The sequence below is a fragment of the Kitasatospora sp. NPDC022785 genome (assembly GCF_055561295.1).
Genome location: NZ_JBVHHB010000007.1, coordinates 233,255 through 337,651, shown reverse-complemented (window position 1 = coordinate 337,651; position 104,397 = coordinate 233,255). Strand labels below are relative to the sequence as shown.

Below are 104,397 nucleotides of genomic sequence, written 5' to 3'. Positions count from 1 at the left end.
CAGCGCCGACTGTGTGAAGACCGTGTCGTCCAGCGAACCCGACGTGCCGGCGATGACCTCGCGCAGCGACACGCCCAACTCGCCGTCCAGCAGCGAGCACACCTCGTCCAGCGCGGCAGAGAAGACCGGGAACACCGACGCCAGCCCGGCGCCCATCCCGACCCGCTGCGAACCCTGGCCCGTGAACAGGAACGCCGTCTTGCCCTCCAGCCGGCGCCCCGCCTGCACACCCTCCAGCGCAGCCGTCAGCTCCGCCAGGTCCGAACCCAGCACCACCGCACGCCGGTCGAACACCGCCCGCGACGACGCCAACGAGAACCCGACATCGAGCGCCGACACCGAACCACCCGCCGAACCACCGGCCGCGAACTCCCGCAGCCGCCCGGCCTGCGCCCGCAACGCGGCCTCCGTCCGACCCGACACCACCCACGGCACCGGCACACCCGACGGCCACCCCGCACCCGGCTCCCCGGCGGCCTCCTCGACCGCCGGGGCCGCCGGAGGCTCCTCCAGGATCACGTGCGCGTTGGTGCCGCTGATGCCGAACGAGGAGATGCCCGCCCGGCGCGGTGTGCCGTCCGCCTTCTCCCACGGCCGGGACTCCGCCAGCAGCTCGACGTCTCCGGCCTCCCAGTCCACGTGCGTGGACGGGGTGTCGACGTGCAGGGTCTTCGGCAGCACCTCGTGGCGCATCGCCTGCACCATCTTGATGATCGCCGCCACGCCGGCGGCGGCCTGGGTGTGGCCCAGGTTCGACTTGATCGAGCCCAGCCACAACGGACTGCCCTCCGGGCGGCCCTGGCCGTACGTCGCCAGCAGCGCCTGCGCCTCGATCGGGTCACCCAGCGTCGTACCCGTGCCGTGCGCCTCCACCACGTCCACGTCGGACGTCGACAGCCCCGCGTCGGCCAGCGCCGCCCGGATCACCCGCTGCTGCGACGGACCGTTCGGCGCGGTGATGCCGTTGCTCGCACCGTCCTGGTTGATCGCCGAACCGCGGACCACGGCCAGCACCTCGTGCCCGAGCCGACGCGCGTCCGACAGCCTCTCGACGAGCAGCACGCCGGCGCCCTCGCCCCAGGCCGTGCCGTCGGCCTCCTCCGAGAAGGCCTTGATCCGGCCGTCCGGGGCCAGGCCCCGCTGGCGGCTGAACTCCACGAACACCTCGGGGGTCGCCATCACCGCCACGCCGCCGACCAGGGCGAGTTCGCACTCGTTCCGCTGGAGGGCCTGGATCGCCCAGTGCAGGGCGACCAGCGAGGACGAGCAGGCCGTGTCCACCGACACCGCCGGGCCCTCCAGACCGAAGGTGTAGGAGACCCGGCCGGAGATCGCGCTGCCCATCGCGTGGCTGGTCGGGTAGTCGTGGTACATCACGCCCGTGAAGACGCCGGTCCGGCTGCCCTTGAGCGAGGCCGGGTCGATGCCGGCCCGCTCCATCGCCTCCCAGGACGCCTCCAGCAGCAGCCGCTGCTGCGGGTCGAGCGCCAGCGCCTCGTTCGGGCTGACCCGGAAGAACGCCGCGTCGAACTCCGCCGCGTCGTGCAGGAACCCGCCCTGGTTGACGTAGGTGGTGTCGGCGCGCTCCCGCGTCGGGTCGTACAGGCGGCCGGTGTCCCAGCCCCGGTCCTCGGGGAACTCGGACACCGCCTCCCGGCCCTCCACGACCAGCTCCCAGAGCTCGTCGGGCGTGGTGACACCGCCGGGGTAGCGGGCGGACATGCCGACGATGACGATCGGGTCGTCGGACGACGCGACCGTCGCGACGGCCGACCGGCCCCGGTCCGAGGCCTCGTCGGCGGCGCCGACCAGCGACTCGTAGAGGTGGCCCGCGAGCGCCGAGGACGACGGGTAGTCGAAGACCAGGGTCGCCGGCAGCCGCAGACCGGTGGCGGTGTTGAGGCCGTTGCGCAGCTCGACCGCGGAGAGCGAGTCGAAGCCCAGCTCGCTGAAGGCGCGGTCGGGTTCGATCGCGTCCGGCGAACTGTGGCCGAGCACGGCGGCGACCTGCGCGCGGACGACCTGGAGCAGCAGCCGCTCACGCTCCTCCCGGTCGAGCCCGGCGAGCCGGCCGGCCAGCGAGTCGGCGCCGGCCGCCGGCACTCCGCGCGCGGCCGTGCGCCGGGACACCGGGACGATGCCCCGGAACAGCGCGTCGAGGTCCTCGCCCTGGGCGCGCAGGGCCGCCGTGTCGATCCGGATCGGGGCGAGCGCGGGCCCGTCGGCCGCGCGGGCGGCGTCGAAGAGCGCGAGGCCCTCCTGCGCGCCGAGCGGCACGATGCCGCCGCGCGCCATGCGGGCGCGGTCGGCCTCGCTGAGGGTGCCGACCATGCCGCCGCCCTCGGCCCAGGGGCCCCAGGCGAGGGAGGTGGCGGGCAGCCCGGCCGCGTGGCGCCGCTCGGCGAGGGCGTCCAGGAAGGCGTTGGCCGCCGCGTAGTTGCCCTGGCCGGGGACGCCGAGCACGCCGGCCGCCGAGGAGAAGAGGACGAACGCCGTCAGGTCGAGCCCGGCGGTCAGTTCGTGCAGGTGCCAGGCGGCGTCGACCTTCGGGCGGAGCACGGCGTGCACCCGCTCGGGGGTCAGTGACGCGATGGTGCCGTCGTCCAGGAAGCCCGCCGCGTGCACGACCGCGCGCAGCGGCCGGTCGGCCGGGACGCCGCTGATCAGCGCCGCCAGGGCGGCCCGGTCGGAGACGTCGCAGGATTCGATGGTGACGCTCTCGGCACCGGCCTCGGTGAGGGCCGCGCTCAGCTCCTCCGCCCCGGGCGCCGCGGCGCCGCGGCGGCTGACCAGCAGCAGGTGCCGGACGCCGTGCTCGCTGACCAGGTGACGGGCGAGGAGGGCGCCGAGCCCGCCGGTCGCGCCCGTGAGCAGCACGGTGCCCGCGGCGTCCCAGCCCTGCTCCGCGGCCTCGGCGGACCCTTCGGTGCCCGCCGCGGGGACGGCGACGCGGGCGAGCCGGGCGGTGCGGACCTCGCCGCCGCGGATCGCCAGGTGGTCCTCCCCGGTGGCCACCGCGGTCGGCAGGGCCCTGGCGGACGCCGGGTCCTCGTCGAGCTCGACGAGGACGATCCGGCCCGGGTTCTCCGCCTGGGCCGAGCGGATCATCCCGCTGACGGCGGCGCCGACCAGCGGGGAGACTCCGCCCGACGCGGCGGCCCCGGGGACCACCACGACCAGCCGCGAGCCCTCGGGAGCACTCTGCCCGAGCCGGCTCTGGACGGCGGTGAGCACCCGCTCCGTCTCGGCGTGCACGGCGCTCACGGGGTCGTCGTCGGAGGTGACGGCCCATCCGGCCGGGAGGAGCACGTGGTCGGCCGCTTCACCAGCCGGCACCGGGGCGACGCCCAGCCGGCCGGCCCAACCCGCGGCGTCGGCTCCGAGCACCGCCCAGGTGCCCTGCGCGGTGCCGCCCGGGACGGGCGTCCAGGAGACCCGGAATAGCGAGTCGTGGTGCGCGGCGGCCGCGGCCTTGATCTGCGCGGCGGAGACCGGCCGGACGGCCAGCGCCCCCACGGAGGCGACGGGGCTGCCGGTGGCGTCCGCGAGGTCCAGGGCCGCCGCGTCCCGGCCCGGCACCCGCCGGACCCGCACCCGCAGGTGTGTCGCGCCGGTGGCGAAGACCTCGACGTCGGACCAGGCGAACGGCAGGCCGCCCTCCGACACCGCGTCGGAGACGCTCACCGCGTGGAGGGCGGCGTCGAAGGCGGCCGGGTGGAGGGCGTACAGCTCGGCGTCGGCGTGCGCGCCGTCCGGGAGGACGACCTCGGCGAACACCTCGCCGTCCCGGCTCCAGGCGGCCGTCAGCCCCCGGAACAGCGGCCCGTACGCCAGGCCGCCGGCGGCGAAGTCGTCGTAGACGGAGTCGACGGCGACCGGCTCGGCGCCCTTGGGCGGCCAGGCCGCGAAGTCGAAGGAGGCGGCGCCCCGGCCCGGGGCGAGGACGCCGGTGGCGTGTCCGGTCCAGGCGGTCTCGGTGTCGGCGTCGGCGTCGCGCGAGTGGATCCGCACGCTCCGGGCGCCGCCGTCGCCCGCCGCCGCGAGCAGGACGAGCACCTGGACGGCGCCGCGCTCCGCGAGCACCAGCGGCGCTTCGAGGACCAGCTCCTCCACCCGGTCGCAGCCGACCTGCCGGCCGGCGCGGAGCACCATCTCGATCAGCGCCGTCCCCGGCACCACGACGGAGCCGGACACCACGTGGTCGGCCAGCCAGGCGTGGGTGTCGAGGGAGAGCCGGCCGCTCAGCACGGTGCCGCCGGAGTCGGGCAGGTCGACGGCCGCGCCGAGCAGCGGGTGCTCGGTCGCCACGAGGCCGAACGCCGACACGTCGCCCGTGTCGTTGGAGGGGCTGAGCCAGTAGTGCTCGTGCTGGAAGGCGTAGGTCGGCAGGTCGACGCGGCGCGCGCCGGTGCCCCGGAACACGGCCGTCCAGTCGACGTCCGCGCCCGCCTCGAACACTGCGGCCAGGGCGGCCAGCAGGGCGGAGGCTTCGTCGCGGCCCTTGCGCAGGGCCGGGACGAGGAGCGCGTCGTCGGGCTCTGCCAGGCAGGCCTGGGCCATGCCGGTCAGCACGCCGTCGGGGCCCAGCTCCAGGAAGCGGGTCACGCCCGCGTCCTCCAGCGCCCGGATGCCGTCGGCGAAGCGGACGGCCTGGCGGACGTGGCGCACCCAGTACTCCGGATCACGCAGCTCGTCACCGGCCGCGATGCGACCCGTCACGTTCGACACCACGGCGAGCTGGGGCTCGGCGAAGGAGAGGCCCCGGACGACGGTCCGGAACTCCTCCAGCATCGGCTCCATCAGCGGCGAGTGGAACGCGTGCGAGACCGTCAGCCGGACCGAGGCGATGCCGCGCTCCTTCAACTGCGCGACCACCTCGCCCACCGTGGCCTCGGCACCCGAAATCACCACGGACGAAGGCCCGTTGACCGCCGCCACCCCGACCTCGGCCTCGCGGCCCTTCAGCAGCGGCAGCACGTCCGCCTCGGCCGCCCGGACAGCGACCATGACCCCACCGGCGGGCAGCGCCTGCATCAGCCGGCCACGCGCGGCGACCAGCGTGCACGCATCCGCCAGCGACAGGACCCCGGCCACGTGAGCAGCCGCGATCTCACCCACCGAGTGCCCGGCCAGGAAGTCCGCCCGCACACCCAGCGATTCCACCAGCCGGTACAGCGCCACCTCCACGGCGAACAACGCCGACTGCGTGTGAACCGTGTCGTCCAGCGAACCCGACGCACCCGCGATCACCTCGCGCAGCGACACGCCCAACTCACCGTCCAGCAGCGCACAGACCTCGTCCAGCACGGCCGCGAACACCGGGAAGGCCTCGCACAGTTCACGACCCATCCCGACCCGCTGCGAACCCTGACCCGTGAACAGGAACGCCGTCTTGCCCTCCAGCCGGCGCCCCGCCTGCACACCCTCCAGCGCAGCCGTCAGCTCCGCCAGGTCCGAACCCAGCACCACCGCACGCCGGTCGAACACCGCCCGCGACGACGCCAACGAGAACCCGACATCGAGCGCCGACACCGAACCACCCGCCGAACCACCGGCCGCGAACTCCCGCAGCCGCCCGGCCTGCGCCCGCAACGCGGCCTCCGTCCGACCCGACACCACCCACGGCACCGGCACACCCGACGGCCACCCCGCACCCGGCTCCCCGACGGCCTCCTCGACCGCCGGGGCCTCCTCGATGATCACGTGCGCGTTGGTGCCGCTCAGGCCGAAGGACGAGATGCCCGCCCGGCGCGGCCGCTCACCGCGCTCCCAGGGGGTGCGGGCCAGCAGCAGCTCCACATGGCCGGCCTCCCAGTCCACGTGCGTGGACGGGGTGTCGACGTGCAGGGTCTTCGGCAGCACCTCGTGGCGCATCGCCTGCACCATCTTGATGATGCCCGCGACACCGGCGGCGGCCTGGGTGTGGCCGAGGTTCGACTTGATCGAGCCCAGCCGGAGCGGGTGTTCGGCGGTCCGGCCCTGGCCGTAGGTGGCCAGCAGCGCCTGCGCCTCGATCGGGTCACCCAGCGTGGTGCCCGTGCCGTGCGCCTCCACCACGTCCACGTCGGCGGTCGACAGACCCGCGTTGGCCAGCGCCGCCCGGATCACCCGCTGCTGCGACGGACCGTTCGGCGCGGTGATGCCGTTGCTCGCACCGTCCTGGTTGACCGCGGAGCCCCGCACCACGGCGAGGACGGGGTGGCCGTTGCGGCGGGCGACCGAGAGCCGCTCGACCAGGAGGACGCCGGCGCCCTCGCTCCAGCCGGTGCCGTCGGCGGCGTCGGCGAACGCCTTGCAGCGGCCGTCGGCCGCCAGCCCGCGCGCCTTGCCGAAGGCGATGAACGGGTCGGGCGTCGCCATCACCGTGACACCGCCGGCCAGGGCGATCGTGCACTCGCCCCGGCGCAGCGCCTGCACCGCCAGGTGCAGGGCCACCAGCGAGGACGAGCAGGCCGTGTCCACCGACACCGCCGGGCCCTCGAAGCCGAACGCGTAGGAGACCCGGCCGGAGAGCACGGCGCCGTTGGTGCCGGTGGTCATGTAGGCCGCCGACTCCTCGGGCAGCTTCATGCCGAAGTAGGACTGGCCGTTGGTCCCGACGTAGACGCCGACGGGGCCGCCCTTGAGGGAGTCGGGGGAGATCCCGGCCCGCTCGAACGCCTCCCAGGACGCCTCCAGCAGCAGCCGCTGCTGCGGGTCCATCGCGATGGCCTCCCGCGGGCTGATGCCGAAGAACTCGGCGTCGAACCGGGCGGCGCCGTGCAGGAACCCGCCGCTGCGGGTGTAGCCGCTGGCCGCCTGTTCGGCGTCCGCGTCGTACATGCCGCCGACGTCCCAGCCGCGGTCCCGGGGGAATCCGCCGATGGCGTCCGTCTCGTTGAGGACCAGGTCCCAGAGGTCTTCCGGGGAACGCGTGTCACCCGGGAAGCGGCAGGCCATCCCCACGATCGCGATCGGCTCCGCCTCGATGTCGCGCAGCCGCTCCTTCGTCTGTGCGAGGTCGGCGGTCGTCCGCTTGAGGTAGTCGAGCAGCTTCTTTTCGTTCCCCATCAGGGCCTCACCAATTCTGTTGAGAAAGAGTCCAGGAACCTGGTCACGCGATCCCGAGTTCTTTGTCGATGAAGTCGAAGAGTTCGTCGGCCGAGGCGTCCTCCAGCTGGTCGGCGACCGTGCCGGCCCCCCGGGTGCCTTGGGCCTCGTTCACGCGGGCCACCAGGGCCTGGAGGCGGGAGACGACCTGCGTCCGCTCGATCTCCTCCGGGGCGAGGGAGGCCACCACGGCCTCCAGCCGGTCGAGTTCGGCCGCCACGCCGGCACCGCCGGCGCCCGTCGGCGCCAGCTCGCCGTGCAGGTGCTCGGCCAGGGTGGTGGGGTTGGCGTAGTCGAAGAGCAGGGTCGCCGGGAGCTTCAGCCCGGTGGCCGCGTTCATGCGGTTGCGGAACTCGACGGCGGTCAGCGAGTCGAATCCCATGTCCTTGAAGGCGCGGCCCGGCTGGACGGCGTCGGGGCCGTCGTGGCCGAGCACCGTGGCCACCTGGCCGCGGACGAGCCCGAGGATGGTGCTGCGCTGCTCGCCGCCGGTGAGCGCGGCCAGCTCCCGGGCCAGCGCGGAGGCGTCGGCCGGGGCCCCCGCCGCCGGGCCGCCCGCCGGCCCGCCGGTCGCGGCCTTCACCTCGGGCAGGGCGCCGATCAGCGGGCTGGGCCGGCCGGCCGTGAAGGCGGGTGCCAGCTCGGCCCAGTCGGCGTCGACCACGCCGATGACGGCCTCGCCACGCTCCAGCACCTCGTGCAGGGCGTTCACGGCGAGCTCCGGGTCCAGCTCGGACAGGCCGCGCCACCAGGCGCGCTCCTGGATCTCCTGCTGGGTGGCCATGCCGCCGCCGCCCCACGGGCCCCAGGCGACCGAGGCCGCCGGCAGGCCCTGCGCCCTGCGGTGCTCGGCCAGTGCGTCGAGGTAGGCGTTGGCCGCCGCGTACGAGGCCTGGCCGGCGCCGCCGAGCAGGCCCGCGATCGAGGAGAACGTCACGAAGGCGGTCAGTGGGAGGTCCCGCGTGAGCTCGTGCAGGTTGCGGGCGGCCTCGGTCTTGGGCCGGAGCACCCCGGCGATCCGCTCCGGGGTGAGCGAGCCGACCGTCCCGTCGTCGAGCACCCCGGCCGCGTGCATCACGGCGGTCAGCGGGGCGTCGGCGGGCAGCTCCTTCAGCAGCACGGCGAGGGAGTCGCGGTCGGCGGCGTCGCAGGCCGCGACGGTGACGCGGGCGCCGAGGCCGGTGAGCTCCTGCGCGAGCTCCGCGGCGCCGGGGGCCTCGATGCCGCGCCGGCTGGTGAGCAGCAGGTGCTCGGCGCCGGCCCGGGCCAGCCAGCGGGCGACGTGAGCGCCGACGGCGCCGGTGCCGCCGGTCACGAGCACCGTTCCGGTGGGCCGCCAGGCGACGCGCGGCGGGCTGGTGTCGGCGGTCGCCCGCTCCAGGCGGCGGACGAAGGTGCCGGACGCCCGGACGGCGAGCTGGTCCTCGCCCGCCGGGTCGGCGAGGACGTCGGCGAGGCGGGCCAGCAGCGCGGCGTCGGGGGTGCCTGCGGCGGGGAGGTCGACCAGACCGCCCCAGAGCCCGGGGTTCTCCAGGGCGACCACCCGGCCGAGGCCCCAGACCAGGGCCTGGCCGGGGTTGGGCAGGGTCTCGGAGCGGCCCGCGGCGACGGCGCCGCGCGTCACGCTCCACACCGGTGCCGTCGCGTCCAGGTCGGCGAGGGCCTGGACGAGCGCCACGGTGGCGGTGAGGCCGCGCGGGGCGGCGGGGGCCCCGGCGTCGGGTTCCCCGTCCTGGCCGAGCAGCGACACCACGCCGTTCAGCGGCGCGGCCCCGGCGAGGGCCGCGGTGATCCGCGCGGTCAGCGCCGGCCGGTCCGCGCCGGCCCCGGGAAGGCGAAGCGTCAGGACCTTCGCGCCGCGGTCGGCGAGGGTCCGTTCGACGGCCTCGGCCCACGCCTCGTCCACGCCCTCGGCGGGCAGGGCCAGCAGCCAGCTGCCGGTGAGCGCGCCGCCGGTGCCGCCGGTGCGGGGCAGCCAGCCGATCCGGTAGCGCCAGCCCTCGACGGTGGCGTGCTCGACGCTGCGGGTGCGCCAGTCGGCGAGCAGCGGGAGCACCGTCTCCAGGGAGGAGCGGCTGTCGCCGTCCGCGTCGAGGACGGCGGCGAGGTGGTCGAGGTCGCGCTGCTCGACGGCGGACCAGAAGGCGCCGTCCCCGGCTCCCCGGCCCGGGCGGGCGCCCTCGGCGCCGTCCTCGGGCTCGGCCCAGTAGCGCCGGCGCTGGAACGGGTAGGTGGGCAGCCCGACCCGGCGCCGCCCGGTGCCGGCGAGCGGCGCGGCCCAGTCCACGTCGACGCCGCGCAGGTGCAGGGCGGTGAGCGCGGCCGTCAGGGCCCGCGGCTCGGGGGTGCCGGCGCGCAGCAGCGGGACGGCGAGGACGTCCTCGTCGAGGGTCTCGCCCGCCATCGCGGTGAGGGTGGCGCCCGGGCCGATCTCCAGGCAGGTGGAGACGCCCAGGGCGGCCAGCGCGCGCAGCCCGTCGTGGAAGCGGACGGTGCCGCGGACGTGGCGCACCCAGTACTCGGGGGTGCGCAGGTCGTCGCCCCCGGCGAGCGCGCCGGTCACGTTGGAGACGACCGGGACGGCCGGCTCCCGGAAGGTCAGCCCGGCGAGCACCACGGCGAAGTCGGCCAGCATGGCGTCCATCCGCGGCGAGTGGAAGGCGTGGCTGACCCGCAGCTCCCGGGTGCGGGCGCCGCGGCCGGCCAGCAGCCCGGCGACCTCGGCGACGGCGTCCTCGTCGCCGGAGAGGACGACGGCGGACGGCCCGTTGACCGCGGCGATGCCGAGCTGCGCCGCCCGGCCCTCCAGCAGCGGCAGCACGTCCTGCTCGGTGGCCTGGACGGCGGTCATCGCGCCGCCCTCGGGCAGGGCCTCCATCAGCCGGCCGCGGGCGGCGACCAGGGCCGCCGCGTCGGCCAGCGAGAGCACCCCGGCGACGTGGGCCGCGGCGATCTCGCCCACGGAGTGGCCGATGAGGACGTCGGGGCGGACGCCGAAGGACTCGGCCAGCCGGTAGAGGGCGACCTCGGTCGCGAACAGCGCCGCCTGCGTGAAGACCGTGCGGTCGAGCAGGGCGGCCTCGGCCGAGCCCTGGGGGGCGAACACCACCTCGCGCAGCGGTCTGGGCAGCCGGGCGTCCAGCTCGGCGCAGACCGCGTCGAAGGCCCGGGCGTAGACGGGGTAGGCCGCGTACGCCTCCTGGCCCATGCCGGGGCGCTGCGCGCCCTGGCCGGTGAAGAGGAAGGCCGTCCGGCCGCCGCCGCGCACCGCGCCGCCCGCGTCCTCGCCGGTGGCGATCCGGTCGAGCGCGGCCAGGAGTTCGCCCCGGTCCGCACCCGCGGCCACGGCCCGGTTCTCGAACAGCGAGCGGGTGGTGGCGAGGGAGTACGCGACGTCGCCGGCGTCCAGGCCGGCCCGGTCGAGCAGGTCGGCGTGGAGGCGGGCGGCCTGGGCCCGCAGCGCGTCCTCGCCGCGGGCGGAGAGCGGCCAGGCCAGGTACGGGACGGGGGCGGGCGCGGACGGCTGCTCGTCGGCGTTCTCCTCGGGGTCGGGGAGCGCCTCCTCGATGACGGCGTGCGCGTTGGTGCCGCTGATCCCGAAGGAGGAGATGCCGAACCTCCTGGGCCGCTCGCCCCTGGGCCACGGCACCTCGTCGTTCAGCAGCTGCACCCGGCCGGCCGACCAGTCGACGTGCGGGGTCGGCTCGCCGGCGTGGATGGTCCGCGGCAGCGTCTCGTGCTGGAGCGCGAGGACCATCTTCATCACGCCCGCCACCCCTGCCGCGGCCTGCGGGTGCCCCATGTTGGACTTGATCGAGCCGAGCCAGAGCGGCCGGTCCTCCGGCCGGTCCTGCCCGTACGTCGCCAGCAGTGCCTGCGCCTCGATCGGGTCGCCGAGCCTGGTGCCCGTGCCGTGCGCCTCCACCGCGTCCACGTCGGCGGCGACCAGCCCGGCGTTCTTCAGCGCGGCCCGGATCACCCGCTGCTGCGCGGGCCCGTTCGGCGCCATCAGGCCGTTGCTGGCGCCGTCCTGGTTCACCGCCGAGCCGCGCACCACCGCGAGGACGGGGTGGCCGAGGCGGCGCGCGTCCGACAGCCGCTCCAGGACGAGCATCCCGGCGCCCTCCGACCAGCCGGCGCCGTCGGCGTCGGCGGCGAAGGACCGGCAGCGGCCGTCCGGGGAGAGCGCCCGCTGCCGGCTGAACTCGACGAACAGCTGGGGGGTCGCCATCACGCAGACGCCGCCGGCGAGGGCGAGCGCGGAGTCCCCGGCCCGCAGCGACTGGCAGGCCAGGTGCAGCGCCACCAGCGAGGACGAGCAGGCGGTGTCCGTGGTGACGGCGGGCCCCTCCAGCCCGAAGGTGTAGGAGACGATGCCGGAGACGATGCTGCCCGCCGTGGTGCTGCGCGGGTAGTCGTGGTGCATCAGGCCGGCGAAGACGCCCGTCCGGCTGCCGCGCAGCGACAGCGGGTCGATCCCGGCCCGTTCGAGCGCCTCCCAGGACACCTCCAGCAGCAGCCGCTGCTGCGGGTCGGCCTCCGGCGCCTCACGCGGGCTGAGCCCGAAGAAGCCGGCGTCGAACTCGGCCGCGTCGTGCAGGAAGCCGCCGCGGCGGACGTACGTGCGGCCGGGCTTGCCCGGCTCGGGGTCGTACACCGCGTCGGTGTTCCAGCCGCGGTCGGTGGGGAAGTCGGACACCACGTCGGCGCCGTCGGACACCAGCTGCCAGAGGTCCTCGGGGGAGGTCACCCCGCCGGGGTAGCGGCCGCTCATGCCGATGATCGCGATCGGTTCGTGCCGGGCGTCCTCCGCCTCCCGCAGCCGGCGGCGGGTCTCCTGGAGGTCCGCCGTCGCCCGCCTGAGGTACTCGCGGAGCTTTTCGTCGTGCGCCATCGCTGTCTCAGCCTTCTCGGAGGGGTCGGGAGGGGCGAACGGGAGGGGCCGGGGCCCGGGCCGGGCCCCGGCACGCGGGAGGCGGACCGGGTCCCCGGCCGCCGGGGGCGGCGGCCGGGGACGCCCGGAGGGGGGTGGGAGCCGCTCAGCCGATGCCGAGCTCGTTGTCCAGGAAGTCGAACAGCTCGTCGTCGGTGGCCTCGTCGAACCGCTGGGCCGAGCCGTCCCCGTCGGGCTGCTGCTCCGTCCACCGGCGCAGCAGGCCCTTGAGCCGGGCGGTGACGGCGGCGTGGTCCTCCTCCGGGCCGGCCTGCGCGAGGGCGACCTCCAGGAGTTCGAGCTGCGCCTCCAGCGACTTCGGGGCGGCGTCGGCCGGGGCCAGCGCGGTGCCCAGGTGCTGGACCAGGGTGGTGGGCGTGGGGAAGTCGAACACCAGGGTGGTCGGCAGCCGCAGGCCGGTGGCCTTGTTCAGCAGGTTCCGCAGCTCGACCGCGGCCAGCGAGTCGAAGCCCATGTCCTTGAACGCCCGGTCCGGGTCCACCGAGTCGGCGGACGCGTGCCCCAGCACCCCGGCGACGTGCTCGCGGACGAGCGCCGAGATCTGGCGGGTCCGGTCGGCCTCGGAGAGCTCGGCCAGCCGGGCGGCGAAGCCCCGGTCGGGGGCGGGCGCCGCCGTGACGGCCCGCCGGTTGCGGCGCCGGGCCGGGGCCCGGCCCATGCCGCGCAGGGCGGTCGGCAGGTCGTCGGTCCGGCTCGCCAGGGTCGCGAAGTCCAGCCGGATCGGCACCAGGGTCGGATCCCCGGAGGCGATCGCCGTGTCGAACAGGCCGAGCGCGTCCTCGGTCTCCAGGGGCGGCATGCCCAGCCGGTTCATCCGCTGGAGGTCGGCGTCGCCCATCTGGCCGGCCATGCCGTCCGTGGACGCCCACAGCCCCCAGGCCAGCGACACGGCGGGCAGCCCGGCCGCACGCCGGTGCTCGGCGAGCGCGTCCAGGAAGACGTTGGCCGTGGCGTAGTTGGCCTGCCCGCCGCCGACCAGCAGCCCGGCCGAGGAGGAGAACAGGACGAAGGCGGTCAGCCCGAGGTCCCGGGTCAGCTCGTGCAGGTGCCACGCGGCGTCGGCCTTCGGCCGCAGAACGGCGTCGAACCGCTCCGGGGTCTGGGTGCCGATCGTCCCGTTGTCCGCGATGCCCGCGGTGTGGACGACCCCGGTCAGCGGCGGCCGTCCGGCCGGGGCCGCGGCGAGCACCGCCGCCAGGGCGTCCCGGTCCGAGACGTCACAGGCCTCGATGGCGACGGTCTCGGCGCCCGCCTCGACCAGCGCCGCACGCAGCTCCTCCGCACCGGGGGCCGCGGCGCCGCGCCGGCTGAGCAGCAGCAGGTGCCGCACCCCGTGCCGCACCACGAGGTGACGGGCCACCAGGGCGCCGAGCCCGCCGGTGCCGCCGGTGACGAGCACCGTGCCGTCGGGCCCGAACGTGCCGGCCCCGGCCTCCTCGTCCGGCACCGGGCTGCGCCCGAGCCGCGGCAGCAGGACGGCGCCGGCCCGCACGGCCGACTCCGGCTCGCCCGAGTCGACGGCGGACCGCAGGGCGGCCAGCGTGCCGCGGCGGCCGTCCCAGTCGACCAGGGTCAGCCGGTCCGGGCTCTCCGCCTGCACCGACCGCACCAGTCCCCAGACCGGCCCGGTCACCACGTCCACGGCGGTGTCGCCCGCGCTCACCGCGCCCGAGGTCAGCACGACCAGGCGGGAGGCGGCGAACCGCTCGTCGGCCAGCCAGGTCTGCACCTCGGCCAGGACCCGCCCGGCCACCGCCCGCAGCTCGGCCGGCACGTCCCCGGCCTCGGCGGCCGGGTCGGGCAGGCAGGGCAGCAGCACCACGTCCGGGACGGGCGCGCCCGCCTCGACCGCGGCGGCCAGCGCGGCCACCGACTCGTACCCGGCGGCGGCCCGCCCGGCCACCGCCGCCCAGGCGTCGCCGACCCGGCCGGCGACCGCCCAGCGCTGCCCCGTGTCGACGGGGCCGCCGAACACGGCGGACTGCCAGCGGAGCCGGAAGAGGTTCTCCACGTTCTCGGCCTGGGCGACCCGCAGCTGCTCGTCCGAGATCGGCGGCGCCAGCAGGTGGTGCACCGCGGCGATCGGCGCGCCGGTCGCGTCGGCGATGTCGACCTGGGCCGTGTCGGGCCCGTTCGAGTCGCAGCGCACCCGGATCGTGGTGACACCGGGGGAGAACACCCGGATGCCGTGCCAGGAGAACGGCAGCCGGGGCACGCTCGGGCCGCCCGGCTCGATGAACAGGGAGGCGTGGAACGACGCGTCCAGCAGCGCCGGGTGGAGCCCGAAGGCCTCGCCGTCCGCGCGGGACTCCCGGGGCAGCGTGATCTCGGCGAACACCTCGCGGCCGTCGCGGGTCCAGGCGCGCTTCAGCCCCTGGAAGACCGGGCCGTAGCCGTAGCCCCGGCCGACCAGGCCCTCGTAGGCGCCCGCCACGGGCACCTCCTCGGCGCCCTCCGGCGGCCAGACCGTCAGGTCGCAGAGCTCGCCCTCCTCGACCTCGTCCCCGACGATGCCCTCGGCGTGCCGGGTCCACGGGGTGTCCGGACCGACGCCCTCGGCCTGCGAGTACACCGACAGGCTGTGCTTGCCGGCCTCGTCCGACCCGCCGACGACGACCCGGACCCGCATCCCGCCACGCTCCGGGATCACCAGCGGCGCGCCGATCGTCAGCTCCTCGACGACCGTGCAGCCGACCTCGTCGGCGCCCCGCAGGGCCATCTCGACGAAGGCCGAGCCGGGCAGCAGGACGGTGCCGAACACCGCGTGGTCGGCGAGCCAGGGGTGGCTGTCCAGACCGAGTCGGCCGGTGAGCACCACGCCGTCGGAGTCCGGGAGTTCGACCACGGCGCTGAGCAGCGGGTGCGTGGTCGCCGCCAGGCCGTGGGCCGCCGCGTCCCCGGCGCTCGCGGGGCCGGCGTCGAGCCAGAAGCGCTCGTGCTGGAAGGCGTAGGTCGGCAGGTCGACGCGGCGCGCGCCGGTGCCCCGGAACACGGCCGCCCAGTCGACGTCCGCGCCCGCCTCGAACACGCCCGCCAGGGCGGCCAGCATGACCGGGACCTCGTCGCGGCCCTTGCGCAGGGCGGGCACGAGAACGGCGTCGTCGGGCCGCTCCAGGGAGCCCAGCGCCATGCCGGTCAGCACGCCGTCGGGGCCCAGCTCCAGGAAGCGGGTCACGCCCGCGTCCTCCAGCGCCCTGATCCCGTCGGCGAAACGGACGGCCTGGCGGACGTGGCGCACCCAGTACTCCGGGTCGCGCAGCTCCTCGCCGGTGGCGAGCTCTCCGGTGACGTTGGAGACGACGGCGAGCTTGGGCTCGGCGAACGCCAGGCCGCTCACGACGGTCCGGAAGTCCTCCAGCATCGGCTCCATCAGCGGCGAGTGGAACGCGTGCGAGACCGTCAGCCGGACCGAGGCGATGCCGCGCTCCTTCAACTGCGCGACCACCTCGTCCACCGCGGCCTCGGCACCCGAAATCACCACGGAGGCGGGCCCGTTGACGGCCGCCACCCCGACCTGGGTGTCACGGCCCTTCAGCAGCGGCAGCACGTCCGCCTCGGCCGCCCGGACAGCGACCATGACCCCACCGGCGGGCAGCGCCTGCATCAGCCGACCGCGGGCGGCGACCAGCGTGCACGCATCCGCCAGCGACAGGACCCCGGCCACGTGAGCAGCCGCGATCTCACCCACCGAGTGCCCGGCCAGGAAGTCCGCCCGCACACCCAGCGATTCCACCAGCCGGTACAGCGCCACCTCGACCGCGAACAACGCCGACTGCGTGAAGACCGTGTCGTCCAGCGAACCCGACGCACCCGCGATCACCTCGCGCAGCGACACACCCAACTCACCGTCCAGCAGCGCGCACACCTCGTCCAGCGCAGCCGCGAACACCGGGAAGGCCTCGTACAGTTCACCACCCATCCCGACCCGCTGCGAACCCTGACCCGTGAACAGGAACGCCGTCCGGCCCTCGGAGCGGCCTGCGCCGCTCTCCGCGCCGTCGCTCGCGGCGAGCTTCTCCAGACCCACCATCAGCTCGGTCCGGTTGGCCCCGAGCACCACGGCCCGACGGTCCAGGACGGCACGCGAGGACGCCAGCGAGAAGCCGACGTCGAGCGGCGACCGGTCGGTACCCGCCACGAACTCCCGCAGCCGCCCGGCCTGGGCCCGCAGCGCGGCCTCCGTCCGGCCCGACACCACCCACGGCACCGGCACACCCACCGGCCAACCCGCGCCGGGCTCCTCGACGGGCTCCTCGACGGGCTCGGTCGCCGGGGCCTCCTCCAGGATCACGTGCGCGTTGGTGCCGCTGATGCCGAACGAGGACACACCCGCGCGACGCGGCGCACCCTCCGCCTTCTCCCAGGCGCGGGCCTCGGCCAGCAGCTCGACATCACCGGCCGACCAGTCCACGTGCGAGGACGGGGCGTCCACATGCAGGGTCTTCGGCAGCACCTCGTGGCGCATCGCCTGCACCATCTTGATGATGCCCGCGACACCGGCGGCAGCCTGGGTGTGGCCCAGGTTCGACTTGATCGAGCCGAGCCAGAGCGGCCGGCCCTCCGGACGGTCCTGGCCGTAGGTGGCCAGCAGCGCCTGCGCCTCGATCGGGTCACCCAGCGTGGTGCCCGTGCCGTGCGCCTCGACGGCGTCCACGTCTCCCGTGGACAGCCCCGCGTCGGCCAGCGCCGCCCGGATCACCCGCTGCTGCGACGGACCGTTCGGCGCCGTCAGCCCGTTGCTCGCACCGTCCTGGTTCACCGCGGAGCCCCGCACCACGGCCAGCACCTCGTGCCCGAGCCGACGCGCGTCCGACAGCCGCTCGACGAGCAGCACGCCCACGCCCTCGCCCCAGCCGGTGCCGTCCGCCGCCTCCGCGAACGCCTTGATCCGGCCGTCCGGGGCCAGCCCGCGCTGCTGGCTGAACTCCACGAAGGTCTCCGGCGTGGGCATCACCGTGACACCGCCCGCCAGGGCCAGCGTGCACTCGCCGCGGCGCAGCGCCTGGATCGCCCAGTGCAGGGCCACCAGCGAGGACGAGCACGCCGTGTCCACCGACACCGCCGGGCCCTCCAGACCGAGGCTGTAGGCGACCCGGCCCGACACGACACTGCCGGTGTTGCCGTTGCCGATGTAGCCCTGGAGCTCGTCGGGGATGGTGCTCAGGCGCGAGGCGTAGTCGTGGTACATCACACCGGCGAAGACGCCGGTCTGACTGCCCTTGAGCGAGGACGGGTCGATGCCGGCCCGCTCGATCGCCTCCCAGGAGACCTCCAGCAGCAGGCGCTGCTGCGGGTCGGTGGCCAGCGCCTCGCGCGGGCCCATGCTGAAGAACGCGGCGTCGAAGTCGGCCGCGTCGTGCAGGAAGCCGCCGGTCTTCGCATAGGTGTGGCCGGGCTTGCCGGGTTCGGGGTCGTAGATGCCCTGGGTGTCCCAGCCGCGGTCCGACGGGAACCCGGAGACACCGTCCCCGCCCGCGTCGACCAGCCGCCAGAGGTCGTCCGGCGAACGGACGTCCCCCGGGAAGCGGCAGCTCATCCCGACGATCGCAATCGGCTCATTCTCCCGGCGCTCGTTTTCCCGCAGGCGCCGTCGAGCTTCACGAAGATCGGCTGTCGCTCGCTTGAGGTAGTCGAGAAGCTTCTCCTCGTTGTCCACCCAACGTCTCCCTCACTGGTCCGGCCAGGAATTCACGGTGCTGGAATGTCGATTCACCTGCGGCGCCGGAATCGGGACATGACGAATAACACCCAGCGGCGCATATATTCGTACGCTACGCAGGGCGACCCCGGCCCGCCCACCCCTAACCCCGCCCCTACCCGCCCCTATGGCGAGGGGCGTCCAAGGCCGTGCGACGCAGGCCGACCACTGTGGATTCCCAAGTCCCTTGCCGCACAAGGGAGACGCCAATAGCCTGCAACAGGAGACGGTCACCGGCGCCGTCCGCCGCAGCGTAATTCACCGCGCGGCTTCTCGGGAACACCCCGACCTCAGCGAAAGGACATCAGGAATCATGGCAGAGGCAGCGGGAGTGACCAGTCCGTGGATTCGCAGGTTCCACCCGTCCGCCGACGCCCCCGTTCGGCTGGCCTGTTTTCCGCACGCGGGCGGTTCGGCCTCGTTCTATTTCCCGCTGTCGCAGGCGCTGGCTCCGGCCGTCGACGTGATCACCCTGCAGTACCCGGGCCGCCAGGACCGGCGCCACGAGCCGGGCATCGGCGATCTGCACGAGCTGGCGGACGTCCTGGTGGAGGAGCTGCGCCCGTGGACTGATGTGCCGCTGGTGCTCTTCGGGCACAGCATGGGCGCCTCGCTGGCCTTCGAGGTCGGCCGCCGGCTGGAGCGGGAGGGGATCGCGCCGGCCGCGCTGGTCGCGTCCGGCCGCCGCGCGCCGTCCCGGCACCGCGACGAGTACGTGCACCAGCGTGACGACGAGGGCCTGGTCCGGGAGTTGAAGGAGCTCAGCGGCACGGAGCCGGGGGTGCTCGGGGACGAGGAGCTGCTCCGGATGATCCTCCCCGCGATCCGCAGCGACTACCGCGCCGCGGAGACGTACAAGTACCGCCCGGGCTCCGACCTCAGCTGCCCGGTCCACGCCCTGGTCGGGGACAGGGACCCGAAGGTCACCGTGGACGAGACCCGTTCCTGGGCCGACCACACCAGCGGCCCGTTCGAGCTGACGGTCTTCGACGGCGGCCACTTCTTCCTCGCCCCGCACGCCGCCGAGGTCAACCGCATCCTCGCCGACCGTGCCCGCGCCCACGCGCGCAGCACCGCCGGCGCCTGACGACGGCCCGCCCTCCCGGCCGTCTCCCCCGTGCCGGGACGGGCCCCGCGCTCCGTGCCGGGGCCGCCCCCGTCAGGCGGCCCCCGGCACGGTCCCTCTCCCCCTCACGCCTCGCGCTCGGCCAGGCCGTTCGGCCCCAGCACCCCGTCCCGGCCGTCGAGCAGCTCGTCCGGCTCCCGCCGCAGCTGGAGGCCTTCCAGGAGTTCGTCGCGCCGGCTCACCTGGAGCTTTCGGTAGATCCTGGTGAGGTGCTGCTCCACCGTGCTCACGGTGATGTAGAGCTTGCGGGCGATCTCCCGGTTGCTGTGGCCGACGGCGGCCAGCGTCGCGACCCGGCGCTCGGCGTCGCTCAGCGCGGTGGACCCCGCGTCCTTGACGCCCTCCGGCTCCTCCTTCTCCGCCACGAAGGTGTCGCCCGGCAGATCCCCGAGGAGCTGCGGCGGCACGGCGTCGACGTGGCAGAGCTTGGCCTCCTGGACGGCGCGCCGCCCGGTGGCCCGGGCCCGCCCGAAGTCGCCGAGGCGGTGGTAGGCGGAGCTCAGGTCGGCCAGCGCCCGGACGAGTTCGAGCCGGTTGCCGGAGCTCTGGAGCAGGTCGACCGCCTTCTTCAGGGTCCTGGGCCGCTGGCCGACGTCCTCGGCGGCGGCCCTGACCCGCAGCGAGCTGCCGCGGATGGCCGCCCCCTGGGCGTCCGGCAGTTCGAGCTGACGCTCGATCAACTCGCGTGCCACCTCGGGCCGGGCCAGACGCAGGTAGGCCTCGGCGAGGTCGCTGCGCCAGGGCAGCAGCGACGGCACGTCGGCCTTCCACTGCTGCATCTTCTCCCCGCAGGTCTGGAAGTCGCTGAGCGCGGCGAGCGCCCGGTCGACCGCGAGGTGGTGGTGGCCGCGGGCCCTGAGGTAGAGCATCCCGAAGGCGGTGTCGAACATGGCGTCGGGCACGAGCTGGTTCAGCAGCTCCGCCGCCTTCTCGTGGCGGTTGAGCGCCGTGTTGACCATCACCATCGTGGAGATGGGCAGCCCGATGAGGACGCCCCACCCCTTGGGCTGAAGCCGGCTGAACGCCGCCTCCGCCTTGACCTCGGCGATCGCCAGGTCCCCCTGCCGGAAGGCGATCTCGGCCCGGACGCTGCAGAGCACCGCCTGCCAGGTGTTGGCCCGGCGGCGCACCGCCTCGTCGATCAGCCCGTCGCACCAGGTGGTGGCGAGGTCGGGGCGCCCCGCGAACTGCAGCGCGAGCAGGGCGAAGGCGATGATCTCCAGGGTGCTGTCGCTGAGCAGGCAGCTCTGCAGGATGTACTCCGCGCTGACGACGGCCGCGTCGGAGGACTCCCGCTGGAGCACGTCGGTGAGGGTCGAGGTGGCGCGCGCCCAGGGGTTGCCGAAGGAGCCGCCGAGTTCGGGGCCGCCGGTGGTCTCGCCCCGTTCCTGCACCGGGCTGCCCTGCGAGGGACCGCACATCGCCATGAAGATGAGGCTGAGCTCGGCCGCGAGCTGGGCGTCGTCCAGGTCGCCGACGGCGCTGAGGGTCTGGAAGACCTCGCCCGCGCCCTCGATGTCGCCCTGCCAGAGCAGGTAGCGGATCACGTTGACGGCGTCGCGCCCGGTGAGGAACCCGGCCCGCACCGCGCTGCGGAGCGTGTCGAGGTGGGGCAGGATCGTCGCGGGGTTGATCCGCCAGGCGGCCCGGGCCAGCATCGCCGTGATGGCGAGCCGCTCGTCGTCGTTGGTGCAGGCCTCCAGGGCGAGTTCGAGGCAGGCCGTGGCGTGCTCGGCGTCGTTGCCCGCGAGCGCCTGGGCGGCGGCGTCGCGCAGGACCTCCATCGCCCAGCGGCCGGCCGCGCGGTCGGCGGCGAGCAGGTGGCGGGCGATCTCCGCGGTGGTGGAGCCCAGCTTGTGGAGCAGTTCGGCGCAGAGCGAGTGCAGCTGGGAGCGGTCCTCCGCCTCCAGGCTGCCGAGCACGGCGGAGGCGACCGGGGCCGGGAAGCCCGAAGGGCCGAGCAGCCCGGCGCGGCCGAGGATGTCCAGCATCTCGGCGGCGCGTTCCGGCATCACACCGAGCAGCCGGGCGATCAGCGCCGGCGACGCGTGGGCACCCAACACGGCCTGCCCCTGGGCCACTTCGAGGAGCGCGGGCTCCCAGCGGTGCAGGATGGCGCGGACGGCCTGGTCGAAGCCGAAGCCCGGCGGCCCGTCCCGGAAACCGTCCTCGTCCAGCTCGTCCTGGCGGTCGCGGCATTCCTCGATCAGCGCGCCGGCCAGCATCGGGTTGCCGCCGCTGAGCCGGTAGACCCAGCCGGCGACCCGGTCGGCGGTCTCCTGGCCCAGCCAGTGGGCGATGAGTTCCCGGACACCGTCGCGGGAGAGCGGGTCCAGGCGGATGCGGTGGTGCGGCAGCCTGGTGATCTCGGCCTGGAAGAACGGGCGGGCCGGCCTGGGCCGCGACCACTCGTTCAGCACCAGCAGGACGCGGGCGGAGTGGATTCGGCGCCGGAGGTAGAGCACGACCTGGAGCGAGGCGGCGTCGACGAAGTGCACGTCGTCGATGCCGATGACCACCGGACGGTCCGCGGCCAGCTCCAGGATCAGCGCGCACAGCTCACGCGTCCCCGGCACCGGCCGGCGGCTCAGGTCGTCCGCCTGCTCGTCGGCCCCGGTGGGCCTGGACGCCGCCTGGAGCAGGTCGGCAGCCCGGTCGGCCACCTCGTCGGGCAGCGCGGGGTCCTGGAAGATCTGGCTCATCGCCCCCATCGGGAGAGCCTGTTCCGCCTTGGCGCCGGTCGCCCGCAGGACCAGAGCGCCACGATCGGCGGCCCGGTCCGCGAAGACGTTCAGCAGCTCGGTCTTCCCACTGCCGAGCGCCCCGCTGACCCACGCCACGGTCCCGTTTCCCTCGGCACATTCGGCGAGAAGGGTATCCAGGGTGTCCAACGCTTTTAAGCGATCGGCCAGAAACATTGCTTTCCCCCTAAGCGAATCACGCATTCCCCGCAGGTTCGCGGCCAGGATCACCGGCACAGCGCAACACGCCCGCCAAACCCACTCGGTCGCGCTCGCCCGGCCACTCCCGGACAGGCACCACCTGAACCCCGCACCCCGCCACGCTCAGTGATTGTTTCTACACCGATCAGCGAGGAGATGCTGTGACCCGCCTCACAAGGAGGCCTAGACCACAGCGGGTGTGCGACAAGGTCGACGCGGCCCGCCACCGGGGCCGCCGACCCGCCGGCCGTCTTCCCCGCACAGGCCCGAGACTGGGCCGACCGGTACCGCGGCGCACCGCCGACGCCGAGGTCCGGATCACATTCGCACCGGCGTGCACCGGGCGTCGCTCTGCTCTTCCGACGCCACCGGCGCGAGTACGCCGGCGGTCCCTCCCGCCCCGCCCGCCGCCACCGCCCGCCCGGAACCGGGCCGGCGGGAGAGCAGCGAGGCCGACGCCCGTTCACCGGCGCCGGGGAGAGGCGTCCAGGGCCGGACAGCAGCCGGGACTCCGGCAACTGCGGTGCGTCGTCATCAGATTGCCTCCCGCCGCGACGCCCTGGCAAGTCGCTCCGGAACCCGAGCGTCTGGGGCCGGGGCCCCTCGTCCGACGATATGTCCGGGTTGGCCGTCCGACGCCCGGCGCGACGGGCGGCGCGGTCACCGCACCGGTACGACCGGAACGACCGGGCCCGGCCCGAGGGCCCCTGGGGTGCCGTCGCGGCCCACCGCCACCGTGCGGTCCGCCCGCCGCCACCCGTTCCGGCCTGCCGTCGCGCCGGACCGGGCGGGCCGGTACGACGGATTCCGGACGACGCGCCGTCGGCGATCCGGCCATTGCGGAATCCGCCCGCCCGGCACCGGGCGAAGCGCCGACAACGCCTTCCGCCGGCCCATTCTCCCGCCGGCCGGCCACCCTCGCGGACGGATGCCCTTCGCTCACCGAAAGGCCCCGGGCGGCTGCCCTTTCGGGCACCCCGATTCCCACCGCTTCCCGTCCGCGCCGCGACCCGGTCCGGCACGTCCGCGGGGGGGGAGTGATGGAACTGCCCCGCCCGCACCGGCCGCCGTCAGGCGCCCGCGCCCGCCTTCACGATCTGCCCGCCGTCCACCTTGAGCTGGAGCCCGGTGACATAGCGGGACTCGTCGGAGAGCAGATAGACGACCGCGTGCGTCACGTCGGAAGGCTCCACGCACCCGACCGGCAGCGCGGTCAGGCTCTCGTACACCGGGACGGCGTCCTCCGGGCCCGGGGCGTCGAGGTCCGGGCGGAACACCCGGTGCATCCGCTCGTTCATGATCATGGGCGTGGAGACCAGGGACGAGTGCACCGCGTTGATCCGGCGGCCGGACGGGCCGAGCTGCACGGCCAGCGTGTTCACGTAGTCCACCAGACAGCGCTTGGCGAACATGTAGCCCGCCATCCCCGGGCCCCCCGGGTTCTCTCCCTGCCCGGGCAGCAGCCCCGCCACCGAGCCGATCACGACCACCGAACCGCCGGCACCGAGGTGCGGCAGGGCGGCGTGCACCGTGTTCACCGCCCCGGAGAGGTCGATGTCCACGCTCTCCGTGAAGGCGTCCACCCCGAGGTCGGCGCCGATCGCGATGATGCCCGCGTTCGCGACCACGGCATCGAGCCGGCCGAGCTCCGCCACCCCGTCGGCGAACGCCGCCCGGACGGCGGCGCCGTCGCGCACGTCGGCCCGGCGGGCGAACACCCGGCGGCCCGTCTTCTCCACCAGCCGGACCGTCTCCGCCAGGTCCTCCGGCGTCGCACCGGGGTAGCCGGTGGCCGCCACGTCCTCGCACAGGTCGACGGCGATGACGTCGGCCCCCTCCTCGGCGCAGCGCACCGCATGGCTGCGACCCTGCCCCCGGGCGGCCCCCGTGATGGCAACTACCTTGTCCTGCAAGCGACTCACGCCAACTCCTCCGCTTCGCGATCCCCCCGTTCCGCGAGCCTAGGCAGGGCCACCCCACCCCCCAACCCCTATTCGCCGACGGCGGCGACAGTGGGGTCCTCCCCACCCCGAATAGGGGCGTTAACGGGATTACGGCAGCTCTTCCCCATGAGCAGACTGGCGGTCATGACGTTCGAAGCCCTGGTCTCACCAGCGCCCGTGCCGGAAGTCCGAGAGGCGGGCAGCGACTTCGCCGGCCTGTCCCGCCAGATCACGGAAGCGGGACTGCTGGACCGGCGACCGCTCTACTACTCGGTGCGGTTCACGCTGGTGGGACTCTCCCTCGTCGCCGGTGTCGCCGCGGTGGTCGCCGTGGGCGACTCCTGGGCGCAGCTGCTGGTCGCCGCGGCCATGTCCGTGGTCTTCGGCCAGATAGCCCTGCTGGCCCACGACCTGGCGCACAAGCAGGTCTTCACCTCGCGCCGGGCAAGTGAGGGCTGGGGCATCTTCGTCGCCGACTTCCTGATGGGCATGAGCTACGGCTGGTGGATGAACAAGCACAACCGCCACCACGCCAACCCCAACCACGAGGAGAAGGACCCGGACGTCTCCCCCGACATCCTGATCTGGTCCGAGCGCCAGGCCCGCGCGGCCAAGGGGCTCCCCAGGTTCGTCGGCAAGCACCAGTCCCGGCTGTTCTTCCCGCTGCTCATGCTGGAGGGCCCGAACCTCAGCTTCAACAGCTTCCGTGCCCTCAACAAGCCGACCATGAAGCGGCCCGTCCTCGAAGGCACCCTGCTCGTCGCCCACTTCGTGCTCTACCTGGGCGGGCTCTTCCTGCTCCTGCCCCCGGGCCTGGCCGTCGCCTTCATCGCCGTCCACCAGGCGCTGTTCGGCATCTACCTCGGCTCCGTCTTCGCCCCCAACCACAAGGGCATGGCGATGGTCACCGGCGAGGACCGGCTCGACTTCCTCCGCCGGCAGGTGCTGACCTCCCGCAACGTCAGGGGCGGCCCGTTGGTCGACGTCCTCATGGGCGGTCTCAACTACCAGATCGAGCACCACCTCTTCCCCAGCATGCCGACCCCCGCCCTCCGCAAGGCGCAGCTCATCACCGAGCGGTACTGCGCCGAGCTCGGAGTCTCCTACCACCAGACCGGGCTCCTCGCGTCCCACCGGGAGGCGCTGCGCCACATGCGCGCCATCGGCGAGCCCATCCGGCTGGAGTTCTGACCGGGGGCGACACCACAGACTCCGGCCCGGTGCCCTCCGCCATCATCCCCCGTGTGGCGGCCGCACCGGGCCGGTCATCCCGCCCGTCGCACCGCTCTCCCGCACCGCTCGCGCCGCACCGCCTTCCCCGCACCGCCTTCCCCGCCCGTACGGCCCCGCAGTACCCCCCCCCGCACGACTTCCCCGAGCCACGAAGCCGCCGGCGCTCCGCCCGCGGCCGCAGCACGGCAACGAACCCGGAGACCACGACAACGACGTTCCCAGCGATGGGCCATCGGTCAGGAGGCCGTCATGACGTCACCCCACCCCCCGGCCCTGCCCGAGGACGCGTTCGTCTGGGACGCCCTCATCGGCTCGGGGTTCGCCGACGCCCTCCAGCAGGGCCTCGCCCGCGCCGCGCACCGCCTCCAGGACCACGCCGGGCCGCCCGGCACCGGTGGCGACGCCGGCCACCGGCTCCGCGCCCGCCTCCCGGCTCCCGCCGACCCGCCCGGGCTCCGCAAGCCCCGGCCCGCAGCCGCCCGCCGGCACCACTGAGGCGCCGTCGGCACGGAACCACCGGCACCACCGAACGGCCGGCACCACCGGACCGCCGGCCCCCCGAACCCCCATGGCCTCCGCGGCCCCGGCCTTCCCCCCGTGAGGCCCGGACCGCGGGGCCGTGGGCCTTCCGCGGCCCGGCCCCCGGCGCCCGCCCTGGAGCCCAGGCCTCCCGGCCCCCTCCGAGGCCCGGGCCCCGGGTCTCAGAGGTTGAGGTGGGCGAGCACCGCCAGCACCCGCCGGTTGTCGTCCCCCGACTGCGCCAGCCCCAGCTTCCCGAAGATGTTGTTGGTGTGCTTGCTCACGGACTTCTCCGTGATGCAGAGCTGCCGCGCCACCGCCGCATTGCTGCGCCCCTCGGCCATCAGCGCCAGCACCTCCCGCTCCCTGGTGGTGAGGGCCTGCATCGACCCCTTCGCCGAGCTCCGCTCCAGCAGCTGCGAGATCACCGACGTGTCCATCGCCGTCCCGCCCGCGGCCACCCGCCGCACCGCGTCGACGAACTCGCTCACCTCGAAGACCCGGTCCTTGAGCAGGTAGCCGATGCCGCCCCGCTGGTCGGTGAGCAGCTCCTTGGCGTAGAGGTGCTCCACGTGCTGCGACAGCACCAGCACGGGCAGCCCGGGCAGCTCCCGGCGGGCCTCGGCCACCGCGTGCAACCCCTCGTCGGTGAACGTCGGCGGCAGCCGGACGTCGACCACCGCCACGTCGGGGCGGTGCTCCAGCAGGGCCTCCAGCAGGCTCGGGCCGTTGTCCACGGCCGCGACCACCTCGAAGTCGTTGAGGGTGAGCAGCTGGGTGATCCCCTCCCGCAGCAACGCCAGGTCCTCGGCGATCACAACACGCATGGCAACTCCATCGTCACTGTGGTGGGGCCACCCACCGGACTCTCCAGGTCGAGCGTCCCGTCGAAGGGGGCGAGGCGCCGGCGCAGGCCGTGCAGCCCGCCGCCCTCGCGGACGGTCGCGCCACCGCCCCCGTCGTCGCCGACGACCAGCCGCAGCCGCCCGTCGGCATAGCCGAGCCGCACCCAGGCCGAGGTGGCGGCGCTGTGCTTCGCCACGTTGGCGAGCGCCTCGGCGAGCGCGAAGTAGCCGGCCGACTCGACCGGCGGCTCGGGCCGGCCGGGCAGGTCGATGTCGACCTGGACGGGGATGGGCAGGTCGAGGGCGAGGGCCCGGACGGCCCCGTCGAGGCCGCGTTCGGCCAGGACCGGCGGGTGGATCCCCCGGACGAGGTTGCGCAGGTCGGCCAGGGCCTGGGCACTGGCCTCACGGGCGTCGGTCAGCATCCGGTACGCGGTGTCGGGGCTCTTGCGGAACAGCTGCTCCGCCAGCCCGAGTTTGAGCCCGATCGCCACCAGCCGGGCCTGGGCGCCGTCGTGCAGGTCGCGTTCGATCCGCCGCAGCTCGGCGGCCTGCGCGTCCACCGCGGCCGACCGGGTCTCGGTCAGCTCGGCCACCCGCCGGGCGAGGTAGGCCTTGGCCGTCGGGGAGAGCAGCTTCTGGCTGATCCGGGTGTGCACCCGCAGCAGGCGTCCCGCACACCAGAACCCGAGGTACATGATGCCCAGGCCCTGGAAGAACGAGAGCACCGCCGTCGTGGTGCTGTGCACGGGCCAGATCAGCCCGTACCCGTAGGTGGGGTCCATCAGCGGCCAGAACAGCGGGGTGGCCACCACGCCGTGCAGCCCGTAGATCATCAGCCAGCCGGGCAGCAGCCCGAAGAGCAGGCCGACCGGGGCGTCGATCAGGAGCCAGAGGAGGTCCCGCCAGGTCGACAGGTCGGTCAGCAGCAGCCGGCAGTAACGCACGCTGCTCGGCACGTCCAGCGGCTCGAAGTCCTCCCCCTCCTGCGGCCGGTAGGGGCTGGGTATGTCCACCCCCCACCAGGTGCTGAGCAGCCGCCGGTGCAGGTCGGCCACGCCCCGGACGGCGAACAGCGCGATCGGCAGGGTGAGGACGCCGATGCCCAGCGGGAGCACCAGCAGCGAGGCGAGCGAGAGCGCGAGCAGCGGAACGGCCGCGAGCTGGGAGAGCAGGGCGACGGCCACACCGCGCCGCGCGGACACCAGGGCGGCGCACAACCAGGGAACGAGTTCGGAGCGCAGCCACGGAGGCCATCGGGCACTGCTCACGGGCACATCGGCTCCCCGCTCCCGTCTCGTCGGTCCACGTCTCCTGCTACGCAGCGTACTTGAGCCGGGGCGTTCCGGATGGGGGAGGGGGGAGTTTTCTCCCCCCTGAGAAGTGGGGTTTCACCGGTTCTCCCGGTGCGCGCCGGCGACCAGACTCTTCGTCATGAGCACTGAGTTCGCGACGATGCCGGACGCCCCCGACCTCCGGCGCAACGCGCCCCGGTCCGAGACCGGCGGCAGCGATTTCGCCCAGCTGAGCCGCCGGATAGCCGCCGAGGGACTGCTCGACCGGCGCCCGGTCTACTACACCGTGCGCTTCGGTCTCGTGCTTGCCGCGTTCTTCGGCGGCTGGTGGGCCCTGTTCGCGCTGGGCGACACCTGGCTGCAACTGCTGCTCGCCGCGGCGATGTCCCTCGTCTTCGCCCAGATCGGCCTCATCTCGCACGACCTGGCCCACCGCCAGGTGTTCAACCAGCGCCTCCACAGCGAGATCGGCGGCCGCCTCGCCGCCAACCTCCTGATGGGGATGAGCTACGGCTGGTGGATGAACAAGCACACCCGCCACCACGCCAACCCCAACCACGAGGAGCGCGACCCGGACGTCGCCCCCGACATCGTGGTCTGGTCCAAGCGGCAGGCGAGCCAGGCCGGCGGGCTCGCCAGGTTCATCGGGGCGCGGCAGGCCTACCTCTTCTTCCCGCTGCTGCTGCTGGAGGGCCTGAACCTCAGCTACAACAGCTTCCGCGCACTCCGCAGCCCCACGATGAAGCGCCCGTACCTGGAGGGCACCCTGCTGGTCGCCCACTTCGCGGCCTACTTCGGGCTGGTCTTCGCCGCCCTCCCGGCCGGCAAGGCGCTCGCCTTCCTCGGCGTCCACCAGGCGCTGCTCGGGATCTGCCTCGGCTGCGTCTTCGCCCCCAACCACAAGGGCATGCTGATGGTGACGCCCGAGATGAAGCTCGACTTCCTCCGCCGCCAGGTGCTGACCTCCCGCAACGTCCGGGGCGGGGTGCTCGTCGACGTCCTCATGGGCGGTCTCAACTACCAGATCGAGCACCACCTCTTCCCCAACATGCCGACCCCCGCGCTCGGCCGCGCCGCGCAGATCACCAAGGAGTTCTGCGAGGAGAAGGACATCCCGTACTACGAGACCGGCATCGTCCGCTCCTACCGCGAGATCCTCACCCACCTGCACCGCACCGGCGAGCCGATCCGCGCCGCCGGCTGACAGACTCCCGGTGCGCGACCCGCCCCCGTGGTCGCGCACCGGGTCCCCGCCGATGCCCGAGCGGGAAGCGCATAAGGCCCAGGCCGGACTCCTCCGGCCTGGGCCTTCCGCACTGTGCCGGCCGGCGGCGCGAGGGGCAGGAACGGCCGACGGGTGTGACGTGCCGGCGGGAGACATGCGCAGGGCCGTCCACCCGGTGGGTGAACGGCCCTGCGGTGCGCTACAGGTCACAAGGGGTGAAGCCCCTCGTTCCGGGTGGGCCTCCAGGGGCTCGAACCCTGAACCTACGGATTAAAAGATCGACACGGATCGCGATCCCACGGGTTGCGGCGCGTTACTCGCAGTCGCTTTGGGGCTACCTGGTCGCGAGTACCTCGCCGCGCTCGACAGCCCCGCGGAGAACGGTGGCGAACGCCTGGGGCAGGAGGTTGATCGCGTCGAGGGCCTCAGTGGTGAGGGCGATCTCCTCCAGGAGGTACTCGCCTCGGCCTTCCTGGCTGAACTCGGGGCCGGTGCGGTCCTCGAAGCTCCACTTGTCGATGGTGGCGAGGTAGAAGTCCTGGCGCTCCTCGTCGGTCTCCAGGGTGTGGAGGAGGCTGACGATCTGGGCCTCGCCGGCGATCTCCTCGCGGATCTCGCGCTGGAGGGCATCCTCGGGGCTGGCGTCTGTCGGTTCGATCTTGCCGCCGACGATCACCCAGTACGGGTCGATGCCGGGGCGGATGCGCTTGATCAGCAACGTGGTGTTGTTCGGGGTGAGGAGGACGGCGCGGACGCGGTGCTGCATGTGGTCTCTTCCTGTCTCGATGGTGCCGGCGGTCAGTGGAGGATCCAGCCGCCGTCGACGTGCAACGACTGGCCGGTGATGAAGGACGCGCTCGGGCCGGCGAGGAAGGTCGCTGCGGCGGGCGACGTCCTCGGGACGGCCCCGGCGCTGAACGCACTGGCGGCGGATCTGGTCCTCGGGTCGGGCGCGGTGATGAGCGGGAAGGTCGTTCTCCGCCTCGACCTGGATGGCCCCGGGCAGGACAGTGTTCACGCAGATTCCGACCGGGCCAAGTTCCCTGGCCAGCGACCTGGTGAAGCCGATCAGTCCGGCCTTGGCGGTGCTGTAGGCAGTGAGGCCGGGGCGTCCGGCGCGGGCGTTGACGCTGCCGATGTTGATGATCCGGCCCCAGCGGCGCTCGGCCATTCCGGGAGTGACGGCGCGGCACGTGCGGTAGTGGATGGTGAGGTTCGACTCGATCGCGCTGGCCCGCTCCTCCTCGCCGAGCTCGTCCCACGCCGTGCGGGGGTAGGCGCCGGCGTTGTTGACCAGGATGTCGATCGGGCCGAGCTCCGATTCGACCTGGTTGGTGAGCGCGGCGACCGCGTTCGGTTCGGTAAGGTCGGCGCTGACCTCAATCCTGGGGCGTCCTTCGCGGCGGACGACGCCGAGGACGGCGCGGGCCTGGGCGATCCGTGCGAGGTGATTGAGGGCGACGGAGGCTCCGGCAGCGGCCAGCGCTCGGCTGATCGCCGCACCGCTCCCGCTGGCTCCGCCAGTGACCAGAGCGACGCGGCCCTGGAGCGGGAGGGCGGTGATGAGAAGGTCAAGCTGCGCGGGTGCGGTCATCGTCCATCCGATCGTCGGGCCCGGTGGCGGGCAGCGGGTGGGTGCGAGCAAACGCCTTGGCCGCATCGGGGTGTCGGACCTCCGCGAGCTTGGCCAGCGGCAGGAGCAGGTCGGCGCCGGTGAGGCAGGAGCTAGGGATCACACCGAGGATCCGCAGGATCAGGAAGTGCCGGATCTGGATGAGGAATCCGTCGGGGTCCAGCCACCACTCCTCCATCACCATCACGGCCGACATCTACGCCGGCGTCCTACCGGAGCTCGCGCTCGCCCATGCTGAGGCCGCCGCAGCGCTGGTCCCCCGGGCACGGTCACCGAAGGACGCCCCGTCCGCTGCCGCACCCGGTACTGACTCGCAATCCGCTCACGCAGACGGCTCGCAAATGCAGCAGCACCCCGACTACTCGAATTAGCCGGGGTGCTGCGCTGCTGGTCAGAGGGGGTTTAGCCCCCTCGTCACACGTGGGCCGCCAGGGGCTCGAACCCTGAACCTACGGATTAAAAGTCCGCAGCTCTGCCAATTGAGCTAGCGGCCCGTGGCCCGCCCGTGCGGAGCCGGCCACCGCGATCCTACCCGGTGTGGCCCAGGGCTCCGCCAGTGGATTGCAGGGGCGCGCCGGGGCTCAAGGGGCGGGCGGGGCGGGCGGGGTGTAGTGGGCGGCGCGGACGCGGCGGAGCCAGGCCTCGGCGGGGCGGGGGTCGGGGGCGGCGGGGAGGACGCCGGGGCGGGCGAGGCGCTCGGCGGCGGCCGCGAGCAGGGGTTCGGCGGTGGCGGGGTGGTCGGCGATGCGTTCGCCGAGTTCGCGGACGCGCTCGGGGTCGGGGAGGCGGACGACGTTCTCGCCGGTCTCGTGGAGCCGGACGCCCTGTTCGACCAGGCGGACCAGGTGCCGGGCGTGCTTGGCGGCCCGCCGGCGGGTGGCCGGGTCGGTGGTGTCGCGGGTGAGCAGTTTGCGGAACTGCTGGTCGGCGTAGCCGAGATAGGAGCTGCGGACGGCCTTCGCGCTCAGGAAGGACGCCCGGATCGCGATGAGCTCCTCGCCCAGCGGGCTGCGTGTCTCGTACAGGCCGTCCGGCAGCCAGGCCAGTTCGGAGGCGGTCGGGTTGCAGGTGAGGGCGAGGCGGCACCACTTGGCGGCCTCGTGCAGCGTCACGTCGGGCCCGGTGGTGACGTGCGACTCCGCCGGGCGGTGCAGGCCGTGGAACTCCTCGGTGGGGGCCGCGTAGAGGCCGAGCCGGTCGATGTCGGAGCCGGCGTGGGCGAAGCCGTACGCGGTCGAGCCGACGACGCCCGCGAGCAGGACGGTGCCGGGGGCGGTGGTCATGGGCGGGCCTCCCTGCGGCCTGGTCTCGGTGCGGTCAGAGGAGTCTGCCGTGCGGAGGCCGCGCCGGGCGAGCGAATTCCGGCCGGGGCGGCGGCCCGGGCACGATACTGGCGCCATGGCGAAGCCCGACGACGAGCAGTCCCCCGGCCCGGGTACCGAGAAGCTGCGGGCCTGGTGGGCGCACCGGCAGTGGCTGGACGGCGCGCACCGCGGCGCCTCCGCCGCCGCCGAGGTCCTGACCGCCACCGGCTGGGCCCGTTCGGTGGGCGGCGCGGCGCCGTACCTGGGCCTGTTCGCGCGGGCCGGGCTGGGGCGGGAGGCGGTGGACGCGGCGGTCGCCCGGCTGGAGGTGCACGAGCTGCCGTCGGCGCGCGGCTGCACCTACGTGGTGCCGGCCACCGACTTCGCGCTCGCCCTGGCGGCCGGGGCGGCGGCCCCCGAGGGCGAGTTGGCCGCCGCCGGGAAGCATCTCGGGGTGGGCCGGGACGAGGTGGAGAAGCTCTGCCTCGCCGTCGGCCGCGCGCTGGCCGACGCCCCGGGCACGCCGCAGGACCCGGCCGCGATCCGGGCGGCGGTCGGCGACGCCGTCCGCCCGCTGGGCGACGCCGGGAAGAAGCGCGGGCTGTCGACCACCCTGCCGCTGGCGCTGGGGCTGATGCAGTCGCGCGGCCGGATCCGCCGGGTGCCGGTCAACGGCCGCCTGGACCAGCAGCGTTACGGCTACGTCGGCTGGGACCAGCCGGTCGCCGGCGACGCGGCGGAGCTCGCCCGGCGCTACTTCTCCTGGGCCGGCCCGGCCGGCCTGCAGCACTTCCGCTGGTTCTCCGGGTTCACCGCCGCGACCGCCAGGCGGGCGGTCGTCGAGGCCGGGCTGGTCGCGCTGCCCGGCGCACCGTCCGGCCCGTCCGGTCCGGGCCTGCTGATGGCGCCCGAACTCCTCGACGAGTTCGCCGAGTTCACCGTCCCGGCCGAGCCGCACTACACGCTGCTGGCCGGCATCGACGGCATCCACCTGCTCCACCGCGACCTGTCCCGGCTGGTCGAACCGGCCGACGCGGCCCGGCCGCTGCCCGCCGGGAAGGCCGGGCGCAGCTTCGGCGGCGAGGCCGACCCGCAGACCCACATCGTGCTGGACCGCGGCCGGATCACCGGCTTCTGGGAGTACGACACCGAGCGGGGCGAGATCGTCCTCCAGTCCTTCGTGCCGCCGGACGACGCGCTGTGCGAGGCGGTGGCCCGGACGGAGGCGTTCGTCCGCGACCAGCTGGGCGACGCACGCGGGTTCAGCCTGGACTCGCCGAGGAGCCGGGCGCCGAAGATCGCGGCCCTGCGCGCGGCGGCCTCCGGCCGGTGACCCGCCCCGGCCCGGGGGATACCGTTCGGACCATGACCAACTCGACCGGCCCCGCCCGCAACGAAGTCGTCCTCATCACCGGTGCCGGTCGCGGCATCGGCGCCGCCACCGCACTGCTCGCCGGCCGGCGCGGCTACCGCGTCTGCGTCAACTACCGGACCGACGAGGCCGCGGCGGCCGGCGTGGTCGCGGCGATCCGGGACGAGGGCGGCACGGCCGTCGCCGTCCGGGCGGACGTCACCCGAACCGCCGAGGTGGACCGGCTGTTCGCCACCGTGGACGCCGAACTCGGCCCGCTCACCGCCCTGGTGAACAACGCGGGCACGCTGGAGCGGCAGTGCCGGCTGGACGAGATCGACGAGGACCGGCTGAACCGGATCTGGGCCTCCAACATCACCTCCGCCTTCCTCTGCGCAGGCCGGGCCGTCCGCCGGATGTCCACCCGGCACGGCGGGGCGGGCGGCGCGATCGTCAACGTCTCCTCGGCCGCCTCCCGGCTCGGCTCGCCGAACGAGTACGTGGACTACGCGGCCGCCAAGGGCGCCGTCGACTCGATGACCCGCGGGCTGGCCCTGGAGGTCGCCGCCGAGGGCATCCGGGTCAACGCCGTCCGCCCGGGCCTGATCCACACCGACATCCACGCCCTGGGCGGCGAGCCCGGCCGGGTCGACCGGGTCGCCCCCGACCTGCCGATGCGGCGCGGCGGGCAGCCGGAGGAGGTCGCCGAGTCGATCCTCTTCCTGCTCTCGCCGGCCTCCTCCTACATGACGGGCACGTTCCTGGACGTCGCCGGCGGCCGCTGAACCCTGCCGCCCGCCTCGGGCCGGTGGTCCGATTCCTTCCCCCGGCAGACCGTTTGTCCGTACGGTGGAGCCCATGACCGACGACCTGCCGGACCGTGAACCCGACCTGCCGTCCGCCTTCCTCGCCATCCCCGGCGTGCGCAACTTCCGCGACGCCGGCGGCGTCGGCACCCTGCGCACCGGGGTGCTCTACCGCTCCGGCTCCTTCCACACCCTCGCCCCCGAGGGTGCCCAGCGCCTCAAGGCGCTCGGCCTGCGCCTGGTGATCGACCTGCGCAGCCCCTTCGAGCTGGAGGTCTGGCCCGACCTGCGGCACGGCCTCGACCACGAGGCGGTCAACCTCCCCACCCTCCCGGCCAACCGCGAGGACACCGACCGCCCGTGGCCGGAGGGCCAGGCCGAGCTCTACCCCTTCATGGCCGAGACCGCCGGCCCGTCCCTGGTCGCCGCCATCCGGCGGCTCGGTACCCCCGGAGGCGTCCCGGCCGTCGTCCACTGCGCCGTCGGCAAGGACCGCACCGGCCTGACCATCGCCGTCGTGCAGTCCCTCCTGGGCGCCTCCGACGCCGAGATCACCGCCGACTTCCTGCTCTCCAACGCCGGCCTCGGCCTCCTCGACGGCCCCACCCCCTACCTCGACGAGACCGGCACCGAGCGCATCTCCCGCCCCATCTCCGCGCCGCTCCTCGCCTCCTCCCTCGCCTGGATCCGCACCCACCACGGCTCCGTCCCCGCCTACCTCCAGGCCCACGGCACCACCGAAGCCGACCTCACCGCCCTCCGCACCAACCTCGCCGCCTGACGCCGGAGCCGGCACCGGCACCGGCACACCGGACGCCGGACCGGCGGTGCCCCGGCGGAGGCCTCGGCCTAGTCCTGCCGCTCCAGGCGCCACCACTGGGTCGGGGAGTCGGTCTCCTCGCGCTGTTCGACGGGGTTGCCGGGGGTGGTGGCGGTGAGGGGCTTGCCGCTGATGAAGCTGGTGAGGGTGTAGGTGCCGGGGGCGTCGAGGTGGTGTTCGAGGAGCCACTCCTGGGCGCCGAAGGCGTTGGCGGACCACTGCTGGATCGGCACGCCGTCGTCGGGGGAGGCACCGGTGACGTCGAGGCGCTTGCCGCTGGCGACGTTCTCGAAGTGGTGGAGGGCGCCGCCGGGGTGGACGGCGGTGAGGCGCCAGAGCTGGGCGTCCGACCCGTCGTCGGCGCCCAGCCGGACCTTGGCGCCGCTGCGGCGGCTCCCGTCGGCGACCTCCAGCAGCAGGCCGCTGCCGACGTTGCGTACCCGGTAGAGGCCGTCCGTGATCACGTGGTCAGTCACGGTTCGAGTCTCTCACCGGGGGCCGACAGTCCTCCCGGTCGTCGCGACCCGAGCGGTACGGCCGGCCCGCACGGCCTCGTAGCCGAAGGCCACGGCGAGGACGCCCGCCGTGGCCGCCACCTCGGCCAGGGCGGAGACGCCGGTGCCCAGCGGGACGACCGCGACCAGCAGGGCGGCCGCGGCGAGCCGGGGCAGGTTCGGGGTGAGCGCGAAGGTGCGGCGGACGGCGGTGTTGACGGCGAGGAAGAGCGCGACGCCGCCGGCCAGCGCGACGGCCTGGCCCAGGGTGATCGGCGCGCCGGGGTGGGCGACGGCGGACTTCACGCCGGCGGCGAAGAGCAGGACGCCGAGCAGCAGGCCGTAGTGGCCGAGGTTGTAGACGCTGACCGCGAGCCGGTTGCGGCGGTCCGAGGGGAGCGCGGCCATGTGGTGTTCGGCGCGGGCGTCGTCGTCGTGGCCGAAGTACGCCCACCAGAGGCCCACACAGACGCTGAGGCTGAGCACGGCCACGGCGATCAGGGCGGCGCTGAGGTCGGCGGTGCCGGCGCCGACGCCGATGGCGATCACCGACTCGCCGAACGCGATGATCACGACCAGCCCGTGGCGTTCGACGAAGTGGTCGGAGCGGAGCAGGAACTGCGGCAGGTCGACCAGCCGCGGTATCGCGAACTGCAGGGCGAAGGCGGCGGCCCAGAAGGCGAGTTGGGCTGTACCGGTGAGGTAGCCACCGGCCACCACCAGGCCGGTGTTCACCAGGTTGAGCCCGCCCATCCGCAGGACCGGGCCGAGCGCCACGCCGGAGACGGCGAACATGCCGGTGTGCACGGCGACCACCAGCAGGTACGCCCAGCCGAAAACGACGCCGCTGCCCTCGAAGGCGTGCGGGACGGAGAGTGAGATCAGCAGGAAGCCGGCCATGGCGAGCAGCAGCAGGCCGCGGCGGCCGTGGCTGCTGGGCGGCATCGCGTTGGTCAGCCAGATGAACGCGTCGTACATCCACCAGATGACCGCCAGCATCACCACCACCTGGGCGAGCCCCCCGACCGTGAGGTGGTGGGCCAGGCTCCCGGTGAGCTGGGTGACGGTGAAGACGAAGACGAGATCGAGGAAGAGTTCGAGCGGGGACACCCGCAGAGCGGGTTCCGCCACGGCCACGGAGGGGGCCGGCAGGGTACGGGTCGCGGTCACTCGCGCGAGTATGCGGGACACCGGCGGGCCCGTGCGGGCGATTTCCGACACTCGGACGCGGAAAGCGCTCCCCTTCCCCCTGCCCGTCCACCCCTTCCCCTTCACCCGACGCGCATCCCGTCCGCACACCCCACCCCGACGACCCGACCGACGGCCCCACCGCCAGCCCGACCGACGGCCCGACCGCCGCACCCCGGCCGGACGGACCGTCAGCGCGGCCGCCTATGCTGCGGCGAATGGTGTCCGACCGAATTCCCTCGCACGGCGGGTCCGCGGATCCGTCAGACCGTCAGCCGCCGGCCCTCCTCGGCGCGATCGCCGATCTGGAGGCGGCAGTCCAGGCAACCGACATCGAGCGCATCGACGCCGCGTTCCGCGCGGTGCGCGGGCTGCTCGGCCCGGCCGGGGAGCGCGAGTCCGCCGCGGTGGGCCCGCGGCTCGCCGCCCTGCTGCCGGACTTCCCGCCGTTCGAGCGGTCCCACCTGGCGATGATGGTGGGCGCCTGCGTGGAGCGCGGCGCCGATCCGGTGGCCTGTGCCGGCCAGGTGCTGGCCGGTCTGCGCGGGGCGTTGAGCGGGGCGCTGCTGCTGATCGAGCGCTGGAAGGAGACGGGCGGCGGCGAGCTGCCCGATCCGGACGGGGACGACCCGGGGCAGGCGCATGCCCGGATCGCCGACCCGGAGGACCCGGACGCCTGGCCCGCCCACCGGGCGGTCATCGGCTGGTGGACGCTGCACCTGTGGCAGATGGCCTCGTTCGCGGTGTACACGCACGCCGCCGTCCGCACCTCGGCCCGGGCCTCCGGCGTGACCGACGTGCTGGTCGAGCTGATCGAGCGGTACGGCGAGGGGCAGCACGACCTCAAGGGCCTGCTGTACCTGATGAAGACGTTCGACGACGAGCCGCTGCTGGTGCTGGACCGCCCGACCGGCACCGGCTACCTGGTCCGGATGGACGGCCTGACCGACAACTTCCAGCTGCACACGCTCCTCGCCGACCTGCTGATCGGCGGCGGCCACCTGCCCGGCACCCGGCCCGACCCGGAGGTGGTCGCGCTCACCCGGACCGAGGAGGTGGACGGCCGCCGGGTCACCGCACTGGGCGCGTTCAACCTGGTCGCGCCGGACGGTTCGTGGATCTGGAACGAGGGCACTCCCAGCGACATCCCTGTGGTGGACGGCGTCCGCACCCTGGTGCTGGACCCGCAGCCGTACGAGCGGAGCTGGGCGGCCGGCCGGTTCATCCAGCAGGTCCCGGGGGAGCTCCGGCTGGAGCGGGTGCTCACCCCGGCCGAGGCCGCGCACCACCTCTCCCGGACTGCGGCGGCGCGCCCCTTCGAGGAGGCGTTCCGCTGAACCGCCGGCCCCCACCAGACCCGGCCGCCGGACCGCACCCAGGACCGCCCGGCGGGCCGTTTCGACGGCCGGGTTATGGTCGGGAGGTTGGAAGGTCGGAGGAGTTCAGGGCGTCCGTGGAGTTCGGCGGGGCCCGCGAGGTCCGGGACCTCCGGGTCTGCAGAGTGGAGTCGACGATGGCGAAGATCCCGAACGTGCTCTCGGCGGCGGCGCCCGCCGCGCTCACCGCGGCGAGCGGCCTGGTCGGCGGCTACGGCGTCGCCCGCTGGACCGGCCGGCGCGAGCTGGGCGGCGCGGTGCTGGCGGTCGCCGGGGCCGGCGCCGCCACGCAGTGGCACCGCCGCTCGGGCACGGCCACCGCGGCCGCGCTGACCGGCCTGTACGTGGCGGCTTTCGGCGGCTCGCACCCGCTGGCGAAGAAGATCGGCGCCTGGCCGTCCGTCTTCGCCGTCACCGGCGTGGTCGCCGCCGCCTCGACCGCCGCGACCGCCCTGGCAGCACGCAAGAGCTGACGGCACACACAAGAGCCGGCAGCGCGCCAGAGCTGGCAGCGCGGAGGGCCGACAGCGCTGGGACCGACGGCACGCACGAGCCGACCGCACGCGAGGCCCCACGCGACCTCGCCCCACCACCCGAGGGCCGACGGCACCGGCCGACGGCCGCCGCCGTCAGCCGACGGCCGCGCCGAACCGGGCCTCGAAAGCGGCCCGGTTCGCCGAGACGGGCGTGCGGTCCCAGACCGCGAACACCACCCGCTCGAACGCGGCGCCGTACTGCGCCAGCGCCCCCTCGAAGGCCTCGGCCACCTGGGCCGGGTCGTTGCCGAACACTCCGCAGCCCCACGCCCCCAGCACCAGCGTGCGTATCTCGTGCCGGGCCGCCGCCGCGAGGACCCGGACGGCCCGCTCGGCGAGCACGCCCCGGACGTCCGTGCCGGCCGAACGCCGCTCCAACTGGCCCGCGTTGGGCGCCGGCGAGGTCAGGAACGTCACCGGGTACGGCTGTGCCAGCAGCTCCCCCTGCGCGCCCCGGATCACCGGCACGTCGGGCGAGACGATCACCCGGTGGCTGTAGCGCAGGTCGCTGGAGGCGCGGTGCGCCTCGTAGTAGTCCGGTGCCTCCAGCAGGCAGGTGTACAGCAGGGCGCTGCGGCAGAGGTCCTCCTCCTGGGCGCGGGCGCCACGCAGGTAGCCGCCGCCCGGGTTCCGCGCGGAGGCGAAGTTGAGCACCCCCACCCGGCCGCCCCCGGCCCCGACCAGCCGCCGGGCCGCCTGGATGCTGCCCTCGGCCGTCACCTCGATCGCCCCGGTGCCCGGCCCCGGCCCGGGCGCACCGGCCCGCACCAGCGCGTCCAGCGCCTCCGGCGTGTACGACACCGTCCCCTCCCTGGCCACGGCCAGTCGCTCCGACACCTGTACGAGCTCGCCCCCGGCTGCCCGGTAGCTCCCCCGTTCGGCGATCTCCTCGTTCACCGCCGCCACGTGATGCAGTCTGCTGCTCATGTCCGCGACCGTACGGGACCCGGCCGCCCACGCGCCACAGGTTATTCTCACCAGCAGAACAACAGCCCGCGGGAGAACGACAACGGGCCCGCCCCACCGAAGTGGAGCGGGCCCGAAGTGACGTCAGCCGGCGTCAACCGGCATCAGCCGGTGTCAGTTCTTCCAGCGCGGCTTGCGGTCGTCGCGGTTGAAGCCACCGGAGTTGAAGCCACCGGAGCGGCCACCGCGGTCGTCACGGTCACGGTTGAAGCCACCGGAGGCCTGCGGGCGGCCACCGGAGCGGTGGTCGTCGCGGCGCGAGAACGGACGGCTGCTGCTGCCGCGCTCGTCACGGTCACGGCCGAAGGCCGGACGGTCGCCGAAGGAGCGGGCCGGACGGTCGCCGAAGCCACCGGAGCGGCCGCCGCGGTCGTCACGGTCACGGTTGAAGCCACCGCCACGGTTGTCACGGTCACCGAAGCCACCGGAACGGCCGCCACGGTCGTCGCGGTTGAAGCCACCGCCACGGTTGTCACGGTCGCCGAAGCCACCGGAGCGGCCGCCGCGGTCGTCACGGTCACGGTTGAAGCCACCACCGCGGTTGTCACGGTCACCGAAGCCACCGGAACGGCCACCGCGGTCGTCACGGTTGAAGCCACCGGAGCGGCCACCGCGGTCGTCACGGTCACGGTTGAAGCCACCGCCGCGGTTGTCACGGTCACCGAAGCCACCGGAACGGCCGCCACGGTCGTCACGGTTGAAGCCACCGGAGCGGCCACCGCGGTCGTCACGGTCACGGTTGAAGCCACCCGAACGGCCGCCGCGGTCGTCACGGTCACGGCCGAACGCCGGGCGCTCGGTGCGCTCGGGACGCTCGGTGCGCGCCTCGCGGTACGACGGGGTGCGCTCCTCGGCCACCGGGGCGGCGGTCTCGACGGCGGTCTCCGAAGCCTCGGCGGAGTCGGCCTCGGCGGCCGGCGCCTCGTCCTCGATGCCCAGCTCGGCCCGCTCGCGAGCGGCCCGGGCGGCCAGGCGGTCGGCCTCCTCGCGCAGCTCGGTGGCGCGGCGCTGCGCGCGCTCCAGCTGGCGGGTCATGTCGGCGAGCTCGCGCTCGGCGGCACCGGCGATGCCGGCCGCGCTCTCGGCCTGGACCTCGATCAGCGAGCGGGCGCCGGTGATCTTGGCGACCTCGGCGTCGAAGGCGTGGTCGAGGATGTGGCGCGAGGCGTCCACGCCCGCGTCCTCCATCAGGCGGAACACGCCACGGCGCTGGTGCGGCAGCACCAGGGTGACGACGGCGCCGGAGCGGCCGGCACGCGCGGTGCGGCCGGAGCGGTGCAGGTAGTCCTTGTGGTCACCGGCCGGGTCCACGTTCAGGACCAGGTCGATGCCGTCGACGTGGATGCCACGGGCGGCGACGTCGGTGGCGACGACGACGTTGACGTAGCCGTCCTTGAAGTCGCCGAGGACGCGGGTGCGGGCGCCCTGGGTCATACCGCCGTGCAGCGCGTCGGCCTTCACACCGGCCTCGATGAGCTGCTCGGCGACACGGTCGGCGCCCATCTGGGTGCGGACGAAGATGATCGTGCGGCCCTTGCGGGCGGCGATCGCGTTGGTGATCGGGGCCTTGTCCTTGGGCTTCACCACGAGGATGTGGTGGGTCATGGTGGTGACCGCGCCGGCCGACGGGTCGACCTCGTGGGTGACCGGGTTCTTCAGGTAGCGCTTGACCAGGGTGTCGATCTCGTTCTCCAGGGTGGCGGAGAACAGCAGGCGCTGGCCGCCGGCCGGCACCTGGTCGAGGATCTCGGTGACCTCGGGCAGGAAGCCCATGTCGGCCATCTGGTCGGCCTCGTCGAGCACGACGGTCCGGACGTCGGCCAGCTTGGCGCTGCCGCGGTTCAGCAGGTCACGCAGACGGCCGGGGGTGGCGACCAGGATGTCGACGCCGCGCTCCAGCGCGTAGATCTGGTTCGACATCGAGGTGCCGCCGCAGACGACCTTGAGCTTGAGGCCGAGCACCGAGCCGAACGGCTCCAGGGCGTCGGCCACCTGCATGGCCAGCTCGCGGGTCGGGACCAGGATCAGGCCGCGCGGGTGCTTGGGCTTGGTGCGCTCGCCGTCGGCGAGGCGGGTCAGCAGCGGCAGGCCGAAGCTGAGGGTCTTGCCGGAGCCGGTGCGCCCACGGCCCAGCACGTCCTTGCCGGCCAGGGCGTCCGGGATGGTCGCGGCCTGGATCGGGAACGGGGTGGTGACGCCACGCTTGGCGAGGGCGCGCACGACGTCGTCGTGCAGGCCCAGGTCGCCGAAGGTGATGGTGGGCTCGGCGTCCTCGGCCTCGTCCGCGACGTCGTCGGCGGCGATCTCGGCGGAGTCGGCGATCTCGGCGACGGCCTCGGCGGCGTCGGTGGTGACGTCGATCAGCTCGGCGTCGGGGGTGGTGACATCGGCGGCGGACTCGCTCGCGGGCATGGCGAAGCGGGCGTCGTCAACGAGAGACATGCAAAACCTTCCGGAAGTGGCACGCGCCAAAGTCCGGGGTTCTGTTTCACAACCGCCTCTATGCGGTCAGCCACGGATCGCCGGAACGCGCCAAGGGCGCCAGATGGGAATAGGGCGCCAGTCAAATGAATCAAACGAACGATCTACCACCATAGACGAGCCTAGGGATCAGAGGCAAATGCGCTGGCCAGGCTGCTAATGCCCGCCCGCGCCCGGACTCGGGGCCGAAGATCCGGAGCTTGTGGTGGAGGGTTCCGTGGTCGGCGGGACGGTCGCGGCGGGCGTGGTGTGACCGGGATCGGGGGTGCCGGACGGCCGCCCGGTCGGGCTCGCCGCCGGGCTGGTGGCCGCGCCACCGCCGGAGTGCCCCGCGCCCGCACCGCCGGCCGTCCCGGCGCTCGAGCCGGACCCGCCGGACCCCCCGGACCCGCCGGCGCCGCCCGTGGCGCCGGCGCCACCGGCCGCCCCGCCGCCCGACGAGCCGCCACCCGGTTGGGGTGCGGTGCCGGCGCTCACGCCCCCGGCAGCCCCGTTCGCGCCGGGGGCGACCTCACCGGGTGCCGCGTCCGGCAGTGCCCTCGCGCCGTCGGGCGCGCCGTTCACGCCGTTCGCGCCGGGGGACGCCGCACCCGGCGCGGAGGTCAGGCCCGTCCCCGGCGGGCTCTCCGTCTGCGCGCCCCCCGTGCGCTCCGGTCGCCCGGACGCACCACCCTGGTGAGCGCCGCCGCTCGGCGCGGCCGACCCGCCTCCCGCGGCCTTGCCCGGCGTCCCGGCCTGTCCGACCGGCACCGCGCCGTGCTTCTCGTCCGCCGCGGGCCCCACCGACATGCAGCCGGTCAGGCCGAGACCGGCCACCGCCAGCACCGCCGCCGCCCGGACCACCCCGTTGCGCACGGCCACCGCCCGCGGCTCGGCCTCCCGGACCGCGACCGCCCGCACCACCGTGGGACGGCCCTCCCGGGCGCCCACCTCGCGCACCGAACGCACCGAACGCACCGCACCCACCTTGCGCACCGAACGCACCGAACGCACCGAACGCACCGAAGCCACCGCACGCACCGCACGCATTGCCGCCACCGCGATCCCTCTCCCGCCGCCCCACCCGGTCCACCCGCCGGCCGCCCTACCGCGCCCGGCACTTCCGGTGCCCAACGCGCGCCCGGGGCAGCGGGACACGGGCACCCCGCCGGGAAGCACCCGGGGGCCATCCGGCCGGCGCCATTCCGGCGGCACGAAGCCCCCCACGCCGCCCGGACCCGCAGACCCCCGGACCCGCCGGGACCGGCACCGCCCCGGGCCCGGAACCGCCGGGCGGGCGCCCCGCAGACCCCCCGCACCCGCCCGACCCGGAACCGGGCGGCGCCACTCAGCCCCAGAGCGCCGAGGCCAGCCCCGCCCCCGCGTAGACCGCCGCCAGCCCCACCACAACGCTGCCCGCCGCATTGGCCACCGCGTACCGCCCGGCCCCGCTCTCGGCCAGCCGCAACGTCTCGTACGAGAAAGTCGAGTACGTGGTGAGCGCCCCGCAGAACCCCGTCCCGAGCAGCAGTTGGACCTGCGAGGACGCCGCGCCGGCCGCCACCGCCCCGGTCACCAGCCCGAGCACCAGGCAGCCGACCGCGTTCACGGCGAAGGTCCCCCACGGGAAGACCGAGTCGTGCCGGGACTGCACCGCCCGGTCGGTCAGGTAGCGCAGCGGCGCGCCGACCACCGCCCCGGCCAGCACCGGCAGCCAGTTCACTCCGCGGCCCCCGCCCCCGACGCCGTGCCCTCGTCGGACCGGCCCCGCCCCACGTACCGGATCACCTCGCACGGATCGAGCACCACCAGCCCCTCCGCCACTAGCTCGTCCAGCTCCGGCAGGAAGGCCCGCACCCGCTCCTCGGTATCCACGACCACCACCGCCACCGGCAGGTCCTCGCTCATCGACAGCAGCCGCGCCGTGTGCACCAGCGACGACGCCCCGAACCCCTCGATCCCGCGGAAAACGCTCGCCCCCGCCAGCCCCGCCGCCCGCGCGCGGTGCACGATCTCGCTGTACAGCGGGCGGTGGTGCCAGCGGTCGTTCTCGCCGACCAGCACGGTCAGCCGCAGCGCGGGCCCGGTCAGCCTGGTCATCGCTTCTCCCTCGCCCCACGCAGGATCAGACGCCGCGTCAGCCCGGCCGCCGCCCAGACCGCGGCCAGCGCCGCCACCGGCGTCAGCCCCAGATAGGCCAGCCCGACCCCGGGCCGGCCCTCCACCAGCAGCCGCCGGGTGTCCACCGCGTACGTCGAGAACGTGGTGAACCCGCCCAGCACGCCCGTCCCGAAGAACGGCCGCAGCAGCGGATGCGCCGGCCGCCCCTCGGTGATCGCCACCAGGAAGACCCCGATCACCGCGCAGCCCACCACGTTCACCACCAGCGTGGTCCACGGAAACGCCGTCGGCGCGTCCGGCCGGAGCAGCCCGGCCCCGTACCGGGCCGACGCCCCGATCGCCCCGCCCAGCGCCACCACCGCCACGGCCGGGCCCTGCCCCCGCAGCACCGGTGGCCGCCGCGGCACGGCCGGCGCGGGCTCCACCCGCAGCGTGCCGCCCACCGCGCTTCCCGCCGCGCCGTTCGCCGCGCCGTCCGATGTCGTCATAGGCCCATGAAACACCGGCCCCGACCGCCTGGCACACCGTCATCCCAGACCCGACAATGATCCGGTGGAGATGACCCGGGAAGAGTTCGAGACGCTGGTCAGCGACGCCCTCGACCAGATTCCCCCGCAGCTCGCGGCCATGATGGACAACGTCGCCGTCTTCGTCGAGGACGAACCCGACCCCGCCGACCCCGAACTCCTCGGGCTCTACGAGGGCACCCCCCTCACCGAACGCGGTGAGTGGTACGCCGGCGTCCTCCCCGACCGGATCATCGTCTACCTGGGTCCGACCCTGCGGCACTGCGAGACCCGCGAGCAGGTGGTGGCCGAGGTCCGCACCACCGTCATCCACGAGGTCGCCCACCACTTCGGGTTCGACGACCACGAACTCGACGAGCTCGGCTGGTCCTGAACACCTCCTGAAGACCACGCTCACCGGCACCCGCCCGGTCGGCCGAAACCCGTTTTGGCGTTCGGCTCGCCATCCCATATGCTTCTCGACGTCCCCGAACGCCGGAAACGGCGGGACAGGCCGCAAGCCCTCATCGTCTAGTGGCCCAGGACGCCGCCCTTTCAAGGCGGTAGCACGGGTTCGAATCCCGTTGGGGGCACGCAGTACCGTAGTACCCGTAGTAAAGTGCAGTGCCGCAAGACCTACTGTGGAGAAATTCCACACCAGGTCCCGTGGAGCAGTTGGTTAGCTCGCCACCCTGTCAAGGTGGAGGTCGCGGGTTCAAGTCCCGTCGGGATCGCTCGTCTCGCAAGAGGCGGTGTAGTACGGCCAGGTAGCTCAGTTGGTACGAGCGTCCGCCTGAAAAGCGGAAGGTCGCCGGTTCGACCCCGGCCCTGGCCACCAGCCTTGACCAGGCACGATGCCCCTGAAGCAGCTCGCTTCGGGGGCATTTTCGTGCCCGCTGACGCCGGCACTGACGCCAACGGCTCCGAATCGCGGCACCCCCGAGCAGCGGCCGAGGAGGAGCTCGGCGTCGTCCTCCCGCCCGACTGTCGCGGCTTACTCCTTCAGGTGGGTGCGGGCGGAGCCGGCCCCACTACGGAATCCTCCCGCTCCGGCGGGACGAGCAGGGATGGCACTGGCGGGACGGCAAGGTCCGCAACACCGACGAGTTCCTCGGGCTGCCGTTCCCTTCCGAGGCGGCCCCGGAGAGTTCGCTCTCCGGGGCCTTCTGCATGCCTGCGCACGCACGTGGCCGTGCGTGCCGCTCTACCGGCCACCGGTGAGGTGGGTGGTGAGCCAGTCCGCGGTGGGCGGGAGCCAGTCGGTGAGGGCGTTGCCGAGAAGGTGGTTGCCGTGCGGGACGAGGAGGAGCTCGGCCCGGGGGGCGTGGTGGGCCAGGGGTTCGGCGTTGGTGACCCCGGGGATCCCGTCCTCGCCGCCCTCGACGACCAGGAGGGGGCCGGTGACGGCCGGGGCCTGACCGGTCAGGTCGATGCGACGGGCGAAGGCGCGGGCGGCCTCCGGGCTTCCGCAGCGCTGGGTCAGGGTCGCGGTGACGAACGGGACCAGCGCGTCCCAGTCCAGCCGGTACGGGCCGCTGACCACGGCGGTGGCGCGGACCCGCGGCTCGTGGGCGGCGGTGGTCGCGGCGTAGTAGCCGCCGAGGCTGAGGCCGATCACCCCGACGCGGCCGGCATCCACACCGTCCCGGTCCGCGAGGGCGTCGATCACCCGGCCGACCACGCGGTGGTAGTCCGGATCGGGGGAGCTGGTCGCGGCGAGGACGCCCTGACCCGGGCCGTCCATGGCGAACACGGCCGTGCCCCGGGCGAGCAGCGCCTCGGCGACGGCGTGGAACTCCTCCTTCGCGGAGTCCATCCCCGGCACGACGACCACGACCGGTGCCCGCCCGCCCCCGGCTGGGCGGCGGAGCCAGCCGGCGAACGACGCGCCCTCGATCCGTTCGGCCGCCGGGTCGAGGTGGGCCAGCGCGCGGCGCATCGCCTCGTCCGCCTCGGTGGCGGCGAGGGCGGCGGCCGCCCGGTCGGGGTGCGGGAGCAGCCCGGCGAAGTGGAACCAGCGGGCGGCCGTCCGGTAGGCCTCGCCGGCCGTGCGGTGGCGGCCCTGCGCGGCGGCGCGGCCCGCGGCGTCGAGGTGCCGCCGGCCGGCGGCCCGGCAGGCCTCGGGCCACGCGGGGAGGGACGGCAGCGCGGAGGTGACGCGGGTGTACTCGTGCGGGTCGAGCCCGGCGCCGGTGGCGCGCGGGCGGTTCTCCTCGACGAACGCAGGCAACAGGTCCGGGTGGTCGAGGAAGGAAAGGTCGGGGGACGAGGGGTCGGGGAACGAGGGGTCGGGGGCATCGGTCATGGCGGAAACTCGCTTCGACGGTGGGTCAGCGCGGGCCGGCGGCCGGCGGTCAGGCCAGGGTGAGGACAGGGTCGGGTCAGGACAGGGTGAGGACGGCCTTGCCGCGGATCCGGCGCTCCCGCAGGTCGGTCAGGACGGCTGCGGTCTCCGTCCAGGGCGCGACCCGGCCGATCTCCGGGGTCAGCCGCCCCTCCCCGACCAGGCGGACCAGGGTGGCGAGGTCGTCCCCGTCGGGCACGTCGGAGTCGGCGTAGTGGAAGTGCCGCAGGGTGGCGGACTCCGGGCCGGCGAAGAAGCCGAAGAAGTCGAGCGTCGCGGGCGTGCGGGAGGCCTGGCCGAACCAGATCAGCGTGCCGCGCCGGGCCAGCCGGGCGAGAGCCAGGGGCAGGTTCGGGCCGCCCGTCGACTCCAGCACCACGTCGTACGGGCCGCGCGCCGCGCCGACCTCGTGGACGACCTCCGCCGCGCCCAGCTCGGCCAGCCGACGGCCGCGCTCGGGCGAGGCCGTGACCACGGTCAGCTCGGCCCCGGCGGCGGCGGCCAGCTCGGTGACGTAGTGGCCGACGCCCCCGGACGCGCCGGTCAGCAGCACCCGGCGGCCGGCCAGCGCGCCGACGGTGCGCAACAGGCGCAGCGCGGTCAGCCCGGCCAGCGGGAGGGCGGCCGCGCGGACGCTGTCCAGCGCGTCCGGGAGCTCGGCGAGCGAGCCGGTGGGCACGCAGACGTACTCGGCCCAGCCGCCGGCGGGCGGGTGACCGACCACCCGGCGGCAGGCGGCCGGGCCGGAGCCGTCGGCGGCGGCCTGCACGACCAGGCCGGCGATGTCCTTGCCCGGGCGCCAGCCCGGCCGGGGTGCCTCCAGCTGGAAGGTCTCGCCGCGGTTCACCGAGAACGCCTCCACCTTCACCAGCGCTTCGCCCGGCCCGGGCCGCGGCTGCTCCACCTCCGCGAACCCGACCAGCTCATCCGCCCGCCCGGTCGCTGTCAGCGCCTTCATGGCCCCGCCCTCCCTCGGCCGCCTCGCCGGCCGGTCCGGCCGAGGCGGTGGCCCCAGCAGACCGCGGGTGCCCGGACCCGGTCCAACAACCGCCGGGGTGCGACGACAACCGACCGTTGTCGCCCCGGGCCCTGCACGTGCGGGTGACATCGGCCGCCGGGCCGCAGAGTCCGCGAGGCCGGGGAGGCCGGTGGTGCTCGCGACCCGGCCCCGTACGCTGGGCAGCCATGGATCTCGATCTCGCCCAGGTCCGGGCCTTCGCCGTGGCGGCCGAGGAGCTGCATTTCGGGCGTGCCGCCGCGCGGTTGGCGATCAGCCAGCAGGCGTTGTCGAAGCGGGTGGCCCGGCTGGAAGCGGCTCTCGGCGCCCGGCTGCTGGACCGGGATGCCCGCGGTGTCGCCCTGACCGGGGCGGGGCAGCGGTTCCTGGAGCCGGCCCGACGGCTGCTCGTCCACGGGGACCACGCGGTGGCAGCGGTGGCCTGCACGCGGCGCCCGCTGCGCATCGACGTCTGGGGTCACCTGTACGCGCCGATGCGGACGGTCGCGCAGGCCGTCGAGGAGGTGTCGGGGCTGGAGGTGGAGCCGGTGCCGGCGCGGGACCTGCCGTCGGTGGCGGCGGCCCTGCTGCGGGGTGAGTCGGACGCGGGGTTCGGCCGGGTGCACCCGCTGCCGGACGGCCGGGACGCGGGGCTGGCGCACCGTCTGGTGCGGCTGGAGCCGGTGGACGCGCTGCTGAGCACCGATCACCCGCTGGCCGGCCGTGACGTGCTGTGCCCGGCCGACCTGCGGGACAGCGTGCTGCGCTACCCGGCCGCGGTGGACCGGCTGGACTTCCTGACCCGGTTCGCCGACCAGTTCGGCATCGCCGGACGGACCGGTTCCACCAATCTCGGCCTGGAGAACTTCGTGGAGCGGGTCCGCACCGACCCGACCTGCTTCTCCCTCCTCCCCGCCGACTGCCCGCTCCCGGACCTGCCCTCCGCGCCCGGCCGCCCCGGTGTGCGGACCGTCCCGCTCGCCGGCCCCACCCCGCTGTACGCCTGGTCACTGGTCTGGCGCGACGGCGACGGCACCGGCGGCCCTCAGCAGCACCCCCAACTGGAGCCGCTGCTGAGGGCGTTCGGCGAGGAGGCGCGGCGCAGCCGCTGGCTGGAGTACGACCCGGGCCGCGACTGGCTGCCCGGACCCGACCAGGAAGCCCTGGACGCGTAGGCGGAGGGCCACCGGGAGTGGCACGGGAGACCGGCGCAGCCGGCCGGTGCCGGTGCCGGTGCCGGCCGGCATGGCGACCCGAGGGGCGGCTGACGGGCGAGCCCCCGACGGCCACCGTGCCCCCGGCCCCCACCCCACCGGCCCCGTGCCCCCGGCCCCCACCCCACCGGCCCCGTGCCCGTCCCCCACCCCACCGGCCCCGTGCCCGTCCCCCACCCCACCGGCCCCGTGCCCGTCCCCCCGCGCCCCACCACCCCCCGGACGGGGTTCGCACATCCCCCGCGGCGGCTGTGACACTGGAGGGGCTCGAAAACCGAGGTGCGCGCCGCCGCATCTCCTTGCGAACCTAGAGGGATGCCCGCCGTGAGTTCTCCCGCAGTCCAGTCCGCCGACGCCCCCGCCCAGGGGCCCAGCATCGGCGAGCTGGCCGCCCGTCTCCCCGAGCTGACCCTGCGCGACGAGGTGCGGATCGGACGCCGGCTGGAGGGTGCCCGCCGGGTCCGCAAGCCCGACGCGCGCCAGAAGATCGCCGCCGAGATCGCCGGTGACATCGACCGCGCCGAGCTGCTGGTCGAGCAGCGCCGGGCCGCCGTTCCGAAGATCACGTACCCCGCCGAGCTGCCGGTCAGCCAGAAGAAGGACGACATCCTCGCCGCGATCCGCGACCACCAGGTGGTGATCGTGGCGGGCGAGACCGGCTCCGGCAAGACCACCCAGATCCCGAAGATCTGCCTGGAGCTGGGCCGCGGTGTCCGCGGTCTGGTCGGCCACACCCAGCCCCGCCGGATCGCCGCCCGCACGGTGGCCGAGCGCGTCGCCGAGGAGATGAACACCCCGCTCGGCGAGGCGGTCGGCTGGAAGGTCCGGTTCACCGACCAGGTCGGCCCGGACACCCTGGTCAAGCTGATGACGGACGGCATCCTGCTCGCGGAGATCCAGACCGACCGCGAGCTGCGTCAGTACGACACCCTGATCATCGACGAGGCGCACGAGCGCAGCCTCAACATCGACTTCATCCTCGGCTACGTCAAGCAGCTGCTGCCCCGCCGCCCGGACCTCAAGGTCGTCATCACCTCGGCGACCATCGACCCCGAGCGGTTCGCCCGCCACTTCGACGACGCCCCGATCATCGAGGTCTCCGGCCGTACCTATCCGGTCGAGGTCCGCTACCGCCCGATCGTCGACGAGGCCGACATCGAGGACGACTCCACCGACGCCGACCGCGACCGCGACCAGATCCAGGCGATCTGCGAGGCCGCCGAGGAGCTCCAGGCCGAGGGCCCGGGCGACATCCTGGTCTTCCTCTCCGGCGAGCGCGAGATCCGTGACACCGCCGACGCGCTCAACAAACTGAAACTGAAGTTCACCGAGGTCCTCCCGCTCTACGCCCGGCTGAGCTCGGCCGAGCAGCACAAGGTCTTCCAGCGCTCCAGCTCCCGCCGGATCGTGCTGGCGACCAACGTCGCCGAGACCAGCCTCACCGTCCCGGGCATCAAGTACGTGATCGACCCGGGCACCGCCCGCATCTCCCGCTACAGCCACCGCACCAAGGTCCAGCGGCTCCCGATCGAGGCCATCAGCCAGGCCAGCGCCAACCAGCGCAAGGGCCGCTGCGGCCGCACCTCGGACGGCATCTGCATCCGGCTGTACTCGGAGGAGGACTTCCTCTCCCGCCCCGAGTTCACCGACGCCGAGATCCTGCGCACCAACCTGGCCTCGGTCATCCTCCAGATGACGGCCGCCGGCCTCGGCGACATCGCCGCCTTCCCGTTCCTGGACCCGCCGGACTCCCGCAACATCAAGGACGGCGTCAGCCTCCTGCACGAGCTCGGCGCCCTCGACCCGGACGAGAAGGACGTCCGCAAGCGCCTCACCCCGCTCGGCCGGCAGCTGGCCCAGCTCCCGGTGGACCCGCGGATGGCCCGCATGGTGCTGGAGGCCGACAAGAACGGCTGTGTCCGCGACGTCATGGTGATCGCCGCCGCGCTCTCCATCCAGGACCCGCGCGAGCGCCCCACCGAGAAGCGCCAGGCCGCCGACGACCGGCACCGCCGCTTCCAGTCCGAGACCTCCGACTTCCTCTCCTACCTGGCCATGTGGCGCTACGTGCGGGAGCAGCAGAAGGAGCTCTCCTCCTCGGCCTTCCGCCGGATGTGCAAGGCCGAGTTCCTCAACTACCTGCGGATACGGGAGTGGCAGGACATCTACTCCCAGCTGCGGACGGTCGCCAAGCAGCTCGGCGTCACGATCGAGGAGCCCCATCCGGACGCCGAGCCCGACGCCGACCGGATCCACCAGTCGCTGCTGGCCGGCCTGCTCTCCCACATCGGCCTGTTCGACGTGGAGAAGCGCGAGTACGGCGGCGCGCGCGGCGCGCGGTTCGCGGTCTTCCCCGGGTCCGGCCTGTTCAAGAAGCCGCCGCGCTGGGTGATGTCGGCCGAGCTGGTCGAGACGTCCCGGCTCTGGGCCCGGATCAACGCCAAGATCGAGCCCGAGTGGGTGGAGCCGCTGGCCGGCCACCTGATCAAGCGCAGCTACAGCGAGCCGCACTGGGAGAAGAAGGCCGGCGCGGTGCTGGCGTACGAGAAGGTGACCCTCTACGGGATGCCGGTCGTCGCCCAGCGCAAGGTCAACTACGGCCGGATCGACCCGGAGCTCTGCCGCGAGCTGTTCATCCGCAACGCGCTGGTCGAGGGCGACTGGGAGACCCACCACAAGTTCTTCGGCGAGAACCGCAAGCTGCTCAGCGAGGTCGAGGAGCTGGAGAACCGGGCCCGCCGCCGGGACATCCTGGTGGACGACCAGACCCTGTTCGAGTTCTACGACGGCCGGCTGCCGGACGACATCGTCTCCACCCGGCACTTCGACTCCTGGTGGAAGAAGGCCCGGCACGACCAGCCGGACCTGCTCAACTTCGAGAAGTCGATGCTGATCAACGACGCCGCCGACGGCGTCACCGAGGCGGACTACCCGGACCACTGGCAGCAGGGCAAGCTCCGCTTCAAGCTGACCTACCAGTTCGAGCCGGGCAGTGACGCGGACGGCGTGACCGTCCACATCCCGCTGCCGGTGCTCAACCAGGTCACCGCGGAGGGCTTCGACTGGCAGATCCCGGGCCTGCGCGAGGAGCTGGTCACCGCCTGGATCAAGTCCCTCCCCAAGGCGGTGCGGCGCAACTTCGTGCCGGCACCGGACTTCGCCAAGGCGGCGCTGCGCCAGGTGAAGGACCGCCAGGAGCCGCTGCTGCCGACCCTGGAGCACATCCTCAAGCGGCTGACGGCGGTCACCGTCCCGCCGGAGGCCTGGGACGACGAGCGGGTGCCGGACCACCTCAAGGTGACCTTCCGGGTGGTGGACGGCCGCAAGAACCTCGCCGAGTCCAAGGACCTGGAGGAGCTGCGGCTGCGGCTGAAGCCCAAGCTGAAGGAGACGCTCTCCTCGGCCGCCTCCGGCCAGGGCATCGAGCAGTCCGGGCTGACCGCCTGGCCCGCCTCGCTCCCCGTCCTCCAGCGCACCTTCGAGCAGCGCTCGCGCGGTCACTCGCTGCGCGCCTACCCGGCGCTGGTGGACGAGCGGGACGCGGTCGGCATCAAGCTGTTCGACACCCCCGAGGCCCAGAGCAGGGCGATGTGGGAGGGCACCCGGCGGCTGCTGATGCTGACCACCACCTCGCCCGCCAAGTCGATCCAGGGCCGGCTGGGCAACCAGGCCAAGCTCGCCCTGTCGTACAACCCGCACGGCTCGATCCCGGCGATGTTCGAGGACGTGGTGGCCTGCGCCACCGACCGGCTGATGACCCTGGCCGGCGGCCCGGCCTGGGACGAGGCGGCCTTCGGCAAGCTGCACGACAAGGTGCGGGCGGACCTCTACGACCTCTCGGCGGACACCACGCTGAAGACGGCGACCGCGCTGATCGCCTTCCACAAGGCGTCGACCCGGCTGAAGTCGGTGAGCAGCCCGGTGCTGCTGACGGCGGTGAACGACATCCGGCTGCACCTGGCCTCGCTGGTGCACTCCGGCTTCGTCACGGAGACCGGCTGGCAGCGGCTGACGGACCTCAAGCGCTACCTGCTGGCCGCGGACCGCCGGCTGGAGGCGCTGCCCAACCACCCGCAGCGGGACGCCCAGCAGCTGCTGAAGGTCCAGCAGGTGCAGCAGGAGTACGGGGAGCTCCTGGCGGCCGTACCGGCCGGGCAGGAGCCGTCCCCGGAGGTGAAGGCGATCCGCTGGATGATCGAGGAGCTGCGGGTCAGTTTCTTCGCGCAGTCGCTCGGTACGCCGACGCCGGTCTCGGAGAAGCGGATCACCAAGGCGATGGAGGCCGCCAGGGCCACGCTCTGAGCCACCCTCGGGGACCGGCGGCCGTGCCGGTCCCCGAGGGTGGTCCCTGAGCTGGGCGGGGGCCCTCAGGAGCCAGTTCGACCTGGGGGCCCACCATGGGCTACGATCTGTCTTGTTCGCAGCGCAGGCAAGCAAAGCGAACGGATCAGAAAACTCTGGTCCCGTGGAGCAGTTGGTTAGCTCGCCACCCTGTCAAGGTGGAGGTCGCGGGTTCAAGTCCCGTCGGGATCGCCGTAGCCGAGAGGCCCGGAACCGTTTGGTTCCGGGCCTTTCGCGTTTTGGCCGGGGGCCGTGCACTACCCCGGACTAGGTCTAGACCACAAGTGACAGACCGTGTGACCGTCGTCACTTATCTTTTCCCGAGACCGGCCGAGCGGACCCCCCTCCAGAGGGGCACTAATTTAATATGTAAAATTGTACTGCTATTAACTGTAAATCCCCCCCACCCCAGAAGCATCAAACCGTTATCCGGAGTACAACATTCCGGACGGCCGGACGGGAACGGGCGGCGCCGCCCCGGCGCGTACTCCCGGCACACACGGGACGCGGACTCCGGGCACGACAAAGGGGCCGCTTACCGGACCCGGCGGAGTCCGGTAAGCGGCCCCTTTGAAAGAGCCTTCGGCCTATCAGGCCTCGGTGCGCTGAGCGGGAATACCGGCCAGCAGAGCGCGCACCTCCGCCTCGCGGTAACGGCGGTGACCGCCGAGGGTGCGAATGGACGTGAGCTTGCCCGCCTTGGCCCAACGGGTAACCGTCTTGGGGTCCACGCGGAACATGGTGGCGACCTCTGCCGGCGTCAGCAGGGGTTCAGCATCAGGGGTACGAGCGGTCATGAGCGGCCTCCTCGGGAGAACCGAACCAGGGCGGTTCTATCCTTCAAATTCTGCACCTTGGCCCGCGATGCCCGAAATGGCATAGACGGGCCGAGTCGGTTATAGGACGAACGGCTTGTCCTGGTGTCTACAACTACACCATCCGTCCAGCCCTATCGACCAAACCGCCAAAATTGACCCCTCACGGGTTCAAGGCCGACGGATGGCGATGGACCACCCCATAACGGGCAGTCACCTTATAGTGACATCCGGTTACGAGGGGACCAGACCCTCCGTATCCCCGCAAAGCACGCATCGGTTCCAGAACCACCCAAAAGTGGGCACGCTCACGTGAAGTTGGGCTGGTTGTCCCATTTTTGCACATAGGGGTTAGTTCGCGTCAACGGTGAGTAGTGTCACGTTCGACAGGTATTGACCCGAACCAGGACCTTGGTCATGCGGGGTGGGCCGTAGGACCCTTCCAGTCTTACAAGTACCACCGACACCCGGCCCGGCCAGCGATGACGCCCCCTCAGCAGGCACCGCAGCAGGCACCGCGGCAGGTCCCGCAACCGGCACCGCAGCACAGCAGGCACCACCGGCACCGGCCCAGGCACCGGCCCAGGCACCGGCCCGGGCTCCTGACCGGGCCCGGGCCCGGGCCCGGTCAGTTCGCGTACCGCAGCGCCAGCACCCGCCGCCAGCGCCCCGTCAGCTCCTCGTACGCCCGCAGCGCCTCCGCCGCGTCCCCCGCCCGCAGCGCCCGCAGCCCGTCCTCCAGCTCCCCCGCCGAACGGTCCGCCAGCAGCCGCTCCGGCCCCAGCAGATGCACCAGACCCCCGTAGTCCAGCTCCACCAGCGAGCGCGGGTGGAACTCCTCCAGCCACCGCCCGACCTGCTCCGCCCCGCGCACCAGCTCCCCGTCCGGCACCGCCTCGCGCAGCGCCCGGTACGCCCGGGCCACCCGCCGGCGCGCCTGCGCCATCGGCGTCAGGTAGAACAGCGCCGCCTTCTCCCCTTCCTCCCCGCTCCCCTCCTCCGCCGCGCCCGCCGGCACGAAGCAGCGGTCCTCCTCCCCGAACGGCAGGAACCACCGCACCGGCACCTCCCAGCGGTTGGTCAGGATCCACGGCCGGGCGTCCGGGTGCTCGGCCCGCCAGCGCTCCCGGTCCGCCTCCGCGGCCGCCCGGGTCGCCGGCGGCAGCGCGGTGTCCACCAGCGCCACCGGCGCCCCCGTCCGCAGCTCCTCCAGCGCCTGCCAGCTGCGCAGCCGCGTCGCCCACGGGCAGACGTACAGAACCCCGTCCAGCGAGCGCACGAAGGCCCGGTCGCTCTCCCGCTCCGGCAGCGGCCGCGGCGTCCGGCCGACCAGCTCCGCCAGCGCGGCCCGCTGCTCCTCCAGCACCGCCGCGGCCACCGGCTGCCCGGCCTCCGCCGCGTCCGGGCCGTGCTCCGCCGCGTAGGCCTGCCAGCGTGCCCGGTCCGGCTCCGGGTAGGCGGCCAGCGGCTCGTAGACCCGCAGGTGGGCGGCGTAGGGCGGAAGTACGGAGGTGCGTACGACGGTCACGTTCTGCATCGTCGCACGCACGGGCCCTCCCCCGGGAGGCCTCCGGCCGGGAGCTGTTCGCGGACGCACGCCGCACGCCCCCGTCTCACCACGCGGACAACCGCCCCGGGCTCGGACAGAAGGGGCAGATCCCCGGCCACCTCGCGACTACGCTTCGCCCTAGGCGCCCGCACCACAGCAGCGGGCCTCGGATACTGGAGTCACCACAGTGACCGACGTACAGACCGCATCCGCCACGCACCCCGCACCCGGTGTGCTCAGCAGGATCTTCCGTACCGAGCAGGACGGCGCCCCCGGCGACGGCCACGAGCAGGTCGTCCTCTGCCACGACCGCAGCTCCGGACTCAAGGCGATCATCGCCATCCACTCCACCGCACTGGGCCCGGCCCTCGGCGGCACCCGCTTCTTCCCGTACGCCTCCGAGGAGGCGGCACTGGAGGACGCGCTGAACCTCTCCCGCGGCATGTCCTACAAGAACGCGCTCGCCGGGCTCGACCTCGGCGGCGGCAAGGCCGTCATCATCGGCGACCCGAACAAGGACAAGAACGAGGCGATGCTCCGCGCCTACGGCCGCTTCGTCGAGTCCCTGCGCGGCCGCTACATCACGGCCTGCGACGTCGGCACCTACGTGCAGGACATGGACGTCATCGCCCGCGAGACCGAGTTCGTCACCGGCCGCTCGCCCGAGAACGGCGGCGCCGGCGACTCCTCGATCCTGACCGCCTTCGGCGTGTTCCAGGGCATGCGCGCCTCCGCCCAGGCCCGCTGGGGCCAGCCGACCCTGCGCGGCAAGCGGGTCGGCGTCGCGGGCGTCGGCAAGGTCGGCCACTACCTGGTCGGCCACCTGGTCGCGGACGGCGCCACCGTCGTCGTCACCGACGTCTCCGAGGCCGCCGTCAACCGCGTGCGCGCCGCTCACCCGGAGGTGGAGGTGGTCGCCGACACCGCCGCCCTGCTCCAGGCCAAGCTGGACGTCTACGCCCCCTGCGCGCTCGGCGGCGCCCTCACCGACAGCTCGGTGGCCGCGCTCGGCGAGCTCGGCACCTCCGTGGTCTGCGGTGCGGCCAACAACCAGCTGGCCCACCCGGGCGTCGAGAAGGACCTCGCCGACCGCGGCATCCTCTACGCCCCGGACTACCTGGTGAACTCGGGCGGCGTGATCCAGGTCGCCGACGAGATCGAGGGCTTCAACTTCGAGCGGGCCAAGAACAAGGCGACCAAGATCTTCGACACCACCCTGGAGATCTTCACCCGGGCCGCCGCCGACGGCGTCCCGCCGGCCGTCGCGGCCGACCGCCTGGCCGAGAAGCGGATGCGCGAGATCAGTGCGCTCCGCTCGGTGCTGCTGCCCGGCGCCCGCCGCGCCTGATCCGGCAGAGCCGTCCGGTGATGCGCGGGGGGCGGTCCCCCTTCCGGCCCGCCGTCGGGCAGGAGGGGCGTCGCCCCCCGCGCATCACAATGTGGAACCGGATTCTCACTTCTGCGCCCGATCGGGTGATCCAAAGCCCCCCTAGGGGGGATAATCGATCCCGGAACGACGGACCTGAGACACCTACGGACAGCGTGCAAAACGCCGCAAAACCTCCCCTGACCTGGGACGACCCGGTCGCGGGTGCAGCCGGTGCGCGCCACGTCACACCGACGACGTACCGTCCAGCGGCAGAAACAGGTACCGTTAATGCTCCAAGGGACGGTTCTCCCCATTCGGGCAGGCCGCTCTTGATCATGAACACGTGTCAGACTCGGGGCCGTGAGCCCCATCGTTGAGGGGGTCGACCCATGGGGCGCGGCCGGGCCAAGGCCAAGCAGACGAAGGTCGCCCGCGAGCTGAAGTACAACAGCGGCGGGTTCGACGCCAACCGTCTGTCCAGCGAGCTGGGCGTATCGCCCTCCACCGCCTCGATCGAGCCTGAGCCGATCGAGGAAGAAGAGGACGACGACCCCTACGCGGAGTACGCGGCTCGCTACGCCGACGACGACGAGGACGACGACACCGATTCGGGCACCGGGCCCTCCCAGGCCCGCCGCCGCGCGTAGTCCCAGTCTGGCCTGACCGGCCCGGGCGCCATGGGCGCCGGGGCCGGTTTTCGGCGTTCCCGGCGGGTGGTCCGCCCGAGGACGACGTACCGGCAGCGCAAGAGGGCCCCTCCGACGGAGGGGCCCTCTTGCCGTGCTCTCAGCGGTCCGCTCAGCCCGCCGTGAAGCCCTCGTACGCGTTGTAGAGCGCCGCACCGCCGTCGTGCTCGTCCGCACGGTCGACGATGTCGCCGAGCAGCCAGGCCTCGACGCCGCGGTCCTCCAGGATCGACAGCACGACGTCCACCGAGTGCGGCGGGACGACCGCGACCATGCCGACGCCCATGTTGAGCGTCTTCTCGATCTCCAGGGTGGCCACCTTGCCGACCTCGGCGACGGTCTGGAAGACCGGCAGCGGGGTCCAGGTGCCGCGGTCCAGGCGGGCGTGCAGGCCGTCCGGGATGACCCGGGCCAGGTTGGCCGCCAGGCCGCCGCCGGTGACGTGCGAGAAGGCGTGGACCTCGGTGGCCCGAGTGAGCGCCAGGCAGTCCAGCGAGTAGATCCGGGTCGGCTCCAGCAGCTCCTCGCCCAGGGTGCGGCCGAACTCCTCGACCTTGCGGTCCAGCTTCCAGCCGGCCTCGTTCAGCAGCACGTGGCGGACCAGCGAGTAGCCGTTGGAGTGCAGGCCGGAGGCGGCCATCGCGATCACCACGTCGCCGGCCCGGACGCGCTCCGCGCCCAGCAGCGCGTCGGCCTCGACCACACCGGTACCGGCGCCCGCGACGTCGTACTCGTCCGGGCCGAGCAGGCCCGGGTGCTCGGCGGTCTCGCCGCCGACGAGGGCGCAGCCGGCCAGCGCGCAGCCCTCGGCGATGCCCTTGACGATCGCGGCGACCCGCTCCGGCACGACCTTGCCGACGCAGATGTAGTCGGTCATGAACAGCGGCTCGGCGCCGCACACGACCAGGTCGTCCACGACCATGCCGACCAGGTCGTGGCCGATGGTGTCGTGCTTGTCCATGGCGGCGGCGATGGCGACCTTGGTGCCCACACCGTCGGTGGCCGAGGCCAGCAGCGGCCGCTCGTAGCGCTTGAAGGCGGACGCGTCGAAGAGTCCGGCGAAGCCGCCGAGGCCGCCGACCACCTCGGGGCGGCTCGCCTTCTTCACCCACTGCTTCATGAGCTCGACGGCGCGGTCGCCCGCCTCGATGTCGACGCCGGCGGCGGCGTAGGTGGCGCCGTTCTGGTTCGTGGTCACTGCGGTGCGGCCCTTTCGGGTCTGTGCCCCCGCGGGTCTTGGTGCCCTCGTGGGTCAGGGGGATGGAACAGCGGTGGGGCCCCGGGTTCCGGGACCCCACCGTCGGGTCGTTACGGGCGGCGCAGGGCGTCGGCCGCGCCCGCTCCGCCGAGCAGGGACTGGACGCCGTCCAGGTCGCTGCCGCTGGTCGGCTTGCCGCGGACCGCCGGGGGCTGCTGGCTGCCCTTGATCTCGGCCTCCAGGAGGAGCTTGCCGAGCAGCGCCGGGTCGGGCAGCTCCATCGGGTACTCCCCGTCGAAGCAGGCCCGGCAGAGCCGGTCCTTCGGCTGCTTGGTGGCCTCGATCATGCCGTCGATCGAGATGTAGGAGAGGGAGTCCGCACCGAGGGTGCGGCCGATCTCCTCGATGGTCATGCCGTTGGCGATCAGCTCCGCGCGGGTGGCGAAGTCGATGCCGAAGAAGCAGGGCCACTTCACCGGCGGCGAGGAGATCCGGATGTGGACCTCGGCCGCGCCGGCCTCGCGCAGCATCTTCACCAGCGCGCGCTGGGTGTTGCCGCGGACGATCGAGTCGTCCACGACCACCAGGCGCTTGCCCTGGATGACCTCGCGCAGCGGGTTGAGCTTGAGCCGGATGCCGAGCTGGCGGATGGTCTGGCTGGGCTGGATGAAGGTGCGGCCCACGTAGGCGTTCTTCACCAGGCCGGAGCCGTACGGGATCCCGCTGGCCTCGGCGTAGCCGATGGCGGCCGGCGTGCCGGACTCCGGAGTGGCTATCACCAGGTCGGCCTCGACGGGCGCCTCGGCGGCCAGCCTGCGGCCCATCTCCACGCGGGAGAGGTGCACGTTGCGGCCGGCGATGGAGGTGTCGGGGCGGGCCAGGTAGACGTACTCGAAGACGCAGCCCTTGGGCTTGGCCTCGGCGAAGCGGGAGGTCCGCATGCCGTTCTCGTCGATGGCGATGAGCTCGCCGGGCTCCACCTCGCGGATGAAGGAGGCGCCGCAGATGTCGAGCGCCGCCGTCTCGGAGGCGACGACCCAGCCGCGCTCCAGCCGGCCGAGCACCAGCGGGCGGATGCCCTGCGGGTCACGGGCGGCGTAGAGCGTGTGCTCGTCCATGAAGACGAGCGAGAACGCGCCCTTGACCTTGGGCAGGACCAGCTTGGCCGTCTCCTCGATGGAGAGGTCCGGGTGGCCTGCGAGCAGGGCGGTCACCAGGTCGGTGTCGTTGGTCGCGGCCGTCCGGCCCGAGCGGGAGACGTGCTCCTCGCCGGGGAGTTCGGCGACCATGGCCGCCAGTTCGGCGGTGTTCACCAGGTTTCCGTTGTGCCCGAGGGCCAGCGAACCGTGAACGGTCGCCCGGAAGGTCGGCTGGGCGTTCTCCCAGACCGAGGAACCGGTGGTCGAGTAGCGGGCGTGTCCGACGGCGATATGCCCGTGCAACGACCCCAGGGAGGCCTCGTCGAAGACCTGGGAGACAAGTCCCATGTCCTTGAAGACGAGAATCTGGGAGCCGTTGCTCACTGCGATGCCCGCGGATTCCTGACCGCGGTGCTGCAGGGCGTAAAGGCCGAAGAACGTGAGCTTGGCGACCTCCTCGCCGGGAGCCCAGACACCGAAGACGCCGCAAGCGTCCTGGGGGCCTTTCTCACCGGGAAGAAGATCGTGGTTGAGTCTTCCGTCACCACGTGGCACGCCTTCGAGTCTAGGGCAGTTGGCACAGGCTTCCGGAACCCGGGCGGCCGGGATTGTTGGGCGATCCTTTGGCAACGCGCGTAGACAAAACCCCTTACCCGGTGCGGATTTCGGGAGGGCGGAATTCGGCCGAGGGGCGCTTGGCCTTGCGGTTCGCGCCCGTTGGTGCGCTGCCGGTGCGTCTCCGGCGCGTTCCGTGTGCGGACGGCGCGCAGGTGAACGGCGGGGAACGTGAGCCTGCTCACCCGGTCTCCGTCCAGGCTCAGACCGCGGGCAGCAGCAGCCCCCAGGCGCCCGGGTGGACCGTCCAGGTGCGGGCGCGGACCGGGCCCACCGGGTGGCCGTCGGCCTCGTAGCCGAACCCGCGCCCGACCACCGAGACGCTCGCCGCCCGGGCGCGCACCAGTGCGCCCGGCGCGCGGACGACGATCTCCATCACGCCGGCGCCGACCGCGTCTCCGGCCGGCAGGGTCACCTGGACCACCCGGACCGGGCGGTGGACGTCCGCAAGGAGCTTTCCGTCCGCCTCGATGCGGAGCCGGGAGCTGTGCTCGGCCCTGCCGGTGCCCCCGGCACCTCCGGCCGCTCCGGCCGCTCCGGCCGCTCCGGTCGCTCCGGTCGCTCCGGCTTCGGAGGTGAGCGAGGTCCCCTGCTCGGCCGCAGCCAGTTTCGCCCATAGCGAACGCCAGCCACCCGTCCGGCCCACCACCCGGCGGGCGCCGCTCCCGGAGATCCGCACCCCGCCGAGCGCCACCCCGCCGCCGTCGTCCACCAGCAGGTCGAGCTTGCGCGGCACGCCCGAGAGCACCGCCCGCGCCGCCGGCACCGGCTCCCCCGGAACGCCCAGCGCACGGGCCGCCACCAGCTCGTTCGCCCGGCCCACCGGAACCATGCCCACCGGGTCCGCTCCCAGCTCACGCTGGCGGTACAGGGCCTGGAGCACCCGTTGCAGTGCAAGATCGGAACCGATCACTACCGGTCGTCGCCGACCCCGGTGCGAAAGCACCCGGTCGAGCTCGGACGGGCTCTCGGGATACGCCACCTTGACGTCCGCACCTCCGCAGAGGACGTCCTTCGCGATCCGCACCGACTCGCCGTCGGTCTGCCGGGCCGCCGGGTCGAGGAGCAGCAGGAGCGGCTCGGGGCCGCCGGTTGCAGGCGTGGACAGGGACGACACGACCGGTCCTTCCTCAGGTAATCTCTCGGTGCAAGAGCCCCTTGCGCTATTGCGCCAGGGGCTTCGTCTATCTCGGGGCAGACTGCGGCCTACGCAGGATGCCCCAACCGGAAGGGGTGTACGCCTGTGCCGGCACTCGTGCTCGTTGGCGCTCAGTGGGGGGACGAGGGCAAGGGGAAGGCGACCGACCTCCTCGGTGGCTCCGTCGACTACGTCGTCCGCTACCAGGGCGGCAACAACGCCGGTCACACGGTGGTCATCGGCGACCAGAAGTATGCCCTGCATCTGCTCCCTTCCGGCATCCTCAGCCCGAATGTGACGCCGGTGATCGGCAACGGCGTCGTCATCGACCCGGGCGTACTGCTCTCCGAGCTGGGCGGCCTGAACGAGCGCGGCATCGACACCTCCAAGCTGCTGATCTCGGGCAACGCCCACCTGATCACGCCGTACCACCGCACCCTGGACAAGGTCACCGAGCGCTTCCTCGGCAAGCGCCGGATCGGCACCACCGGCCGCGGCATCGGCCCGACCTACGCGGACAAGATCAACCGCGTCGGCATCCGCGTGCAGGACCTCTTCGACGAGTCGATCCTGCAGCAGAAGATCGAAGCCGCGCTGCACGACAAGAACCAGCTGCTGGTCAAGCTCTACAACCGCCGCGCCATCCCGGCCGAGCTGGTGCTGGAGGAGTACCTCGGCTACGCGGACAAGATCAAGCCGTTCCTGGCCGACACCACGCTCGTCCTGGACGAGGCGCTGAAGGCCGGCAAGGTCGTCCTGCTGGAGGGCGGCCAGGGCACCCTGCTCGACGTCGACCACGGCACGTACCCCTTCGTGACCTCGTCGAACCCGACCGCGGGCGGCGCCTGCACCGGCGCCGGCATCGGCCCGACCAAGATCGACCGGGTCATCGGCATCCTGAAGGCGTACACCACCCGCGTCGGCTCGGGCCCGTTCCCGACCGAGCTGCTGGACGCCGACGGCGAGGCCCTGCGCCGGATCGGTGGCGAGCGCGGTGTCACCACCGGCCGCGACCGCCGCTGCGGCTGGTTCGACGCGGTGATCGCGCGCTACGCGACCCGGGTCAACGGCCTCACCGACTTCTTCCTCACCAAGCTGGACGTGCTGACCGGCTGGGAGCAGATCCCGGTCTGCGTCGCGTACGAGATCGACGGCAAGCGCGTCGAGGAGCTCCCGTACAACCAGTCCGACTTCCACCACGCCAAGCCGATCTACGAGACGCTGCCGGGCTGGACCGAGGACATCAGCAAGGCGAAGACCTTCGCCGACCTGCCGAAGAACGCGCAGGCGTACGTGAAGGCCCTGGAGGAGATGTCCGGCGCGCCGATCTCGGCGATCGGCGTCGGCCCGGGCCGGACCGAGACGATCGAGATCAACTCGTTCATCTGAGGCCGAGCCTCCGCCGAGCCGGAGGCTGCGTGATCGAGAGGCCCTGCGGGACACTGCGTCCCGCAGGGCCTCTTTCATGACCTCCGGACTCTGCACTAGTGCAATAACCCATTGCATCTAGTGCAGAGTGCCGCTACGTTCGGGATCATGACTGCGAAGCTTCCTGCACCCGTGACCCTGACCGGCCGCCACGTCCGCCTGGAGCCGCTGAGCCGGGACCACCTCCCCGACCTCTGGGCCAGCGTCGGCCCCGACCCCGACGTCTGGCGCTGGATCCCGTTCAGTGCGCCGACGACGGAGGAGGAGCTCGGCGCGATGCTTGACATCCGCCTCGCCGAGGTCGCGGCGGGGAACGCCGTGAAGTTCGCGGTGATCGACCTCGCGAGCGGGCGCGCCGTCGGCGTCACCGGGTACTACGCGTTCAAGGCGGAGGACGAGCTGGTCGAGATCGGCGGCACCTGGTACGCCCGGTCGGCTTGGCGGACGGCGATCAACACCGAGTCCAAGCTGCTGCTGCTCGTGCACGCCTTCGAGGAGTTGGGCATGGGCCGGGTGTTCTGGAAGACGGACGCCCTCAACGACCGCTCGCGCAACGCGATCCTGCGCCTCGGCGCCCAGTACGAGGGCATCCACCGCCGGGAGAAGCGGCGGGCCACCGGGGTCTGGCGGGACACCGCCTACTTCTCGATGCTCGCCGACGAGTGGCCCGCCGCACGCGAGCGGCTGACCGAGCGACTGGCCGCCGGATAGCCGTGCGCTTGCCGGTCAGCGCCGACGGACGAGCCGTCCGAGTCCAAGTCCCTTTTGACGGTGTGTCTTTCGCGCGGCTGACGGCTCGCGGTGATCTGTGCGACGACTCCGACATAGACCACGGAGACGAAGAGGCCCGCCAGCGCCACGACATCCATCAGCCACCGACCGCCGCAACTGCCCACACTGCCTTGCCGTACGACCCGATGAGTTCCACACCCCACTCATCGGCAAGTGCGTCCACGAGGTCAAGCCCCCGCCCGCTCGTTCGAGTTCCGTCCGACGCGCTCCGGACGATCGGGGCGCCGGACGCGTCCGAAACGGTGATGTAGAGCCTGCCGCAACGGAGTTCGAGCACGACGGTCGGGGGGCCGTCGCCGTGGAGCAGAGCGTTGGTGACCAGCTCGGAGAGGATGAGGCAGGGGGCGTCGGCGTCCGGGCCGATGGTGCGGAGGGTGTCCCGGAGAAGGCGGCGGAGCGCCCCGACCATCTCCGGGACGGCCGGCGGGAAGAGGTCGAGCCGGAACTCGCGGACCGGGTCGGATTCGAGCGGGCGCATGAGCGGGAGCAACATCGACTGTCTCCAGTCCAGTTGGGGCGAGGTGTTGATGAAGGGCCATCCACCCGTGGCCTGCCCCCGCCGACGAGGGGGAGGGCAGGCGTCGGCAGCCTGCACTCGCCCCTCCGGGGTGCACTTCGGGACCGCTGACAGCACTTCACGTAAGCGGTTCGCTACAGAACGTAGGGCATGAAGGGGCGCTCATGCCACACGAACAGAGGCATTAGTGCCGGTTAATTTTGGGGAACTTGTGCCCCATGGCCACCTTGCCCCACCGAGCCAAGTGGACTGCCCCACCCGGACACGGGAGACTGCCCGCATGCCGCCGAGGAGTACACCGAGCGCCCGTCAGATGCGCGTTGGCCTGGAACTGCGGAAGATGCGCGACTCCGCCCGAAAGACCAGCGCTGACGCTGCATCGACCCTCGGGCTCGATCGAACGAAGATCACCCAGATCGAGAAAGGGCTCTACCCCGTCTCGCCTGACCGCGTCCGCACTCTCGCCTGCGAGTACCAGGAGGGCGACTCCGCTTACGTCGAAGCGTTGGCCGACATCGCCGCCGAACGCGGAAAGGGCTGGTGGGAGGAGTACCGAGGCGTCCTGCCAGCCGGACTTCTCGACATCTCGGAGCTCGAACACCGAGCCGTCGGCCGGATAAGGACTCTTCAGATCGGCCACGCTCCCGGCCTGCTGCAGACCGAAGAGACCGCCCGCGCAATCTTCGAGACCGTCCACCCGCGCCTCCCGGCCCGCGACCTCTGGGCCCGAATCTCACACCGAATGGACCGCACACAAGTCCTCACCAGGCCGGACGCCGTGCAGTACGCGGCGATCGTCCATGAAGCGGCTCTGCGTATGCGGTTCGGCGGGAGAGAAGTCGCTCGGGCTCAGCTTGAGCACATCCGCTTGATGATCGAACGCCCAAACATCACCATCCGGGTCATCACCTTCGATGCTCCCGGGTTCGCCGGCGCGGGGCACGCGATCCTCTACGTCGGAGGCGCCGTCCCAAGGCTGGACACCGTGCAAATCGACTCCGTCCACGGGCCGATCTTCATTGACGACTCGAACCAGCTCGGGAACTACCGAGAGACGCTGGACGCCATGGAGAGGTCGGCACTCAGCCCTGTCGACTCGGCCACCTTCATCGATGATCTTCTGAAGACATCCTGATGGGAGAAGCATGGAAGAGCTCGACTGGCGAACCCCCAGCATCTGCGGCCAGGGCAACAACTGCCCCGAAGTAGCGATCACCCCGGATGCCGTACTCATCCGAAGCAGCCTCGCCCGCGATGCACCGCCCGCCGTCCTCACTCACCAGGAGTGGCGAGACCTCGTCGACGGCATAACGAAGGGCGAGTTCACCGTCTGACCCACCTGGCACACCTCTCATACAGGCCCGTCCAACACGATCACCACGGGAGGCCGGCATGAACGACTGGCAGAAGTCCTCGCCCGGCGGCGGACCCGAGGAGTCCCTCGAAGTCCGCACCGCTGACGGCATGGTCGAGATCCGCGACCCCGACACGGGCGACATCATCGTCCGCACCACCCCCCGCAAGTGGGAGGCCTTCCTCCTCGGAGTGAAGGCCGGCGAGTTCGACCACTTCGTCGCCTGAGACCCCACCCGGTGGCCCCTTGCTCCGCGCAAGGGGCCACCGGACAATGCGAACTCCCGCACGAACGTGGACTATCCGTTCGATCACTGGATTCCCTGCCTCGGCCCCGCTTCGTTCGGTGCCGCGCCGGGTCAGCGAACGGTCACCTGGATGCTCTTGGAGACGCGGCCGCAGTCCGAGGCCGGGCGCGAGGCCGGCACCGCGCGCTCGCAGGTGACCCGGTCGTGGAACTCCCAGGTCAGCGTGGTTATGCCGGGGGCGAGGGCGACGAAGGTCTGGTCGACCGTCCAGGCGCAGCCGGGCACGGGGTCGGCGCAGCGGGCGACGGTGACATCCGGGCCGCGCCGCAGCACGGTGTCGTTTCCCGCCTCGGACAGGGACCAGGCCCATTGCCGGGCGCTCACGCTTCCCTTGACACCGAATCGTTGTCCGACCGTCAGGGTCACCGTGCTGGGTGGGTAGGAGGAGGCCGCGTTCCCGGCCTCGTCGTCGGCGGGGAGGGCGATCTCCGTCTGGGGCCGGCTGGTCGCCGGATCCGTGGGCGCGGCGCTCGTCTCCGTCGGCTTGTCGGCGGACGACGAGGGTCCGCTGGTGCAGGCGGCGAGCAGGGGAAGGGCAGCCAGGAGTGCCGTCATGGTTGCGAAGGTACGGCGCATCAGCTCGCGGCCTCCCGGAACTGGCGACGCAAGGTGATGAGCAGCGCGACGGAGGCCAGCCAGCTGGCGAACAGGGCTTCGCGCTGGACACCGGCTCCAGTGGCGGCGGCCGCGCGTAGCCAGCCTCGGACCAACTCGCCCGGCTCGCGGCCGATCACAGGTTCGGGCAGGTCGAGCGCGGCGGTGAAGCCGCCGGCGCGGACGTACTGGGCCAGGTAGCCCAGCGGGTAGGGGCCGATGAACAGGGCCTCGGCCTGGTAGGAGGCGGCGATCACGGCCTCGGTGAAGAGCACACGGCGGGGGGTGCCGTCGAGCAGCAGCCCGCGCGTGATGGCGGCCTCGACGTCGTAGCCGGTCATCAGCTCGGCGTCCGGACGGGCGGTGGTCATTTCGGCAGCTCCGCACCGTAGGGGGTGTTGATGTCCGTGTCATCGGTGAGGTGGCCGTCGTTCAGGTGGCTGTGGATGAACTGGTCCTCCGTGATCCACTCCGACTGTCCCCACGGGTTGTAGACCTGGAGCCTGTTGCCGTCCCGAGCCATGATCACCATCTGGTGGGCGTTCGCGCCGCCCTTGCCGTGGGCGCAGAACGGCACCGGGTTGCCCTCGTCCAGGGCCTTCTCGATCCGGGCGACCGCCGCACGCCGGTCGTCGTCGGTGTTCAGGCTGACGTATTCGTACGTCTCGCCGGTGGCCTTGCCGAGGTTCTGGTTGGCGAGGAAGGTGTTGCCCTTCGGGCCGACCCCCGCGCCCGATTGCGGGTAGATCTGCTTGTCGCCGTTGGCCTGTTGGCCCTGCTGGTACTGCTGGATGTAGAGCTGCTGGAGCCGGTCTTGGACGTTCTCCGTCGAGTCGGCTCCCGGGGTGTCGGGCGTGTTGCCGGTCGTGATCCGGAGCATCGTCACCGGGTCCAGCTTGAGGCTGGCGACCACCGTGGAGGCGGCGACGCAGTCGCCGACGCCGCCCTGGCCGTAGATCTCGCCGTTGCCGCCGAGCCTGCTGCCCGGGCCGGGGATCGACGTGCCCTGGTAGACGAGGCTTTGGGTCTGGGTAGTGGACTCCTCGCGGGCGCTGTCGGTGCTGAGGGCCGGAACCAGGTGCTGGGCGAGCCAGGCGGGGTCGTCGCCGTGGGGGTGGATCAGGGCGGAGAACTGCTGGACCTCGGCCACCGAGTGGCCCGCGGCCAGCGCCTTCCAGAGGTAGGCGGCCTCCTCGGGCGACTTGGCGCCGGACAGAAGGCCCCGGAACGCGGCCTGGTCGGAGTCGTTCAGACCGCTCAGGAACTGGTTCGCACGCGTGAGTTGGTTGTCCGTGAGGATGTAGTCGCCGTCGGCCGTGCCGCCGGGTCCCTTCTCGTTGGCCAGGACAAGAGCGGCGAGTGGATCGATCCCCCCTTGCCCCGCGCGCTCCGCGCGGGCCCGAGCGGCGAACTGATTGAGCATGCTCGCGGTGCGGGTACCGCTGGTCTCCGCGCTCTGGGCGGCCTTGACCCGGCAGTCGACACCGTATCGGGCGTCCGCGAGGCCGCTACCGGCGAAGGGGCTGAAGGTGACCGACTTCAGCGCCTCCTTCAGCATGTCCACACCGATGGTGTCGTTGGTCCGGGCGGAACCCAGGTCGGTCGCCCAGAAGTCCAGCCAGGCGGCGGCCGCTTCCAAGGTCTGTTGTGAGACGGTCAGCTCGTTCGCCAGCGCTTGTACGGCCTGGGTGGCGTGCTCGGCGACCGAGCCGGTCCAGGCGCTCGGCAACGAGGCGGTGGCGACCCTGCCGAGATCGGTGGACCCCTTCGCGTAGGCCTTGGCGGTGTCCCTGTACGCCTTGGCCCGCTCTCGGATCGTGGCGGGGTCGCCGACCGGCCCGGGCACGTCCAGTGCCTTGTCGATGGCGCGGATCAACTCGGCGGGGCCGGCGGACGGAGAGACCGCGTTGATGGCCTGTTGGGCCTGCTGAAGGTCTGTGAGCTTGCTCATCAGACTCGCCCGGGGGTCATCGATGCGGCGACCCTGGCGTCTGCGGCACGGTAGTTGGCGCTGGTGGCGGACACCTTCTGCACCAGCTCGTCCACGGCTTTCTGAGTGACGTGCAGTTCCTGTGACCAGTTACTGTCGAACGTGGCCCACGCCTGGTCCATCCCGAACTCCCCGAAGGCCGTGGACACGTAGCTCACTTGCGCGGTGTAGGACTGGTTAGCCGACGAGAGGTCCGTCGCCACGCTGCCGAGCGCCCCCGCCACTCCGTCCAGCACGTCCGGTTGGACCGTGTACCAGCCCGGTTGCTCTGCCATCCGTTCGTCTCCCCCCATGGAGCCCACCGCTCATCCGTGCTCGGACGAGCCCGGATGAGCATAGTCGCGGTCGGCGCGCCGCTGCCGTACCGCGACCTGGCCGCCGGCCTCCGGGCGGAGCTCGGTGGTGCGACGATGACGATCCTGAAAGGCGCCCCCGACTACCGCCGCCTGGTCGGCGACCGACTCTGGCCGCCCACCGCTCCGTTCGCCGAGACGGCCGGCCACCTCCCCTCCCCGTCGCCGCCCTGCGGACGCTCAAGTCGGACGTGATCGTCGGCGTCGACGCCGACACCGTGGCCCGGCTCGACGGCACGGGGACGCCCTGGCGCACCAGCGGTCGGCACGCCGTCGTCCAGGTGCACGTCTGCGGGTGAGCCCCGAGGGGGATCAGGCATCCTCGTCCGCGACGGCGTGCCGGAGCAGGCCGAGCGGGGTCGCGCGGGCGGCCTCGGGAACACTCGGTGATCACCGGCGGTCGGACGGGGGCCGTTCACCTGGTGAAATGAGCGGCGGGCGAAAGGGTGGACTCGCTAGGATTGGGGCGCCCACAGTGGAACTTCGCTCTGTGTGGCAGCCCGGGAGCCGGCGAACGCGTCGGGCTTCCGTTGCGGCCCCCAGACCCTGCGCCTGTCACGGCACTCCGGGTAGGGGTGCGTGCGGGAGAAATTGGAGCATCCGAGGATGGCTCGGCACCTGATCACCAGCGCCCTTCCGTACATCAACGGGATCAAGCACCTGGGCAACATGGTCGGGTCGATGCTCCCGGCGGACGTCTACTCGCGGTATCTGCGGCAGCGCGGGCACGAGGTGCTCTACATCTGCGCGACCGACGAGCACGGGACGCCGGCCGAGCTGGCCGCACAGGAGGCGGGGCTGCCGGTCGCCGACTTCTGCGCACAGGCGCACGACCAGCAGAAGGCGGTCTACGACGGGTTCCGCCTCTCGTTCGACCACTTCGGGCGCAGCTCGTCGCCGCAGAACCGGGAGATCACCCAGGAGATCGCGCGCGAGCTGCACGCCAACGGGTTCATCGAGGAGCGGGCGATCCGCCAGGTGTACTCGGTGACGGACGGGCGGTTCCTGCCGGACCGGTACATCGTCGGCACCTGCCCGCACTGCGCCTACGACAAGGCGCGCGGCGACCAGTGCGAGAACTGCACCCGGGTGCTGGACCCGACGGACCTGCTGGAGCCGCGTTCGGCGATCAGCGGCAGCTCCGACCTGGAGGTGCGCGAGACCAAGCACCTGTTCCTGCTCCAGTCGAAGCTGACCGACCAGGTCGAGGAGTGGGTGGCCGCGCACGGCGACCAGTGGCCGGTGCTGGCCTCCTCGATCGCCCGCAAGTGGCTGACCGAGGGCCTGCAGGACCGCGCGATCACGCGTGACCTGGAGTGGGGCGTGCCGGTGCCGGCCGACGTGTGGCCGGAGCTGGCGGCGGAGGGCAAGGTCTTCTACGTCTGGTTCGACGCCCCGATCGAGTACATCGGCGCCACCAAGGAGTGGGCGGACGCGGCGGCGGACGGCGAGCTCCGGGACTGGAAGTCCTGGTGGTACGAGGCCGACGAGACCGTCCGGTACACCGAGTTCATGGCCAAGGACAACGTCCCGTTCCACACGGTGATGTTCCCCGCGACCATCCTCGGCTCGCGGCAGCCGTGGAAGAAGGTCGACTACGTCAAGGCCTTCAACTGGCTGACGTACTACGGCGGCAAGTTCTCGACCAGCCAGAAGCGGGGCATCTTCACCGATGTCGCGCTGGAGCTGCTGCCGGCCGACTACTGGCGCTACTTCCTGATGGCGCACGCCCCCGAGTCGGACGACTCCAGCTTCACCTGGGACCTCTTCGCCTCGGTGGTCAACAAGGACCTCGCCGACACCCTCGGCAACTTCGTCAACCGGGTGCTCTCCTTCAGCCGCAAGCGGTTCGGCGACGACGTCCCGGCCGGGCACGCGGCGGGCGAGGCGGAGGAGCGGCTGGGCGCGCAGATCGCCGAGCTGCTGGCCGAGTACGAGGCCCAGCTGGACGCGCTGAACTTCCGCAAGGCGGCACAGAGCGTGCGCACGCTGTGGAGTGCGGGCAACGCGTACCTGGACGAGAAGGCTCCGTGGCTCCAGGTGAAGACGGACCCAGAGGCGGCCGCGCTGACCCTGCGGACGGCGATGAACCTGATCCACCTCTACGCGGTGGTGTCCGAGCCGTTCATCCCGGCGGCGGCCCGGGCGATGCGCGAGGCGTTCGCGCTGCCCGCCGAGGCGCCGGCGCGTACGCAGGCGTGGGTGAGCGCGGAGGAGGCGCGCGCGCTGGACTTCGTGCCGGCGGGTACGGCGTTCACCGTGCCGCCGGTGCTGTTCGCGAAGATCACCGACGAGGACCTGGCAGCCTGGTCCACCCGGTTCGGCGGCGAGTAGGCGAACGGGCGAGCAGGCGAGCAGGCGAGCAGCCCGGTCGTCGCAGGGGAGTGGGCGGGCAGGGACAGCAGTAGGCCGGGTGGCCCCCGTCGCGACGACGCGACGGGGGCCACCCGCCTGGGTCAGGGGGTCGTTTCCGCGGCCACCCAGGCGAGGTAGGCGCTGCTGCCGGTGACCACCGGGACGGCGACGACCTCGGGGGTGTCGTAGTCGTGGTGCCCGGTGATGAAGCCGGTGAGGCGGGTGGCGAGGTCGGCGCGGGTCTTGAAGTCGACGCGCCACTCGGGGCTCTCCTGCACCTCACCGTCCCACCGGTAGACCGACTGGACCGGGTAGACCTGCGCGCACGCGGCCAGGCGTTCGCGCACCACGGCGGCGGCCAGGGTGCGGGCCTTGGACTCGGCGTCGAAGGTCGTGGTCACCACGACGACATCAGGGTTCGGAGCTGCCATGCGGCGACCGTACCGCCCGGCCGGCGGGCACCGCGCTGCACAGGAGGTCGGCCGGTTCGACTTCCCGTGCGCGGTCAAGGGCGCGGGCGAGGGCGCGGCAAGGCGAGGCGAGGCGCGGCAGGGGAACGGGCCGGGCAAGCGGCCCAGGGCAGCAGCGGGGCGCTGTGCTCAGCCGAGGGAGCGGCGGGCCGTGGTGAGGAGCGGGGCGAGGTCGGGGGTGGCGGCGGCCTCCTCGTCCAGAGTGGTGGTGAGGGTCTCCTCGTAGGTGGCCCGGGCCTCCTGGTGGCGGGCGCGCCCGGTGGCGGTGATCACGGTGTAGACGCCGCGCTTGTCGTCCGGGCAGAGGTCCCGGTAGGTGAAGTCCGCGGCGTGCAGCCGGGCGACCAGGCGGGTGACCGAGCTCTGGTTGAGGCCGAGGCTGCCGGCGAGGTCCTGCATGCGCAGCTCGCCCTTGGGGGCCTCGGCGAGGTACCCGAGGGCCCGGTACTCGGAGAGGCCGAGGCCGTGCCGGCGCTGGAGCGCGGTGGTGAGGCGGCCCTCGACGTGCGCGTGCAGGGCGGTGAGCCGGCTCCACATCCGCGAGTCCGACATCCGGTCCTCGGGCGTCCCGGCGTCCGAATCACCGCTGGTGGGGCTGGGTTCCGAGTCCATGGGCTGCTCCTGGCACAGGTGGGGCGGGTTGACACAGATTACTTGTACATGCATGCTCTTGCCCAGTCGACATCAACTTGCACATACATGCAACAACTAACGTCACGACGAACCCGGGGGGTTCCCATGGCCTGGATCTACCTGCTCATCGCCTCGGTCTTCGAGGTCGTCTTCGCCCTCGCGACCAACGCCACCCACGGCTTCACCGTGCTGGGCCCGTCCCTGCTGACCGCCGCGGCCGCCGCGGGCGGGATCTTCTTCCTCAGCCTCGCCCTGAAGACCCTCGACGTCGGCGTCGGCTACACGGTGTGGACCGGGATCGGCTCGATCGGCACCGTCGTCCTCGGCTCGGCGATCTTCCACGAGTCGATGAACCTCGGGAAGGCGGCGGCCTTCGTCCTGATCATCGGCGGCGTGCTCGGCCTCAAGCTCGCCGACAGGCTCAGCGGCTCCGAGCAGCCCGCCACCGCCTGATCCCCGCGCAGTCACCGCCCCCGACCGACCAAGGAGCACACCGTCATGGCCTGGATCTTCCTCGCGATCGCCGTCGTCTTCGAGATCGTCTTCGCCCTCGGCACCAACGCCACCCACGGCTTCACCAAGCTCTGGCCGTCCGTCCTGACCCTGGTCGCGGCCGCGGGGGGCATCTTCACCCTCAGCCTCGCACTCAGGACGCTGGACGTCAGCGTCGGCTACACCATCTGGACCGGGCTCGGCTCGATCGGCACAGTCGTGTTCGGCGCCCTGATCTACAAGGAGCGGATCACCCTGCCCAAGCTGCTCTCCTTCGCCTCGATCATCGCCGGGGCCGTCACCCTGAAGCTGGCGTCCGGCCTCTGACGACCAGTCACCTTCACCCGATCGTGGACTCGACCCGCCCTCCTCCGTCGGCCAGACTGGCAGGACCGGCTCCGGCCGACGTGAGGGAGGTGGCGGTGAGCGCCGAGGACGAGCCCCTGGCCGAGTGGTACGCGCGACGGGCCAACCGGCGCCGCGCCCCCGGCACGCGGGACGCGATCACGCTGGCCGGGGGGCCGCGCCGCGGCGCCCACGTACTCCGCGACGCGCCACGGCTGGTCATCGAGTGGGACGGCTTCGCCTGGCAGCCGATCGGCGTGGCCGGCAACTACGCGGAGGCGTACCCGCAGATCGTCCGCACCGGGACGGCCGAGCCGTTCCCGCAGGCCGAGACCCCTGCGCCGCTGCTGCGCAAGGGCACCGGGCGGCACCGGAAGCCGGACCAGGCCGGCTGACCGGCGGCGCCCGCTCCGGCCCCGGCCGGCGGATCACCGCCGCAGCGGGGCTTTCTCAGCCCTCCGCCCGGGCGGTGTGGACGGTGATGGCGGCGAGGTAGAAGGCGTCGGGGCGGGCGAGGATGCCGGTGGGGGCGTCGCGGTCGAGCAGGGCGTCCAGCGTGGCGAGGTCCGCGGCGTCCAGGCTCTCCTCCAACTGGGCGCGGCGGCGGTCGAGATGGCCGTACAGGTGCTCGCGGGCCGGGGCGGCGAGCGGAGCCGGCCACTCGACGAGGAAGGTGCGCGAGCCGGCGGGGGTGAGGCCGGCCCGGGACAGCATGGTCGGCCAGTCCTCCACCTCCTCGATGACGCCCGGGAGTTGGGCCCGCATCGCAGCGAAGCCGTCCTCGTGGGCGGCGTCCAGCCGGGCCTGGAGCCCGGGGCGGCCGAGGCCGAAGTCCCGCGGCAGGAACCGCAGCGGCAGCCCGCGTTCGGCGACGGCGAGCAGGCCGCCCGGACGCAGCGAGCCGGCCAGGGCGGTCAACGCCGCCTGCTGGTCGCCGAGATGGTGGACCGCCTGGGACGACCAGATCAGGTCGGCCGCGCCGAGAAGGCCGAACTCGGCGGGAAGATCTGCCTGTTGGGTGGCGACACGGCCGGACGAGCGGGCCTCGGCCCGGGCCAGCAGGGCGGCCGACTGGTCCACGGCGACCACCTCGGCGGCCGGGAACACGTCGGCGAGCAGGCCCGCGACGACGCCGGGGCCACTGCCGACATCCAGCACCCGCCCGACGGGGGTACCGTCCACCAACTCGCGCAGCCACTGGGCGGCCTGGGCGAACGCCGGGGTGTTGAGTTCGCCCTCGCGCTCCAGGAAGGCGGCCAGCGCCGACCAGTCCGTGTCGGTCGCGGGCGCGTGGTGACCGTGGTGGTCGTGGTGGTCGTGGTGCGCCGGGGTGGGGGCGGGGGCGTGCTGGTGCGGTTGGTGCATGACCTGCTCCGTTCGGATCGGTGGCCGGTTCGGGATCGGTGGCGGATTCGGGGCGGCGGCGGGTCCAGTGCGCGGCGGCGTGTCACTCTGCCCGTCGTCCACGGCGATCACCTCCAACGCCAGGCTGCGACGGGCCCCGCGTCTCCGGCAAGATTTGTTGCCGGTTCCGCAAACGGCGCCGACGGTCACCCGGTCCGCCCGGTGCGCCGCACGCCGGTCACCCCCGCCGGTCACCCGGCACGCCACCCCGCCCGGCAGCGGGTGCGGCGCCCGTCGGTCACCCGGCACGCCACCCCGCCCGTCACCCGGTGCGGCGCCAGTACGAGCGCGCGGCGGCCGCCAGGGCCACGCCGTAGACGGCGAATGCGCCCAGACCGATCCAGCAGACCAGCAGCATGTCCGCCTCGGTGGGGAACTCCCCGCGCCGCACGGTCACCAGACCCGTGGTGGCGAGCGCCGCGTACCCGATGCCGAAGATCCCGTACGGCGCGAGGGTGGCGGCGCCGAGCAGCGCGGGGGTGAGCGGCAGCCAGCGGGGCACGCGGCGGCCGCGCAGCAGCAGCGTCCAGCGCGGGAACACCTGGCCCCACGGGCGGACCAGACCCCAGAGCAGGAACACGCCGAGCACCGCCAGCAGCGCCGTCGCGTCCACGCCCCAGGACGCCAGGGTGAGCCAGAGCCCGGAGGCGCCGTTGCGTTCGGCATTGGCCCGCATCGCGGCCCCGCTCAGGCCGGCGAAGGTGCCGCCGAGGGCCCAGGTCACCTTCATCACGACGTACGGCACGAAGGCCACCGTCCCGGCCAGGGCCGCCAGTTGGACCTGCCCCGAGGCCGCCGACGGCGCCGGGGGTGCGTCCGCTCCGCCCGCCCGGGCGGGCGAACGGCCGGTGCTCGCGGTGGCCGCCAGCAGGACGGCGCCGAGCGCCGACAGCGCACGCTGGGCCGCAGCCGGCCAACTGTCCACGTTCTGGTTGAAGACCAGCGTGATGACGTCCATCAGCAGACTGAACGCCGCCACGCCGGACAGGACGCAGAGCGTCCCGAGCACCGCCCGCAGCGCCGGGCGCAGTCCGCACCACGCCGTCGCGGCCCCGGCCAGGGCGGCGGCAACACCCACCGCCGCGACCGCCCACCCCAGCCAGGTCACCCCGAACAGCGCCGTCCCGGTCGCCGCGCAGCCGACCCCGAAGCCCGCGTACGCGACGCCCCAGACGGCCACCCCCCGGCCGTCCCGGCCCCACCCGGACGCACCCGGCCCAGCCGCACCCCGCCCGGGCACGCCCCGCTCGCCCGCCCCCCGCACCGTCGCCCAACCGCTCGCAGCTGTCATGCCCCCAAGCTCCCACCGGCCGCCCCGCCCCGGCCTCCCCCTCCCAGGGGACCCCCTCCCCCTCCGGAGGGAGGACCGGAGTCCCGAGAAGCCCGGCCGGAGTCCCGAGAAGCCCGGCCGCGGTCCGAGAAGCCCGGCCGGATTCCGGCGGAGCGCCGGCCCCCGCCGCCCCTTGCGCTGGAGCGCGCTCCAGGCCCTACCGTCGGGAGCGGAAACACGGCTCCCGAACAGGGACGGCCACCCACTCACCACCAGGGGGACCAGAACCATGCGCTACCGCGTCCTCGGCGGCACCGGCATAGAGGTGAGCGCCTACTGCCTCGGCACCATGATGTTCGGCGCGGTCGGCAACCCCGACCACGACGACTGCGCCCGGATCATCCACACCGCCCTCGACCAGGGCGTCAACTTCGTCGACACCGCCGACATGTACTCGGCGGGCGAGTCGGAGGAGATCGTCGGAAAGGCCCTGCAGAGCCGCGGCAACCGCGACGACGTCGTCCTCGCCACCAAGGTGCACTTCCCGATGGGCGAGGGCCGCAACCGGGGCGGCAACTCCCGCCGCTGGATCGTCCGCGAGGTGGAGGAGAGCCTGCGGCGGCTGCGGACCGACTGGATCGACCTCTACCAGGTCCACCGGCCCGACCACACCACCGACATCGAGGAGACCCTCTCCGCGCTCGGCGACCTCGTCCGGGCCGGCAAGATCCGCGCCTTCGGCTGCTCGACCTTCCCCGCCGAACAGATCGTCGAGGCGTACCACGTCGCCGACCGCCGCGGCCTGCCGCGCTTCCGCACCGAGCAGCCGCCGTACTCGCTGCTCGCCCGCGGCATCGAGCGGGACGTGCTCCCGACGGTCCAGCGGCTCGGCATGGGCGCGCTGACCTGGAGCCCGCTCGCCTCCGGCTTCCTCACCGGCCGCTACCGCAAGGACCGCCCGATCGACCTCACCACCGGCCGGGCCGCCCTCACCCCGGCCCGCTTCGACCCGGCGCTGCCGGTCACCGCGGCCAAGCTCGACGCCGTCGAGCACCTGACCGCGCTCGCCGACGACCTCGGCCGCACCCTGCCCGAGCTGGCACTCGCCTTCCCGCTGGCGCACCCGGCCGTCACCTCGGTGATCATCGGCCCGCGCACCGGGGAGCAGCTGGCAGCGGCCCTCAAGGGTGCCGACCTCGTCCTGGACGACGCCGCCCTCGACCGCATCGACGCGATCGTCCCGCCCGGCACCAACCTCTACCACCCCGACGGCGTCTGGCAGCCCCCCGCCCTCACCGACGCGGCGCTGCGCCGCCGCCCCCTCACCGACCGCCCGGCGGGGTAGCGGGCGGGCACCGGCCTACCGCCGCAGCAGGTCGATCACCCCGGTGAGGTCCTCCGCGCCGCCGCCCTCCGCAAGCCGCCGCTCCATCAGGGCCAGGTAGGGCGCGAGCAGTTCGGCGCTCACGCCCTGCTCCTCGGCGGTGCGCAGCAGGGTGGACGTCCCGGCGACCTGCATGGCGAGGTTGGAGACGACGCCCTGGGTGTAGTCGCCGCTCTCCAGCTGCTCGGCGGTCCTGGCCGCCGATCCGGCCATCGCGCCGATCCAGGAGGTGAGCAGCGGGGCGAGGTCTGCCGGGGCGACGGACTCCTTGCGGACCAGCGCGAAGGCGTGCGCGACCCCGGCGAACATGCCGTACATCGCGCTCAGCAGCGCCACGTCGTGCAGCGCGGCGAAGCCGGCGTCCGCTCCGACGTAGGTGGTTCCGGCCGGGACGGCGAGGGTGTCCCGGTGCTCCTCGAACAGCTCGCGCGAGCCGCTGTAGAAGACGTACGGGCCGGCCGCCGGGGTGCCGATCATCGGCGGTACGGCCATGATCCCGCCGTCCAGGTAGCGGGCGCCGCGCTCGCGGGCCCACTCGGCCCGGGCGCGGGCCTGGCCGGGGGTGCTGGTGATCAGGTTGACCAGGTCCTTGCCGGCCAGGTCGACCCCGTCCAGTGCCTCGTCGACGGAGGCGTCGTCCAGCAGGCAGACGACCAGCAGCCGGTTGGCGGCGACCGCCTCGGCGGCGGTGGCCGCGACGCCGGCGCCCCGGGCGGCGAGCGGTTCGGCACGGGCGGGGGTGCGGTTCCAGACGGTCAGCGGGTGCCCGGTGGCGAGCCAGGCACGGGCGAGCGCGGTGCCCATCGCGCCGAGTCCGAGCAGGGTGACCGGGGTCTTCGACGCGGGGTCGACGGTGTTCTGTGTCATGCCGATCAGGCTCGTCGCAGGCCCCGGGCATGATCAAGTACGCACTTCGAAGTGGGTGGTTACCCTGAGGTGAGCGAGCAGGTCGGGCCGGGGTGAGGGGTGGGGCATGGCGACGGTGCCGAGGCCGGGCGCGTACGTCTGCGGGATCGACGCCGCGATGGACGTGATCGGCGGCAAGTGGAAGGTGCTGATCCTCTGGGCGCTGGACGAGCGCCCGGGCTGCCGGTTCGGCGAGCTGCGCCGCCTGGTGCCGGGCATCACCGAGAAGGTGCTCGCCGCCCACCTCCGCGAGCTGGAGGCGGACGGCATCGTGCACCGCGAGGCGTACGACGAGGTGCCGCCGCGGGTGGAGTACGCGCTGACGCCGGTCGGCGCGCGGCTGAACGCGGCGCTGGCACCGCTGGGCGCCTGGGGCCGCGAGCACGTCCTCGGCGGGGTGGCACACCCCGCCCGGCCAGACGGCCCCGCCCGACCGAGCGGCCCCGCCTGAGCGGGAGGGCGGGACGGGCTCAGGCGATCGACGCCGCCACGATCGCCGCCACCGCGAGGTTGCAGCTGGCCGAGACCCACACCGCCGGGTGTGGCTCGGGATCGACCAGGATCGCGCCGAGCTTGCCCGGCGTCAGCACGTCCACCACCCAGAACGCGACGGCCATCAGCACCAGGCCGAGCAGGCCGAAGCAGGCCGTGGAGACCAGGCCCTTCCCGAAGTCCTCGTACGTGTAGAGGATCGCCGTGAAGACGATGCCGCCGATGCCGAGCAGCGCCGAGCTGAGCAGCACGGCGGCGTTGCGGTTGCGCTCGACCCAGATCTGGTGGCCGAGCCTTCCCGGCGTCAGCACGTCCACCAGGCAGACGCCGAGGAGCAGCAGCACCACGCCGACGCCGCCGAAGGCGGCAGCCGCACCGAGGCCGTGCAGGATGTCGTTCACAGGTCTGTCCCCCGCGTCCACTCACTGGGCCGGCCCGTCCGGCCGGGTCCCACGGTCAAGGATCGGCAAAACATATCCCATCGGGCCGCGGCACCCCCCGGGATCCGTGGCCCCTCCCGTACTCTCCGGCCCCACGCGTACCATCGGGCGCCATGACGCCGCCGACGCCCTCCTCCGCAGTCACCGGATCCGGTACCCCGGGACGGGACGCCCGACGCCGATCGGGCTTCGTCACCCTCGGCATGGTCGGCACCCTGGCGCTGGCCCTGTCCGGCTGAGACCCGGCTCGCCGACTGGGCCGGCGACCCGGACCGCTACGGCGCCGAGGGCCACTGCTACCAGCAGTACCACCCGCTGCCCGACTTCGACGGCAACCGCCCGGTGCTCGGCACCTGGGTGGTCGACGGCGAGGCGGCGGGCCTCGGCATCCGCGAGACGGACGACAGCCCGATCACCCACCAGGGCGCCCGCTTCCTGCCGCACGTCATCGTGGAGCCGAACCAGCCGACCCCGAATCACTGACTACGCTTCACTGACCGACAGCGTCCGAACTCATGGGTCCTCATCGGGCACTCAGGGCCGTCACCTGATTGGCATGCGCCGATTGCCCTGATTTTTCGAGCACCCTACGTTGTTGACCATGACAGGGGCCGAGGACGATACCGGACGGGTGGTCGCAGGGCGCTACACCCTGGTACGGCGGCTCGGCGCCGGGGGCATGGGCCGGGTCTGGCTCGCCCATGACGAGGTGTTGGCCTGCGATGTCGCGCTCAAGGAGATCGACGTCCCGCCGGGCCTGCCGGAGCAGGAGATGAGCGCCCGTATCGCCAGGGCCCGCGGTGAGGCGCGGCATGCTGCCAGGCTGCGGAACCACCCGCATGTCGCCACGGTGCACGACATCGTCGAGGAGAACGGTCTGCCGTGGATCGTCATGGAGTACGTGCCCGGCGCGACGGACCTGGAGGCCCTCGTGCGCGAGCACGGGCCGCTGCCGCCCGCGGAGGTCGCGCGCATCGGTCTGGCCGTCCTCGATGCCCTGACGGAGGGCCACCGGCTCGGCATCCTGCACCGGGACGTCAAGCCGGCCAACATCCTGCTGACGAGCCCCGCACCGCGGACGTCGCGCCCCGGGGAAAGCGGAGGGGTGCTGCTGGCCGACTACGGCATCGCGCTGGAGCCGGCCTCGGGAGAGCCACGGCTCACCTCGGCTTCCGGGATCGTGGGGACTCCCGGCTACCTGGCCCCGGAACGGGCGCGCGGCGGGGAGCCGAGCCCGGAGTCCGACCTGTTCTCCCTCGGCGCCACGCTGTACTTCGCGGTCGCGGGCAGAGGCCCCTTCGACGCGGACAGCGACGCCGCCTCCCTGACCGCGCTCCTGTTCGGGGAACCCGCGCTGCCGGCCTACATCACGGGGCCCCTGGTGCCTGTCATCAAGGGCCTGTTGGCCAAGGACCCGGCGGAGCGGATGACGGGTGACGAGGCGGCCGAGAAGCTCGCCGGGGCCTCCGCTGCGCCCGAGCCCGCCCCGCCGCCCGAACCCACCCCGACGATCGTGACCCCCACGGGCCCGCCTCCGCCACCGCCGCCACCTCCGACGGTCCAGCAGCGGCCTCCCCAGCCGGGCACAGCGGGCACACCGGGCACACCGGAGCCCAAACGCCGTCGTAAGATCCCGGCCGGCCGTACCGTGGCCGTCGTCGTGGCCGCGGCACTGGTCCTGGGCGGCGCTCTGTGGGCAGGGGCGACCCTGCTCGGCGGCTCGGGCACCTCCTCAGCCCCGGCTACCAGCCCGGGCGTATCCTCGCCCCCGGCTTCTGTCGGCCCGGTACCGCCCTACGGGGACGCCGTGGGTCTGCAGCAGGAACTGAAGCGGGGCGACTGCGTCACCGCCGTGTGGAACGGCGCGAAGTTCCAAGGGCTGCCCAAGCTCGGCGTCCTGGACTGCATCAAGGAGACCCCGGACGGTCAGGTGGTCGATATGGCCGACGTGAACTCCCTGGACGATGCGATGCAAAACGGCAATGCCATCTGCGATGCACGGCTGCGGGCGACCGTCCAGTCGCTGGCGGACGCACAGTCGTATGCCGTTCCGCCGAGCAAACAGGGCTGGGACAGCGGCGTGCGCGCCATGCCCTGCCTGGTCTTCGGCAAGTCCATCGGAATCGTGGGGCCAGTGGGCGCGTTCCGCCAGATCGGCCTGGAGCTCTACCTGGCCGACACGTCGGTCGGCGACTGCATCGACACGCAGAAGGAGCAGGACAACACCATTCCGATCACCCTCGCGGACTGCAACGTGCCACATCAAGAGCAGGTGCTGGGCTTCGTCCTGCCACCCGCCGGCGTGACCTACAAGTCGGTGAGCGAGACGGACGCGCCCAAACTCTGCACGCAGGAATACGGGGCCTACAGGAACGGCGGCCACGATCTCAAGGCCTGGACAACGAGCGACGAAAGCGAATGGAATCAAGGGTTCCGGTACGTGATGTGCACGCTGATCATGGCCGACGCCTCAAAGCTCCCCGGCGGCACGGTGAAGCCCGCGGCAGTGAGCCGCTGACGCGCGAAGGGCCAGGCTCGTGTGGACGTGCGCCCGCCATTCGACCCGATCCGTGACCCGGCGCGAAGCACTGCGCGCCCCGGCGTTGAATACCCCCATGGATCCCGACACCACCGACACCACCGCCGTCTCCACCGCCACCCTGCACACCGACCGCCTCGATCTCGTCCCGCTCGGCCCCGAACACGCCGAGGAAATGGCCGCCGTCCTCGCCGACCCGGCCCTGTACACCTTCATCGGCGGCGGACCGGACACCGCCGACGCGCTGCGCGCCGGCTACGCGCGGCTCGCCGCCGGCTCCCCCGACCCGGACGAGCTCTGGGGCAACTGGGCCCTGCGGCTGCGCGCCGACGGCTGCCTGGCCGGCTACGTCCAGGCCACCGTCGACCCCGACGCCACCGAGGTCGCCTGGGTCGTCGGCACCCCCTGGCAGGGCCGCGGCCTCGCCGCCGAGGCCGCCCGCGCCCTCCTCGGCCACCTCCGGGCGGCCGGCACCACCACCGTCCTCGCCCACATCCACCCCGCCCACCACGCCTCCGCAGCCGTCGCCCGCGCCCTCGGCCTCACCCCCACCGACGAGCACCAGGACGGCGAGACCCGCTGGCGGCTGGAATACCCTCCCGCCGGGTGAGGTTTGATTGCCTCATGGCATCTCGTGCACGTGTACGCGCCCCCGAGCTGGTCGGGGCAGGCGGTTGGCTGAACACCGGCGGCAAGGAGCTGGCGCTCGCCGACTTCCGCGGCAAGATCACCATCCTGGACTTCTGGAAGTCCTACACAATGTAGGGAACTCCAGAGGGGGCGTACGTGCACCACCACACCCTGTGTGACCTGTACCTTCGGCTGTCCTTGGACCGGGACGGCAAGACGGCGATCGAACGGCAGGAAGCCGACTGCCGTGCGTGGGCCGAGCGCAACGGGCTGACGGTCCGCAAGGTCCACATCGACCGGGGGCGCTCCGGCTTCAAGGACGTTGAGCGCAAGGGGTTCGACTCCGCCCTTGCCGCCGTCACGGCGGGCGTCGTCGGGACGCTGATCGTGTGGAAGCTGGACCGGCTGTCCCGCAAAGGCATCGGCCAGGTCGGCAAGGTCCTGGACGACATCGAGAAGGCGGGCGGGCGCCTGGTCTCTGTCGTGGACGGCCTCGACACCTCGAACGACTCGGCCCGCATGGTCGTCGCCATGCTCGCCGAACTCGCCCGCTCCGAGTCGAAGAACCTCGGGACTCGGGTTGCCCACGCCAAGCGCCACCTGCGCCGACAGGGGCAGTGGGTCGGCGGACAGCCGCCGTACGGGCTGCTGGTCGACCCCGCCACGAAGAAGCTGGTGCACGACCCCGAGACGGCCGTCTACGCCCGCCTCATCGCCGATGACGCGCTGGCCGGCAAGTCCCTCGTGCAAATCGCCCGGCTGCTCAACGAGTACGACATCCCCTCTGCCCGGGGCGGCCAGTGGAACGCCGCGAGCATCATGAACCTGGTCAAGTCGCCTGCCTTCGCCGGACTCATGCCCGAGACCGAAACCATCGAAGCCGAGGACGGCAGCCGGAAGTTCACCAGCCGTGTGTTCCCCTACCGAGACCCCGAAACGCTGGCCACGGTCAACATCGGCGAGGGGATCGTCACGGTCGGCGAGCGCGAGCGGATCATCCGGGAGCTCGAATCCCGGACCCGTGCCCACGCGGGCAAGCGGATGCCGAAGCCGAACGGCACGGCGCTGCTCACCAGTCTGGTGTTCTGCGACGTGCCAGGGTGCGGTCGCCGGATGCACAAGGTGGGCAACAGCTACCAGTGCATGGCCCGCCGGGCGGGCAACCAGTGCCCCGGCGCCAGTGCCATGGCCGACCGGGTGGACGCGTACGTGTCCGAGTGCTTCCTGTCGCTGCTCCCCGCTCTGGAGTTGGACGACCCGCTGCTGGTGACCATCGCTGACCGATGGGTGAAGCGAACTGACCCCGAGACCTTCGCCAAGCGAGACGCGGTAGCCGACGAGATCACCGACCAGGAAGCCCGGTTGGCCGACCTCGAAGAAGCACGCTACGTCCGTCGCGAGTTCGACCGCCCTGGTGCTCTCGACCGATACGAACGTCTCGCCACCCGGCTCCAGAGTCGCATCGACGGCCTGCGCGCCGACCTCGCCAACATCCCACTCCCCGCCGTCGACATCACTCCGATGCTGGACAGCGAATTGCTGTACCCGGCTTGGGAGGCTTCGACGCAGGATGAGAAGCGGGACCGCCTGTCCCTGGCCATAGACGGCGTGTTCATCAGCAAGGGCGAACGCGGGAAGCGCTTCATCCCGGAGCAGCGGGTCCGCATCAAGTGGGCCGAGATCAAGGAATAGTCTCCACCGCCACAGCGGGGCCGATGGTGGTTTGGTGTTTTGACGCCTCTTCTCAACTCACCATAGAGATTTCTAAGGGAAGCCAGGATCGACGTCCCAAACACCAAACCACCACTGGAAGGGCTTGCGCTCCAGACAGCCAGAGCCGCAGCGCATGGAGAGAAACAAACGCGGGAGTCGTCACGGTACGTCATGACTCCTTCGCTGTCGTCACTCCTCGTAGCGCCAGGGGGTGAAAGTGCCGAAACTTTGGGTCTCTCCAGGTTTCTTCTTACTCGTGTTAAGAGGTTTAGAAATAAGGGGTTAGTCGGGCACTTTGGCCACTCCAGGACCATGGGGGAGGGGGATGACCCCGACGACGCATCCCGCCGACCGCTTGGGTGCTGGTTCTCCCAAGCCGTACGAGTCTGGGGAAGGTGGCTGCCCCCAAGGCGCCCACACGATTCGCCCGCCACCTCAGCCTCCGTGACGTTAGGTCACCCCCGGAGGACGTCTCAAAAACGATGGTTTGTGAGACGGCCCGCCAACGGGGCGCAGCGACCCCGTTTCGGTGTTCAAAACGCGTCTCAAAACCCCCTCGGAACCCCTGTCGTTATCGACCTCGTGACCATGGTGGACGCACTGTCAGCGCGCGGGATCGGCTTCAAGGTCCTCACGGGCGCTCTGGCCAGCATCGACCCGAACACTCCGGACGGGCGGCTCATGCTTCAGGTCGTCGGCGCGATGGCCGAGTTCGAGCGTTCATTGATCAAGGACCGGACCCGCGCCGGACTGGAAGCGGCCAAGGCTCAGGGGCGGACCGGCGGGCGGCCGTCCGTGATCAGCGAGGACAAGCTGACCGTTGCCCGCGCCCGCCGGGCGAAGGGGGAGAGTGTGAGCAGCATCGCGAAGGCGCTTGGGGGCAGCCGGGCGACCCTGTACCGGCACCTGGAGGACGCCGGTTCGTAGCCGCCGCGTCCGCCGTGAGAGCCGTCTGCCCGCTGCGGGTAGGCGGCTCTTTGCCGTCCTGGGAGCCTCGGGCAGGGCGCTGTGAAAGTTCACGATCTGCGGCCGCTGGCGATCCCGGCCCCAGCTCGAAACACGCGTCCTGGGTATGTTGCCGATTTCCTGCCCCACGGTGATCAATTAGCCATCTATGCAAGAGACTTCAGATCAAGAGCTGTAGAGAAACGGGGTCGCGAAGGCACCTCTAACGGTCGCTAGCGGGGTGCTCAGTGCACTGAAGGCGAGTCCGCGAGGCACGTTAGCGCCACGGGTGGTTGGCTTCTCGCAGTCTGGTGAGCAGATCTGCCCGCCGGTCGCGCTCCTCGGGCGTCAACGGGGCGTCGCTGAACTCCTCCGGAGACAGGACCGGTAGGAGCACGGCGGGCCGCGATGGGGGCCGCGGGTGGGACCTCGTCCAGCCGAACGGGTCCACGGGCGCAGCATCCTCACAAGGGCCTTCCGTGGGGGCCTGCGGGGCTCCCTGGGCGTCATCCGTCATGGCGCACCGCCAGGCACTCCCCGTCGTCCACGTGCTGGGCACGCCACCTGGCGACCTTGCGCAGGATCGTGGGCATGTCCGGGTACTGCGCCTCCATGCCGTCGAAGAGGCCGCACCCGGGGCACTGGCCGGCGTCCGGGGCGGTCTCGGTCGTGATCGGCAGGATGCGTCCGACGATCGACATGCGGCTAACTCCCGTCACAGGGCACCGTCGTGTCCTGGTACTCGGGCAGCGCTCGGGTGACCGCCCAGGCCGACATCCCGGTGTCGTGGTCGCTGACACGGTTGAACGACGCCAACGTCCTGCGACGCACCGCCCTGCGTTCGGGGTACATCTGCGCACTCCGGTTCTTCGCCGTCATTGGTCTTCCTCCACCGAGTTGTCACCAAGATCTGACAGCGCCCGGGACGGTGAAACCTCATGCAAAGGACACTCCAGAACGTCCCTCGGGCGGTACAACGTCCCTACAAGAGTCCGGACTTTGCGGGGAGACACGCGAGATGCCGAACGAGAGACTGAAAGCCGTTATGGCGTCGGGTGGTTGGACGTGTGCCGCTCTGGCGGACAAGGCCGGCGTCGACACCAAGTCGGTTGAGCGCTGGGCCAATCAGAACCGGACGCCCCGGTTGGGGACGGCCCGCCTGGCCGCCGAAGCGCTGGGAGACGACATGTTCGTACTGTGGCCGAGTCTGCGGCAGCCACGTGCCGCGCGAGCGATAAGCCCCGAACTGGTGGCCCTGTACGAGCAGCGGGCCGATCTGCCAGTGTCCGTCATCGTGGACTTGCTGGAGAAGGCCACCGAGCGTATCGATGTGCTCGTCTACGCCGCTGTCTTCCTCCACGAGGCATACCCACGGCTCAACGATCTGCTCCGGGAGCGCGCCGCCGAGGGCAGTACGGTCCGGATCGCCATCGGCGACCCCGACAGCGAGAACGTGCGGCAGCGCGGGGAGGAGGAGAAGTTCGGCCACGGCATCGAGTCCCGGTGCAGGCTCGCCCTCCTGCACTACCGGCCGCTCATCGGCACGCCCGGCATCGAGATCCGCACCCACGGCACCACGCTCTACAACAGCCTCTACCGGGCCGATGACCAGTTGCTGGTGAACCCCCACGTATGGGGCGTGAACGCCTTCGGAGCGCCCGTCTGGCACCTTCGACGGACAGGTGCGGGAACGCTGTTCGACACCTACGCTTCGAGCTTCGATGCGGTGTGGAGCACCGCCCGACCGGTCGAGGAGAACTGATCCGTGGCACGGACCGAGTACTACGACGATCCCGACGCCCCCAAGCCCAACCGCCTGGTGGTCGCCGCCTCCGCCGTCGTGACGGACGAGACGGGGCGCATCCTGCTCCAGCGACGGGTCGACAACGGCCTGTACGCCCTGCCCGGCGGAACGATGGATCTCGGCGAGTCGCTACCGGGCACGGCTGTGCGGGAGGTCTTCGAGGAGACCGGCCTGGAAGTCGAGATCACCGGCCTGGTCGGCACATACACCGACCCACGCCACGTCATCGCCTACTCGGACGGCGAGGTGCGGCAGCAGTTCAATGTCTGCTTCACCGCCCGGGTGACAGGCGGCACGCTGCGCATCTCCGACGAGTCCACCGATCTCCGCTTCGTCCTCCCCAAGGAGATCGCCGACCTACCGATGCACCACACCCAGCAGCTACGGCTCCGCCACTTCCTAGAGCAGAGACCTTCCCCCTATCTCGGCTAGACCGGCGGCCCGAACCCCAGCACGCGCTGACAGAAATCAATTCTTCGAAAATATTGGTCGCACAACATATATCACCTAGCCTCTCCCCGGGACAGAATGGAGAACACTCCGCTCGGAAGCGAGTCAATCTCCGGAGCACCTGCGAACGCACCACTCAATGAAGCCTGGGGCGTTCGCGATACAATCGTCTCAAATAGGGAGACTGGCACTCGGGCCTCATAGGCCAATCCATCCAGAACTGCGCCGTCCTCCTCTAGCAGCCCCACAGCCTGGGCCAGTAGAGACGGCTGCTCAACCGCCGGCATTACGCCCGGCTCCTGTCTGCGCCAGCCTTTCGCAGACAAGAAGGAGATGGCGTTCCTATATGTCACCTCTCCCATTACCCCCAGCCGACGAGCACGATAAAGGAGTGCTTGAAGACTGACCCCCCAGGTTTGCTTGATCTGAGCAAGCCGGGCCCAATCCGCCGACGACGGCAGCAGGTCTTTCATCACATCGGCAGGCATCAGAAGCTCGGCAGCAAAATTGTGCGCCTGATCCTCAACCTTACGGCCACCAGGCTCCGAGTCCGCATGCATCACTAGGTGGCCGATTTCATGCGCTACATCAAATCGCTGCCTAAAGTAGTCTCGCTTCGTCGGGTTCAGCACAATGACGGGACGAACCCTGCTGTCAAATGAATAGGCATCCACCGAAGAGGTCTGCGGCGGACTGAAAACGATGAGAATTCCATGATTCTCTGCAATGCGGACTAGATGACCAACGGGACCCTCCGAAAGATTCCAGAGCTTCCGGAGTTCGCGAGCGGCTCTTTCCGGTGATTCCTCCAGCTCCGATTCAACATCAACCGGCACGCTGGGAAGGTCTACCTCGGGAAATTCAATGTGCCGCTCAAGCGAGGCAGCCGCGTCAATGGTGGCCAAGCCGTAGGCCGTGGCTTGATCGCGGGAGATCTGCGTCGTCGATCTAAGCGATCGAAAATGGGGAGCGCGGTCAGAGAAATCAATCTCTCCAGGGCCCGACAAGAAGAATGCCGGGTCTACACCCAATGAGAGACACAGCTGAGCCACTGTTGCCGCCGCCGGCCGCTTACTTCCATTCTCGTATGAAGCTACGGCCGTCGGCGTTTTGCCGATCATTGCGGCGAGAGCGTTCTTACGGAGGCCCGCCAATTGACGGGCCAGCCGAAGACGCCTGCCGTCAAACAGGCGCGCTACATCACCGACCTGAGGTGCCGGACGGTGAACGGTGTGCATGTCTATCCAATCGTGTCTCGGGTATGCGCTTCCATCGGCTGAACACGCCGACGAACAGGCGCATCGGGAACAACATGAGGAGTGGGCGCCAGGGGTGCCGGCTGTGTCGTGACGGGAGCATAGCCACCGAAGCCAGGGGCATTCTTCAGCAGGTCATGCTTCCACCACCAGGCCGCTCCCCCGCCCTTGTTCATTCGCGGACGGCCGATGAAGAACTCACGAACGCGAAACTCCGGGTGGACGCTGTGCGCAACCACGAGCGTTCTGGCCATCACAGCCTCCACATCCAGCTCCAGAACCTCCGGCTGGAGCGAGATGTCCTCGAACATCTCGATCTCCTCGAAGGGCAGCATTGGAACGTCGGGACTCCGCTGGGCGGCAACCTTGCGCTTGGTCGGGCTCTTCTGCTGCCAATGGATCTTGTCCACAGTCCCATGCGGATACGAAGTCAGCAGCCATCGCCACTCGCCCGACTGCCAACCCGGAGATCCGTTCAGGTCGGAGACCGATGCCACCCCAGCAGAGATCCTGGGCATCGAAAGGTAGCTGTCGCCCAGCCCACCCGCCACGACGTCCATACCCGCGTCGGCCTCACCCGCGCCGACAACGTAGGGGCCACACGAGAAGACTCGGTGGAGGCGGTCCTTCAGGAGCTTGTGAGCCGTGTAGCCGATCCACCCCTGGTCGTAGCCCGTCGCGGGGTCATAGTCCTCCAGCAGCCGGCTGTACGCGGACTCGCCGGCCCAACGAATCGCGTCGAGGGCACCAGAGCCCTCAAGATCGCCAATGGCGTCCTCTTCCTCGCTCATGAGTCAGAGCATACTCCAATCCAGTAACTCGCGCGTGAAACTGAACCACGTGTCGCCCATGCCGCCGCCCGATGAACCAGGGGCCTAATCGAACATCTATCGAACACTACAGCGGTGGACTGACACACGACCACTGCCCGGACGTGAAATGCAGCAGCACCCTCTGCGGTTAGATGTGGACATGGCTTCTCGTGCACGTGTACGCGCCCCCGAGCTGGTCGGGGCAGGCGGATGGCTCAACACAGGCGGCAAGGAACTCAAGCTTGCCGACCTGCGAGGTAAGTGTGTCGTACTAGACTTCTGGACCTTCTGCTGTATCAACTGCCTGCACGTCCTGGACGAGCTGCGCGAGCTGGAGGAGAAGCACCGCGACACGGTGGTGATCGTCGGCGTGCACTCTCCGAAGTTCGTGCACGAGGCCGACCACCAGGCCGTGGTGGACGCCGTGGCGCGGTACGAGGTGCACCACCCGGTGCTGGACGACCCGGCGCTCGCGACGTGGAAGCAGTACGCGGTGCGGGCGTGGCCGACGCTGGTGGTGATCGACCCGGAGGGGTACGTGGTCGCCCAGCACGCCGGCGAGGGACACGCGCACGCCATCGCCCGGCTGGTCGAGGAGCTGGAGGCGGAGCACGCCGCCAAGGGCACGCTGCGCCGCGGCGACGGCCCGTACGTGGCGCCGGAGCCCACCGCGGGGGACCTCAGGTTCCCGGGGAAGGCCGTCCGGCTGCCGAACGGCCACTTCCTGGTCGCCGACTCCGGGCACCACTCGCTGGTCGAGCTGGCCGAGGACGGCGAGACGCTGGTCCGCAGGATCGGCGACGGCGTGCGCGGCCTGGTGGACGGCACCGAGCCCCGGTTCAGCGAGCCGCAGGGCCTGGCGCTGCTGCCGGAGGGGAGCGCCTACGACGTGATCGTCGCCGACACCGTCAACCACGCGCTGCGCGGCGTCCGGCTGGCCGACGGCAGCGTCACCACGCTGGCCGGCACCGGCCGGCAGTGGTGGCAGGGCTCCGCCACCGAGGGCCCGGCCCGCGAGGTGGACCTCTCCTCGCCCTGGGACGTCGCCTGGTTCGACGGCAAGGTGTGGATCGCGATGGCCGGCGTCCACCAGCTGTGGGCGTACGACCCGGCGGCCGGCACCGTCGGCGTCGCGGCGGGCACCACCAACGAGGGCCTGGTCGACGGACCGGCCGCCGAGGCCTGGTTCGCCCAGCCGTCCGGCCTGGCCGTCTCGGCGGACGGCGGGAAGCTCTGGGTCGCCGACTCGGAGACCTCGGCGCTGCGCTGGGTTTCACGTGAAACCAAGACGGTTCAATCCGCCGTCGGCACGGGCCTGTTCGACTTCGGCCACCGCGACGGCACGGCCGACCAGGCGCTGCTCCAGCACCCGCTCGGCGTCACCGTGCTGCCCGACGGCTCGGTGGCCGTCAGCGACACCTACAACCACGCGCTGCGCCGCTTCGACCCGGCGACCGGCGAGGTCACCACGCTGGCCACCGACCTTCGCGAGCCCTCGGGCGCGGTGCTGGTCGACGGCGACATCGTGGTGGTCGAGTCGGCCCGCCACCGGCTGACCAGGCTGCGGCTGCCCGAGGAGGCCGTCCGGGTCGAGTCGGTCGCGCACCGCACCCAGCGGGCCGCCACCGAGGTCGCGCCGGGCGCGTTCCGGCTGGACGTCGTCTTCTCGGCGCCGACCGGCCAGAAGCTGGACGAGCGCTACGGCCCGTCCACCCGGCTGCTGGTCAGCTCCACCCCGCCGGAGCTGCTGGTCTCCGGCGCGGGCGCGGACTCCGCGCTCTCCCGCGAGCTGGTGCTCTCCGACGAGGTGACCGAGGGCGTGCTGCACGTCTCGGCGATCGCCGCGTCCTGCGACGACGACCCGGAGATCGAGTTCCCGGCCTGCCACGTCCACCAGCAGGACTGGGGCGTCCCGGTGAAGCTGGCCGCGGACGGCGCACGCCGGCTGCCGCTGGTGCTGGCGGGCATGGAGTAGGCGACGCCCGGTATACGGCGAAGGGCCCGGCGCGTGCGCCGGGCCCTTCGTCATGCCGCTGGTCAGCCCTCCAGGAAGGCCTTGATCGCGCTCGCCAGCAGGTACGGGTCGTCCGCCCCGCACAGCTCGCGCGCCGAGTGCATGGAGAGCGCGGCGATGCCGCAGTCCACCGTCTGGATGCCGAGGCGGGCCGCGGTGATCGGGCCGATCGTCGTCCCGCAGGGCATGGCGTTGTTGGAGACGAAGGTCTGCCACGGCACGCCGGCCTTCTCGCAGGCCGCCGCGAACACCGCCCGGCCGACGCCGTCGGTGGCGTACCGGTTGTTGACGTTGACCTTGAGGATCGGCCCGCCGTTCGGCATCGGGTGGTGCCCGGGCTCGTGCCGCTCGCTGTAGTTCGGGTGGACGGCGTGGCCCATGTCGGAGGAGAGGCAGATGGTGCCGGCCAGTGCCCGGGCGCGGTCCTCGGGGCTGCCGCCGCGCGCGTAGACGGTGCGCTCCAGCACGTTGCCGAGCAGCGGGCTCTGCGCGCCGGTGTCCGACTCGCTGCCGGTCTCCTCGTGGTCGAAGGCGGCCAGCACCGGGATGTACGGCAGCTCGGCGCCGTCCGTGGCGGCCGCGGTGGCCACGGCGGCCAGCGCGGCGGCGGCGGCGTGCACCGAGAGCAGGTTGTCCAGCCGCGGGCCGGCCAGCAGCTCGCGGTCCCGGCCCAGGTAGGAGGCGGGCTGGACGTCGTGCGTCATGAGGTCCCAGCCGGCCACGTCGGCGGCCTCGACACCGGCCCGCTGCGCGACGTACGCGATCAGCGAGCCCTCGTCGACCGGGCCGAGCCCCCAGATCGGGGTGAGGTGGCGCTGCTTGTCGAGCTTCATGCCCTCGTTGACCTGGCGGTCCAGGTGGATCGCCAGCTGCGGCACGCGCAGCAGCGGCTCGTCCAGCTGCACCAGCCGCGAGCTGCCGTCGCGCAGCGCGAGCCGCCCGGAGAGGCCGAGGTCCCGGTCGAGCCAGGTGTTCAGCGGCACGCCGCCGTAGATCTCGACGGCGACCTGCCGCCAGCCCGCCGAGCCGGTGTCCGGCAGCGGCTTGACGCGCAGGTTCGGCGAGTCGGTGTGGGTGCCGACCACCCGGAACGGCGTCTGGGGCCCGGCGCCCTCCGGCACGTACCAGGCGATCAGCGCGCCGCCCCGGACCAGGTACCGGCCGCCGGCCACCGCGTCCCAGGAGTCCGTCTCGGAGACCTGCCGAAAGCCCGCCTTCTCCAGCCGCTCCGCGGCGCTGGCGACCGCGTGGTACGGCGACGGTGAGGTACCGAGAAAGGCGATCAGATCATCGGTGTGCGTCCGGTCGAAGAAGGCCTGGCGGGCGGCGGTCGACATGCTGCTCCTGAGTCGAGGGAGGGCCGAAGCCGGATGGGGGGTCGGCTTCGCACCTTGAGCATATGCCCGTACACGGACATGACACTCGGATCCTCCCAACGGATGCACAACGCAGACAGAACCGTGAACTGACGCCGCGGCGGGTGCCGCGACCCTGCGGTTGCGCCCGGTCGCGGACGGTCATGGCGGGCCGTCGGGAGGGGACCGGGCCGCGGGCGGCGGCCCCCTGACGGTCAAACACCGAAGGGCCCGGTCGGAACCGGGCCCTTCGGCGTGAGGGTTGGGTCAGGCGGTCAGAGAGGTGTCACGCGCAGCCGGGCCCACGTGGGGCGACGGCGGGCGACGGGTGGGGCGGAGGCTAGAACGCCTCCTCCGCCAGCTCCATGATCTCGTTGTCGATGCCCTCGGCGATCAGGCGCTGCGAGGCGACGGTCGGCAGGATGTTCTTGGCGAAGAAGCGGGCTGCCGCGACCTTGCCCTGGTAGAAGGGGACGTCCTTCTCGGAGGCGCCGGCCTCCAGCTTGGCCAGGGCCACCGCGGCCTGGCGCAGCAGCAGCCAGCCGACCACGACGTCGCCGGAGACCATCAGCAGGCGGGTGGTGTTGAGGCCCACCTTGTACATGTTCTTGACGTCCTGCTCGACCGAGGAGAGGTCGGCCAGCAGCTTGCCGACGATGGCCTCCAGGTCGCCGGCGGCCTTGGCGAGCAGCTCGCGCTCGGCGGCCAGGGCGTCGCCGCCCGCGGCCGAGCCGAGGAACTTCTGGATCTGCTCGGACAGCGCGGTGAGCGCCTGGCCGCCGTCCTTGACGATCTTGCGGAAGAAGAAGTCCTGGCCCTGGATCGCGGTGGTGCCCTCGTAGAGGGTGTCGATCTTGGCGTCCCGGATGTACTGCTCGATCGGGTACTCCTGCAGGTAGCCGGAGCCACCGAAGGTCTGCAGGGACTGGGCGAGCTGCTCGTAGGACTTCTCGGAGCCGTAGCCCTTGACGATCGGCAGCAGCAGGTCGTTCAGGCGCTCGGCGGCCTCGTCGGTCTCGCCGCGCAGGCGGGCGGCCAGCACGTCGTCCTGGGTGGAGGCGGTGAGCAGGACGAGGGCGCGCATGCCCTCGGCGTACGCCTTCTGGGTGAGCAGCGAGCGGCGCACGTCCGGGTGGTGCGTGATGGTGACGCGCGGGGCGGTCTTGTCCAGGAACTGCGAGATGTCCGCGCCCTGCACGCGCTCCTTGGCGTACTCCAGCGCGTTGAGGTAGCCGGTGGAGAGGGTGGCGATGGCCTTCGTGCCGACCATCATGCGGGCGAACTCGATGATCTTGAACATCTGGCGGATGCCGTCGACCTTCTCGCCCAGCAGCCAGCCCTTGGCCGGGTGCTTGGCGCCGAAGGTCATCTCGCAGGTGTTGGAGGCCTTGAGGCCCATCTTGTGCTCGACGTTGGTGGCGTAGACGCCGTTGCGCTCGCCGAGCTCGCCGGTCTCCCAGTCGAAGTCGTACTTCGGCACGATGTAGAGGCCGAGGCCCTTGGTGCCCGGCTTACCGCCCTCGGGGCGGGCCAGCACCATGTGGATGATGTTCTCGGACATGTCGTGCTCGCCCGAGGTGATGAAGCGCTTCACACCCTCGATGTGCCAGGAGCCGTCCTCCTGCTTGATCGCCTTGGTGCGGCCGGCGCCGACGTCCGAACCGGCGTCGGGCTCGGTCAGCACCATGGTGGAGCCCCAGAGGCGGTCGGTCATCCGCTTGGCGACCTCCAGCTGCTCCGGGGTGCCCTCGTCGGCGATGACACCGGCGAAGGCCGGGCCCGAGGAGTACATCCAGATGGCCGGGTTCGAGCCGAGGATCTGCTCGGCGAAGCCCCAGATCAGCGAGGACGGGGTGACCTGGCCGCCGATGGACTCCGGGATGCCCAGGCGCCACCACTCGGCGTCCATGAAGGCCTGGTAGCTCTTCTTGAACGAGGCCGGGATCGGGGCGGTGTTGGTCTCCGGGTCGAAGACCGGCGGGTTGCGGTCGGTGTCGGCGAAGGACTCGGCGAGGTCGTTCTCGGCGAGGCGAGCGATCTCGCTCAGGATGCTCTTCGCGGTCTCGACGTCCATGTCCGCGAACGGTCCGGTGCCGTACACCTGGTCGCGGCCGAACACCTCGAAGAGGTTGAACTCCACGTCCCGCAGGTTGGACTTGTAGTGACCCATGGCCGTTTTCTCCGGTTCGTCGCTTCCGGGAGACCGCCGCGTTCGGGCGCCCCGTACCCACCAGTAGGCATCATGATGCTACCCAGCGGTAACTTGTTTCAAGCCCCTGGAGGCGAATCCGCTATGAACGTGGTCACGTCCCACAAGCCGGGACGCCCACTCCTTGTCAGGATCGACGCCCGCACGAGCGGCCGCGCTCCCGATAGCCTGTCCGTGTGTACGGCTATGACCAGAACGCATACCCGGGCGATCCCTACCAGCAGCAGGCGGGACCGCAGCCGGGAATGAACGGCATGCCCGGCCCCGGCCCGTACGGCGAGCAGCCGCAGGCGTCGCAGCAGTCGCTCTACCCCGAGCCGTCGCCGCCCTCGCTGGCGGACGCCGTCCGGGCCTTCACCACCGGGTCGATGGCGGTGGAGGACTTCCAGGCCATCTTCATCACCTCCAAGGTGCACTGCCCGCGCGGCGACCGCCCCGGATTCCTGGCGCTGCACAACACGCCGACGCCGGTGATCCCGATGTTCAGCTCGCTGAAGGAGCTGCGCCGGTACGCCGGCAAGGACTCCAAGCACTTCACCGTCACCGGCGCCGAGGTCCTCGACCTGCTGCCGACCGGGTACGGCTTCGCCCTGGACATGGAGGGCGAGCACCGGATGGTGTTCGACGCGAAGGCGGTCGAGCAGATGGTCGACTTCACCATGCGCCGCATGTACGGCTAGCAGCCGCTCCGCGACCGCCCGCCCGCTTCGCGCACGGCCTACGACTGGCGGGCGCTTCGGGTCCGATCCATCCTGGAGGGGGCGCAGGGCCGAGTCGGCGCCATATGGTTCAAAATTCAACTTGCTTCTTGTTGAGAATTGAACTAACCTCGTGGACGTAGGCCAGAGGAACCCCCCGAAGGAGGCCGACATGCCCGCCGTGACCGTCGAAAACCCGCTCGTTCTGCCGCGTGTCGCGGCTCCGGCCGAAGGCGCCCGGCCGCGCCCGGTGCTGGCCGTCGCGACCGCCCCGGAAGGCTTCGAGGGCGAGGGCTTCCCGGTCCGCCGCGCCTTCGCCAAGATCAACCAGAAGTACCTGGACCCGTTCATCATGATGGACCAGATGGGCGAGGTGGACTACGCGGCCGGGGAGCCGAAGGGGACCCCGTGGCACCCGCACCGGGGCTTCGAAACGGTCACCTACATCATCGACGGCACCTTCGTGCACCAGGACTCGCACGGTGGCGGTGGCGTCATCACCGACGGCGACACCCAGTGGATGACGGCCGGTTCCGGCCTGCTGCACATCGAGACTCCGCCGGAGTCGCTGGTCATGTCCGGCGGTCTGTTCCACGGCCTGCAGCTGTGGGTGAACCTGCCCGCCGCGGACAAGATGATCGCGCCGAAGTACCAGGACATCCGGGGCGGCAACGTGAAGCTGCTCGCCTCGCAGGACGGCGGCGCGCTCGTCCGGCTGATCGCCGGTGACATCGCGGGCCACCTGGGCCCCGGCGCCACGCACACGCCCATCACCATGATCCACGTGTCCGTGAACCCCGGCGCCCAGGTCACCCTGCCCTGGCGGGCCGACTTCAACGGCCTGGCGTACGGCCTCGCCGGCAGCGGCACCGCCGGTGCGGAGCGGCGCCCGTTCCACATGGGGCAGGCGGTCGTCTTCGGCGAGGGCGACTCGCTCACCATCCGGGCGGACGACACCCAGGACACCCGCAGCGCCAACTTCGAGGTCGTCCTCCTCGGCGGTCAGCCGATCCGGGAGCCCGTCGCCCACTACGGCCCGTTCGTGATGAACAGCCACCGCGAGCTCCAGCAGGCGATGGAGGACTTCCAGGCCGGCCGCCTGGGGACCATCCCCACCTCCTGAGGTGGTGACCGGCACGGGCGGCCGGTGCGGCAGGTTCCTGCCCGCACCGGCCGCCCGTCCGTCGTCGGTCGCCGCCCACCGGACGGACGTCTGTCGCCGGTCGGGCCGGCCCTGGGCGGGCCCGACCGGTGGACGGGTCAGACGCCGACCAGGCCGGCGCGGGTCACGTCCCTGCGGAGGGCGCTGAAGCGGCCGCCGGAAGGGCGGTCGAACTCCACGATCCACTCGAAGGTGTTGGGGCTCTCCCCCAGCCTCGGCAGGGCCTCCTCCAGGTATCCACCGCCGCGGCGTTCCAGGAGCTTGGGCAGGACACGGGCCATCAGGGCGCTGGAGAAGTCGACGTACTGCGGCTTTCCGCGTCGGCGCTGGTCGATGAAGGAACGCCACTCCGAGGCGCTGCCGACGTAGTCGGACGGGTCCTGCTGGAAGAGCGAGGTCTTGACGAAGACCTCGTCGGAGACCCGGTGCCCGGCCCGCCAGTCGGTGAGGCGGAGCAGGTAGGAGACCTCCTCCTCGGCCGCCTCGGGCTGCGGAAGTTCCCCCTCGGCCAGGAACCAGCGGCGGCGGTGGAGCAGCACCCGGCCGGCCCGCAGCCGGGGCAGGCCGAGGACGCCGCCGCGGTCACGCTCGGCCAGCCGTTCGCGGGCCTTCTCCTGCAAGTCGAGCACCAGACGGCCGGAACCGACCAACCAGTAGGCGAGCCGCAGCGGGAAGGGGTACATCTCGCTGTACTGCGAGCCGAGCGGGAGCACCCGGACCGGCCTGCCGTCGCGGTCGAGCAGCTCCAGGCGGTCCGCCAAGGGGTCGTGGCGGAGCGTCAGGGTGGCCCACTCGCGTGGGGTGACGGTCTCGGGGAGCACCTGAGGGTGGAGGTTGATGTTGGTGCGGTACAGGCCGCGGTCCTCGAGCACCCGGGCGCCGTCGGCACCGTACAGGCCGAGCAGACGCTCGGCGAGCCGGTCGACGGCGGGGCCGCCGGTGCTGCTCGCTGCGTGCAGGAAACGGGAGTTCAGCGAGGCGTGGCCCGCGTAGGCGTCGTTGACGACGAGCAGGTCGCCTGCGGGCTGGATGAGCACCCCGTACGAGAGCGGAACGGCCCGGAAGCGGTCGGGCAGCCCGGCGGTGAGCTCGGCGAGGTAGCCGGCGTCCCAGATCACCTCGTCGCGGTGCCGGCCGGCGTGCACCTCCCGGGCCAGGGCCTCGACGGCGCGGCGGCGCAGGGCGTGGAGCTGCCCGAGGCTGCCGTCGTCGGAGCCGAGACCATCGGGGCCGGCGGTGCGCAGCAGGTCCTCACGCCGGTAGACCTCGTTCACCAGTTCCTCGGCGTGCTCGATCAGCCCCGCCGAGGCACCGGCGCCGAAGCGCTCGACGAAGGCGGCGGTGAGCATGGCCCGGACCTCGTGGAAGCGGTCGTAGGCGGACTGGAACTCCAGGACGTCGGCGAGGTCGCCGAGGGCCGCGGTGTGACCGGCGGGGCTCGGGGCGGTGGGCGGGAAGACGAGGTCCTCGTTGACGTGCAGCCGGGCCGGACGTCCGCTGACCTCCAGGAGCCGCTCCTCCAGGTGCGGCAGCCGGCCGACCAGGGCGGGGCGCTGGCCGGCGGGTGCGGTCTCGATGCCTTCGACCACGTCGGCGAGTTCTTCGAGCAGCAGGCCCGCCGCCGGGTGGTCGTCCAACAGGCGGCGGCCGAGGGCGCGCAGGCCGGTGCGGTCCTGCTCGTCCGGGCCGGGCACGGCGGTGAGCATGCCGGCGGAGACGACCTTGGCGACGTAGTCGGCGCCGGCCTGCCGGCTGCCGCCGGTCCTGGCAGCGAGGTCCTCGGCCAGGTGGTCGACGTGGTACGGGCCCATCCCGGCCATGGCGAGCAGCAGCCGCAGGTGACGGGTGAGCGGGGCGGAGAGCATCCGCACCCGGTCGCCGTCCACGCGCGGGAAGTAGACCCGGTCGGCCTCGGCCCGCAGGGTCGGCGAGACGGTGACCCAGCCGGCCGGGCCGCCGACGACCGGCAGGCCGCCGAGCACGTGGTTGAGCACGGAGCGGTCGATCTCGGCGAAGGCCCGTGCCGTGGCGCCGTCGAACTCGACCTCGTCGAGCTGCGGGCCGTCCTCGTCCCAGTGGGCCAGGCCGACGGCGGTGAACTGGGAGAGCGGGCTCGTCCGCAGCAGCGCCCGGGTGACGTACTGGATCAGTCCGCGCTCGGACTTGCGCAGCTTGCGGTCGGTGGCGCCGCCGGCGGCGCCGTACCGGACGGCCGTGTCGTGCACGGTCGGGGCGAGCAGCGACACGGCCTTGCCGAAGGTGGGGCTGTCGAGCAGGCCGGCCAGGTTGCGCCGTTCCAGCTCGATGGCCTCGCTGTAGCGTTCGCGGATCCGGCCGGCGACGGCGGTGTGCTCCCGGTGGAGTGCGAGCCAGGCGCTGGTCGCCTCCGGGAGTCCGTCCGCCGCCGCCGCGCCCGGGTCGCGGCCGTTGAAGATCGCCCGGCGCAGCGCGACCACCCCGCGCCGGCGCTCCGGGTCCTCGACGGTGCCGGCGAGGGCGTAGAGCTCGTCGCAGGCCAGGGGCTGCCAGGAGTCCCGCTGCTGCTTGATCAGCGCGAGGTGGGCGAGCGACCTGCGCAGGTCCTCGGTGGAGAGCCGGTGGGCGGGCAGCGGGTTGACCCGGAGCTGGACGGTGTCGGCGATGCCGCCGTCCACGCGGGGCGGATCGGCGGGGTGGTCGGGGTGGTTCATGGCCATCCTCTCTGGGGGGACCAGTGGTGGGGCCGGTACGCCGGGCGCGGCCCGGAGGCCGCCGCCGCTAGAAGCGGCGGGCGTTGCGGCGGAAGGTGACCCAGCACAGGGCCAGGCCGCCGATCAGCCAGGCTGTGAGGACCAGCGCGATCCGCCCGTGCTCCCAGGCCCCGGCCGGTTCGGCGGCGGCGAAGGACTCGGGCAGGAAGGCGGAGCGGATTCCCTGGGTCATCCACTTGAGCGGGAAGAGCGAGGCGACGATCTGGACCGGCTTGGGCAGAGCGGTGATCACCCAGAACACTCCGGAGATGAACTGCAGGCCGATGTAGGGGAAGTTGACCAGCGCGGGGGCGTTGCGGGCGGACCGGGCCAGGGAGCCGATGGTGATGCCGATCAGCGCGGTGGAGACGGTGCCGAGCAGGAAGACCCACAGGAAGGTGAACCAGTGCGCGGCGTCCTTCGGCAGCTGGAAGCCGAACAGGGCGACGCCCAGGGCCAGGATGACGCCGACCTGGACGAGGGCCTGGGCCAGGATCAGCACGACCTTGCCGATGAAGTACGACACCAGCGGGAACGGCGTACCGGCGAGCCGGCGCAGGGTGCCCTCGTGGCGGTCCACCGCGATGCCGATGCCCATGGTGCCGAGGGCGGAGGACATGATGGTCGAGCCGATCATGCCCGCCACGGTGACCTCGCGCATCTTGATGCCGGTCCCGGGCACGACCTGGTCGAAGAGGCTGCCGAAGATGACCAGCAGCATGATCGGCATCAGGATGCTGAAGACCATGGCCTCGCGGTTGCGGATCAGCAGCCGCACCTCGAACAGGCCGCGGGCCAGACCCAGGCGGATCGGGGACGGGAGCGGCGGGGGCCCGGCGGCCGCGGCCGCCGTCGCGCGAGGGGCGGCGGGGGCAGGGGCGGCGGGGGCGGCGGGGGCGGCGATGGTCATCGGGCTTCTCCGATCATGGCGAGGTAGGTCTCCTCGAGGCTCGGGCGGTGCACCTGCAGGTCGGGTACGGCGCCGGCGAACTCCCGCGACAGCTCCTCGATCAGCTGCGCGGGGTTGGTGGTCTCGCGGCGCTCGCGGCCGTTCGGTCCCTTCCAGGTGACGACGGTGCCGGCCTCGGCACGGCCGCCGAACCGTTCCGGGGTGTCGACCTCCACCAGCCGGCCGTCGGCCAGCACGCCGATGCGGTCGGCGAGCTGCTCGGCCTCGTCCAGGTAGTGGGTGGTCAGCAGGATCGTGGTGCCGTCGGCGGCGAGGTCGCGGATCAGCTGCCAGAACTGACGGCGTGCCTCCGGGTCGAAGCCGGTGGTCGGCTCGTCCAGGAAGAGCAGTTCGGGACGGCCGACGATGCCCAGGGCGACGTCCATCCGGCGGCGCTGGCCGCCGGAGAGGTCGCGCAGGGCCGCGTCCTTCTTCTCGGTGAGGCCGACGACCGCCAGCACCTCGTCGACGTCGCGGGGGTCCGGGTAGTACGACGCGAACTGGGCGAGCATCTCCCGCACCCGGGCGTCCGGCTGGTCCTGCGCGGTCTGCAGGACGACGCCGATCCGGGACCGCCAGCGGCGGTCGGCGCGGGCCGGGTCCTGCCCCAGCACCAGCACCTCGCCGCCGGAGCGGGGGCGCAGGCCCTCCAGGACCTCGACGGTGGTGGTCTTCCCGGCGCCGTTCGGGCCGAGCAGGGCGAACACCTCGCCGCGCGGGATCTCCAGGTCGACGCCGTCGACGGCCCGGTGGGAGCCGTAGCTGACCTGAAGGCCCCTCAGCACGATCGCGGGTGCGTCGTGGCTCATCTCATCTCCTCGTGTTCCCGCTCCGGGCGACCGGGCGGTGTGGTGCGGCGGTGCTGTCCGCCGGTGGGCGGCCGATCAGGCCGGGGGTGGCGGCCGCTCGGGCCGCCGCCGGGGTGGGGCCGGTCAGGCCGCCGGGAACTTGGGCCGGACGTCCTCCAGGAACAGCTGCAGGCTGCGCTCCGCGACGTCGCCGGGCATCGCACCGAAGTCGGCCTGGAGCAGGATGTGGTCGGCCTGCACGACGTCCTGGAACGCGGCGAGCTTCTCCGCGACGGTCGCCGCGGAACCGACGACCGCGCCGCCCTCGGTGCGCAGCCGCTCCGGCGTGATCATCCCGACGTACTTCCCGACCTGGTCGTAGCCGGGGTACGCCTTGGAGGTGGCGCTGTTCCAGGACGAGGTGGCCCCGCCCCAGACCCGCAGGTACTCGGCGAGCAGCGGGTCGCCGAGGCGCTGCGCCTCCGCGTCGGTCTCGGCGGTGAACACCGGCAGGCTGGCGGCCACCCGGGGCTGCTGCCCGCTCTCGCCGTGGGTGCGCTCGAACGCGTCGCGGTAGAGCGCGACCTGCTCGCGGACGGCCTCCAGCGGTGTCAGCGACGGGGTGATCAGCAGCCCGAGGCCGAGCTCGCCGATCCGGGTGAAGCTCTCCGCCGAACGCACCGCGGCGGCCCAGACGGGCGGGTGCGGGGTCTGGGTGGGCCGGGGCAGGATGGTGGCGTCCCGGTAGGAGAAGAACGGGGTGTCCTCGGTGACGTTCTCCTCGGTCCACAGGCGGAGCACGGCCTTGATGGTCGCCTCGAAGCGCTCCCGGCTGCTGTCCATGTCGACGCCGAAGGTCTCGAACTCGTACGGCAGGTAGGCGCGGGCGAAGCCGATGTCGAGCCGGCCGTGGCTGATCGCGTCCACCATCGCGGCGTACGAGGCCAGCTTGACCGGGTGGTGGAAGGCCGGCAGGACGCAGCCGGTCATCAGCCGGATGTTGGTGGTCTGCGCGGCGACGGCGGCCAGGAAGCCGAGGGGGCTGGGACAGTAACCGCCGTACGGGTGCAGGTAGTGCTCCGTCATCTTGACGTGGCTCATCCCGGCCTCGTCGGCGATCCGGGCCAACGCGAGGACGTCGTCGAAGTAGGCGGTCGGCGACTTGGTGTCCGGGCCGGCGTCGGGGAGCAGCGAGATTCCGAAGTCCATGGTTTTCACTCCGTGGTCGTGGTGGCGGTGGTCGGGGCGGGCGCGGCGCGGCGGATGCGCTCCTCCCAGGTCTCGCCCAGGGCCAGGTCGGTGGCCTCGGCGAGGGCGAAGCAGAGGTAGTAGCGGTGCAGCGGGGTGACGTCCAGCAGCGGCAGCAGCTCGTAGAAGAAGTTGAGGAGGCTGCGGTAGGAGGCGAAGGAGTCGTCGGGGTCGGTGGTGATCCCGTACTGCTCGGTCAGCGCGTGGAAGCGGGTCGGCGGCCGGGTGCTGCCGTCGGGGGCGGCGGGCGCGAAGCCGTCCAGGTAGGTGTTGCCGAGCCGGCCGGAGCGGACCAGCGAGTCCAGGTAGCCCCAGCCGTAGCGGAAGGCGGCGTGCCAGCCGGCGGTCTCCGGGCCCGGCCCGTCGGCGAGGTGGCGGCGCACCAGGGCGGTTAGGCGGTCGGCGTCCCGCTCGAAGCGGCGCCGGAAGTCGGGGCGGTGGTCCTGCCCGGCGAGCGGCGAGGCGAGGAAGGCCTCGGCGTGCGAGCGGAAGGACATGGTGCCGAAGGGCAGCCGGCCGGGGTGGGTGCCGGCCAGGGTCGCCATCACGTCGGCGAGGTGGGCGAGCAGCGCGTCCTCGTCGCGGTGCTCACGCAGGGCGGCGAGCAGCGGGTCGAGCAGGGCGGCCTGGACGGCGGTGCGGGCCTCGCGCAGGTCGGGCAGCCAGTCGGCGCCGGCCTCGTCGGAGGCGATCAGCACGGTGCCGGGGGAACGGAGCGGCGGCGCGGAGCGGCCGGTCTGTTCCCACTGCTCCATCCGGCGGGCCTGGCTGAGGTAGTCCGCCTCGGTGGGGCCGTCGAGCGCGGTGCCGGCCAGGGCGGAGTCGGCCCGGGCGGACCATCCGGAGACGTCCAGCGGGCGGCCGTTCTCGGGCCGCACGACGACCTCGTAGTGGGGCCCGCCACGCCAGCCGCGGCGCAGGTGGACGGCGCGCAGCCGGTGGTCGCGGCGCAGTCCGGTGGCGAGCGGGCCCAGGACGTCGGCGACGTAGGCACGGGGTTGCTCGGGGCGGCCGTGGATCCGGATCACCAGCGGGTCGGTGGCGGTGGTCATGCGGATCTCCTTGGCGGGCGTCGGGTTCGGCACGGCGGATGGTCCGGTGTCAGCAGCAGCAGGTGGCGGAGGAGGACGAGGAGCAGCAGAACCAGCCACCCCAGTTGGAGGCGCCCATCTCGGGCAGGGCGATCGCGTCGCCCAGTTCCAGCACGGACAGCTCCTCGATCTCCAGCTCGGTGGGATCGGCCGGCGATTCGGTACGTCCGGCCCGGTGGTGCTCGGTCATGGCTCCTCGCGAAGGTTCGGCGACTGGGGGTGTGGGGGTGGGGTCCGAGGCGGCTCGGGGCTGCTCGGGGTGGTGCGGGGCCCCGCGGGTGCCCGGTGGTCCGGAACACCCGCGGGACAGTGCCTGGCGCGCCGCTCCGCGGTCGCGGCCGCGCGCCGGTGTGCGTGCCGCTCGGTCAGCAGCAGCAGGTGGAGGAGGAGGACGAGCAGCAGGCGAAGCCGCCGCTGGAGGCGCCCATCTCCGGCAGGGCGGCGGCGTCGCCGACCTCCAGCACCGACAGCTCCTCGACGTCGACCGCGGGGGCCTGCGCCTGCTCGTCGGCCTGCGGGGTGTTCACGGACTCACTCATGATGGAACTCCGTTTCTCGGCGAGCTTGTTGACGCTGGATCAGCAGCAGCAGGTGGACGAGGAGGAGGAGCAGCACATGGTGCCGCCGCTGGAGGCACCCATCTC

The 104,397-nt window shown here is 72.5% G+C and carries 85 protein-coding genes, 5 tRNA genes and 2 pseudogenes; 42 read left to right on the top strand and 50 right to left on the bottom strand.

Annotation, left to right across the window (positions count from 1 at the left end):
- The 3 genes and pseudogenes from ACZ3YO_RS14940 to ACZ3YO_RS14930 form a co-directional block, all read right to left on the bottom strand.
- A partial coding sequence (locus ACZ3YO_RS14940) for an SDR family NAD(P)-dependent oxidoreductase (protein ID WP_465569307.1) occupies positions 1-7,032 on the bottom strand: 7,032 nt, incomplete at its 3' end.
- 61 nt (positions 7,033-7,093) lie between these two features.
- Positions 7,094-11,983 carry a type I polyketide synthase gene (locus ACZ3YO_RS14935; RefSeq protein ID WP_465569294.1) on the bottom strand — a complete coding sequence of 1,630 codons (4,890 nt, stop codon included), beginning with the start codon at positions 11,981-11,983 and terminating at the stop codon, positions 7,094-7,096.
- A 145-nt stretch (positions 11,984-12,128) separates the two neighbouring features.
- Positions 12,129-17,660 (bottom strand): annotated as a pseudogene (locus ACZ3YO_RS14930) (type I polyketide synthase); the annotation flags it as partial.
- A gap of 394 nt (positions 17,661-18,054) precedes the next feature.
- On the opposite strand from ACZ3YO_RS14930, the gene ACZ3YO_RS14925 reads away from it, so the two are divergent.
- Positions 18,055-18,828, top strand: coding sequence for a thioesterase II family protein (locus tag ACZ3YO_RS14925; protein ID WP_465569293.1), 774 nt, complete (start codon positions 18,055-18,057; stop codon positions 18,826-18,828).
- Between the two features lie 104 nt (positions 18,829-18,932).
- Here the strand turns inward: ACZ3YO_RS14925 and ACZ3YO_RS14920 are convergent, their stop codons facing one another.
- Both ACZ3YO_RS14920 and ACZ3YO_RS14915 read right to left on the bottom strand, forming a co-directional pair.
- Complete coding sequence (locus tag ACZ3YO_RS14920) at positions 18,933-21,785, bottom strand: helix-turn-helix transcriptional regulator (protein WP_465569291.1); 2,853 nt, start codon at positions 21,783-21,785, stop codon at positions 18,933-18,935.
- A gap of 1,094 nt (positions 21,786-22,879) precedes the next feature.
- Entirely contained in the window at positions 22,880-23,731 is an 852-nt protein-coding gene (locus tag ACZ3YO_RS14915) for a mycofactocin-coupled SDR family oxidoreductase (protein WP_465569289.1), read from the bottom strand.
- A gap of 165 nt (positions 23,732-23,896) precedes the next feature.
- Here ACZ3YO_RS14915 and ACZ3YO_RS14910 point away from each other — a divergent pair, with 165 nt between their 5' ends.
- Together ACZ3YO_RS14910 and ACZ3YO_RS14905 are read left to right on the top strand one after the other, a co-directional pair.
- The gene (locus ACZ3YO_RS14910) at positions 23,897-24,943 is read left to right on the top strand and encodes a fatty acid desaturase family protein (protein WP_465569287.1); all 1,047 of its coding nucleotides are present in this window, start codon (positions 23,897-23,899) and stop codon (positions 24,941-24,943) included.
- 291 nt (positions 24,944-25,234) lie between these two features.
- Positions 25,235-25,480 carry a hypothetical protein gene (locus tag ACZ3YO_RS14905; RefSeq protein ID WP_465546853.1) on the top strand — a complete coding sequence of 82 codons (246 nt, stop codon included), beginning with the start codon at positions 25,235-25,237 and terminating at the stop codon, positions 25,478-25,480.
- 206 nt (positions 25,481-25,686) lie between these two features.
- On the opposite strand, the gene ACZ3YO_RS14900 is transcribed toward ACZ3YO_RS14905, so the two are convergent.
- Complete coding sequence (locus tag ACZ3YO_RS14900; RefSeq protein WP_465546851.1) at positions 25,687-26,331, bottom strand: response regulator transcription factor; 645 nt, start codon at positions 26,329-26,331, stop codon at positions 25,687-25,689.
- Complete coding sequence (locus ACZ3YO_RS14895; protein ID WP_465569285.1) at positions 26,319-27,620, bottom strand: sensor histidine kinase; 1,302 nt, start codon at positions 27,618-27,620, stop codon at positions 26,319-26,321. Before ACZ3YO_RS14895 ends, ACZ3YO_RS14900 begins: the two co-directional genes overlap by 13 nt.
- Positions 27,621-27,804: 184 nt before the next feature.
- Between ACZ3YO_RS14895 and ACZ3YO_RS14890 the strand changes: the two genes are divergently transcribed.
- A complete protein-coding gene (locus ACZ3YO_RS14890) occupies positions 27,805-28,848 on the top strand; it encodes a fatty acid desaturase family protein (protein ID WP_396324750.1) in 1,044 nt (347 codons plus the stop codon).
- 355 nt (positions 28,849-29,203) lie between these two features.
- Here ACZ3YO_RS14890 and ACZ3YO_RS14885 read toward each other — a convergent pair whose 3' ends face one another.
- The 4 genes from ACZ3YO_RS14885 to ACZ3YO_RS14870 form a co-directional block, all read right to left on the bottom strand.
- Entirely contained in the window at positions 29,204-30,463 is a 1,260-nt protein-coding gene (locus ACZ3YO_RS14885) for an SDR family NAD(P)-dependent oxidoreductase (protein WP_465569284.1), read from the bottom strand.
- Entirely contained in the window at positions 30,441-30,698 is a 258-nt protein-coding gene (locus ACZ3YO_RS14880; protein WP_465569283.1) for a hypothetical protein, read from the bottom strand. The genes ACZ3YO_RS14885 and ACZ3YO_RS14880 overlap by 23 nt, the downstream gene beginning before the upstream one ends.
- A 225-nt stretch (positions 30,699-30,923) precedes the next feature.
- A tRNA-Lys gene (locus ACZ3YO_RS14875) sits at positions 30,924-30,996 on the bottom strand.
- An 87-nt stretch (positions 30,997-31,083) separates the two neighbouring features.
- Positions 31,084-31,785: a nucleotidyltransferase domain-containing protein gene (locus ACZ3YO_RS14870; RefSeq protein ID WP_396324629.1), complete on the bottom strand. Its 702-nt coding sequence runs from the start codon at positions 31,783-31,785 to the stop codon at positions 31,084-31,086.
- A gap of 115 nt (positions 31,786-31,900) precedes the next feature.
- Between ACZ3YO_RS14870 and ACZ3YO_RS14865 the strand changes: the two genes are divergently transcribed.
- The 3 genes from ACZ3YO_RS14865 to ACZ3YO_RS14855 all read left to right on the top strand — a co-directional run bounded on the left by ACZ3YO_RS14865 (position 31,901) and on the right by ACZ3YO_RS14855 (position 34,744).
- Positions 31,901-33,139 carry a DNA glycosylase AlkZ-like family protein gene (locus ACZ3YO_RS14865; RefSeq protein WP_465569282.1) on the top strand — a complete coding sequence of 413 codons (1,239 nt, stop codon included), beginning with the start codon at positions 31,901-31,903 and terminating at the stop codon, positions 33,137-33,139.
- A 32-nt stretch (positions 33,140-33,171) separates the two neighbouring features.
- A complete protein-coding gene (locus ACZ3YO_RS14860; RefSeq protein WP_465569281.1) occupies positions 33,172-33,942 on the top strand; it encodes an SDR family oxidoreductase in 771 nt (256 codons plus the stop codon).
- A 73-nt stretch (positions 33,943-34,015) separates the two neighbouring features.
- Positions 34,016-34,744: a tyrosine-protein phosphatase gene (locus tag ACZ3YO_RS14855; protein WP_465569280.1), complete on the top strand. Its 729-nt coding sequence runs from the start codon at positions 34,016-34,018 to the stop codon at positions 34,742-34,744.
- 68 nt (positions 34,745-34,812) lie between these two features.
- Here ACZ3YO_RS14855 and ACZ3YO_RS14850 read toward each other — a convergent pair whose 3' ends face one another.
- The gene (locus ACZ3YO_RS14850; protein WP_465569279.1) at positions 34,813-35,259 is read right to left on the bottom strand and encodes an RICIN domain-containing protein; all 447 of its coding nucleotides are present in this window, start codon (positions 35,257-35,259) and stop codon (positions 34,813-34,815) included.
- Positions 35,260-35,271: 12 nt separating this feature from the next.
- On the bottom strand, positions 35,272-36,447 hold the full coding sequence (locus ACZ3YO_RS14845; RefSeq protein WP_465569278.1) for a low temperature requirement protein A: 1,176 nt from the start codon (positions 36,445-36,447) through the stop codon (positions 35,272-35,274).
- Between the two features lie 236 nt (positions 36,448-36,683).
- Between ACZ3YO_RS14845 and ACZ3YO_RS14840 the strand changes: the two genes are divergently transcribed.
- Both ACZ3YO_RS14840 and ACZ3YO_RS14835 read left to right on the top strand, forming a co-directional pair.
- On the top strand, positions 36,684-37,802 hold the full coding sequence (locus tag ACZ3YO_RS14840; RefSeq protein ID WP_465569277.1) for a hypothetical protein: 1,119 nt from the start codon (positions 36,684-36,686) through the stop codon (positions 37,800-37,802).
- A 176-nt stretch (positions 37,803-37,978) separates the two neighbouring features.
- Positions 37,979-38,314, top strand: coding sequence for a hypothetical protein (locus ACZ3YO_RS14835; RefSeq protein WP_465569276.1), 336 nt, complete (start codon positions 37,979-37,981; stop codon positions 38,312-38,314).
- 156 nt (positions 38,315-38,470) lie between these two features.
- Here the strand turns inward: ACZ3YO_RS14835 and ACZ3YO_RS14830 are convergent, their stop codons facing one another.
- The 6 genes from ACZ3YO_RS14830 to crcB (ACZ3YO_RS14805) all read right to left on the bottom strand — a co-directional run bounded on the left by ACZ3YO_RS14830 (position 38,471) and on the right by crcB (ACZ3YO_RS14805) (position 44,412).
- Positions 38,471-39,304: a TIGR02452 family protein gene (locus tag ACZ3YO_RS14830; protein WP_465546826.1), complete on the bottom strand. Its 834-nt coding sequence runs from the start codon at positions 39,302-39,304 to the stop codon at positions 38,471-38,473.
- A gap of 153 nt (positions 39,305-39,457) precedes the next feature.
- Complete coding sequence (locus ACZ3YO_RS14825; protein WP_465569274.1) at positions 39,458-41,785, bottom strand: DEAD/DEAH box helicase; 2,328 nt, start codon at positions 41,783-41,785, stop codon at positions 39,458-39,460.
- 195 nt (positions 41,786-41,980) lie between these two features.
- Positions 41,981-42,781: a hypothetical protein gene (locus ACZ3YO_RS14820; RefSeq protein ID WP_465569272.1), complete on the bottom strand. Its 801-nt coding sequence runs from the start codon at positions 42,779-42,781 to the stop codon at positions 41,981-41,983.
- 370 nt (positions 42,782-43,151) lie between these two features.
- Positions 43,152-43,526, bottom strand: coding sequence for a fluoride efflux transporter CrcB (gene crcB, locus ACZ3YO_RS14815; protein WP_465569270.1), 375 nt, complete (start codon positions 43,524-43,526; stop codon positions 43,152-43,154).
- Positions 43,523-43,903: a DUF190 domain-containing protein gene (locus ACZ3YO_RS14810; protein WP_405365511.1), complete on the bottom strand. Its 381-nt coding sequence runs from the start codon at positions 43,901-43,903 to the stop codon at positions 43,523-43,525. Before ACZ3YO_RS14810 ends, crcB (ACZ3YO_RS14815) begins: the two co-directional genes overlap by 4 nt.
- The gene (gene crcB / locus ACZ3YO_RS14805) at positions 43,900-44,412 is read right to left on the bottom strand and encodes a fluoride efflux transporter CrcB (RefSeq protein WP_465569267.1); all 513 of its coding nucleotides are present in this window, start codon (positions 44,410-44,412) and stop codon (positions 43,900-43,902) included. The genes ACZ3YO_RS14810 and crcB (ACZ3YO_RS14805) overlap by 4 nt, the downstream gene beginning before the upstream one ends.
- Before the next feature lie 70 nt (positions 44,413-44,482).
- Between crcB (ACZ3YO_RS14805) and ACZ3YO_RS14800 the strand changes: the two genes are divergently transcribed.
- From ACZ3YO_RS14800 to ACZ3YO_RS14785, 4 genes are all read left to right on the top strand, one after another.
- Complete coding sequence (locus ACZ3YO_RS14800) at positions 44,483-44,824, top strand: metallopeptidase family protein (RefSeq protein WP_396324753.1); 342 nt, start codon at positions 44,483-44,485, stop codon at positions 44,822-44,824.
- A gap of 126 nt (positions 44,825-44,950) precedes the next feature.
- A tRNA-Glu gene (locus ACZ3YO_RS14795) sits at positions 44,951-45,023 on the top strand.
- 67 nt (positions 45,024-45,090) lie between these two features.
- Positions 45,091-45,164: transfer RNA gene (locus ACZ3YO_RS14790), tRNA-Asp, on the top strand.
- A gap of 27 nt (positions 45,165-45,191) precedes the next feature.
- Positions 45,192-45,268: transfer RNA gene (locus ACZ3YO_RS14785), tRNA-Phe, on the top strand.
- A gap of 366 nt (positions 45,269-45,634) precedes the next feature.
- On the opposite strand, the gene ACZ3YO_RS14780 is transcribed toward ACZ3YO_RS14785, so the two are convergent.
- Together ACZ3YO_RS14780 and ACZ3YO_RS14775 are read right to left on the bottom strand one after the other, a co-directional pair.
- On the bottom strand, positions 45,635-46,735 hold the full coding sequence (locus ACZ3YO_RS14780) for an alpha/beta hydrolase family protein (RefSeq protein WP_465569265.1): 1,101 nt from the start codon (positions 46,733-46,735) through the stop codon (positions 45,635-45,637).
- Between the two features lie 76 nt (positions 46,736-46,811).
- Positions 46,812-47,732, bottom strand: coding sequence for a zinc-binding dehydrogenase (locus ACZ3YO_RS14775; RefSeq protein WP_465569263.1), 921 nt, complete (start codon positions 47,730-47,732; stop codon positions 46,812-46,814).
- 227 nt (positions 47,733-47,959) lie between these two features.
- Between ACZ3YO_RS14775 and ACZ3YO_RS14770 the strand changes: the two genes are divergently transcribed.
- From ACZ3YO_RS14770 to ACZ3YO_RS14760, 3 genes are all read left to right on the top strand, one after another.
- The gene (locus tag ACZ3YO_RS14770) at positions 47,960-48,946 is read left to right on the top strand and encodes a LysR family transcriptional regulator (RefSeq protein ID WP_465569261.1); all 987 of its coding nucleotides are present in this window, start codon (positions 47,960-47,962) and stop codon (positions 48,944-48,946) included.
- Positions 48,947-49,300: 354 nt separating this feature from the next.
- The gene (gene hrpA / locus ACZ3YO_RS14765; protein WP_465569259.1) at positions 49,301-53,287 is read left to right on the top strand and encodes an ATP-dependent RNA helicase HrpA; all 3,987 of its coding nucleotides are present in this window, start codon (positions 49,301-49,303) and stop codon (positions 53,285-53,287) included.
- A gap of 157 nt (positions 53,288-53,444) precedes the next feature.
- A tRNA-Asp gene (locus tag ACZ3YO_RS14760) sits at positions 53,445-53,518 on the top strand.
- Between the two features lie 398 nt (positions 53,519-53,916).
- Here the strand turns inward: ACZ3YO_RS14760 and bldC are convergent.
- Together bldC and ACZ3YO_RS14750 are read right to left on the bottom strand one after the other, a co-directional pair.
- On the bottom strand, positions 53,917-54,123 hold the full coding sequence (gene bldC / locus ACZ3YO_RS14755) for a developmental transcriptional regulator BldC (protein WP_014137253.1): 207 nt from the start codon (positions 54,121-54,123) through the stop codon (positions 53,917-53,919).
- 646 nt (positions 54,124-54,769) lie between these two features.
- On the bottom strand, positions 54,770-55,690 hold the full coding sequence (locus tag ACZ3YO_RS14750) for a DUF8083 family protein (protein ID WP_465546777.1): 921 nt from the start codon (positions 55,688-55,690) through the stop codon (positions 54,770-54,772).
- A 187-nt stretch (positions 55,691-55,877) separates the two neighbouring features.
- Between ACZ3YO_RS14750 and ACZ3YO_RS14745 the strand changes: the two genes are divergently transcribed.
- Together ACZ3YO_RS14745 and ACZ3YO_RS14740 are read left to right on the top strand one after the other, a co-directional pair.
- The gene (locus tag ACZ3YO_RS14745) at positions 55,878-57,038 is read left to right on the top strand and encodes a Glu/Leu/Phe/Val dehydrogenase dimerization domain-containing protein (RefSeq protein ID WP_396324678.1); all 1,161 of its coding nucleotides are present in this window, start codon (positions 55,878-55,880) and stop codon (positions 57,036-57,038) included.
- 410 nt (positions 57,039-57,448) lie between these two features.
- The gene (locus ACZ3YO_RS14740) at positions 57,449-57,706 is read left to right on the top strand and encodes a DUF3073 domain-containing protein (RefSeq protein WP_465546773.1); all 258 of its coding nucleotides are present in this window, start codon (positions 57,449-57,451) and stop codon (positions 57,704-57,706) included.
- A gap of 151 nt (positions 57,707-57,857) precedes the next feature.
- On the opposite strand, the gene purM is transcribed toward ACZ3YO_RS14740, so the two are convergent.
- The 3 genes from purM to ACZ3YO_RS14725 all read right to left on the bottom strand — a co-directional run bounded on the left by purM (position 57,858) and on the right by ACZ3YO_RS14725 (position 61,814).
- Positions 57,858-58,943: a phosphoribosylformylglycinamidine cyclo-ligase gene (gene purM, locus ACZ3YO_RS14735; protein WP_396324681.1), complete on the bottom strand. Its 1,086-nt coding sequence runs from the start codon at positions 58,941-58,943 to the stop codon at positions 57,858-57,860.
- Positions 58,944-59,053: 110 nt separating this feature from the next.
- Entirely contained in the window at positions 59,054-60,637 is a 1,584-nt protein-coding gene (purF, locus tag ACZ3YO_RS14730) for an amidophosphoribosyltransferase (protein ID WP_396324682.1), read from the bottom strand.
- Positions 60,638-60,899: 262 nt separating this feature from the next.
- Positions 60,900-61,814, bottom strand: coding sequence for a diacylglycerol kinase family protein (locus tag ACZ3YO_RS14725; protein ID WP_465569255.1), 915 nt, complete (start codon positions 61,812-61,814; stop codon positions 60,900-60,902).
- Positions 61,815-61,940: 126 nt separating this feature from the next.
- On the opposite strand from ACZ3YO_RS14725, the gene ACZ3YO_RS14720 reads away from it, so the two are divergent.
- A complete protein-coding gene (locus ACZ3YO_RS14720) occupies positions 61,941-63,224 on the top strand; it encodes an adenylosuccinate synthase (RefSeq protein ID WP_396324685.1) in 1,284 nt (427 codons plus the stop codon).
- Between the two features lie 147 nt (positions 63,225-63,371).
- Positions 63,372-63,974 carry a GNAT family N-acetyltransferase gene (locus ACZ3YO_RS14715; protein WP_465569252.1) on the top strand — a complete coding sequence of 201 codons (603 nt, stop codon included), beginning with the start codon at positions 63,372-63,374 and terminating at the stop codon, positions 63,972-63,974.
- Between the two features lie 157 nt (positions 63,975-64,131).
- Here the strand turns inward: ACZ3YO_RS14715 and ACZ3YO_RS14710 are convergent, their stop codons facing one another.
- The gene (locus tag ACZ3YO_RS14710; RefSeq protein WP_465569250.1) at positions 64,132-64,533 is read right to left on the bottom strand and encodes an ATP-binding protein; all 402 of its coding nucleotides are present in this window, start codon (positions 64,531-64,533) and stop codon (positions 64,132-64,134) included.
- Positions 64,534-64,852: 319 nt separating this feature from the next.
- Between ACZ3YO_RS14710 and ACZ3YO_RS14705 the strand changes: the two genes are divergently transcribed.
- The 3 genes from ACZ3YO_RS14705 to ACZ3YO_RS14695 are packed head-to-tail and all read left to right on the top strand — an operon-like array spanning position 64,853 to position 66,153.
- Entirely contained in the window at positions 64,853-65,707 is an 855-nt protein-coding gene (locus ACZ3YO_RS14705) for a helix-turn-helix domain-containing protein (protein ID WP_465569248.1), read from the top strand.
- Between the two features lie 10 nt (positions 65,708-65,717).
- Positions 65,718-65,906 carry a DUF397 domain-containing protein gene (locus tag ACZ3YO_RS14700; RefSeq protein WP_465569246.1) on the top strand — a complete coding sequence of 63 codons (189 nt, stop codon included), beginning with the start codon at positions 65,718-65,720 and terminating at the stop codon, positions 65,904-65,906.
- 58 nt (positions 65,907-65,964) lie between these two features.
- Positions 65,965-66,153 carry a DUF397 domain-containing protein gene (locus ACZ3YO_RS14695; RefSeq protein ID WP_465546761.1) on the top strand — a complete coding sequence of 63 codons (189 nt, stop codon included), beginning with the start codon at positions 65,965-65,967 and terminating at the stop codon, positions 66,151-66,153.
- Positions 66,154-66,284: 131 nt separating this feature from the next.
- Here ACZ3YO_RS14695 and ACZ3YO_RS14690 read toward each other — a convergent pair whose 3' ends face one another.
- From ACZ3YO_RS14690 to ACZ3YO_RS14675, 4 genes are read right to left on the bottom strand one after another with little or no spacing between them, the layout of a single operon-like run.
- Positions 66,285-66,788: a hypothetical protein gene (locus tag ACZ3YO_RS14690; RefSeq protein WP_465569244.1), complete on the bottom strand. Its 504-nt coding sequence runs from the start codon at positions 66,786-66,788 to the stop codon at positions 66,285-66,287.
- A 20-nt stretch (positions 66,789-66,808) separates the two neighbouring features.
- On the bottom strand, positions 66,809-67,198 hold the full coding sequence (locus tag ACZ3YO_RS14685; RefSeq protein WP_465569242.1) for a hypothetical protein: 390 nt from the start codon (positions 67,196-67,198) through the stop codon (positions 66,809-66,811).
- Positions 67,195-68,778 (bottom strand): hypothetical protein, encoded by a 1,584-nt coding sequence (locus ACZ3YO_RS14680; protein WP_465569240.1) that lies wholly within the window; start codon positions 68,776-68,778, stop codon positions 67,195-67,197. The genes ACZ3YO_RS14685 and ACZ3YO_RS14680 overlap by 4 nt, the downstream gene beginning before the upstream one ends.
- A complete protein-coding gene (locus tag ACZ3YO_RS14675; RefSeq protein WP_465569238.1) occupies positions 68,778-69,092 on the bottom strand; it encodes a type VII secretion target in 315 nt (104 codons plus the stop codon). The genes ACZ3YO_RS14680 and ACZ3YO_RS14675 overlap by 1 nt, the downstream gene beginning before the upstream one ends.
- Positions 69,093-69,146: 54 nt before the next feature.
- Between ACZ3YO_RS14675 and ACZ3YO_RS14670 the strand changes: the two genes are divergently transcribed.
- Positions 69,147-69,365, top strand: a complete 219-nt coding sequence (locus tag ACZ3YO_RS14670; protein ID WP_465569236.1) for an ARMT1-like domain-containing protein — start codon at positions 69,147-69,149, stop codon at positions 69,363-69,365.
- A gap of 411 nt (positions 69,366-69,776) precedes the next feature.
- Positions 69,777-71,504, top strand: a complete 1,728-nt coding sequence (metG, locus tag ACZ3YO_RS14665) for a methionine--tRNA ligase (protein WP_465569234.1) — start codon at positions 69,777-69,779, stop codon at positions 71,502-71,504.
- Between the two features lie 122 nt (positions 71,505-71,626).
- Here the strand turns inward: metG and cutA are convergent, their stop codons facing one another.
- Entirely contained in the window at positions 71,627-71,956 is a 330-nt protein-coding gene (gene cutA, locus ACZ3YO_RS14660; RefSeq protein WP_465569232.1) for a divalent-cation tolerance protein CutA, read from the bottom strand.
- A 168-nt stretch (positions 71,957-72,124) separates the two neighbouring features.
- Positions 72,125-72,607, bottom strand: a complete 483-nt coding sequence (locus ACZ3YO_RS14655; RefSeq protein ID WP_465569231.1) for a MarR family winged helix-turn-helix transcriptional regulator — start codon at positions 72,605-72,607, stop codon at positions 72,125-72,127.
- Between the two features lie 126 nt (positions 72,608-72,733).
- Here ACZ3YO_RS14655 and ACZ3YO_RS14650 point away from each other — a divergent pair, with 126 nt between their 5' ends.
- From ACZ3YO_RS14650 to ACZ3YO_RS14640, 3 genes are all read left to right on the top strand, one after another.
- Positions 72,734-73,081, top strand: coding sequence for a DMT family transporter (locus tag ACZ3YO_RS14650; protein WP_465569229.1), 348 nt, complete (start codon positions 72,734-72,736; stop codon positions 73,079-73,081).
- Positions 73,082-73,126: 45 nt separating this feature from the next.
- Positions 73,127-73,447 carry a DMT family transporter gene (locus ACZ3YO_RS14645; protein ID WP_405360825.1) on the top strand — a complete coding sequence of 107 codons (321 nt, stop codon included), beginning with the start codon at positions 73,127-73,129 and terminating at the stop codon, positions 73,445-73,447.
- Between the two features lie 95 nt (positions 73,448-73,542).
- Complete coding sequence (locus tag ACZ3YO_RS14640) at positions 73,543-73,860, top strand: DUF6087 family protein (RefSeq protein WP_465569227.1); 318 nt, start codon at positions 73,543-73,545, stop codon at positions 73,858-73,860.
- A 55-nt stretch (positions 73,861-73,915) separates the two neighbouring features.
- On the opposite strand, the gene ACZ3YO_RS14635 is transcribed toward ACZ3YO_RS14640, so the two are convergent.
- Both ACZ3YO_RS14635 and ACZ3YO_RS14630 read right to left on the bottom strand, forming a co-directional pair.
- Positions 73,916-74,830, bottom strand: coding sequence for a class I SAM-dependent methyltransferase (locus tag ACZ3YO_RS14635; protein WP_465569225.1), 915 nt, complete (start codon positions 74,828-74,830; stop codon positions 73,916-73,918).
- Between the two features lie 301 nt (positions 74,831-75,131).
- Positions 75,132-76,160: a hypothetical protein gene (locus ACZ3YO_RS14630; protein WP_465569223.1), complete on the bottom strand. Its 1,029-nt coding sequence runs from the start codon at positions 76,158-76,160 to the stop codon at positions 75,132-75,134.
- Positions 76,161-76,428: 268 nt separating this feature from the next.
- Between ACZ3YO_RS14630 and ACZ3YO_RS14625 the strand changes: the two genes are divergently transcribed.
- Positions 76,429-77,484 (top strand): aldo/keto reductase, encoded by a 1,056-nt coding sequence (locus tag ACZ3YO_RS14625; RefSeq protein ID WP_465569221.1) that lies wholly within the window; start codon positions 76,429-76,431, stop codon positions 77,482-77,484.
- 15 nt (positions 77,485-77,499) lie between these two features.
- Here ACZ3YO_RS14625 and ACZ3YO_RS14620 read toward each other — a convergent pair whose 3' ends face one another.
- Positions 77,500-78,390, bottom strand: coding sequence for an NAD(P)-dependent oxidoreductase (locus ACZ3YO_RS14620; protein WP_465569220.1), 891 nt, complete (start codon positions 78,388-78,390; stop codon positions 77,500-77,502).
- A gap of 106 nt (positions 78,391-78,496) precedes the next feature.
- Between ACZ3YO_RS14620 and ACZ3YO_RS14615 the strand changes: the two genes are divergently transcribed.
- Entirely contained in the window at positions 78,497-78,880 is a 384-nt protein-coding gene (locus tag ACZ3YO_RS14615) for a winged helix-turn-helix transcriptional regulator (protein ID WP_465569218.1), read from the top strand.
- A 19-nt stretch (positions 78,881-78,899) separates the two neighbouring features.
- On the opposite strand, the gene ACZ3YO_RS14610 is transcribed toward ACZ3YO_RS14615, so the two are convergent.
- A complete protein-coding gene (locus tag ACZ3YO_RS14610; RefSeq protein WP_405360819.1) occupies positions 78,900-79,322 on the bottom strand; it encodes a DUF350 domain-containing protein in 423 nt (140 codons plus the stop codon).
- A gap of 152 nt (positions 79,323-79,474) precedes the next feature.
- Here ACZ3YO_RS14610 and ACZ3YO_RS14605 point away from each other — a divergent pair, with 152 nt between their 5' ends.
- The 7 genes and pseudogenes from ACZ3YO_RS14605 to ACZ3YO_RS14575 all read left to right on the top strand — a co-directional run bounded on the left by ACZ3YO_RS14605 (position 79,475) and on the right by ACZ3YO_RS14575 (position 85,170).
- Entirely contained in the window at positions 79,475-79,600 is a 126-nt protein-coding gene (locus tag ACZ3YO_RS14605) for a hypothetical protein (RefSeq protein ID WP_465569215.1), read from the top strand.
- 31 nt (positions 79,601-79,631) lie between these two features.
- Positions 79,632-79,844: pseudogene (locus ACZ3YO_RS14600) on the top strand (glutathionylspermidine synthase family protein); the annotation flags it as partial.
- A 118-nt stretch (positions 79,845-79,962) separates the two neighbouring features.
- Positions 79,963-81,879: a serine/threonine-protein kinase gene (locus ACZ3YO_RS14595; protein WP_465569213.1), complete on the top strand. Its 1,917-nt coding sequence runs from the start codon at positions 79,963-79,965 to the stop codon at positions 81,877-81,879.
- 97 nt (positions 81,880-81,976) lie between these two features.
- Positions 81,977-82,510, top strand: a complete 534-nt coding sequence (locus ACZ3YO_RS14590) for a GNAT family N-acetyltransferase (protein WP_465569211.1) — start codon at positions 81,977-81,979, stop codon at positions 82,508-82,510.
- 14 nt (positions 82,511-82,524) lie between these two features.
- Positions 82,525-82,665: a thioredoxin domain-containing protein gene (locus tag ACZ3YO_RS14585; protein ID WP_400665173.1), complete on the top strand. Its 141-nt coding sequence runs from the start codon at positions 82,525-82,527 to the stop codon at positions 82,663-82,665.
- A 21-nt stretch (positions 82,666-82,686) separates the two neighbouring features.
- Complete coding sequence (locus tag ACZ3YO_RS14580) at positions 82,687-84,222, top strand: recombinase family protein (RefSeq protein WP_465569210.1); 1,536 nt, start codon at positions 82,687-82,689, stop codon at positions 84,220-84,222.
- Between the two features lie 603 nt (positions 84,223-84,825).
- On the top strand, positions 84,826-85,170 hold the full coding sequence (locus ACZ3YO_RS14575; protein WP_465569208.1) for a recombinase family protein: 345 nt from the start codon (positions 84,826-84,828) through the stop codon (positions 85,168-85,170).
- 524 nt (positions 85,171-85,694) lie between these two features.
- Here the strand turns inward: ACZ3YO_RS14575 and ACZ3YO_RS14570 are convergent.
- Both ACZ3YO_RS14570 and ACZ3YO_RS14565 read right to left on the bottom strand, forming a co-directional pair.
- On the bottom strand, positions 85,695-85,889 hold the full coding sequence (locus ACZ3YO_RS14570; protein ID WP_465569206.1) for a hypothetical protein: 195 nt from the start codon (positions 85,887-85,889) through the stop codon (positions 85,695-85,697).
- Between the two features lie 4 nt (positions 85,890-85,893).
- A complete protein-coding gene (locus ACZ3YO_RS14565; RefSeq protein ID WP_465569204.1) occupies positions 85,894-86,067 on the bottom strand; it encodes a hypothetical protein in 174 nt (57 codons plus the stop codon).
- Positions 86,068-86,206: 139 nt separating this feature from the next.
- Here ACZ3YO_RS14565 and ACZ3YO_RS14560 point away from each other — a divergent pair, with 139 nt between their 5' ends.
- Both ACZ3YO_RS14560 and ACZ3YO_RS14555 read left to right on the top strand, forming a co-directional pair.
- A complete protein-coding gene (locus ACZ3YO_RS14560) occupies positions 86,207-86,950 on the top strand; it encodes an XRE family transcriptional regulator (RefSeq protein WP_465569202.1) in 744 nt (247 codons plus the stop codon).
- Positions 86,951-86,953: 3 nt separating this feature from the next.
- Positions 86,954-87,424 (top strand): NUDIX domain-containing protein, encoded by a 471-nt coding sequence (locus ACZ3YO_RS14555; RefSeq protein WP_465569200.1) that lies wholly within the window; start codon positions 86,954-86,956, stop codon positions 87,422-87,424.
- A 71-nt stretch (positions 87,425-87,495) separates the two neighbouring features.
- On the opposite strand, the gene ACZ3YO_RS14550 is transcribed toward ACZ3YO_RS14555, so the two are convergent.
- Together ACZ3YO_RS14550 and ACZ3YO_RS14545 are read right to left on the bottom strand one after the other, a co-directional pair.
- Entirely contained in the window at positions 87,496-88,680 is a 1,185-nt protein-coding gene (locus tag ACZ3YO_RS14550; RefSeq protein WP_465569198.1) for an ImmA/IrrE family metallo-endopeptidase, read from the bottom strand.
- 2 nt (positions 88,681-88,682) lie between these two features.
- Entirely contained in the window at positions 88,683-89,489 is an 807-nt protein-coding gene (locus ACZ3YO_RS14545) for a hypothetical protein (RefSeq protein ID WP_465569196.1), read from the bottom strand.
- A gap of 181 nt (positions 89,490-89,670) precedes the next feature.
- Here ACZ3YO_RS14545 and ACZ3YO_RS14540 point away from each other — a divergent pair, with 181 nt between their 5' ends.
- Positions 89,671-91,485, top strand: coding sequence for an NHL domain-containing thioredoxin family protein (locus ACZ3YO_RS14540; RefSeq protein ID WP_465569194.1), 1,815 nt, complete (start codon positions 89,671-89,673; stop codon positions 91,483-91,485).
- A 62-nt stretch (positions 91,486-91,547) separates the two neighbouring features.
- On the opposite strand, the gene ACZ3YO_RS14535 is transcribed toward ACZ3YO_RS14540, so the two are convergent.
- A complete protein-coding gene (locus tag ACZ3YO_RS14535) occupies positions 91,548-92,861 on the bottom strand; it encodes a M18 family aminopeptidase (protein WP_396324733.1) in 1,314 nt (437 codons plus the stop codon).
- Between the two features lie 358 nt (positions 92,862-93,219).
- Complete coding sequence (locus ACZ3YO_RS14530; protein WP_465569192.1) at positions 93,220-95,049, bottom strand: acyl-CoA dehydrogenase; 1,830 nt, start codon at positions 95,047-95,049, stop codon at positions 93,220-93,222.
- 215 nt (positions 95,050-95,264) lie between these two features.
- Here ACZ3YO_RS14530 and ACZ3YO_RS14525 point away from each other — a divergent pair, with 215 nt between their 5' ends.
- Together ACZ3YO_RS14525 and ACZ3YO_RS14520 are read left to right on the top strand one after the other, a co-directional pair.
- Positions 95,265-95,768, top strand: coding sequence for an SseB family protein (locus ACZ3YO_RS14525; RefSeq protein WP_374106062.1), 504 nt, complete (start codon positions 95,265-95,267; stop codon positions 95,766-95,768).
- 190 nt (positions 95,769-95,958) lie between these two features.
- Positions 95,959-96,909, top strand: a complete 951-nt coding sequence (locus ACZ3YO_RS14520; RefSeq protein WP_465569190.1) for a pirin family protein — start codon at positions 95,959-95,961, stop codon at positions 96,907-96,909.
- Positions 96,910-97,046: 137 nt separating this feature from the next.
- On the opposite strand, the gene ACZ3YO_RS14515 is transcribed toward ACZ3YO_RS14520, so the two are convergent.
- The 7 genes from ACZ3YO_RS14515 to ACZ3YO_RS14485 form a co-directional block, all read right to left on the bottom strand.
- Positions 97,047-99,638, bottom strand: a complete 2,592-nt coding sequence (locus ACZ3YO_RS14515; protein WP_465569188.1) for a lantibiotic dehydratase — start codon at positions 99,636-99,638, stop codon at positions 97,047-97,049.
- Between the two features lie 67 nt (positions 99,639-99,705).
- Positions 99,706-100,587: an ABC transporter permease gene (locus ACZ3YO_RS14510; protein ID WP_465569186.1), complete on the bottom strand. Its 882-nt coding sequence runs from the start codon at positions 100,585-100,587 to the stop codon at positions 99,706-99,708.
- Positions 100,584-101,435, bottom strand: coding sequence for an ABC transporter ATP-binding protein (locus ACZ3YO_RS14505; protein WP_465546708.1), 852 nt, complete (start codon positions 101,433-101,435; stop codon positions 100,584-100,586). Before ACZ3YO_RS14505 ends, ACZ3YO_RS14510 begins: the two co-directional genes overlap by 4 nt.
- Before the next feature lie 123 nt (positions 101,436-101,558).
- Entirely contained in the window at positions 101,559-102,623 is a 1,065-nt protein-coding gene (locus ACZ3YO_RS14500) for an LLM class flavin-dependent oxidoreductase (protein ID WP_396324742.1), read from the bottom strand.
- Positions 102,624-102,628: 5 nt separating this feature from the next.
- Positions 102,629-103,714, bottom strand: coding sequence for a hypothetical protein (locus tag ACZ3YO_RS14495; protein WP_465569183.1), 1,086 nt, complete (start codon positions 103,712-103,714; stop codon positions 102,629-102,631).
- Positions 103,715-103,763: 49 nt separating this feature from the next.
- On the bottom strand, positions 103,764-103,943 hold the full coding sequence (locus tag ACZ3YO_RS14490) for a thiazolylpeptide-type bacteriocin (protein ID WP_148643629.1): 180 nt from the start codon (positions 103,941-103,943) through the stop codon (positions 103,764-103,766).
- A 175-nt stretch (positions 103,944-104,118) separates the two neighbouring features.
- A complete protein-coding gene (locus ACZ3YO_RS14485; protein WP_465569181.1) occupies positions 104,119-104,292 on the bottom strand; it encodes a thiazolylpeptide-type bacteriocin in 174 nt (57 codons plus the stop codon).
- Positions 104,293-104,397: the final 105 nt, after the last annotated feature.

Coding starts and splice junctions, on each gene's coding strand:
- ACZ3YO_RS14550 (WP_465569198.1), bottom strand. CDS start 88,680: ATGCACACCGTTCACCGTCCGGCACCTCAGGTCGGTGATGTAGCGCGC.
- ACZ3YO_RS14605 (WP_465569215.1), top strand. CDS start 79,475: ATGACGCCGCCGACGCCCTCCTCCGCAGTCACCGGATCCGGTACCCCG.
- ACZ3YO_RS14670 (WP_465569236.1), top strand. CDS start 69,147: ATGAGCATAGTCGCGGTCGGCGCGCCGCTGCCGTACCGCGACCTGGCC.
- ACZ3YO_RS14570 (WP_465569206.1), bottom strand. CDS start 85,889: ATGTCGATCGTCGGACGCATCCTGCCGATCACGACCGAGACCGCCCCG.
- ACZ3YO_RS14935 (WP_465569294.1), bottom strand. CDS start 11,983: ATGGCGCACGACGAAAAGCTCCGCGAGTACCTCAGGCGGGCGACGGCG.
- ACZ3YO_RS14860 (WP_465569281.1), top strand. CDS start 33,172: ATGACCAACTCGACCGGCCCCGCCCGCAACGAAGTCGTCCTCATCACC.
- ACZ3YO_RS14515 (WP_465569188.1), bottom strand. CDS start 99,638: ATGAACCACCCCGACCACCCCGCCGATCCGCCCCGCGTGGACGGCGGC.
- ACZ3YO_RS14890 (WP_396324750.1), top strand. CDS start 27,805: ATGCCGGACGCCCCCGACCTCCGGCGCAACGCGCCCCGGTCCGAGACC.
- ACZ3YO_RS14905 (WP_465546853.1), top strand. CDS start 25,235: ATGACGTCACCCCACCCCCCGGCCCTGCCCGAGGACGCGTTCGTCTGG.
- ACZ3YO_RS14855 (WP_465569280.1), top strand. CDS start 34,016: ATGACCGACGACCTGCCGGACCGTGAACCCGACCTGCCGTCCGCCTTC.
- ACZ3YO_RS14925 (WP_465569293.1), top strand. CDS start 18,055: ATGGCAGAGGCAGCGGGAGTGACCAGTCCGTGGATTCGCAGGTTCCAC.
- ACZ3YO_RS14590 (WP_465569211.1), top strand. CDS start 81,977: ATGGATCCCGACACCACCGACACCACCGCCGTCTCCACCGCCACCCTG.
- ACZ3YO_RS14635 (WP_465569225.1), bottom strand. CDS start 74,830: ATGCACCAACCGCACCAGCACGCCCCCGCCCCCACCCCGGCGCACCAC.
- ACZ3YO_RS14625 (WP_465569221.1), top strand. CDS start 76,429: ATGCGCTACCGCGTCCTCGGCGGCACCGGCATAGAGGTGAGCGCCTAC.
- ACZ3YO_RS14545 (WP_465569196.1), bottom strand. CDS start 89,489: ATGAGCGAGGAAGAGGACGCCATTGGCGATCTTGAGGGCTCTGGTGCC.
- ACZ3YO_RS14690 (WP_465569244.1), bottom strand. CDS start 66,788: ATGACGGCACTCCTGGCTGCCCTTCCCCTGCTCGCCGCCTGCACCAGC.
- metG (WP_465569234.1), top strand. CDS start 69,777: ATGGCTCGGCACCTGATCACCAGCGCCCTTCCGTACATCAACGGGATC.
- ACZ3YO_RS14900 (WP_465546851.1), bottom strand. CDS start 26,331: ATGCGTGTTGTGATCGCCGAGGACCTGGCGTTGCTGCGGGAGGGGATC.
- ACZ3YO_RS14685 (WP_465569242.1), bottom strand. CDS start 67,198: ATGACCACCGCCCGTCCGGACGCCGAGCTGATGACCGGCTACGACGTC.
- ACZ3YO_RS14615 (WP_465569218.1), top strand. CDS start 78,497: ATGGCGACGGTGCCGAGGCCGGGCGCGTACGTCTGCGGGATCGACGCC.
- ACZ3YO_RS14490 (WP_148643629.1), bottom strand. CDS start 103,943: ATGACCGAGCACCACCGGGCCGGACGTACCGAATCGCCGGCCGATCCC.
- ACZ3YO_RS14585 (WP_400665173.1), top strand. CDS start 82,525: ATGGCATCTCGTGCACGTGTACGCGCCCCCGAGCTGGTCGGGGCAGGC.
- ACZ3YO_RS14530 (WP_465569192.1), bottom strand. CDS start 95,049: ATGGGTCACTACAAGTCCAACCTGCGGGACGTGGAGTTCAACCTCTTC.
- ACZ3YO_RS14810 (WP_405365511.1), bottom strand. CDS start 43,903: ATGACCAGGCTGACCGGGCCCGCGCTGCGGCTGACCGTGCTGGTCGGC.
- ACZ3YO_RS14700 (WP_465569246.1), top strand. CDS start 65,718: ATGGAAGAGCTCGACTGGCGAACCCCCAGCATCTGCGGCCAGGGCAAC.
- ACZ3YO_RS14825 (WP_465569274.1), bottom strand. CDS start 41,785: ATGTCTCTCGTTGACGACGCCCGCTTCGCCATGCCCGCGAGCGAGTCC.
- ACZ3YO_RS14770 (WP_465569261.1), top strand. CDS start 47,960: ATGGATCTCGATCTCGCCCAGGTCCGGGCCTTCGCCGTGGCGGCCGAG.
- ACZ3YO_RS14910 (WP_465569287.1), top strand. CDS start 23,897: ATGACGTTCGAAGCCCTGGTCTCACCAGCGCCCGTGCCGGAAGTCCGA.
- ACZ3YO_RS14495 (WP_465569183.1), bottom strand. CDS start 103,714: ATGACCACCGCCACCGACCCGCTGGTGATCCGGATCCACGGCCGCCCC.
- ACZ3YO_RS14630 (WP_465569223.1), bottom strand. CDS start 76,160: ATGACAGCTGCGAGCGGTTGGGCGACGGTGCGGGGGGCGGGCGAGCGG.
- crcB (WP_465569267.1), bottom strand. CDS start 44,412: ATGACGACATCGGACGGCGCGGCGAACGGCGCGGCGGGAAGCGCGGTG.
- ACZ3YO_RS14835 (WP_465569276.1), top strand. CDS start 37,979: ATGGCGAAGATCCCGAACGTGCTCTCGGCGGCGGCGCCCGCCGCGCTC.
- ACZ3YO_RS14715 (WP_465569252.1), top strand. CDS start 63,372: ATGACTGCGAAGCTTCCTGCACCCGTGACCCTGACCGGCCGCCACGTC.
- ACZ3YO_RS14885 (WP_465569284.1), bottom strand. CDS start 30,463: ATGACCGCACCCGCGCAGCTTGACCTTCTCATCACCGCCCTCCCGCTC.
- ACZ3YO_RS14620 (WP_465569220.1), bottom strand. CDS start 78,390: ATGACACAGAACACCGTCGACCCCGCGTCGAAGACCCCGGTCACCCTG.
- ACZ3YO_RS14535 (WP_396324733.1), bottom strand. CDS start 92,861: ATGTCGACCGCCGCCCGCCAGGCCTTCTTCGACCGGACGCACACCGAT.
- ACZ3YO_RS14800 (WP_396324753.1), top strand. CDS start 44,483: ATGACCCGGGAAGAGTTCGAGACGCTGGTCAGCGACGCCCTCGACCAG.
- ACZ3YO_RS14500 (WP_396324742.1), bottom strand. CDS start 102,623: ATGGACTTCGGAATCTCGCTGCTCCCCGACGCCGGCCCGGACACCAAG.
- ACZ3YO_RS14560 (WP_465569202.1), top strand. CDS start 86,207: ATGCCGAACGAGAGACTGAAAGCCGTTATGGCGTCGGGTGGTTGGACG.
- ACZ3YO_RS14485 (WP_465569181.1), bottom strand. CDS start 104,292: ATGAGTGAGTCCGTGAACACCCCGCAGGCCGACGAGCAGGCGCAGGCC.
- hrpA (WP_465569259.1), top strand. CDS start 49,301: ATGCCCGCCGTGAGTTCTCCCGCAGTCCAGTCCGCCGACGCCCCCGCC.
- ACZ3YO_RS14740 (WP_465546773.1), top strand. CDS start 57,449: ATGGGGCGCGGCCGGGCCAAGGCCAAGCAGACGAAGGTCGCCCGCGAG.
- ACZ3YO_RS14680 (WP_465569240.1), bottom strand. CDS start 68,778: ATGAGCAAGCTCACAGACCTTCAGCAGGCCCAACAGGCCATCAACGCG.
- ACZ3YO_RS14920 (WP_465569291.1), bottom strand. CDS start 21,785: ATGTTTCTGGCCGATCGCTTAAAAGCGTTGGACACCCTGGATACCCTT.
- ACZ3YO_RS14880 (WP_465569283.1), bottom strand. CDS start 30,698: ATGTCGGCCGTGATGGTGATGGAGGAGTGGTGGCTGGACCCCGACGGA.
- ACZ3YO_RS14695 (WP_465546761.1), top strand. CDS start 65,965: ATGAACGACTGGCAGAAGTCCTCGCCCGGCGGCGGACCCGAGGAGTCC.
- ACZ3YO_RS14645 (WP_405360825.1), top strand. CDS start 73,127: ATGGCCTGGATCTTCCTCGCGATCGCCGTCGTCTTCGAGATCGTCTTC.
- ACZ3YO_RS14705 (WP_465569248.1), top strand. CDS start 64,853: ATGCCGCCGAGGAGTACACCGAGCGCCCGTCAGATGCGCGTTGGCCTG.
- ACZ3YO_RS14650 (WP_465569229.1), top strand. CDS start 72,734: ATGGCCTGGATCTACCTGCTCATCGCCTCGGTCTTCGAGGTCGTCTTC.
- ACZ3YO_RS14865 (WP_465569282.1), top strand. CDS start 31,901: ATGGCGAAGCCCGACGACGAGCAGTCCCCCGGCCCGGGTACCGAGAAG.
- ACZ3YO_RS14870 (WP_396324629.1), bottom strand. CDS start 31,785: ATGACCACCGCCCCCGGCACCGTCCTGCTCGCGGGCGTCGTCGGCTCG.
- ACZ3YO_RS14775 (WP_465569263.1), bottom strand. CDS start 47,732: ATGAAGGCGCTGACAGCGACCGGGCGGGCGGATGAGCTGGTCGGGTTC.
- ACZ3YO_RS14505 (WP_465546708.1), bottom strand. CDS start 101,435: ATGAGCCACGACGCACCCGCGATCGTGCTGAGGGGCCTTCAGGTCAGC.
- ACZ3YO_RS14830 (WP_465546826.1), bottom strand. CDS start 39,304: ATGAGCAGCAGACTGCATCACGTGGCGGCGGTGAACGAGGAGATCGCC.
- ACZ3YO_RS14520 (WP_465569190.1), top strand. CDS start 95,959: ATGCCCGCCGTGACCGTCGAAAACCCGCTCGTTCTGCCGCGTGTCGCG.
- ACZ3YO_RS14540 (WP_465569194.1), top strand. CDS start 89,671: ATGGCTTCTCGTGCACGTGTACGCGCCCCCGAGCTGGTCGGGGCAGGC.
- ACZ3YO_RS14675 (WP_465569238.1), bottom strand. CDS start 69,092: ATGGCAGAGCAACCGGGCTGGTACACGGTCCAACCGGACGTGCTGGAC.
- ACZ3YO_RS14565 (WP_465569204.1), bottom strand. CDS start 86,067: ATGACGGCGAAGAACCGGAGTGCGCAGATGTACCCCGAACGCAGGGCG.
- ACZ3YO_RS14780 (WP_465569265.1), bottom strand. CDS start 46,735: ATGACCGATGCCCCCGACCCCTCGTTCCCCGACCCCTCGTCCCCCGAC.
- ACZ3YO_RS14710 (WP_465569250.1), bottom strand. CDS start 64,533: ATGCGCCCGCTCGAATCCGACCCGGTCCGCGAGTTCCGGCTCGACCTC.
- ACZ3YO_RS14510 (WP_465569186.1), bottom strand. CDS start 100,587: ATGACCATCGCCGCCCCCGCCGCCCCCGCCGCCCCTGCCCCCGCCGCC.
- ACZ3YO_RS14840 (WP_465569277.1), top strand. CDS start 36,684: ATGGTGTCCGACCGAATTCCCTCGCACGGCGGGTCCGCGGATCCGTCA.
- ACZ3YO_RS14595 (WP_465569213.1), top strand. CDS start 79,963: ATGACAGGGGCCGAGGACGATACCGGACGGGTGGTCGCAGGGCGCTAC.
- bldC (WP_014137253.1), bottom strand. CDS start 54,123: ATGACCGCTCGTACCCCTGATGCTGAACCCCTGCTGACGCCGGCAGAG.
- ACZ3YO_RS14655 (WP_465569231.1), bottom strand. CDS start 72,607: ATGGACTCGGAACCCAGCCCCACCAGCGGTGATTCGGACGCCGGGACG.
- cutA (WP_465569232.1), bottom strand. CDS start 71,956: ATGGCAGCTCCGAACCCTGATGTCGTCGTGGTGACCACGACCTTCGAC.